Source organism: Streptomyces sp. NPDC058239, from assembly GCF_042882185.1.
GTDB lineage: Bacteria > Actinomycetota > Actinomycetes > Streptomycetales > Streptomycetaceae > Streptomyces.
In genome coordinates this window covers 1-115,343 of the sequence record NZ_JBHVWS010000011.1, presented here as the reverse complement: position 1 = coordinate 115,343, position 115,343 = coordinate 1, and the positions used below count along the sequence as shown (strand labels likewise).

Sequence of the window (115,343 nt, the reverse complement as noted above, 5' to 3'; positions counted from 1 at the left end):
CGGCTACGCCTGGAAATCAGTCAGCGCGCCGCGAACTACAGGGCAACCGTTGCCCGGGCGCAGCACACCAGTTGTCGGGCGGAGCGGACCTACGGCGCGATGGGGTAGGTGTGAAACTTCTCGGAGTGGGCTGACACGAGGTAATCCATGGCCGTGTCAATAAGTCCGACGAGCCGGTCCGAGGGCACAGCCTTGGAACGGCACCGCGGGAAACGGCGTCCCCGGCTTTGCAGTGGTCGGGATCCTCCGTCCAGGGCCTGGGCGGATACAACTCCCGGTGTACCAAGGCCTGCCCCCTGGCTTTGGTCGGCGAACTGGGATGCGACAGGTAGTGGCCGGCCCGGGGCGGTGGGTTGCTCGTGCACGGGCTGCCGTGGTGCGCGAGTGCGGCGTTCGCCACGGGTCACTCGACGTCGAGATCACCGCGCTCGGATCCAGAAGGGGAACGTCGGCCCAACACTTTTCATCCGGAGTGTGGCGGCCGGGGAAATCCTCGAATCCATCGCCGGTTTACGCCGACTGATCTCCGGCGCGCGACGTTAATATCGCGACCCGTCCATCAGACTGAAACCGCGAGGTTCCCGTGGCGCCCCTCAGCAAGCTCTACCTCCAGCTCGACGACGTCGAACTTCCGGATGCGATCCCTTACTCCCAGGTGAGCACATGGGAATTGCGCTTTCTCTACCTGTTGGGTCGCCATCGGCTGGCTGGAGAGGGCAAGGTGATCGAGCTCGGGTCGGGCGGCGGCGGATCGACGTACGCGCTCGCACTCGGTCTGAAGGAGAACCCGGACTTCGACAAGAAGACCAACAAGCTGCACGCGTACGACTTCTTCCGGGTCGGGAAGGGCACCTTCGCCTCCGAGAAATTCTTCTCGGCCGGGGTCGCGCCCGAGGACACCAACTCCTTCCTCGACGATTTCAAGGACAAGCTGAAGCCATTCATCGACTTCATCGAGCTGCACCCCGGCGACATCTGGCAGACCTCCGACCCCGAGGACCACAGCCCCATCGAGTTCCTGCACGTCGACATCGCCAAGACGGCGCGGGTCTTCCGCTGTGTGGCCGAGCGCTTCCTGCCCCGCCTGGAGCCAGGCTCCGTGCTGCTGCACCAGGACTTCGCCAGCCCCCGGCTGCCGTGGCTGCACTACAGCACCGGTCTGCTGCTGCCGTACATCGAGATCGCGGGGCCGCCCATCCGCTCCACACTGGCCTTCGAGGTGGTCAAGCCGATCCCGCAGGACGTGCTGCGGGCCATAGCCGAGGACGCCTTCGACACCGACGAGAAGCTGAAGCTGATGTCGGCCGTCCAGGATGTCGTCGACCGGGACTACACCGACGGGATTCCGTTCAAGGACGTGGTCGAACTCGCCAAGGCCTATGTCGCCCACTACGAGGGTGACCACCGCCGCGCCTGGAAGATAGCCGAGCCGCTGATCTCGAACGAATACCTGAGCCGGACGCGCAAGGACCACTTCGCCCAGATCGAGAAGGCGCTGAACGAGGCCGAGCACAGCGGCGGATCCTCCGCTCTTGCCAGGCTGGTCAAGAAAATGACGCGCAGGGCGTAGCCGCCGGGTGTTGCCGGGGCGCCGAAACGCCCCACGGTGGTGGCCGGCTCCGGTACGGAGACCGGGAGGTACTGGCCGCGATCACCGTCGTGGCGACCACGGGCGGCACCGGGGGACAGGTCCCGTCGGTGTTCGGCCCATCCGGAGCCACCGCGCACCGCTGGTTCGCGTAATGCTCGTGAGCCCGGGTACGGGCGAAACTGCAATATCTGGTTCGGACGAGTTCGGCTCCCGAGGCGAACCGGACTGGTCGAGGTGGGCGATCGATTCGGTCAACTTGCGGGCCCTCAAGGGGACCTGACATGTCCGAAGCCGATGGATCGGGACTCATGCGGTTCTCAACTCGTGCAGCCAGTGTTCCAGCTCAGTCCGTGCTCAAGGGGATCCAGGGGCAACGGACCGGGAGTATTGACGTGCACACGTCTTGACTGGTGGTCGCTGTCGCACGCACCGTTGCTGGGCCGTTCTTTCCAAGGGGGGGTACGTGAACAGCAAGTTGCTCGGCGCGTCTACGGTCCTGGCCCTCTTGGCTGTGGTGGGCGCCGTGCCGGCGCCTGCCTCCTCCGAGCCGCGTCCGCGGCCGGCGCGTGCCCTGCCGCTGGGCGCCGTCGGCTTGACCGAGACCCGCAGCACGCGGACGCTGCAGCCCGGTGTCACCCTCACACGGATCGTGCGCGGCGCCGACGCCCCGGCGCTTGCGTGGACGGTCGAGGTTTCCATACCCGGCGGTGCCACATCGCCGGACCCCGACGCGCCGCCGACGGCGCTGAAGGACCGGGCGAGCGCCGACGAGCTGACTGCCGACGCTCAGAAGGACGGCTTCGACGCCCGGGTCGAGGAAGTCACGACTCCGGCCGTCGCCGACTACGCCGGTGGAACGCTTGGGTGGCGGGTCCGGGTCGGGCAGTTCGACTCGCAGTCCGCCGCGACGGCCGAGCTCACCCGGCTGAGAGGGGCCGGGTACGCAGGGTCCGCCGTTTACACCGGCTGGGACGGCAACCCCTCGGACAGTGGCCCGTGGCGGATCGACGTGCTCACCATCGACCCGGACCGGTTCCGCGGCGGGCTCAAGGCGTCGTACGGTCCCGATCTGGAGAACCGCGAGAAGACCAGCGAGCTGGCGGCCGCGACCGGCGCGACCGCAGCGGTCAACGCCGGGTTCTTCGTCCTCGACCCGCGCGCCGGAGCACCGGGCGATCCGGCCGGCGTCGGCGTCTACGACGGCCGGCTGCTGAGCGAGCCCGTGAACGGGCGCCCCGGCCTGGTGATACGCGACTCCGGCCGGCACAGCAGGGTCGCCCGGCTCACCTGGAAGGGGCGAGTCGTCGGCCGGGACGCGTCGCAACCCCTGGACGGCATCGACCGCGTACCGGGCTTGATCAGGAACTGCGGCGGCACCGCCGACGACACTCCGACCTCGCTGCCCCTGCACGACGTGACCTGCACCGACCGCGACGAGCTCGTCGCCTTCACGCCTGAATACGGTCGGCAGACGCCACAGGGAGACGGCCTCGAGGCCGTACTGGACACCCGCGGACGGGTCCTGGAGCTGCGCTCACCACGCGGCGGACCGCTGCCGGCCGGCGGCAGCTCCGTGCAGGCGACCGGCACCCGTGTCGCCACCCTGGCCGCTCTGGCGCAGGTCGGCCGGCCCCTGCGCGTCGAGAGGACGTTGCGGGACGGCAGCGGCCATAAGGTCTCGCCGTCACCGGCGACCAGCATCCTCAACGGTGGTCCCGAACTGGTCCGCGACGGACGTCTGCACGTCACGCCTGCGACCGACGGGATGGTGCAGCCCGGCAACGCGAGCTTCTACTACGGCTGGGTGCACAAGCGCAATCCACGCACGCTGGCCGGGGTGGACGCCTCCGGCAGGACCGTACTGGTCACGGCCGACGGACGCAGCACGGACGCGCTCGGGCTGAGCATCCCCGAGAGCGCAGCCGTCGCCCGGGCACTCGGCCTGCGCGACGCGGTCAATCTTGACGGCGGCGGGTCGACCACCATGGTGGTCGACGGAGAAGTGATCAACGACCCGTCCGACGCGGCCGGTGAACGCCCCGTCGGGGACGCGCTGCTGATCCTGCCCGACCGGGGCTGACCGAGCCCGGTCCGAGAAGGCCCGAGCCAGCGACCACCCACCGTCAGGAGCCGCCATGACCGCCATACCGATCCGCCGAGCCCGCCTCCTGCTCGTCCTTGCCGCGCTGCTGCTCACTCTGGCGTCGATACCGGCGGCGCCGGCCACCGCGTCGACGGTGTCACCCGCCGCGGAAGCGGGCGGGCTCGGGCCCTCGACCCGGGGTGCAGAGGTCGTCGCCTTCACCCAGGTAGCCGACCGGCAGGTCGACTTGTCGGTCCGTTCACCGGCCCTCGGCGGCCGGACGGTGAACGTGCGTCTGCTCACGCCCGATGGCTGGGACCCCAGCGACCGGAGCCGGCACTGGCCGACCCTCTGGCTGCTGCACGGCTGCTGCGGGGACTACACGTCGTGGACCAGCCAGACCGACGTCGCGCGGACCGACAGCCTGCGCGACGTCCTCGTGGTCATGCCGGAGGCCGGCTGGAACGGCTGGTACAGCGACTGGTGGAACTACGGCCAGGGTGGTGACCCGGCGTGGGAGACCTTCCACACCAAGGAGCTGCGCCTCCTCCTCGAGCACGACTGGGGGGCGAGCAGGAACCGCGTCGTGGCGGGACTTTCGATGGGTGGCCAGGGCGCCCTGCTGTATGCCGCCCGGCACCCCGGGATGTTCAAGGCAGCTGCGGCGTACTCCGGCTCTGTGCACCCGCTGCTCAACGACGAGTCGATGAACCGCATCATGGGTTTCTTCGCCGGTCAGGGCAACGACCCGCTGAGGGTCTGGGGCGACCCGGTCGCGCAACGTGATGTCTGGGCGGCCCACGACCCGTTCCACCTGGCCAAGCGCCTCAAGTCGATCCCCGTCTACCTGTCCTGCGGCGACGGCACCACCGGCCCCTTGGACCCGCCGGGCACCACGAGCGCGCTCGAAGCGGACTTCAACAGGCAGAACCAGGCCCTTGCGAGCGAGCTCGGACGCAACGGCGCGAAGCACGTGACCACCCACTTCTACGGACCGGGGACCCACGGCTGGGCGTACTGGCAGCGTGAGTTGCACTCCTCGCTGCCGATGCTGCTCCACGCTCTGCGGGCCGACGGCTGACCGGCCATGTGCCGAGATCATCCGCCCGGGCATCTCCGCCGCGCCATGGTCGGCCGTGTATCGGACGAGCCCCCGGCCGGGCGGGGGAGAGCGTGGGATCGTCACCGGTTACGGAGAGCTCGTCCGCATGCTGTGCCATTCCACCACCGGCTCGGCCCGAGTGTCCCGCCCCCGAAACCGCATGTCGCCCGGCCTTCGCTGGAAAGATTCGGTCCATGAACGACAGCACCCCTGCCCAGAGGGCCCGCGAGCTGCTCACCCAGGCATCCCAGCACCCGGTTGCCAGTCCTCAGCGCGACGCGCTGGTGGCCGAAGCCGCCGTGTGGGCACGGCTGGAGCACGCAGCTGTCATGGAGCATCACACGGCCGCAGCGGTCGACATCGAGTCCGCCCTGGCCTCCTTCGCCGACCCCGTGCAGAAACTCGGCAGCGAGCTCGGCAACCTGACCGAGCACATCAAGCTCGGCCAAAGGTGAGCGAGCACGCCGAGGGAGGGCATGGCGGGGGTCACGTGCTGCGATGACGGTGAGGCGCTGGAGCAGGCCGCGGGGCGGGGTGCTCTTCGAAACCGCTGAACGCCGACTCGCGGAAGGCCGTCCTCGTGCTGTGCGCCGACGGCCTCCTCCGGACACCGGACCGGGAGCGCCCCGCCCTCGCGCCGCGCGGATCAGCGACGAGGGCGGCCGCGGGGGGTGACCCGGCTCACCTCCCGCTGGGGCTCCCATCACGACGTCGACGGCAGACCATCCGGGCCGAGCAGCCCCTTGCTCCTGTCGGAGATCCTTTCGGAGTACCGGTCCCGGCGAGGTGAGGGCCGGAGCGATCGGGTTAGTCTGTCCGTCGTACCGGACACGGGGTGCCCCATCCGAGGGCTGAGATCACACCCGTCGAACCTGAACCAGTTCGTACTGGCGGAGGGATGTCTTCCATGCCTTTGGTGCATGCATCCGGCGGTCTGCCCGCCGACGGCCGACCGGCCGTTTTCGACGGACGGATGCCGACGGCCCCCGGCGACCTCCGTGTGGAAGCGCACGGTATAGAGCCGGTCCCCGAGAGCAACCGCTACGGCGGTCCCGGGCGCCTGTTCACCGTATGGTTCGCTCCCAATCTGACCATGACCGGCGTGTTCACCGGCACCGTCGGCATCGCCCTCGGCCTGGACTTCGCAGCCGCGCTCACCGCCGTCGTGCTGGGCACCGTGCTCGGCGCGGTGCCCACCGCCTACCTGGGCACTTGGGGGAGCCAGACCGGTGCCGGGCAGCTGCCGCTGGCCCGGCTCGCCTTCGGCCGCGGCGTGGCGGTGCCCGGCATCCTGCAGTGGCTGTCCTCGGTCGCCTGGGACGCGCTGATCGGGCTGTTCGGCGGGGACGCGCTCGCGCGGCTGTGCGGCTGGCCGTTCTGGCTCGGTGTCCTGGTCATGCTGGTGGCCCAGGGCGCCCTCGGCGTGCTGGGCTACGAGGCCATCCACCGGCTTCAGATCGTCATGACCTTCGTACTCGCCGCCGCATTCGCGCTGATCGCCTGGCGACTGCTCGACGGTGTCCACCCCGCCGGCACCGGTACCGCGCACGGCGCCGACCAGGTCGGCGCGTTCGTCCTGACCAGCACCATCGCGCTGAGTCTGACCCTGTCCTGGGCTCCGTACGCCAGCGACTTCAGCCGCTACCTGCCGCGCACCACCTCGCGCCCACGCATGTTCTGGTGCACGCTGCTCGGCCTCGTGGTGTCCTTCGTCGCCGTACAGACACTCGGCCTGTGGGGTGCCTCGGTGCTGACCGACCAGACCGCCGCGGGCGTGGACGAGCTGCTGGGCGGCGGGGTGCTGGGCGCGTTCGGACTGCTCGCCGTGGCGCTGGCGGCCCTCAGCAGCAACGCCATGAACGACTACAGCGGTTCCCTGGCGCTGCAGACCGTGGGAGTGCGCCTTCCGCGCCCGGCGGCTGCCGCCCTCGCCGCCGTGCTCGGCTTCCCTCTGGTGCTGTGGATGCACGCCGCCGACACCACGGCCCGCTTCCAGAACGTGCTGCTGTTCGTCGGCTACTGGATTCCCGGTTTCGTGGCGATCGTCGTCGTCGACTGGCTCGCCCGGGCCCGGGCGCGGGGCGGCGCCGCGATCGACCTCGCCGTCGAGACCACCCGGGCACAGCCCGGATGGCCCCCGTTGCTGGCGTTCGTCGTCGCCTTCGCCGCCGCCGTGCCGTTCATGGACACCAGTCTGTATGTGGGCCCGGTGGCGGCTGCCCTGCACGGCGCCGACCTCTCGTACTACGTGGCGTTTCTCGTGGCCCTGGCGGTATACGCGCCGCTGCGGCTGCGTCACCGACCGCAGGACTGACCGCCGTCGGCCGACGGATCCCGACGGCCCCCGGCGTCCCGACAGCATCCCCTCCCGCACGGAGCGACTCCGAATGCCCTCGACATCCGTCGATCACACAGCCTTCGTCCCGCAGGCCCTCGCACGCGTGCGGGCGGACTCCCCGCTGGTGCAGTGCCTGACCAACTCGGTGGTCACTGGGTTCACCGCCAACGTCCTGCTGGCGCTGGGCGCTTCACCGGCCATGGTCGACATTCCGGACGAGGCCGGCCCGTTCGCCCGGATCGCCTCAGGCGTCCTGGTCAATCTCGGCACCCCGCACGCGGAGCAGCGCTCCGCCATGGTCGAAGCAGCGCGGGCAGCGGCTTCGGCCGGTACGCCGTGGGTGCTCGACCCGGTGGCGGTCGGCGCCCTGCCGGTACGTACCACGCTGGCACGAGAGCTCCTGGAGCTGCGGCCGACCGTGATCCGGGGCAACGCGTCCGAGATCATCGCGCTCGCGGGCGCCGGCGGTGGCGGTCGCGGCGTGGACTCCTCCCACGGCGTCGAGGCCGCTGAGGAATCAGCACGCGCGCTGGCTCGTACAACCGACTGCGTGGTCGCCGTGTCGGGGCCCGTCGACTTCGTCACCGACGGGGTGCGCAGCGCCCGGAACACCCATGGGGATGCCCTGCTGACCCGGGTGACAGGTGGCGGCTGTGCGCTGGGTGCGGTGATGGCGGCCTTCGCGGCGGTCGACGAGGACCGGTTCGCCGCGACGGTGGCCGCAGTGACCGCGTACACGGTCGCCGCCGAGCTCGCCGCGAAGGAAGCCTCCGGGCCCGGCAGTTTCGCCGTCTCCTTCCTGGACGCGCTCGCCGCGCTGGAGGAATCCGACCTCGCCGAGCCGGCGGTGCTCTCGTGACCGCGGCACCGGTGGATCTGTCGGTCTACCTGGTCACGGACGCAGCCCAGTGCGCGGCCCGCGGCCGGAGCGTGGCCGAGACCGTCGCCCTGGCGGTGGCCGGAGGCGTCACCGCCGTGCAGGTCCGGGAGAAGCACGCCGCCGGGAGGACGTTCCTGCGTACGGTTCTGGAGGTGGCCGCCGTGGTCCCCGAACGGGTGGCGCTGATCGTCAACGACCGTGTGGATGTGTTCCTGGCGGCCCGGGCAGCCGGGGCGCGCGTCACCGGGGTCCACGTCGGCCAGTCGGATCTGCCGCCGGCCGCGGTACGCGAACTGATCGGTGAGCACGCGGTCCTGGGCCTGAGCGCCGCCACCCCCGACGAACTGCGCGCCGCCGCCGGGAATCCGGCACGTGTCCACCACATCGGCATCGGCGCGCTCCACGCGACCCGGACCAAAGCGGATGCCCCGGCCGCGCTCGGCCATGCCGGCTTCGCCCGCCTCGCCCGGCTCAGCGACCTGCCGGCCGTGGCCATCGGCGGCGTCACCCCGGCCGACCTGCCACGTCTGCGGGACGCCGGGGCGGTGGGCGCCGCCGCTGTCTCCGGCATCTGCGCCGCCGAGGACCCCCGAGCAGCGGCCCGCGCATACGCCCGGGCATGGACCTGCAACCGAGAGGAGAGCCACGCATGACCGCGCCGCCCCGCGTGCTGACGATCGCCGGATCCGACTCCGGCGGAGGAGCCGGAATCCAGGCCGACCTGAAGACCATGCTGGCGCTCGGCGCCCACGGAATGAGCGTGCTCACGGCTGTCACGGCACAGAACTCCCTGGGTGTGCAGGGCGCATGGGAACTCCCCGTGGAGGCGGTGCGCGCGCAGTACCGCAGTGTCGTCGACGACATCGGTGTCCAGGCGGTCAAGACGGGGATGCTCTCCTCGCCCGAGCTGGTCACGGTGGTTGCCGAGCTGTTGTCGGACGTGGCGGCCCCGGTCGTCGTGGACCCGGTGAGCGTGTCCAAGCACGGCGACAAGCTACTGGCCGAGGACGCGCTGGATGCCGTACGGACCGCGCTGCTGCCGGTCGCGACGGTGGCCACGCCGAATCTCGACGAGGTCGCGCAGCTCACCGGCATCACGGTGACGGACGAAGCAGATATGCGCCGCGCCGCCGCGCGGCTGCTCACGTACGGGCCCCGCTGGGTGGTGGTGAAGGGCGGTCACCTGCCGGGCGAGGCGGCGGACCTGCTCACGGACGGCGAGGCGGAACACTGGCTGCGCGCCCCGCGGCACGACAACCGCCACACCCACGGCACGGGCTGCACGCTCGCCTCGGCCATCGCGGTGGGCCTGGCGCAGGGCCACCCGGTACCGGATGCGGTACGCCGGGCCAAGGACTACGTCACCGCGGCGATCGTGGCGGGGTTCGCGCTGGGGGCCGGCATCGGGCCGGTGGACCACGGCTGGCGGATCCACGGGCGCACCTGACGCCAGTGGATGAGTCCCGCACCGCCGGGCCGCCACACAGGCCAACCGGGCGATGCCTCTCCTTCTGGCCTTGCAGCGCTGCCTGTGCGGGGTCACCTCATGAAGTGTGGCGGCCTTGCCGGTGCCGACCGGGCATGACGGTCGAACCGCCCGGGCCCGGGCCGGGGCAACCCCCACGAACCAGGCAGAACCGTCCGACCAGTTTGGACGAGGGCGTCGGCAGGCTGGGGGCCACACTCACCGGGCTTGCGTTCAGTGCAGGTCGGCCCGCGCGGGGGTGTCGTCGAGGAAGCCGCCCGACTGGTGCTGCCACAGCTTCGCGTAGGCGCCGTCCGACGCGAGCAACTCTTGGTGCGTGCCCTGCTCGACGATCCGTCCGCGGTCGAGGACGACGAGGCGGTCCATGGTGGCGACCGTGCTCAGCCGGTGCGCCACCACGAGCGCCGTCCGCCCCTCCATGAGCCGCCACAGCGCCTCCTGGACGAGGATCTCGCTCTCGGAGTCCAGGGCGCTGGTCGCCTCGTCGAGCAGCAGGATCGGCGCGTCGCGCAGGATCGCCCTGGCGAGGGCGACCCGCTGGCGCTGTCCGCCGGACAGCTTGACGCCACGCTCGCCCACCATGGTGTCGAAGCCGTCCGGCAGAGCGTCGGCGAACTCCGTGACGTGCGCCGCCTCGGCCGCGCGGCGGATCTCGGCGTCGGTGGCGTCCGGCCGGGCGAACGCGAGGTTGTCCCGCAGCGTGCGGTGGAACATCGCCGGGTCCTGCGGCACGTAGGCGATCAGGCTGCGCAGGTCGGCCTGGCGCAGCATGCTGATGTCCTGCCCCCCGATCAGGATCCGGCCGGCGTCGATGTCCGTCATCCGCAGCAGCAGTCGGCTGAGCGTGGTCTTGCCCCCGCCGGACCGGCCGACGAGGCCGATCTTTGCCCCGCTGGGCACAGCCAGGTCGAGGCCCTCGAAGAGCGGCTCGGCGCCTGGGTGGGCAAAGGTCACGTGCTCGAAGTGGACGTCGGCGGCCCGGGACACCAGCGGCTCCGGCGACGGCGGGTCGAGAACGGTCGGCGGCCTCAGCAGCAGTTCGGTGAACTGCGCGGCCTCCGTCATCGAGCTCTCCAGGCGGCGGTAGATCTGGTTGAACTCGAACATGATCCGCGTTGCGTTGGTGTAGTACGTGAAGGCGACCACGATCGCCTCCACGCCGTGCCCGCCCCCGCCGATCGCGACCGCGAGCAGCAGGCCCAGCGCGTTGGTCAGCACGGACATCGGTGCGACCAGTGTGTCGATGCGCAGGTTGCCGTAGTCCCACGACCGCAACGTGAGCCGCCTCGACACCGCGACGCGGGAGCGGTGCTCGGCGGCCTCGCGCTCCTCGGCGGCGAACGCCCGGACCGTGTCCATGTTCATCAGGCTGTCGGCGACGTGGCCCGACACCCGGGCGATCGCCTCCTCACGCTGGTCGACGAGCGCCTGGCGGCGGCGGATGAGGGGCGTCACGCACAGCGCCGTCAGTGCGATCATCGTCAAGAGCCCGACAACGAGCAGCGGTTCGTAGTGCCAGAGCACCACTGACCCGAACACCAGGGGCACGAAGCTGCCCACGACCGAGAACGTCAGTGTGTCGACGAACTCCTCGAAGCGGGACGCGAAGCTCAGGACCCGCTTGGTCAGCGACCCGGCGAAGTTGTCGTGGAAGAACGCGGCGTCCTTGACGAACAGCTCGTCCATCCCGATCACGTACAGGTGCTCGATGCCGAGGGCGTCAAGGCGGTTCAGGCAGTGCAGGCCGACGCGCCACAGGGCCTCCGCGAGCAGCAGGACGCCGGCGAAGCCGAGGATGTAGGGCAGCGTCGAGCCGATGGCGATTCCGGCGTCGCCGGCGATCCGGCCGACGAGCTTCGCGACGAGCAGCGGCGCGATGTAGTTGATGCCGATGTTGCCCAGCGCCGGCAGCAGCATCGCGGGCACCGTCAGCCGCCGGAGCCGGGCCAACTCCCGCCCGTAGTAACGAAGGGCGAGGAGCACCGAGCCCCCGCCGGGCGGAACCTCGCGCGATTCAGGCAATCCCATCCACCCCTGTGTTGTCGTGCGGCAGCTCGTCACGCGCTTCTCCGAGGAGAAGCCGTTGCCCCATGTCCGTGCGGAGCTTCGGATCGAGTGAGTGCCTCGCCCGGGTCGTCTTCCGAAGGCGGGGCACGACGGCGGGGCCCCCGCGCTGCTCGTGGCGACGCATCCGTGCGAGTACGGGGAGGCCAGGAACCGCAGTGTCCCGCGGGGGCGCCCGCGGTGTCCAAGCGTTTTTTCAGCCGACGGCGACCCGCAGCCGCTGCGCCGGCGTCAGCGAGGCGGCGACTCGACGAGTACCTCGCCGGAGAGCGGGCCCGGATCGGTGTCCATGCCTTGGGCGGCGAGCCGGCCGAGGGCCTTATCGGCGTGGTGCCGGCGCTCGCACGGAGGGGTGCGTGGCAGCCCGGTCGCCGAGCGGATCGGTCACCTCGCCCGCGAGGCGAGGGCAAGAAAAGCCTGGGTCCTGCCGTCAAACTGCCGTCTGCCGGGCGACGCCTGGCACGCACGCTCGGGGCGCGGCCGATTACGGCAATTTGACTTGAACCTCCTGGCGTCGGTGCGGCTGGACTCGCTGCTGGTACCGGGGATGCGGGGACGGCGTTCGGGGGTGATCGTGCACGTCTCCTCGGCCGCGGTCCCCCTCACGCCACCACCGTTCCTGCACTACACGGCGGCGAAGGCGGCGCTGGAGAACTACAGCCGGGGACTGGCCTCGGATCTGGCCCCGTTCGGAATCCGGGTCAACGCCGTGACTCCTGGCAGAGTTGCCACCCCGGGCGGCGAACTGACGCGGGAACAGTGGGCGCGCCTGGATCCGGCGCAGGGCCAGAACAACACCACCGTGCCGCTGGGGCGCAATGGTCAGCCCGACGACCTCGCCCACGCAGTGCTGTTCCTCGTGTCCGACCGGGCGAGCTGGCTGACCGGGAGCAATCTCGTTGTGGACGGCGGTGCATTCCCCAGGGGTTGACGCCGACGGCATTCCGGAATGCCGGTTTCGACAAAGGGAATTCAGGCGCCCGCTTCCTTCTCGGCCGTCAGGACACCGGTGAGAAGGAAGCGGACTCGGACCAGGTCTCCTGACGCAGGAGTTCGAGCAGGGCCGTCTCCGCCGGGCCCGCGCCGTGCCGGACCACGGCGATGACGGGCTGGGACACGACCGGGAACACCGGGCGAACGAGGTGCTCGTGACCGTGGGGCACCGCAGAGGCCGGGACGAGCGTCACCCCCAGCCCGTGGGCGGCCCAGCGCACGGCCGTCGCCGTCTGGGACACGCGGGCGGCCGTGGTCGGGGTCAGATCGTTGTCCCGCAGCACGTTCAGCAGCACACCGTCGAGCGCGCTGTCGCGGTCGAACCTCACCCACGGCTCCCCCTCCAGTTCGCGCAGCTCGACCCGGTCCGCGGCGAGCTGCCGGTGCCCGGCGCCCAGCACCACGACGAACTCCTCGTCGCCGAGGTGGTGGGCGTCGGCGGGGCTCTGCTCGCACGCCGCCATCAGGGCGAGGTCCAGCACGCCCCGGCGCCCCAGCCGCTCCAGCTCGGCGGAGCTCGGCTCCTCGAAGACGGTGACCTCCAGCCGCGGGAAGCGGCGACGCAGCGCGCCCAGCGCGCCCGGCAGCTGTCGCGTGCCAAAGCCCATCTGCACCGAGACCACCAGCTCGCCCACCAGATCATCGGCACCGGCCCGCGCCCTCGCCCGCCGCGACGCGCTCACCGCGACCTCCGCCTCCCGCAGGAACGCGCGGCCGACCACGGTGGGCACTGAGTGATCACTGTCCCCTCTCCCATGACCTGCGCCGCTGAATCCGGTCCCGTTGAGTACGCGTACTCATGTGCAGCGGGAGGCGTGCCCGGAGGCTGTGCACATGACGCTGACCAGCACGGTTGTTCGCTCCCCGCGCCGCCCGCGGCTCGCCCTCGCGGTAACAGCCCTCGCAACCCTGGCACTCGCCGCCTGCGGCACAGAGAAGACTGGTGCCGCCGGATCGCAAGGCAAGCCCGCCGACGCCGTCGGCGCCCAGCACACAGAGGCGCCGGCCGTCTCCGATCAGCAGGCGGCTTTCACCGTGATGTTGGACAAGATTGCGCAGTCCTGCCCCTCGGGCACCCCGTCGGCGGCGACGCTGCCGACCGACGATCCCGCGACCGAGGCGCTCGAGGCACCCCGCGCTCCCACGGCGGGCCCGGAAGTGGAGTTGGACGCTCGCGACTGGTGCGCTGGTGGCCTCCATGAAGAGCGCATCACCCAGGCGCTCTGGGATCTGGCAGACCCCACCCCCGCCAAGGTCAGGAAGATCCTGAACGACCTCGGCTACATCGACGAACGCATCCATGAGCTCAGGAAGTCCGGCGCGACCACCCGGTTCCTTCTCGACCTGCGCGTCAACGGTGGCCGGCTCTGCCTGGAGGGCTCAGCGGCCGGCGAGGAGACCATCGTCGAGAAATGCGTGGCCCACAAGACCGGACCTTTCACGCCGATCAAGCGGAAGCAGTGACCACCCCTGATAGACAGGCACCCTGTGCCACTCAGGCTTCGATGGCACCAACTCGCGTTGATCAGTGTTCGATGACACGCACTCAAGATTCAGTATCGCGGGACAGCCGCGACGCGACTGTCCCGTTTCGGTTTGGAGCGGCACGAGAATGCTCTACCGTGTCGCGTCATGACAGTGCTGATCGTCGGCGGCAACGGGTTCCTGGGGAGCGAGCTGGTCCGCCAGGCGGCAGCGGCGGGGCACGCGACGGCCGCGACCTTCGCGACCAGGCCCAGCAGCATTCCGGAGGTCACGTGGCGGGCCCTCGACCTGCGGGACCCCGAGCGTGTCGAAGCGGTCATGGCTGAGGTGGGCCCGCGCCTCGTCGTCAACGCAACGAGCGGCGAGGCCGACTGGGCGGTCACGGCTGAGGGCCCTGTCCGCCTGGCCATGGCTGCGGCAAAGTACGGTAGCCGCCTGGTCCATGTTTCCAGCGACGCGGTCTTCTCCGGCACCCGCGTCCACTACGACGAATCCTGTCTCCCCGACCCTGTCACCCCGTACGGCGCAGCGAAGGCCGCAGCGGAGACAGGCGTCCGTCTCGTGTACCCGGACGCCGTCATCGCTCGCACATCGCTGATCATCGGCGACCGGCGGTCCGTGCACGTACGCGCTGTGCATGACCTCGCGGCCGGTACCCGGAACGGCGTCCTGTTCACTGACGACATTCGCTGCCCGGTGCATGTCGCTGACCTGGCCGCCGCACTGCTGGAACTTGGGTCCTGCGACGCGACCGGGGTTCACCATCTGGCAGGAGCGGACGCCGTGAGCCGTCACGAACTCGGCATCCTCATTGCCAAGCGTGACGGGCTCGACGCCTCCCGACTGCCTGCCGGTCTGCGGGCTGAAAGTGCGCTTCCCGGGGCCCTTGACGTCCGCCTCGACAGCCGCGCCACCCAGCGCAAAATGAACACCACGTTGCGCGGCGCCCGCCAGTTCCTCGCCCTGGGGGATTGAGCGCCGTCGATGCGGCGCGCTTGCCCACGCTCGATCTTCACTGAGACCGCTCAGACACCGGTGAGACAGCAAGGACGCCGCCACTGACTGAACCGCATGTGCACGGGGAGGGCCGCTACCGGTGCATGGCAGCCCTCTCTTATGTCTGCCCCGTAGTTGGTGTCACGTTGCCCGACCTCTCGGGTTCCGGAATCCCTGTGCCGAACCTGGGAGCCCGAGACCTGGAAAGCCCGCTATGCCTGAGAGGTTGCCCCTTGTTTCCCCTGGTGAGCGGGTTTCTGGGGCCGGCCCGGGAGCCTGTGAGGCAGTGGTGCCGGATGCCTGGTTTTTGTGTCAGCGAAATTCACTATTGACCGATGCAGGGTTCGTGCCAGAGCTCGTGCCACTGGACCTCGACCTTCCAGGTCAGGCGGGTGCGAGCCTGTCACGTCAGCGTCGTGCAAGTGGACGTGGCGCTCACTCCAGGGTGTGGCTGTCGCGGTTGAAGGCGAGCCGGAACTGCGGGAAGCGTGCCCTCTTCGGATCCAGCAGGTCGATCAGCGTGACCAACTGCGTCTGCAGATCCTGCAGCCGAGTGATGGCCGGGGCGGTGTCCGCAGCGAGCCGGTCCACGTCCGCCAGCAGGACGGAGAACCACTCGGCGAAGCCGTTGTCGTGCTCCAGCTTCACGCAGAACTCCGCGTACCCCAGACAGCGGCGCCGCCCCGGCTCACCATCGGGATGGACCATCAGTTCGCCGATGGCTCGCTGCTGGACGCGGAACAGGCGCAGCTCATTGCTCACCGGGTCGATCCTGGCCAAGCTCGTGCCGATCCGCGAGATCTGCAGCATGATCTGCGTGTTGACGCGGCTCCGGCCAAGGTCGAGGAACTGGATGTCACGGCGCAGGATTTCCACCCAGCCCAGGTATTCGGCGAGCACGAAGACCGTGCTGCGCCGCACGAAGTCGGCCTCGCGATCGGCGCCCCTTGTGAGGAAGGAGGTCAGGAAGCCGGTGCCGCGCGAGGAGTCCAGGTCGACGACGTGGCCGTGCAGGATGTTGTAGAGCCTGGTCTGCAGATCGAACGCGGCCCACGCCAGGGAGGCCCCGTACCGGTCCATGTAGTTGCGTTGCTCCCATGACCGCAGGCGGCGTTGCTGCCAATAGGTGAAGAGCGCGGCAACCGCCGCACCGCAGACGGCGACGATCGCCGAGACCAAGGACAACGAGTCCATGTATCCCCCCGGGGCACAGTGTTCTCATGCACCGCCAGGTTATGGGACAACCCTGTCCACCTTCGATGGCGCGCGCCCGGTGCGGCCGCGAGAACGTACGCATCGCGGCCCGCCGCTCAGAGGGCGCGTGCGACGGACCACGGCATCACGGTCCGCACCGCCCGCAACGCCGCACTCGCATCCGATCTCCCAAGCCCGATTCCCGCCGACCTGACCGGCATGCACCGTCACACCGCCATCCGCTGGGTCGCCTACGCAAGACGCGACTGGGCCGAGTACCACGCTGCCCGGGCCGAGGGCGAGGCCAACAAGCTGGCGAAGAAGGTGAATTGGCAGTGAACGGCTTGTCTGTCCCCAGCGGAACGAGATCTCCGGCCCCAGCAGTGTGATCGGCAGTGATTCCTACCGACTCGCCCACACCAAGTCCCGGCAACAGGCCGCCGCAGGTGCCTGACTACACCTGACCCACATGAACATATGCCGGCAGCTACTTGACGCCACCGATGTGAGAGTTGACTCTCACAATTTGTGAGAGGAGACTCTCACATTATGACCTCCAATAATCGCCTGGGCGATATCGAGATCACTGACCCCCAAGCCATGAGGGCCTTGGCGCATCCGGTTCGGCTGGCGATCCTTGACCACCTCCACCAGCACGGGCCTGCGACCGCGACGCAACTCGCGCCCGACGTCGGAGCGACGCCGTCGGTGACCAGTTGGCATCTGCGCCACTTGGCGAGCTTTGGACTGGTCCGCGACAGTGAGCCAGGCCCGGACCGACGCCAGCGACGGTGGGAGGCCGTGGCACGCGGCTTCCGATTCGAGGCACCGCAGGACCCGGCCGATGAAGAAGGCCGGTCAGCCGCGCGGGTGCTGTCGCAGCAGATGTTCCTGCGCTATGCAGACCTCCCGAGCCAGTGGGCTGCCGAGGTCGAGCCCGAACTCGATCCGGCGTGGCGCAGGCTGGCCGGGCTGGCCAACACCCGCGTCGTCGTTTCGGCTGAGGAACTGGCCGCCATCGAGGACGGGATCGAGCGCATTCTCGCGCCGTACGTGACTCGCGACCTGGCCGAGCGGCCCACGGACGGCCGCGGCGTCCGGCTGATGCGCTACGTCCTGCCGGAAGGTGCCGAGGAGCAGACCGGGCAGACGTCGTGAACAGCCCGGACCGGACCGCCGCAATATCGCTGTGGCGGGATCGACGGTTCCGCCGCTTCTGGGCCGGTCAATCGGTTTCACAGTTCGGCGACAGGATCACCGAACTGGCCCTGCCCCTGATCGCCATCAGCGCCCTGAACGCCTCGGCCAACCAGGTGGCGTGGCTGACCGCACTGATCTGGACCCCGAACCTGCTCGCAATCTTCCTGGGGGCATGGGTCGACCACCGAGCCCACAAGCGCCGTCTGATGATCCTTGCCGATCTGGTGCGCGCCGCAGTACTGCTCAGTGTCCCGGCGGCCTACCTGTTACGGGCGGTGACGCTGGGACAGTTGTATGCAGTGGCGCTGCTGATGGGCACAGCCGGCGTGCTGTTCAACACCGCCTATCCACCGTTCTTCGTGCGCCTCGTGCCGCAGGCGTCCTACGTCGACGCGAACAGCAAGCTCAGCGCCAGCCGGTCGGTTTCGTATGTCGCCGGCCCGGCCATCGGTGGCGTTCTGGTCCAGGCGCTGACCGCACCCGTCACCGTCGTCGTGGATGCCCTGACCTTCCTGGTGTCAGCGGTCCTGGTCGGTCGGGTTCCGGTCGACGAACCGCCTGCCGTCTCCGGCAATGCAGCGGCGCCCTCGCTGTTGCAACGTGCCCGAGAGGGAATGTCGTTCGTCGTCCGTCACCCAGTGCTGCGGGCGGCTCTCGGATGCGCGGCGACCGTCAACTTCTTCACCTTTGTCGCGGGTAGTGGGCTGATCGTACTGTTCGCCAACCGGAGCCTCGGATTGTCGGCGGGAGCGATCGGCATCGCGTTCGGGATCGGCGCGACCGGTTCCCTCCTTGGCGCGGTGTCCGCCCCGAAGGTCTCGCGTCGGTTCGGCGTGGGGCGCAGCATCGTCGTTGGCGCGGTGCTGTTCCCGGCGCCGATTGCCATTGCCGCTGCCGCAGGCGGCCCGCTCTGGCTCCGTGCCGGCGCCTTGGCCGCGGCCGAATTCTTGTCTGGCTTCGGTGTCATGCTGTTCGACGTCAACCTCAACTCTCTCCAGGCTGCTGTGATCCCCGACGGCATGCGCAGTCGCGTGGCCGGCGCGTACAGCACGATCAACTACGGCATACGCCCCGTCGGTGCCATCGTCGGAGGGCTACTCGCCACCCTCATCGGCCTGAGGGCGACCCTCCTCATCGCCGCTGTCGGCGGAGCCCTGTCACTGCTCTGGCTACTGCCCTCACCGATACCCCGCATCCGCTCCCTGGCCCCGAACAGCGCTGCGGATGCTGGCGACGCGGACGACGACCAACGACCAGTGCCTTGTTGACCCGCCGGGCCTGGTCCAGCCCGGATTCGAGCGGATGCCTCCCAGATCCGACGGACTGGCACATCCATCCGAGGAAGCCGTCGCTCATCGGCGATGGGCGGGGCCAAAACGGTCCTTCGGATTGCGCCCCGAGCTCGCTGCCTGGAGCCAGAGAACTTGCTCCCGTGGGGCCAACAGGCCCACGAAGCCAGGGAATGGTGCACGGTTGACGGCCACCTGAGAACTGCCGTCAGCGGCGCATACGCCGCCCGAAGCCGCGAAGGAATCCACACTCTCCTCGACATTGGGACAGCACGGGTCACGGCAGACACCCTCATGACCTTGAACGACAGCTTCGCTGCAGGGGTCGGCCTCTCAGCCAGCCGCCCGTCGCGCCATCCACGCGGCAGCCCACGCCCCGACCTTCGCCGGCTTCATCCGCACCGCCCGCCAAGCTCGGGACATTCTCAGCAACCAGGCCCTGGCCGTTCACGACAACCCGCACGCGCCATGGGCTCCGCATCGCTCGCAGGTGTGCTCGGCGGCGTCGGTGACGGCGGTCACGGTGGCCATGAAGCCGCCGTCGTACTCGCCGGTCTTGTCGAAGCGGTACGCGAGGTGGATGCGCACCCACCGGACTCACCTCGGAGACAGCCTGCGAACGCACTCACCCAGCGGCACACCGACCTCAAGAACGACTTCTACGACAAGGTCCGCGGTCGCGGCGGCACCCCGGACAGCGAATGACGGCTGCGCCGGCAGATTCGCAAGCTCAAGGAACTGCGGGCTGCCGACGCGGAGGAGATCGCCCAGCTCAAGGTCGACGTCGAAGTCCTTATCGGCGCCCTGCACCAAGCGACTGTCGAGAACCGTCTCCTAGGCGAACGGATCGCAAAGCATCACCCAGTAGTCCGCGTGCTGCCCTCCCAACTGCAGCCCAGGGCCCCGCACCAGTAAGGCCACGACTGCGGTCGGTCGGCCATCCATGTCAACGCTGGCCGGCCTTCCACGCTGACGGGCCCGAACTGCATCTTGGTTCATCAGCCGGGAGGCAGGTGCGCAGGTGCGGCGAGTACCGTGCGGCACTCGAGCCAGGCGTCAGCGCTCAGCAAGTCCTGCAGTCGGGTGAACAAGGCGAGCAGCTCAGGGCCCCACTTGTCGAGGAAGGCGGAGTCGACGTGGGCGAGATCGAGTTCGTTGGCGGCCGACAGTTCGGCGAAGTCCCGGCGCAACGGCGGTCCTGGAATGCAAGAGCGACCGGTGAACCTGTCGTGGAAACCGGCACCAGCCTGGCTGAGAGCCGCGTAGGTGGCCTTCCGGTCGCATGAGGCGTACAGGTACACGATGGCCTCGGCCTCGTCGCCGATCACCGCTGCAAGGTCCTTACGTCGGTCCAGTGGCAGCAAAGCTGCGGGGAAGCCGTCCGTGCCGTAGAACGCGTGACACAGGCCGGCGAGTTGGAGGGCCGGGCGGGCCTTCCACATCGCGAGCCGCGCCTGTACGCGCTGGAGGTGGGCAAGGAGAGTGCCGCCGGGGTGGGCGATGCTTTCGGCGCCGAACTCACGCAGGAGGGTGACAGCCTGATCAGTCATGGCAGGGAGAGCAGGCACGGTGTCCGTGTCCTTTCGGTGACGGGTCGGTCGGCACCCGTACAGCGCCTTCGCCGGTCCGGATCCGGACGAAGGCACCGGACGGGTTGCCGCCTGGGCCCTGCAACGATCTTCCGACACCTCAATACCCCAGTCAATCCTGGGAATTGCTCCACTCACCCCAGGTATAGCTTGGGTACTGTGACTCTGGATGACCTTCGCGTGTTCGTGGCCGTGTGTCGAGCAGGAAGCCTCAGCGCCGTGGCACGTGACCTGTCCTGTACGCAGTCCGCGGTGAGCCAGCACGTCAAGCGCCTGGAGCGGGAGACGGGCATGAGCCTGTTGGAACGCCAGCCGCGCGGGGTTGTTCCCACAGCGGCGGGGCGCATCCTGTGCGATGCCGCCGCCGACGGCATCACCGGGCTCGATCTTGCGCTGCGCCGTCTGGGAGACCTCGTGGAGGGCGAAAGCGGTTCCGTGCGGATCACGACCGGCGGAACGACCGTCCGGCACTTCATGGCAGAAGCGATCGTCTCCTTCCGTCGGCGTTACCCAAAGGTGAGTCTGGAATCCCAGACCGAGAGCTCCAGCCGCGGTTGCTTCGACGCTCTCCTGGCCAGCAACCTCGACCTGGCCTGGATCACCGTCGGCGGCCCAGTGCGCGGCATCGAGCAGCGCCCCGTCATCGATCTGTCCTGGGTGCTCGCCGTGCGGTCCGACGATCCGCTCGCGGTCCGGCCGCGCATCGATGCCTCCGACCTCGCAGGCATTCACCTCGTCCGACTGCCGCCGAAATCCACCTCCGGCGCCCATCTGGATGCCGTCTTCGCCGAACTGGGCATCCGGGTCGGCTCGGACACGAGCGTCGCCGACTGGGACACAGCCCTACTTCTTGCCGAACTCGGCCTGGGCCACGCCGTCGTCCCCGCCGTACCGGGTCTCCCAACGCCTGATGACGGCGGCCCGCTGCGTCTCATCCCCATTCCGGCGCTGCCGCCGCTGTCGGTCGGCTGGGCCGTACGCCGCTGGGACGCCCTCTCCCCGCTTGCTCGGATCTTTGCCGACACGGTCGCCGAAAGTTGTACGAAGACGCGCAGCACTGCGTGAGCACGAATCACGCGAGAAGATCAAATTCGGACTTCTCAAAGTTCACAGCACAGCAGTCGCTTCGCTTTACCCGGTGCGTCGCCGACCATTGATCCGCCGGGCGGTAAGGGCCGATGCCCGCTTCGGGTAGCCGCATCTCAACCAGGGCCCGCTTCGACACGCTGGACTTGGCAGAGAACAGGTGCTCGGGTACGGCTGGCCGACGGAGCGGTAGTCGACGTGGGCGTCCAGGTCGGTGATGGGCTCACGGCCGCGCAGCTCGGCGTGGACAGGCGGGCGCGGCCGGCCTCGATCGGCTCGGTACACGGGTCGTCCGCGCGGCGGGCGTCGCCGGCCCGTTGCAGCTTCTCGGCGCAGCGCGATCACCAGCTTTCCGAAGGAGCGCGGGCTCAGCCCGGTGAACGGGGCTGTCCAGGACAGCTCCGACGTCGTGATCACGCCAGACACCCAACCATCATCTCAGTTGCCGATGTCGTTGCTTCTGGCCGATCCTGTCGACTCGATGAGCGAGGAGGATGGCGTGGGATTGATCCTTTTCCCGGGAGATGGAGACGTCAGCAGTCCGGACGTCGCCTGGTCCTGTACCCACTTCAACGACTTCCGGCGACAGCTGGCACAGGCCGAGGGCTTCACCCTCGACGAGATGTGGGGCTTCTGCGGAGAGCGCCCCTGGAGCGGTGCCTCCATCGTTCTGGAACCGCTCCTTGACCACCCTGACGTCGGCGGTGACGCCCTCTCGGTAGCTGAGTGCGCCGCGATCTTGCCTCGTTTGGAGGCGATCACCGGCCAATGGCAGAAGCAGTCTGACACGGCAGCTGTAAGTCTTGATCGCTGATGCGACGGGCCAGCACCGCGTCGGCAGGATGTCGGCCGTCCGGCGAGGCTGTCGTTGATCCGTAGGCGATGTGTCGGGGGCCGCTGGAACCGTGGGTGTCGAGCTGTCCTGCAGGGCAGTCGCAGTCGCCTTCAACAGCAAGGGAGCCCCGCCGCCATGTCGTCCAACTCCTCCACCCCGCCCTGGGATGTTCAACAGCTGCCGCGTGCCGATGGCAGCTTCTTCCTGGTCACCGGCGGCAACGCCGGCATCGGGTACTTCGTCGCGGAGCAGTTGTCTGCAACCGGAGCCACTGTCGTACTGGGCAGCCGGAATCCCGCGAAGGCCGAAGCCGCCACGGCCTCGATCCGCTCGCGTGTCCCTGGTGCGCGGGTGCGGGCCGTACGGCTGGACCTCGCCGACCTCTCGTCGCTCAGAACAGCGGTGGAATCACTGGATGTGGAATACCTCGACGCGGTGGTCCACAACGCCGGCGTCGCGCTGGACGACCCGCCGCGCAGGGAGACCGGGGACGGTCACGAGCTCATGTTCGGCACGAACCACCTCGGGCACTTCACGCTGACCCACTGGCTGATGCCGCTGCTGTCGGCCGCACCGGCGGCCCGCATCGTGACCATGGGCAGCTTCGCGGCGAAGTCCGAGCGGCTCGACCTCGACGACCTGCAGTCCCAGAAGGACTACCGGCCCAAGCGCACCTACGGACGCTCCAAGCTGGCGCAGATGTACTTCGGCCTCGAACTCGACCGCCGCCTGCGCGCCGTCGACAGCACGGTGGCAAGCGTGGTGGTTCATCCCGGCGGCGCGCTGGACTCCCTGACCCCGTCACGGCCGCCAGTCCATGTGCGGACCGCTGGTGCGCGGCTCTGCGGTGCACCAGCCGCCCTCCTCGTCCAGGGCAAGCACGCCGGCGCATGGCCCGCGGTCCGAGCGGTGCTGGACCCCACCGTGCGTGGAGGGCAGCTGTGGGGACCGCGCGTCTTCGGCCTGCGCGGCAAGCCCCGACGTCAACGGGCGTGGAACCACCTCACCGACACCTCCGTAGCGGCGCGGTTGTGGGACGCCAGCCGTGACCTGACCGGCGTCGACCGCGGCACCATCCCCGGACAGTCCCAGGCGCGCTGACCAACAGGCGTGCTCAGGTTGGTCAACTGCGGTGCTCCGTCACATGCGTTCGTGCAGGTCGGCGGGGCGGGTACGGCAACGGCCACCGTGATCATGAACGTTTGTGAGGACGATCAAGGACCAGGTGGCCGTGGAGGCCACGACAACCGAGCAGGTGTGGGCGACAGTGTTCGGGGCGGTGATGGCCGAGGTGGCCTGCTGCTTCCCGCGTCTCGACTCGCGGCTGCTGGCACGGCAGATGACGCAGGCAATGCTGATGGAGCTGGAACGGCGCAACTGCTGGACGCTCGCCGAGGCGCTGGGGCATTCGGGCCCGCACCGGCTTCAGCACCTTCTCTCCCGTGGGTCGTGGGATCACGATGCGGCCCTTGACCGACTGGCTCGCTGGACTGCGGGTGAACTCGACGAGGATCAAGCGGTTTTGGCCATCGACGATACGGGAGAAGAGAAGTCCTCCACCGACTGTGTGGGCGCGGGCCGCCAGTACTCCGGAGCCCTGGGCGGGGTGGGGCTGTGCCAGGTCGCTGTCCACCTCACCTACGCATCGTCGCGCGGCCACGCGCTGATCGACCGGGAGTTGTACCTGCCCGCCGCCTGGGCCGAGGACGAGGAACGTCGCCTGCTCACACACGTGCCGGACGAGATCATCTTTGCCACCAAGCCGCAGCTCGCCGCTGCCATGTTGCACCGTGCCCACGAACAGGGCATACGCGCCCGCTGGTTCACCGGCGGCGAGGTCTACGGCGGCCTGGAACTGCGACGCACCGCCCGTGCTCTCGGCTTCGACTACGCCCTGGCCGTGAAGGCCGACCACACCGCCGCCACCTCCGCCTGGCCGTTTGACCGCAACCCGACTTGCCGCCAGGGTTCCGGCAAAGTCCTGGATGCGCATGCGCACCGGGCACGGGCTGAAGGGTGACCGGCACTACGACTGGCCCCTGATCGAGGTCCGTTCCGACGACACCCCCACCGGCAGTGACAACAACGGACACACCTTCCTGGTCGTGCGCCGCCACCGCTGCACCCGCGAACTCTCCTTCTACCGCTGCTACTCCACCACCCCCGTCAGCCTCGCCGACCTCGTCCACGTCATCTGCACCAGGTGGAAGATCGAAGAAGACTTCCAAGGAGCGAAGGGCCTCACCGGCCTCGACCAGGGCCAGGTCACCTGATGGACCTCGTGGATGCGCTGGAGCCTGATCAGCTTGATCGCCGCCGCCGCCGCCGCCGTCCTGGCCGTCACCCGCGCCCGCCACCCCGGCCGCCGGCTAGTGGGTGCGCAGGAACGTGCCTTCCGATGCGGAAGGCATTTTCATCGCTGGGAACGGATTCCGCTCGATCGGTGTGATCGAGGCGCTGGAGGAGGATCGCGGTCTGCCCGTGATCACCGCGAACCAGGTGGCGCTCTGGGACGTGCTGCGCCGGTCAGGCGTGCTCACCCAAGTGGCTGATTACGGTCAACTGTTCAGAAACTAACCAGCCTCGGCAGGTGACGCTCTACTTTGACCCCCTGACCATCCTCGGTAACGACCGCGAGGCCTTTCGGGGCCGTTGGGAAGACTGACTGTGGCTCAACGCCCCCGGGCCCTTCCACGGTGGGGAGACCGACACCTGCTGGACGGGATGGCTTTCAGTACCTGCCCACGTTCTCTACGGGGGCAAGTACCTCACCGAGTACGTCTATTGCCAACCCGGAACGCCCGCGGACACCGCCCTGCTGGTCGAAGCGGCAGACAGCGACCCGTTCCTCGGCTACGGCTGTGACAGCGACTCGCGATGGACACCGGAAACGGTCCGGGAGTGGTGATGCAACCGTGGCGGCCAGGTCGGGCAGTACCTGTCCGACCAGCGGAGCAAATGGGACGAGGGCTATGCCGCAGCGCGCCAGAACGTAGCCGCTTCCGTCCGCGAGTTCGAGTCCTACATCGCCGGTGGCCTGGCAACCGACCTACGGATCTACCTCTAGCTGTTCTCGCCGAGCTCTGCACCAATCATCGCGTGCAGCTGTTCGATGCCAGCCACGCCCTCGGGCAGCCGGGCCTTGGACAACCGACGGCCTGCGGCGTCCATCGACTCGACGTCGTGGTGGTCCTGGGCCCAGTCATTCCCAACGAACAGCAACTCGTCCTCCGTCATTGACCTCGATCGGCAGTGGCCCGCAGGAGAACCATCAGCGACCTAATAAATAAGGCTGTGCTCACGCCACAACTGGGCGGGCACGACATCCCATCAGCGATTTCGCTCCTGGCCGACCGGCAGGGGCACGATCTGTCAACAGGACTCGATGTCCAGGGAAAAAGGAGTGCTCACCTGCTGGCGGCTACCAGGCACCGAGTCTGCCGGATGGAGCCTCAGCAGAACCTATTAGAGAAGTCGTCCGAGACCATCGCCCGGAATTGGTCGAGATCCAGGACCTGCGTACGGGGCCAGGTGCTCCTGCCGCTCCCGGCCGCCCCGATCATGACGATGAGCGCCGGTTCGGGTGGTGGGTGTTCTTCGGACCTCGGTTGAGGCGTGCTGGGATGACGACGTCCCGTAGCTATGGGGGCCGGAGCAGCACCCGGAAGTGGACGACCGTGACCTCGTCGTCCGCTGCGATGTCGGGGTAGTGCTGCGGAAACTCGTGCCAGGAGGTCCGCTGTCTCCCTTCATTGGACGGTGATAGGTCCGGGGCCCCTCCGCCCCACGCGGGCCGCGTACGCGGCACCCCAGAAGAGATCCGTCACCGTGTGTCGCGTAGCTGAAGAAGGTACGCCGCAGTCAGCGCAACGGCACGGTCCCCGTCGTGCGACAGTTCCACGAGGGCACGTGAGGCCGTCGGCCCCGGGATGCCCGCCAACGCCTGGGTCAGCCGTCCGCGTGCAGGCGCTTGAGTGGTGTCGTGGGCAAGACGGTCGACGAGCACGGTCGCGATCCGGTCCGCCGTCGCATCGTCGCTCGCCAGCACGCTCAGTGCATCGGCTGCATCGGTGTCGTTCTTTCCCTCCACGATCATGTCGATGAGCGTCGGGATCGCATCGGCCACTCCACGCGTCCCGAGAGCCAGAGCCGCATACCCGCGGACCACGACGTCGGGGTTCGCGAGAGCGTCCCGGAGCCGCGCGGTAGCCTCATCACCGGGCATCTCGGCGAGGGACTGAACGGCACGTTCCCGTACTGCGGCCACCGGTGAGCCGAGGCCCCCCGCCAGCAGCGCCGGGCCGCCGTCACCCGATCGCGCCAGCGCCCATCGAAGGGCTCCGGCGACGTTCGGCTCTGTCTCGCTCAGTGCCGCCTCGACCAGGGCCTCCACCGGTACCGGAACCTCGTCGACCGAGGAAAGGGCCGCGCGCTGGCGCGCGTCGGCGCTCTTCGACCCCAGTGCCTGGAGGAGCGCAACGACCTGGAGGACGTCCTCCCAGTCGGCGGGCTCCGCGGCATCGATCCGGCGCAGCCGCGTGAGCAGCTCGGTCTCCGCCGCGATGCGTTCGCGCGTCTGACGGATGAGGTCGCCGACGAGAGCCGAGGGAGTGAAGCCGGGATCTTCGAGCGCGCGCCCGATCTCACGCAGCGACAGCCCCAGCGACCGCAGGCTCTCGATATGGAAGATCCGCCGGAGGTCCTTCCCGGAGTACTCCCGATAGCCGGAGCCCGTACGACCCGAAGGCCGCACCAGGCCGAGCGACTCGTAATGCCTGAGCATGCGGGCACTGACCCCGGACCGTCGCGCCACCTCACCGATCAACACGTCTTATCATCCCTCCTGGCCGGACCCGCCGAGGGCCACGATGCGCTTGGCCTCCTCGATCGCGAACTCGAATCCGGTGTCCGGCTCACGCAGCAGCCGTTGTGTGGCCAGAGCGTGCGCGCACACGCGCGGGTCAGGGGCCGTCGTTGCAGCACGCAGAGCCGGCACAATCACTTCACCCAGCGCGACCAGCGCCCGGCTGAGACTCAGCTGCGTCTCCCGCTCACCGCGCCCGAGCTGCGTCGCCAACACTGTGGCCAACGCGGACTCCTCGCCTTCCGGCACGAGCACGACCGCGGCCCGCCAGGCGCTCCGCGCCACCCCGTCGTCGGCGTCGGCCAGCAGCTCCCGTGTGATCGCCGGCCACGCCTGCCGGTCCCCGATCTTGGACAGCGTGTGCAGCGCCTGGCTCCGCCCCTGCGTACGCTCCGAGCAGACTTCGCGGAGCAGCTCGGGAAGCGTCATGGACGCCGGGTGGCGGGTGAGCGCCCAGGTCAGCATGTCGCGGACGAAAAACTCGGGCTCGATCGCGCATCGTTCGATGAGCTTGTCGACGAAGCGCGGGTCAGGCGTCGTGCCGGCCGCCAGAGCAGCCCGCAGTCGCACGGACGAACGGCCGTCCTCCAGCCCCTGGAGCGCTCGTATCGCATCCATGTCCTGTCTCGTGATCGTCATCGAGACCACCTCCTTGGCAAGCAGTGAAGGCCCTGTCACCGTGTCAAGGTCAAACGGGGCCCGCTGCTCGGTCACCAGTCACCTGCTGCGTCCCGAGCGTGCCCCTTGAGCACTGTGCATCGTGAAGTTGCTGGTCGTGGGGCTGCCTGCAGGCCAACCATGATGCTCCGCCGGGCGAACTACAGAGCTAAAGGGCCGACCGAAACGCTGAGTCTCAACCACCTCGGCCTCAGCCGTTCTCGGGATCCAGCCCACCACGACGCGGACTGTGCGCCCACACAAGCCCCGTGTGCCGCCGAACAGCACACTGGGCAGGTTCTTTCCCAACCAGCGTGGCTGGATCGCGTCCTACCGCAACTGACGGCCCGTCCGGACCCTGAAGAGCATGGGGGACACCGAGAACACCACACCCGTCCCGGACCGCCACGACGACGCACGGCACGCCGCACGCGAAGGCGCGACCGCCCCACCGCCACCCGCCGCACCAGACTGCCCCTTCTGCGATCTCTCCCAAGACCGCTACCCCACCCACTACGAAGGCCACTGGGTCCTCCTCGAACCGAGGATCGTCGTCCCCGCCCACACCGTGCCCCCGCGCCGACGCTGGATCATTACCTCGGACGGGGCCGCCATGAACCTGTGGGACGCCGAACCCCTCCCCGGCACCCAGTGCCGCATCGCGCACCGAATGGTCTGCCCCTGCCTCCCGCGCGAAGACCCCCCGCTGTGGGCCACCGCGCTCCGGCAGGAGAACGAACGCCGGGCGCAGCGCCTGTTCAACCTGCCCGACGACCGGGACCTCCCCGACACAGGCCGACCACGGCCTGACCGGCCCGGCACCGTGTCCACCGGCGGGGTTCGGTTCACCACCCGGTGATCAGCTCTTCACCCCGGTCGCCTTTACCCCGGATCAGCGCTCTGGCCCGGGGTACAGCCGTGTCCTCACGCGGACTTCGGGTGTGGTCCTGCATCCTGTGCCCATGGCCGACACCTTTGACCACGCCCCGCAGGTATGGAACGCCGCACAGCTCCGCGAAGCCATCCAAGACCTGCCCGATGACACACCCATCCACATCGGTGTCGCCGAAGACCCCGGCGACTTCGACGGATACCGCGACTTCGTGCTCGTGAACGCCGAACACGTTGAGAACTGGTGGCCGGCCACCTCCACCTCGCCCGAGCGCGCGGAGACCGAGAAGGCGCTGACCCTGTTTGCCGACTGGAAGGCCGATGAGTACGACGTCCTCGACTGAACCCGCCGCGGTCACTCCCCGGCCGGGGAGTCTTCCGGCTCGGTGCCGTCATCGCCGGGCCGCGGATTCCTGCGGTCCCACCCTTGGCGGGCCGGCAGCATCACCGCGGCGGCGAACGCAGGTGGAGGTCAGTACGCTCACTCCCATGGGACTGGACATCAGCGTGGTGATCGCCGACTGGTCATGGCTGGGCGAGGTTCCTCCCCAGGAGCGGCTGGCGCGGCTGAGGGACGCCTGGTATGCCGAGGAGACGGGACTGTGGTGCCGCGAAGAGTCCGCCGCAGAGGGCGAATGGGTGCGGCCAGGAGGACCCGACGGCGCGTTCTTCGACATCTACGAGTTCCGTGACACCTGCGGCTCGTTCAAGGCGCACTTCTGGGCGGGGCACCGCTGGGAACGGGTCCGCGACCATGCCGACCCGGAGGTTCGGACCGGGCTGGACACCTTGCTGTGCGGGCTGATCTGGGACGGGGCGGACGGTGAGGCACCGCACACGGACCCGGGCTTCTTCACCGACGACCCCGCCCTCTTCTACGGAGTGCTGCTCGCGCGGTCGCCTGACAGCGTGCGGGAGCTGGCCGCGACCTGGGAACAGGTACAGCCCCGGCTCGGCGGGTTGCACGGGGCCTTCACCGAACACGCAGCCGTACCCGGTGCGTGGGTCGGGCACTTCGACGAGTTCACCGACCTGCTGGAGGACTGGGGGTGTGTTTTGACCGAGGCCACCCGGCGGGGCTGGGGCGTCGTGGGGCTGAGCGAGTAACGCCGGCCGACCGGTCCCGCGCCGAGCGCCGCCCCCAGTGCGTTGCTGAGCCGTCAAGTTCTCGGGACGAGTCCTCCGAACACGGCGCGGTCGTGGAGCCGCAAGCTGCCGGCGCTGCTGACCAGCCTCGAACTCCGACAGCTTTGGCCGGAGCAGCCGTCACGCTGCCCCGGCCCCTGGCGGCGGGGGAGTGGCGCCCCCGCCGCGCCGAGAACGCAACTTCGAGAAAGGGCCCCGCGATGGGCGCGATCCGCCACGCCGAGACCGTCGGCCAGTCCGGCGGTCCAGGCTGAACAACGTTGTTGGTACTGAGGAATTGACGACGGCCGTGAGCCCTGTGGGCGGCCATCCGCTGGGCATCGCCTACGGTCGCCTCACCTCGAACTGGAAGCAGCCGTACTCCAGGGCCCGCACGTGCACCAGCTCCACCTCCGGATCGGCAAACGCCTCCCCGAAGACCCGGTCGAACCCGGCCTCGGCGTTGTCCGGGATCTCGAAGAAGAGGCCCCCGACGATGTGTCCCTCGGAGTTGTAGCGGCGGATGGTGCGCAGTGCCCCCGGTCGCGCGAAGGGGTAGCCCTGGGCTTCCCGTGGCTCTCCGCATTCGTCGGCGTGGATGAATACCGGCCCCGCTTCGTCGTAGGCTCCGGGGTCGGCCCCAGCTGCCGTCGCCCAGCGGCGCAGCGGTGCGTATGAGACGAGGGCGACCCGTTCGCCGGGCTCGATGGCCCGCAGGCAGCAGCGCAGCGGGCTGCCCACGCAATCGAGGGGAACGCCGTCCTCGCGCGCGGTGTACGGCCGCAGTGGCCGCCCGGCGTCATCGATGTCGCGGAGTTCCTTGAGTGCGGCGGGAGGGATGGGGAGAGGCGTGTACGCGGTCATGGGGCCAGTGTCAGCAGTTGACCCTCGGCGCGCTGGCGGGATTCAGACGCGAAGGTCTGCGGCATTGCGACGGTGCATTCGGCAGGTCACGAACGGAGCCGGAGCCGGATGGCTGCGACGGTGCCGTGGAAGACGTAGGCGCGCTTGAGTTCGTCATGAAGACGCAGCTGGTGCCCGGCGGATCGCAGGGAGCCTCTCCCAGACGCTTCCCCTGTTTCCGGTAGAAGTCGGGGGCCTGGAAGGTGATCGTGCAGAGCACGGCCGTGCGGCGGCCGCGGGCGCGAGCCTCGTGCCCTGCCTGGCGCAGGATCGCACCGCCCAGCCCGCCGCCCCGCAGCCCGGGCGGCGGGAGGAAGAGGTCGACGAAGAACAGGCCATGCGAGGTGTGCCACGTCAGTTCGCCGATCAACTGGTGCGACTCGGGATCACGGACCAGGACCGGCGAGCGGTCGCAGGCCCTCGACTCCCGTCCTCTCGATGTTGGACCGGTGCAGTGCATCGGAGATCAAGAGTTGGCGCCGTGTGTCATGCCGGGGACGTCCGACAGTGTCCGTTTTCACGCCCTGTGCCGGGCATCCGGCAGCCCGGGGATCTGTCCGTCCAGGACGGGTTGAGGCGTCGGCAGCTCGTTGAAGAACGACTCGGCTTCATCGCGACGGATACGCATGATCATGTCGATCAGTGCGCGTGTATCGGTCTCCCCGTGCTCGGGGGAACGCGGCTCTCCTGCTGCATCGTGGCGTGCGAGCTTCCACTTCAGGTACGCATGGCTGATCGCCAACTCCGTATTACGCAGCAGAATCCACGACTGGTCGAAGCGGTAGAAGGAGCGCAGAGCCGTAACCGCGGAGATGGTCACGCCCACAAGGGACAGGAGCAGTTCCTTGTGGGCGACTTGAGAGGTGGCGAGTAGCGGAAGCAGCGCGCCGATGACGATCACAGTGATGCCGCTGATCCGATAGCCTCGTCTGTGCCAGCGTGCGCGGGCGTCGTAGAAGTGCCGCAGCCGTTGGACATACAGCTCTACTGCGGCATCTAACTCGCCATCAGCAACATTCAGGAAATCGTGCAGGGCTGGGGCTCGGAACCTTCGCACAGGTGTCCGCACGGGGCCTCCCTCATATCGTAGGCCCCTGGTGGGCCGTCGGCAGATACCCATCGAAGTAGAAGTTTTCTGCCACGTGTGCCGCGCGCGCCTCAGTCTCTGCCGAGGTGACGGTCCAGGCAAGAAGCGGGATGCCTCGCCGCTGCCAAAACGTGGTGTAGGGGGACGGCAGCATCTCAAGCTCGTATGCGACGAAGTCCGGAGATGTCACTAGGTTGGTAACCATCGTGCGGCCGATCAGGGCGGCCGCCCAGCTTGCAGAGCGCAATGCCCCGGAGATCTGCCCGACAGGTCTGTCACTGATCAGATGACGTAGCCGGTACACGGCGAGCGGGTCGAAGGACTGCAGAGCGACAGGACCACGGTAGTCCTGAATGCCCGCGGCTACTGTTCTCTCCAGACGCGGGCTCAACTCTGAACCCCAGCGTCGCACGTCGACGACGACAGGGATACGGCCGTCGATGACCTCCAGGGCCTGTTCGAGGGTGGGCACCGGTTCGCCGGAGTCACCAAGGCGCAGCCGGCCCAAGTCCACGCGGCGAACCTCGGAGACACGCGACGCGCTGCCCGTCATCCGCTCCAGCGTGGCATCGTGCACAACAACAAGCGTGCCGTCATGGGTCAACTGGACATCGAGCTCAACCGGGATGCCCCGCTCGGCTGCGCGGCGGAAAGCCGGTAGGGAGTTCTCGGGAACGCCGAGCGCGGGGTCGAAGAGGCCACGGTGCGCGATCGGCGCGGAGAGAAGCCAGTCGAAGTCCCGCACGGGATCCCCCTACGGTAGGCACCACCACCTTCACAGATATCCCCTCAGGAAGCCCGGGGAACCCGACTCCGGGGAGCAGTACACGGTCGTCGACAGGAACGCCCGCTTCAGGTTGCCGGACCGGGCTGCCTCGGGGTGGAGACACGGCTGTGCCCGGGGCCGGAGTGCTTGAGTTCCAGTAGTCGTTGCAATACCCAGGTTCTGGGACGCAGTCGACTTCCAGATCCGCAAAGAACGCTTGGGGCAGGGGCCCAAGCAGCTGTATCGGGAACGACTCCACGACGAGATCCGTCCCGCGCCGTCCAGTACCACGGCCGCCACACCCAGCACGTCCAGCAGCCCAGCCGGCTCGGACGAGCCGACCTCCACCGCGGCACGGCCCTCCGGCAACGCATCAGTGGCGCCGATGAGCGCCTCTTCCCGAGAATGCACGGCCGTGCTCGACTCACCGTCGCCCTTTCACCGGGCGCTCATCGCCTTGCATCCTCTCTCCCCGCGCTGCCCATCACCGTGTGAGGCCCTGACGGGTCAGGGGACGGCGGGGCCCCTATCTCTTTGGTCAAGGGAAACGAGGCTGCGTTGGATCGGGGAGCCGGGCAGCATGGCGGTGTGGCTGATCTCCTGGGGGCCGGCGTGGGCTCGATTACCTCCTGTTCTCCATGGGACGACTTGAGCCGCGCCCCGGTGTCCTGCCCAAGCTCTTCCGCGACACCGCGCTGCCGTCCCTGACCGAACCTTCGGACCACTTGCCGCTGCGCGTCGACTTCTCACCGATCCCGTGACCGGCTGGCCCTGTCGGCGCAGACACTTGCAGGCTGCGCAACAGGCGGACACGTCACTCACAGTTACTCGACGCTACTGAGAATGGCTCAATGCGCGTGTCCTCTTGGACCGTCGTCCGGGATTCGTAGAAGGTGCCGATCGGTCTCGTCCTCGCCGTCGATCGCCCGCAGCGTGTGCGGCATCGCGCGGGCCGCGTCCGCGATGATGAACGCGTCCTTCGCGTCCGTTTTGGCTTCGCCCGGGTAGAGGTCGGCGATGCGCCGCATCGTCAGGCCGGGCAGGTAGGCGACCGGGCAGCCCGTGTCCCTCGCGATCGCCGGCGGTATGGCCCCGATCGTGGCCGGTTGGTCCACCACGACGAGTACGGTGCGGTGCTTGGCCTGGAGTTTCGCGAACAGTTCGCGGAGTTCGGGTTCGGTGTTGGGCAGGTGCTTGTCGAAGGCTTTCTTCCCGGCTGGGGTGACGGCGGTGGCGTGGTGTTCGCCCTTGCCGACGTCCAGGGTGAGGAAGACGTCGATGTCGCCGGTGTCGATCACGTGCAGGCCTCTCCGCTCACGCTTTCGTCCGGCCTTGGCACGGCACCGAGCTGCCACATCCACGTATAGCAGCCTCGGGGGCGGATCCGGCATGAGGGGAATCACCTCCGGCTGGTGCGGCAGCGCCTTCGGCGAAAACGGCCGAGACAGCATCCAGGCTGCGCTCGCTGAGCTCAGGCATACGTTGATGCCGTTCGGATCGTGACAACCGAGCCGTTCTCGATACCGGCGAGTTACCGACGCAGTACTCAGGTCTCGCGAGCCAGGCCGCCCGACCCCACGCTCCGATGCTGAGACCGCAGGCGACCAGTGGTCGCCCGGCGCCGCTTTCCGATGGTGCAGTGGTGGCTGCGCTTGCGCACTCCTGTCGCACTCAAAGACCTGGCCGGCGCCGTGACCGCCGCTACGGAGCCATGCCACCGGCCGCTCGTGGAAAAAGGACCACAGGCCTGTGCGCAATGCGAACGGCATGCGGCCGAGAGACAATAAACGTGTGGCTATAACACTGAATCCCCCAGGGGAGACACCACCTGCCGAGGGCTCCATCAGTGAAGCCCACCAGGAACGCGCGGACGGAGGCATTTGGGAACACCCCGCCCTATGGGCAAGTCTCGTTCTGCTGGGATCGGTCATCTTTGCCGCATTCTTCATCGCGCGGATCTTCGGCTACGGATGACCAATCTCAGCGATGGCCGGTGACCTGGGCGTCCGCCTGGACCTCCCCGAGGACGGGTCGGTCGTTCCAGGTCGGGCCGGCTTCGGCCCAAGGCGCGTGGCGGCTTGTTTCATCAGGAATACCGGACGAGAGTCCAACGCCTGTACCGTGCGCCGGAATCCTGCCGGTCCGAACGTACCCGGAGAGCCGGTCCCAGCAGCAGTTCACCGGCCGATACTGGAGGGGGCAGGTGTCCACGGGCGTGGCCGGGTCAGTCGGCGGCGGGCGTGGTGCCGAGGAAGCCGGCGAGGGCCTCCAGCAGGCGGTCGACGTCCTCGTCGTTGCTGTAGGGGGCCAGTCCGATGCGCAGTCCGCCTTCGTCGCCGAGTCCGAGCCTGCGGGATGCCTCCAGTGCGTAGAAGGACCCGGCCGGGGCGTCGACGCCCCGCTCCGCCAAGTACTGCGAGGCGGCGGCGGTGCTGCGGCCGGCCAGGGTCAGCAGCAGGGTGGGGGTGCGGTGCGTGGCCCGGGAATGCACGGTGATGCCCCCGAGGCCGGCCAGTCCCTGTTCGATACGGGCCCGCAGGGCGTCCTCATGGGCCTCGATCGCCACGAAGGCGGCGAGCAGCCGTTCCCGCCGGGTGCCGTCGGACCCAGGGGCCAGTGAGGCGAGAAAGTCCACTGCCGCGCCGGCCCCGGCCAGGAGTTCGTACGGCAGAGTGCCCAGTTCGAAGCGCTCGGGAACGGCATCGGTGGAGGGCAGCAACTTGTCCGGCCGCAGCGTCTCCAGCAGCTCGGGACGGCTCGCCAGCACGCCCAGATGCGGACCGAGGAATTTGTACGGCGAGCAGACCAGGAAGTCGGCGCCGAGGCCGGGCAGGTCGACGGCGGCGTGCGAGGCGTAGTGCACCGCGTCGACATGCAGCAGGGCCCCTGCCCGGTGCACCAGGTCGGCGAAGGCGGGAATGTCGGGGCGGGTACCGATGAGGTTGGACGCCGCGGTGACGGCGACCAGGCGGGTGCGCGCGGAGAGCACGGCGGCGATGTCATCGGTCGTCAGCTCACCCGTGGCCGGGTCGAACTCCGCCCATCGGACCGTGGCGCCCACGGCCTCGGCCGCCTGGATCCAGGGCCGGATGTTGGAGTCGTGGTCGAGGCGAGTGACGACCACCTCGTCGCCCGGGCCCCAGCTCTTCGCCACGGTGCGGGACAGGTCGTAGGCGAGCTGGGTGGAGCTGCGGCCGAACACGATGCCCCGCGGATCGGCGCCCAGCAGGTCGGCCAGCGCTCGGCGGGCGCGGATCACGACCGCCTCCGCGTTGCGCTCGCCCTCGGTGGCGAGCCCCCGGTTTGCGAGCGGGTTGGCCAGCGCGTCCGCGATGGCGTCGATCACCGGTTGCGGTGTCTGGGTGCCGCCGGGGGCGTCAAAGCGGGCGGAACCGGCCTTGAGGGCGGGGATCCGGGCACGGACGGCGTTGACGTCGAAGGTCATGCGTACTCCTGGAGGCGAGAGGACGACGTGAGCGCCACAGTACGGAGACCGGGAGCCCTGCCGAGCGCGGGGCTGCCGTATGCGGGCGCGACGGGCTCGCCGCCGCCGAAGGCCGCGCCGGATACAGGCACGGCGGGTCGGGTCGCCTGAGAGGAGCCGTGGCCGGGACAGGTGGTGTGAGCCCAGGCCGGTTCGGTCGGGCGAGGTGGTGTCGGGCCGGCGCATGTTAGACGGCGCGACGGTGGGCGCTTCCCGGTGTGCCGGCACAGCGCGGTGAAGCAGGAACCCACCGAGACGGTCGGACGACCGTGGTAGGAATCCCCGCCCTCCAGGGTGGGGGAGCGGAAGTCAAGCCGGTCCACCGTTGCCGCCAATCCGTGGGGCAGGATGGAGTCATGAGCGTCGTCAAGATCAACGTACTCACTGTCCCCGACGAACAGCGCGAGACCCTGGAGAAGCGCTTCGCCTCCCGCGCCCACGCGGTCGAGAACTCGGACGGCTTCGAGTGGTTCGAACTCCTCCGCCCTGTTGAAGGCACTGACAACTACCTGGTGTACACGCGGTGGCGCGACGAAAAGTCCTTCCAGGCGTGGATGGAGGGCCCAATGAAGGAGGCGCATCAGGGGGGCGGCGACCGACCGAAGCCTGCCGCGAGTGGGTCGACGCTGTGGTCCTTCGAGGTGGTGCAGCAGGCGGCGCCAAAGAGCAACTAGGAAATCGATGGTTCCGTCCCGCAGATTCTGCGGACCGGAGTACGGCCCCCGATCATGCTCGACCCCAGCTCAGGTCAGCTACTGGCCAAGCCCGCTCCACCGTCCTGCGCCTGATCGGACCGTGGGCCAGTCACCTGCACGCAGACGTGAGCTCCTGGTGACTGGCCAGGAAAGGGCGGAGAAGAGTGAGGAGGGCGTCGGGGCGGTGCAGGGGATGATGTGGCCGCAGTCAGTCTTCACCGAGCTGTCCGGTGGGCTTCCATTTGGGTCAGCGAGCGGCCGTACCGCATGCGGCAATGGCGGGAGCCGGGCAATGTGGTTGGCGGAGCCCGCCCGGGAGCCCTTCGCACGTCGACCGGGCGGGCCATGCCCTTGCGCTCCGGAAGCGGCTCTGCGTGGACGTTCGACGGCGGCATCGACACCATCGACCCACCGGGGGAGCCCGGGCAAGCGATGCACCACCGCCGCTGCCACACCGCACGCGCAGGCCGACCAGCCGTCAGCCGCGTCAACGACGCTTCAGGTCAACACGCTTTAGGCTGCCACCCGGCACCGGCCTCGACCCAGGAGCGCACATCATGTTCGACCCCGTCCAGAAGTACCCGTATCCTGACGCCTTCCGGCCGGGTGATGCACCTGCGCCGCACGCACTGCTTGCGCCGCTGATCGGATTTCTCGGCACCTGGGTCGGTCGGGGCCGCGGAGGCTACCCGACGCTCGACGAGGAATTCGTTTACGCCCAGGAGGTCACCTTCAGCCACGACGGGAGGCCCTTCCTGCGCTACGAGGCGCGCGCCTGGCTGCTCGACGCGGACGACACCCCGCTGCGGCCGTCGGCCCGGGAGAGCGGATGGTGGCGGCTGCAGCCCGATGGGCGCGTGGAGGCATTGATCACACAGCCCACCGGCATCGCGGAGATCTCGGTGGGCCGTGCAGGCGACGGCGCAGTCGACCTCACCACCCATCAGGTGGCTCTCGCTCCCACCGCCAAGGAAGTCAACGCCACTCGTCGCCGATACACCCTGACGGACGAGGACACGCTCACCTTCGTCCACGACCTCGCGGCGGTTGGGCAGCCGCTGCAACACCACCTTTCGGCACGGCTTCGACGCGGCGGCAGAAGCTAGGCCGCGCCGTTGCCACGTGTGCCCGTACGGTGCCGACTTCCGTGCCGGCGGCATGACTTGGGCCCTGGCATGCGCGAAGGCCGGCTCGTGGGGTGCGAAACGGTGCCATGGTCAGTGGGCCCGGCTACGACGTCCTGTCCCGTTGGATTCCTGCTGCAACCGCTGTCCCGGGTCTCGGTGGCGTCGGCAGCCTCCGGAGCACCTGCCGCGAAGTCCAGGCCGTCGGCGCCGGACAGGCGCGTCCGGCAGGGTTTCGATGACCGGGCCGCCATCACCAGGGCTCTTCTGCGGGCGGGGCGGGGACCGTCTCCCAACGCCGCTTTTGCGTCCGTCAGTTCGAGCGGTGGGTGCCTTTCGGGCCGCAGCACTGTGGACGGGAGGGCCGGCTGGTTCGGGGAGTCCGGTCGCCGGTGCTGCCCTTGTCCAGGACCCGGTTGTGGTCGATGCCCTTGCCGTACAGCAACTGCCGGTGTGTGAACCGGATGTCCCGGCCGACGGTCTTGGGCCGGCGGAGGTCGAAGGGCTTCCATGTTCGGCTCCAGCAGGGGGAATTGGATACTTCTGCGGGACCTATGAACCGGCCTTGCGCTTGTTCCACACGTCGAAGCCGACCGCCGCGAGCAGGACCAGGCCCTTGATGACCTGCTGCCAGTCCGTGCCGACGCCGACGAGGTTCATGCCGTTGTTGAGCACACCGAGGACCAGTCCGCCGATGATCGCGCCGAGGACGGTGCCGACGCCGCCGCTCATGGAGGCACCGCCGATGAACGAAGCGGCGATCGCCTCGAGCTCGAAGTTGATGCCCGCCTTGGGGGAGGCGGCATTGAAGCGGGCCGCGAAGACCAGCCCGGCGAGGGCTGCCATCATGCCCATGTTCAGGAAGACCAGGAAGGTGACCTTCTTGTCCTTCACGCCGGACAGTCTGGCCGCGGGCAGATTGCCGCCGATCGCGTAGACATGACGACCGATCACCGCGTTGCGCATCACATAGCCGAAGCCGACGACCAGGACGGCCAGCATCAGCAGCACCACGGGGGCGCCCTTGTAGCTGGCGAGCAGCAAGGTGGCCGTCAGCAGAGCGGCGACCAGGGCGACCTGCTTGAGCGCGAACATCTTCGCGGGCAGCACATCCAGCGCGAACTCCTGCTGGCGCCCCCGGGCACGCATCTCCTGGATGACGACGAACGCGATCAGGACGAGGCCGAGCAGCAGCGTGAGGTTGTGGTAGTTGGTGTCCGGTCCGACCTCCGGGAGGAAGCCGTTCGCGATGGTCTGCATGCCCTTGGGGAAGGGGCCGAGCGTCTGCCCCTTCAGGGCGATCTCGGTGACGCCCCGGAAGAGCAGCATCCCAGCCAACGTAACGATGAAGGAGGGCATGCCCACGTACGCGATGAAGAAGCCCTGCAGCGCGCCCGCGGCAGCGCCGAGGGCCAGGCACAGCACGACCGCGACCGGCCAGGACACATGGTGCTGCACCATCAGCACGGCTGCGACCGCGCCGACGCAGGCGGTGAGTGAGCCGACCGACAGGTCGATATGGCCCGCGATGATGACGAGCATCATGCCGATCGCGAGGATCAGGATGTAGCTGTTCTGCAGCACCAGATTGGAGACATTGCGTGGCAGCAGCAGGTCGCCGCCCGTCCACACGGTGAACAGGGCCACGATCAGGCCGAGCGCGATCAGCATGCCGTACTGCCGCATATTGCGGCGCAGGCCTTCGAGGACCAGCCCCAGCAGGCCGCCTCCGGTCTTGCCGCCTCCGGCGCCGTCACCGGACGGGAGCGGGGCGCCCGCCGGAGTCCTGGCCGTCAGATCCGTACTCATCCTGCTACCTCTTGTCCTTTGTCATGTGACGCATCAGCACTTCCTGAGTGGCCTGCGCCCGCGGGACCTCACCGGTCAGCCGGCCTGCGGACATCGTGTAGATGCGGTCGCACATACCGAGCAGTTCGGGGAGTTCCGAGGAAATGAAGACGACGGCCTTGCCCTGGGCGGCGAGCTTGTCGATTACCGTGTAGATCTCGTACTTGGCGCCCACGTCGATGCCGCGGGTCGGCTCGTCCAGGATCAGGACGTCGGGACCCGCGAAGATCCATTTGCTGAGGACGACCTTCTGCTGATTGCCGCCCGACAGCTTGCCGACCGGCTCGGCCACCGTCGGCGCCTTGATGTTCATGCTTTCGCGGTAGCCCTCGGCGACCCGCCGCTCCGCGTGCTCGTCGACGATGCCGTGCCCTGCGACCTTGCCGAGGGCGCTGAGCGAGATATTGCGGCCGATCGTGTCGATGAGGTTCAGCCCGTAGTGCTTGCGATCCTCGGTGACGTAGGCGATCCCGTGCTGCACCGCCTCGGGGACGGTCCTGGTACGGATCTCCGCGCCGTCCTTGAGGACGGTACCGCCCGCATAACGCCCGTATGTGCGCCCGAAGACGCTCATCGCGAGCTCGGTGCGGCCCGCACCCATGAGCCCGGCAATGCCCACGATCTCGCCGCGGCGCACATGCAGCGAGACGCCGTCCGACGACCTTGCGGTGCTGGTCGATCGGGTGGTGCACCGTCCAGCCGCGGATCTCCAGGGCCGGTGCCTTGCCGTGCTCCGGCTGGTGCGGGGTGCGTTCGGGGAAGCGGTGGTCGAGGTCGCGGCCGACCATGCCGCTGATGATCCGCTCCTCGGTGGTCTCCGGCGACTTCACGTCCAGGGTCTCGATGGACCGTCCGTCGCGGATGATGGTCACGGAGTCGGCGACCCGAGCGATCTCGTTCAGCTTGTGCGAGATGATGATCGAGGTGATGCCGTGGCCCTTCAACTCCAGGATGAGATCCAGGAGTTTCCCGCTGTCCTCGTCGTTCAGCGCCGCCGTCGGCTCGTCGAGGATCAGCAGCTTCACCTCCTTGGACAGCGCCTTCGCGATCTCCACGAGCTGCTGCTTGCCCACGCCGATGTCGGTGACCCGGGTCTGCGGATGCTCGTCGAGGCCGACCCGGCGCAGCAGCTCCGAGGCGTGCCGCAGTGTCTCGCGCCAGCTGATCACGCCGCGCACGGCGTGCTCATTGCCGAGGAAGATGTTCTCCGCGAGGGAGAGATAGGGCACCAGGGCGAGTTCCTGGTGGATGATCACGATGCCGCGCCGCTCGCTCGCCCGGATGTCCTTGAACCGGCACAGCTCGCCATGGAACAGGATGTCCCCTTCGTAACTGCCGTGTGGATGGACGCCGGAGAGGACCTTCATCAGGGTCGACTTGCCGGCGCCGTTCTCCCCGCAGATGGCGTGGACCTCGCCCGGGCGGACGGTCAGGCTGACGTCCGAGAGCGCCCTGACTCCGGGGAAGGTCTTGACGATCGAGCGCATTTCCAGGACGGGTCGCGCCATGGTCGTGCCTTTCTCTGTCGCTGATGGGGCTCCCCGGCGCGGGCGCAGAGGCCCGGAGCCGGGGAAGGTGGACCGCGCCGGCTACTTGAGATCGCTCTCCTTGTAGTAACCGGTGTCGATCAGCTCCTTCTTGTAGTTGTCCTTGTCGACGCTGACCGGGTTGAGCAGATAGGCAGGGACGACCTTCGCGCCGTTGTCGTACGACTTCGTGTCGTTGGTCTCCGGCTTCTCGCCCTTGAGCGCGGCGTCGACCATGTCGGTGGCGACCTCGGCGAGCCGGCGCAGGTCCTTGTAGACGGTCTGCCGCTGCTCGCCCGCGGTGATCGACTTCACCGAGGCGACCTCGGCGTCCTGCCCGGTGACGACCGGCCACGGCTTGGAGTTGGTCCCGTAGCTGTCGCCGCGGAGCGCGGAAAGGATGCCGATGGAGATGCCGTCGTAGGGCGAGAGCACCGCGTCCACGCGTTTGGATCCGCCGTACGAGGAAGTCAGAAGGTCGTCCATGCGCCGCTGGGCGGTGCCGCCGTCCCAGCGGAGGGTGGTGACCTGGTTGAGCTCGGTCTGGTGGGACTGGATGACGAGCTGCTTCTTGTCGATGTACGGCTGAAGGACCTTCATCGCGCCGTTGAAGAAGTAGCGGGTGTTGTTGTCGTCGTTGGAGCCGGCGAACAGCTCGATGTTGAACGGGCCCTTCTCGCGCTTGTCCAGGCCGAGTTGCTCGATGATGTACGTGCCCTGCAGTCTGCCGACCTTCTCGTTGTCGAAGGATGCGTAGTAGTCGACGTGCTCCGAGTTGAGGATCAGGCGGTCGTAGGAGATCACCGGGATCTCGGCGTCGGCGGCCTGCTGCAGGACGTTGTCCAGGGACTTGTTGTCGATGGCCGCGATGACCAGCGCGTCCACACCCTGTGTGATCATGTTCTCGATCTGCGAGACCTGCTGGTCCGGGTCGTCCTCGCCGAAGGCGAGCTTCGTCCTGTAGCCCTTGGCCTTGAGGTCCTTGACGACATTGTTGCCGTCGGAGATCCAGCGCTCGGACGACTTGGTCGGCATCGCGATGCCGATCGTGGCGTCCGTGGTGTCCTTCTTCTCCTCGCTGCCGCCCGAGCTGTCCTGGCCGCAGGCGGTGAGGGAGAGGCTGAGGGCGAAGCAGGCTGCGGCGGTTGCCGCGGTGCGTATACGCATGATCAGGAGTCCTTCTCGGTGTCGTCGCCTGGAACGTTGTCAGCGTGGTGAGCGGGGTCGGTCGTGAAGCGGTTCAGCGTGCCGGGCAGGCGGGAGCCGAGTGGCGACATGCCGCCGTCCGCTCCGTGCCGGGCCAGCAGATCGAGGGCGAGGCGGCCACGGCGGACGCGCTCGCGGGCGGTGTCGAGAGTGAGATCTCGCAGATGAGCCCCGTAGGGGTAGATCCCGGACGTCTTCGACAGGCCGAACTTCAGATACAGGGGTGCGCCGCGCCGGATCAGCTCGGCGATCTCATACATCCGCACATAGCCGCCGAGGTCGTCCGGTGCTTCGACGTACATGTCCATGGGCGCGGCGGAAACCCGGCGGATCTCGGTGAGATGGGCGGGCGTGAGGTCGGAGGGGACGTTGAGCGAGTCGGCGCCGAGTTGCTCGTACACGGCGTACGAGGCCGGGTTCACGGGGCCGATCAGTGCGGAGACCTTGAGTGTGGTGTCGGCCGGGACGACGCCCGCCAGGCGTGCCCGGTGGAGCGCCCAGAGCACGCCCTCATCCGCAACGAGCAGGCACTTGACGCCCAACTGTGTTGCGCGTACGGCGTCTTCGACGCATCCGGCGAGCGCGTCGTGGCCGCGGGCGCGCAGCCCGGCGCCGTGCGAGTCGGTGCGCACGGATGCGCCGGTGTCCCAGGTGCCGCGGGGGCCGGTGAAGAGGCACAGCTCGATGTCGCGCTCGCCGGCCGCCTCGACCATCTCGGTGATCTCGGAGTCGGACAGCATCCAGACGCCGCTGCCCTGGCTGACCCGGTGGATCGGGACATCCAGGCGTGAGCTCTCCTTGAGGACGACGGACAGCGCCTCGGGGCCCTCCACCGAGGGGATCTCGGTGCGCCAGATGCCGCCGTCGGGGAAGGAATGCGCGGAGGCGCCGGCCGGGTCCAGGACGGGAAGGGCGTGGCCGATGCGGGCCAGTGCGTCGGCGCCGGGGCGGCGGGGTGAGGACGGGGCGATCACGGGACTCCCATGTTCGATATTTCGGACGACGTTCGAGTTGATGGGTGTACGGCGGTACGCGGCCTGTCGGGCGGTTGCGTACCGCCGTACGGTCAGGGGGCCGTCCGGCGGGGCGGATTCGGCGAATTCGACGGCGGATGTGCGGCGGAGGAGGACCGTTCGGGTGGCCGGAAGTCGTCCGGCCACCCGGGCTCAGGGGCGGAGCAGCACCTTCCCGGTCCTCGGATCACCACCGCCGACCAGCGCAATGGCCTCGTCGAACCGCTCCAGCGGGAATTCGTGGGTGATCAGTGGCGCGGGATCGAGCAGTCCGAGGCTGAAGGCCCGCACCGCGTCCGACCAGGCGGACGAGGAGGCGCCGAAGACGCTGCGGATCTCCAGTTGGCTCAGCGAGAGGTGCACCGGGTCGATGCCGGTGGCTCCTGGTGTGAACATCCCGGTGAGCACCACTCGGCCGCCCCTGCGCGCGAGGAGGCAGGACGAAGCGGCCGTGGTCGGCGCCCCCGCGGTCTCGACGACCAGGTCGAAGCGGCCCTGCTCCATGGCCTCGGCACCATCCGGCGACAGGCTCTCGCTCGCTCCGAACCGCCGTGCCTGCTCGCCGCGTTCGGCCCGCGGGTCGATCACGGTCAGCTCGGCGGGCGAGCCGGCGGCGAGCAACTGGACCGCGAGCAGCCCGAGGGTGCCCGCACCGATCACGGCGATCCGCTCGCCGGGGGTCGGGCGCCCGGCCCGCACCGCCGCGGCGACCACGGCGGCCGGTTCGAGGAGGGCCGCGGCACGCACGTCGGCGTCGTCGTCGAGCGGGTGCAGCAGGCGTGCGGGCACGGTCAGCCAGTCGGCGAACGCGCCAGGCTCGGTGAATCCGGTCTCGGCGTACCCGCCGGTGCACAGGCTCGTCTCTCCGCACCGGCATCGCTCGCAGATCCCGCAGGTCCTAAACCCCTCGGCCACGGTCTTGCGGCCGACCAGCGCGGGGGCGACTCCCTCACCGACCGCCTCGACGGTCCCCGACCACTCGTGCCCGGGGATCACGGGATAGCTGACATAGGAGGCGTTGCGATGCCCGTCGTAGACCTCGCGGTCGCTCAGGCAGATACCCGCGGCGGCCACCCGCACCAGTACCTCGCCGGGCCCCGGAACCGGCAACTCGCCCAGCACCAGATGGTGTTCGCCGGGGCGCTCGACGACCAGGGAACGGTTGCCCCCGCCAGGGGAGCGGTCGGGCCCACGGCGGTCCCCGTCGGGAAGGCGGTTCGTTTCGCTCGGGGTGCGGCTCACTTGGGCGCCCTCTGCTCCCAGCCCTCGGCCCACAGGTCGAAGCGGGCCTTCTGCTGCGGGAACTCGGCTGCCGCGTCCACATCCAGCTCGACACCGAGCCCAGGAGCGTGCGACACCTCGAAGCATCCCGTCTCCGGGTTGACCTGGGGCGCGCCCTTGACCACCTTCTTGATCTCCGCGTCCGCGAAGTCGTTGAAGTGCTCCAGGATCTTGAAGTTCGGTGTGCAGGCGGCCAGTTGGAGCGATGCGGCGGTGAGCACCGAGCCACCGACGTTGTGCGGCGCGACCAGAACGTAATGCGTCTCGGCGGTCGCCGCCAGCTTGCGGGCTTCCAGGATGCCGCCGATGTGGCCGACGTCCGGCTGGATGATGTCGGCGGCCTGCGACTCGAAGAGCTCCCGGAATTCGATCCGGTCATGGATCCGCTCACCGGTCGCCACCGGGATGTCCACCTTCGCGGCGACCTTCCCCAAGGCCCTGAGGTTCTCCGGCGGCACCGGCTCCTCCAGCCAGGCGGGCTTGAACGGCGCAAGCTCGCGGGCGAGCCGCACCGCCGTCGAGGGGCTGAACCGCCCGTGCATCTCCAGCATCAGCTCGGCGTCGGGGCCGATCGCGTCGCGTACCGCCTCGATCAGCGAGACGGCATACCGGGTCTCCTCCGTACCGAGCTCGAAGTGCCCGGTCCCGAACGGGTCGATTTTCAAAGCACGGTAGCCGCGCGCCAGGACCTCCTGGGCCGCCTTGTGGTACGCCTCCGGGGTGCGCTCGGTCGTGTACCAGCCGTTGGCGTACGCCTTGACCTCGTCGGTCACCAGGCCGCCGAGCAGCTGCCACACCGGCACGCCGAGGGCCTTGCCCTTGATGTCCCAGCACGCCATCTCGACGACCGCGATGCCGGACATGACGATCTCGCCGGCCCGCCCGTAGTCGCCGTACTTCATGCGGCGCACGAGATCTTCCACGGCGAACGGGTCGGAACCGGCTATGTGGTTCGCCTCCGCCTCGCGGAGATAGCCGACCAATGCGTCGGTACGGCCGAGCATGCGGGTCTCACCGACTCCGGTGAGGCCCTCGTCGGTGTGGACGAGAACGTAGGTGAGATTGCGCCAGGGGGTCCCGACGACATGAGTGCTGATTCCCGTGATGCGCACGGCAGTTGCCCCTAGAGTCCGGGTCTGGTTGTTCGATATTTCGTCACACGTTCGAAATGTTGGCGTGACGGTATTCAGGCCGTCTGGGGAGTGTCAATGGGGTGCGCGGCAGTCGTCTTCTCAGGACCATTGCCCGGCGAACGGTGCCGTGACTAGCCTGTGCACGTCATACCGGTCGTTGACCGGAGTTTCGAACAGCAGGGGTGGGTGAGGGCCATGGGACGTCTTGTCCCGGCGGTGAACAGGGCACTGGACGTACTCGAACTGTTTCTGGAAGGCGACGGAACCCTCTCCGCACCGGACATCACCCGCAAGCTCCAACTGCCCCGCACCACGGTGCACGAGCTGGTCGCGACGCTGGCGGCCCGCTCCTATCTGGTGGCAGTCCCCGAGCAGCCGGGCCGCTACCGCCTCGGCGTGCGCAACTACCAGCTGGGCAGCTGGTACGCGGAACAGCTCGACCTCGCCGCAGAGGGCCGGCGGGTGGCCCGTGAGGTCGCCGAGACCTGTGACGAGACGGTCCACGTCGCGATCCTCGAAGACCTGGACGTCATCTACATCGCCAAGGTCGACTCGACCCACGCGGTCCGCATGGTCTCGGCGGCAGGACGCAGGCTCCCGGCGCACTGCACGTCGGTCGGCAAGATGCTCCTCGCCGCACTCCCGGCCGACGAGCTGGACCTCCGGATCGAGGAGGAGGGAGATCTCGCCGCGATGACCCACAACAGCATCACCGACCCCGACGAACTGCGCGCCGCCCTCGCCGGGATTCGTGAGCGCGGCATCGCCACCGAACACCGCGAGTCCAATCCGGATGTGAGCTGCGTGGCCGCGCCCGTGCGCGACCGCTCGGGCCGCGTCGTCGCCGCGCTGTCCATCTCGGTCCCCATGATCCGCTGGTCGAAGGAGCGCGAGGCCGAACTCGCCGAGCTGGCCGCCAAGGGCGCGTGCGACCTCTCCGTGAGCCTCGGCCACCGCGGCTCCCGGTGACGGCGGTCGAGGTCGCGGTAAGGGAGTCGGCCGCGCTGGGTGAGGGCCCCACCTGGGACCCGGTGACCGGGCGGCTGATCTGGGTGGACATCCTGGGATCCCGTATCCACACGTACGAGCCGGGCAGCGGCCGCCGTACGGTGCAGGCCACCGAGCAGCACGTCGGCGCGGCCAAGCCGCGCGAGGCCGGTGGCCTGGTGGTCAACCTCCGCGACGGCGTCGCTCTGTACGACGCGGACGGCGCGTTCTCCTGGCTCGTGCGCGACCCCGTACCCGGCCGCCGCGGCAATGACGCGACCGTCGCGCCCGACGGGTCTCTGTGGGCCGGCACCATGCGCTACGACGAGCGGACCGGCGGCGGCAATCTCTCCCGCATCGCCCCCGACGGCACCGCCACCGAGCTCTTCCCCACCGTGTCCGTCAGCAACGGCACCGGCTGGAGCCCGGACGGAGGCCTCGTCTACTACATCGACAGCCCCACCCGCCGCATCGACGTGTGCCGGATGGACGGCCGACTTCCCGTCGACCGGCGCCCCTTCGCCACCGTCGACGAGACGGCCGGGTTCCCGGACGGCCTGACCGTCGACGCCGACGGCTGCGTGTGGGTCGCTCTGTGGGACGGCGCCCAGCTGCGCCGTTACACCCCGGACGGAGAACTCGACCGCACCCTCGATCTCCCGGTCCGCCGCCCCACCGCCTGCGCCTTCGGCGGCCCGGGCCTGCGCGACCTTTACATCAGCACGGCCCGCACCGGCCTGTCCCGGCCACACCCGCTCTCGGGCTCGCTCCTGGTGGTGCCAAACGCGGGGGAGGGGCTGCCCGGCGTCGCCTTCGGGTCGGCCTGACCGGCGGCGCCGGCCTGCTGGACGGCTGGAGGGACGCGCACCTGCCCGACACTGCGCCGCAGCCGGCGGCCGGGCGATGTCATCGACGTGTCGATGCCCTTCGGCGACCTGGAGTAGCCGACCGGTGGGTGCGGGCCTCGAACGTCCGGCGGATCCGGCCGGGGGCGAGGCGATTTTCCCCCCCGGGGTGCCGCGGGTCGCGGGCGACGGGCCGGGTGTCAGCCCGATCCGGGTGCGGGCGGGCCTTCTCCCAGGGCCGGGGAGGGCTGTCTGGGGGAGGAGTTGATGGCGCCTGTCTGGTCCTGACCGGCCCGTGGGGGAGGGCCGACCGGCGCGGAAGGGGTGCTGGTTCGGTGTGTCGGGTCAGAGCGCCGGCACGTAGTACGGGGAGACGTTCATCCATCCGTTGGCTGCCGCGCCGTTGCGCGTGCCGCTGGTGGTCTTGGCCAGGGTGTACCAGGAGTCGACGTAGTCCGGGTCGTCGGTCCACCAGGAGGTGGGGACTGCGTCCAGGAGTGCGTCGGCGAGGGGGATGTACGCGCCCTGGTCGGTGATCGTCAGCAGGACCGAGACGATGGCCTTGGCGAGCGCCTGGTAGTTGGTGTCGCCGTCGTCCTCCATCATGACCGCGTCGGCCATGCTGTACTTGTAGTTCGACCAGTTCACGAGGACCTGGTTCGGGTAGTACGTGGTGGCGGCCTTGTTCAGGTACGGCATCTCGACGGTATCGACGCGCGGCTTGCCGTCCTTGCCGAAGCCGGTGACGAGGGCGAAGATCTCGGCATCACCCTTGATTCCCGGCTCCTTGACGTCGGAGATCCGCACCGAGTTGATCAGGGTGGTGTCGATGCCCGTCGCGGCCAGGGGCGCTACGGCTCTCACTTCGGCGGCAGGGACCGGGACATCGAGCCCTTCCGTCTCCAGGGCCTCGTTGACAACCTTCAGCCCTTCGGTGACCGCCTTGGTGCCGTCGATGTCGACGAGGTAGACAGGCCGGTCGGGGAGGGTGTCGACGGCCAGCTCGTGGGCGGTGCCCCGGCTGTCGTATGCGGTGAACGTGACGGCGTCGTCGGACGGGGCCGCGGCAACCAGCGGAGCCGTACCCGCGATGAGCCGGGTCTTCATCGAGGCGTCCGCCAGACCCAGGCGCAGCAGCGAACCGACGTCGCTGCCCAGGCCCTTGGCGGCGGCGACGCCCTGGTCGGCGGTGGCCACCTTCGCGGCGAGGCTCTTGCCGGCGGCCGTGGTGGAGCCGCTGGTGAGCGCCCGCAGGTCCACCGAGTCCGCGGCCACCGCGGCCGTGCGGACCTGTCTCTTCCAGGCCGGATCGGCCAGGGATCTGGCGAGGGCGAGAGCGGCTGCGTCCTCTATCCCGGAGACCGAGGACGCCGGGGTGGTGGCGGTCTCGGCCGTCTCGGTCTGTGCTGCCAGCGCGGTGCCCTGAAGGGGGATCAGAGCGGTTGCGGCCAGAACAACCCCGGTCAGGGCTGTACGCAGCGGAGTGGATGCACTCAAGACGATCTCCTGCTGAATCAGTGCTGCATTACGGTGACGGTCGGGTCCTATCTATGCGGGTAGACCCGTCTGGATAAATGTGCATGACAAGGCATCGTCAAACCATCCCCGCACAAAATCTCTCCGGCTCAATCGCCCGGCCGGGCAGCCCGGCGAACTGTCCACACCCTCACTGCCGCCGCCGAACCCGTCGCCCCGCCTCACCGCACCCGCTGCCCCGTCGAACAGACCGCTCCGCCCGTCACCTCGACCCGGAGCAGGACTGTACGTACCGCAGGTCACCGCGGCCGCGACCGCCCCGGGGCCGCGGCGGTCGCGGCCCCGGTAGCCCTGTACCGGCGTCGGCGGCGCGTGTCCCAGGTGTATTGAATGTGCTGGTCACAGCCACTCGTTGATGGGTGCTACGAGGACAGCCGCTTCGTAGCGGACGGCGAGCTCGTCGTACCTCGTGGCCACGGCACGGTGGCAGTGCTCGCGCCGTCCGAGGAACCGTTGCAGTGGGCGCCATCGCTTGTGCTCGGTGTTGGCGCGCTCGACGCAGATCCGCGCCGAGGACTGACGGCGTCGCATCTCGCGCCAGGCGTACTGCTCGCCGAGTGGGGCATCTTCCGACCACGGCTGCTGCGGTGTTGCTGTACGCCTTGTCGGCCGAGAGGCTGTCGGGCTTCTTGCGCGGCCTGCCCGGCCCGAGCCGCGGTATGCGAATCTTCTCCAGCACCGTCTGGGACTGGCTGCAGTCCGCCCGCTGCCCGCCGGTGACAACCGGGGACAGCGGCCGTCCGCGCCCAGGTGGAGCTCGCTGGTGAGCCCACCGCGCGAGCGGCCCGGTCCCTCACCTCCCGCACCACCTCCACCAGGCGGGCGAGCAGGCTCTGCCACGGTGTTCGCCATGGCGTTCTGCTGTTTCGGCCCCCCCTTGCCGCAGGGGTGGCGGGTCGGTGCGGGCGCCTGCTGCGGGACGATGAGGACGCACGATGGTGGTGGAGCCGGCAGGGACGCCTCAGTCGATTTTGCCGGCCGCGTCCGCTGCGGCCTGGATCCGGGCAGCCCTCTCAGCGGGGCGGCAGATGGAAAGCGCGGTGCATTTCCCGCAGACGGTCGGCCAGAGCCGGGACAGGGCCTTGGATCACGAGGCCGGGTGCCACGTCCTGTACTGCCAAGGAACGCACGGGTGATGACAGCACGCCCAGCTCGGTCAGCCACTGCGTCAACTGGGCCGCGGAGTGGGCATAGACGATGCGGCCGAGGCCGACCCAGCCGTGTGCGGCCGAGCACATGGGGCAGTGCTCGCCGGAGGTGAAGACGGTGGCCGTGGCTCGCTGGGCCGCCGTGAGGTGTACGGCGGCCCAGCGGGCCAGTTCGAACTCCGGATGCCGCGTGTTGTCGCCGAGACTGTGCACGCGGTTGCGGTCTTCGGCGAGGACCTCGCCATCGGCACTCACCAGGACGGAGCCGAACGGCTGGTCCCCGGCCCGCAGTGCCTCGGCCGCCAGCTGGACGGCCCGCTCCAGGTGCTGGTGCTCCACGCCGGTCAGTTCGGCAGATGACAAGACTCGCTCCTTACGTGTACGGGATCACCCTCGCCGTCAGGGGAGATCCCACGGCACTCACCGTGCCAGGCCGTGGACTGAGGCGTCCAAGAGATGTCAGCCATCGCAGCCATCGGCGGCGTCTATCGCCGCGCGGCGCCGGCAGTTCGGCAGCGGCCGCTCGGCGGTGGCGTTCGAGCGTTCCTGCACACGGGCTGCGGTACGGGCTGAGCAGTGCCTCATCACAAATCTGTATACCAAAAGATCCGCGGCGAGTGGTGCTGAGCTGCTGTGTGTCGAGTATTTGCAGGCGAAAAATATGCGAGGTCTTGTTCCGTGACAAGATTCGGTATACCAATTAGCCCTCGTTGGACATCGAGCGTCGAGGAGCCCGCCATGTGTGTCGATTCTGCCCCGCCCCCGCCCGGTCGTCTCACCCGGCGCGGCGTCCTCGCCGGGGCCGCCGCTCTGGCGGGCACCGCCGCGGCCCTGTCGGCAGCGCCGTCCGCGACGGCGCACGGGCGCGCTCCGGGGAGGACGGCAGTGCCCACGGGTGACCTGGTCGTCGAGGGCGGCACACTGCTCGATCCGGCGACCGGTGAGGTCATAGAGGACGCGGTCGTTGTGATACGTGACGGCCGGGTACGCGCGGCCGGGGCGCGGGCACGGGTCGAGGTCCCCGACGACATGCCCCGCCTCGACGCGCACGGCCGCTGGGTGCTGCCGGGCCTCGTGGACGCGCACATCCACCTCAACACCGCCGCCGAGGCACGTGAAGCGGTCCGCAAGGGTGCCACCAGCGCTCGCAGCGGTTCCACGAACTTCTACCAGGACCTTGCCGTGAGGGAGTTGGCCCGCCAGGCCCCGGACCTGGCTCCTCGGCTGCGGGCCGCGGGCGTGTTCGTCACGCCCGACCTGGGCGACACCCTCCTGGCCGATCCTGACCTGACGCCGCTGGCGCGCCTGAAGGACGGGGTGCGTTCCGCCGAGGCACTGCGCCGCGTCGTCGGGGTCAATCTCGCCCGCGGCGCCGACGTGATCAAGACACGGGTCAACGAGCGCGCCGGCCTGCCTGAGCAGGACCCACTGGCGCAGGTCTACTCGTACGAGCAACTCTCCGAGGTCGTGCGGGCGGCGCGGCGCGGCGGCAAGGGCGTGCTGTGCCACAGCTACAGCGAGCGTGGCTGCGACGACGCGGTCCGGGCAGGCATCCGCTCCCTGGAACACGGGGTGTTCGTGAGCGAGCGGACGTTGCACGACATGCGGCGCAGAGGTACCTGCTTCACACCGACACTGACCGCCATTGCCGGGCTCGCGGATTCACCGAACCCCGTACTCGCCGAACGCGGACGTACCTACCTGCCCGTTCTGAAGGAGGCGGTGAGGACGGCGCACCTGCTGGGCGTCCCGCTGGCGGCGGGCACCGACTCCTCCGGCGGTGAGATCGAACCCATCGGACGCGAGGTGGAGTTGATGCGTGCGGCAGGCCTTTCGGCGCTTGACGCGATCCGCACCGCCACGACCGGAGCAGCCCGGCTCCTCGGCCTCCAGGAGGTGGCGGGCCGTCTCGCGCGCGGCTTCTCAGGAGATCTGATCCTGGTGGACGGCGACCCGCTCGCCGACGTGTCCGTGCTCAAGACACCCCTGCGTGTGGTGCGCGCGGGCAGGGCGCTCTAGTCGTGCCGGTTCTTCGTTTGCGGATCTGAAGCCCTTGTACTCCTGCCGAACGGTCGTCGCTCATGGCCTGTCGCGGCACCTGTCCACGTCTTTCTGCTCAGTCGAAGGAGTCCCCATGACGCCCCCTCCCTCTCCGCTGTCCCGGCGTGGTGTCCTCGCCGGCGCCGCCACTCTGGCGGGCACAGGTGTCGCACTGTCCGCTGCCACACCCTCGGCCCGGGCCGACTCCCGGAGCCGGCCCGGCAACGCGGTCATCTTCCGTGATGTGCGCCCCTTCGGCGCGACGAACCCCGTGGATCTCACCGTCGTCGACGGCCTGATCACCCGCGCCCGGGCCCCCCGAGGCGCCAAGGTGATCGACGGCGGCGGCCGTATCGTCCTGCCGTCCCTCGTGGATGCCCACATACACCCTGACAAGACGACGTGGGGCGGTCCATGGGTTTCGCGCCGGCCGGCGAACAGCATTGCCGACTTCGCGGCCCAGGACGTGGAGCTGTTCCGCAGTCAGCGCCGGCCGGTGGCCGAGCGGGCCCATGGGCTCATGGCGCACGCCGTGACCCGCGGGACGCGGGCCATGCGGGCCCACGCCGACATAGCTCCGGCCTACGGTCTCACCTGCGTGGAAGGTGTAGCGCAGGCACGTGAACGGCTCGAGCACGCGCTTGACGTGCAGATCGTGGCCTTCCCACAGCACGGCGTCGTCCGCGCTCCCGGCACGGCGGCACTGCTGAAGGAGGCGGCTCGCAGCGGGCTCGTGGACATGATCGGTGGAATCGATCCGATCAGCTTCGACCAGGCCCTGGACGAGCAGTTGGACCTCGTCTTCGACCTCGCGGACCGGTACGGCGTCGGCGTGGACATCCATCTGCACGACCGGGGCGAGACGGGCCTGACGGCGCTGCGCGGCATCATCGACCGCACCCGGGCCCTTTCCCTCCAGGGGAAGGTGACCGTCAGCCATGTCTTCTGCCTGCCCGGTCTCTCCGACACCGAACTGGCGAAGACGGCGGAGGAGCTGGGCAGCCTGGACATCTCCCTGACCACAGTGGCGCCCAACGAGTCGCTCGTCCTGCCGATCGCGAAGCTGCGGGAGCACGGCGTGCGCGTCGGGCTCGGCTCGGACGGAGTACGCGACTCCTGGAGCCCGTTCGGAAACGCGGACATGCTGCACCGGGCACACCTGCTCGGCTGGGTCACGGACGTGCGCCTCGACAAGGAACTGGCGGCCTGTTACGAGGTGGGCGCGCACGGTGGTGCCGACGTCATGCGACTGCCCCGTGCCGACCTCTCCCCGGGCTCCCCGGCCGACTTCGTCCTGATGCGCGCCGAATGCCTGCCGCAGGTCGTGGTGGACATGCCGACGCGCGACATGGTGGTGCACGGCGGGCGGGTGGTGGCCCGGGACGGCGAACTGGCGTAACGGGCCGTTCTGCGTTTCCGCCCCGGCGGCGACCCGTCACATCGGTACGCACACAACGTGACGGGATGCCCGGTGCGGGCGGGAGGTGCGCGAGCGGGTGCCACGGAATCCTGCGGCGGTTCGTCGGCGTTCTCACTGACGCAGCAGTCGCGCGATCTCGGTGTAGCCGTGTCGCCGGGCGTGCTGGAGTGGGCTGACACCGTTCCTGTCGGTGATGGAATGGTCGGCTCCTGCGTCGAGGAGCAGTTTGACGACTTCCTGGTGGTCCTGGCCGCCGTTGCCGAGGATGACGGCCTCCAGGAGCGCGGTCCAGCCGAGGTTGTTCACATGGTTGATATCGATGTCGATCTCCGGGTTGGTGGTGACCTCCCGTACGTATTCGGCGTGGCCTCGTTCCGATGCGGGGATGAGGGAGGTGCCGCCGTATCGGTTGACGACGGTGTAGTCGGGGTGGGCGGCGGCCAAGGTCCGGGCCATGGCGGTGCTGCCGGTCACTCCGGTCACCAACCACGGCGTGTCGTGCTGCTGGTCGAGCGCGTCAGGGTCTGCTCCGGCCTTGATGAGGATCTCGGCCGCCTTGACGTGGTTGCCGGTGACCGCCAGCAGCAGCGGGGTCCGGCGGTTCTCGTCGCGGGTTTCCACATCGGCGCCGCGCCGGAGGGCCTCGCGCACGGCCTCTGTGTCACCGGCGCGTGCGGCTTCGAGGAGGTCCGGACCGGTGGCCCGTTCGGCGGGGGAGTGCGCCGTGGAAGGCGAACGTGCCGGAGACTTCGCGGGTGAGGGGGTACCGGCCTCGGCAGGGGTGGAACGCTGCTGGGCGCTGCTGTCGCCGCCGGACTGTGTGGTGCAGGCGGTCGTGACTGCGAGCACGCCCGCCAGTGCTGTGAACAGGCGGGTGGAGCGTCTTACGAGTGTCATTTATCCTCTTTCGGCTCGATTGGCCGCCGGTTACCGAGACGGTCGACGGGCGGGAAGCGGCAGCACCGCGGGACGCCGGGCGGAAGCAGGTGATCCGCACCATCCACTCTTGCGTCGCGCACGGGCGCTGAGGTGGGTGAAGTGGCTCGGTGAGCGAAGCAGTTCGGTGGACTGTCGTGTCGGCCGAACGGCTGATGTGCCGCGTCCGCAGGCCGGCACGGTGCCGCCGGGCCGGGGCCGCAGGAACGGGAAAGGCAAGCGGAGGGCGCTCGGGCGCCATGGACGCCGAAGCGACCACGGCGCCGGAACACGAACGGAGACGTCGGGCTACTGCGCTGCCCGTGCGGCCCGTCGCGTCCTACGCGGCGGTCGGTGCCCCGGTGACACGCCGATTGCCGCCGTTGTGCTTCTGCCACAGCCGGTAGACCTCGACGGCCGCGTCCCGCGGCTCGTGGCGCATCGGCAGGCGACGCTCGGTGTAGTCCTTGGCGAACTCGTCGTAGAAGGTGTTGAGTTCGAAGTACTTGCGGTCGTCCACGTAGTGCGGCTCGTAGGCATCGCGGGTGGTGAGGAAGACGACCTCGTCGGGGGAGCAGTAGTACAGCGAGCCCAGGCACATGGGGCAGGGGTGGGCGAGCACGTAGATGGTGGCGCCCACCAGGTGCTCCGTGCCGAGCTTCCTGCAGGCCTCGCGGATGGCGAGGATCTCCGCGTGTGCGGTGGGGTCGGAGGTCTGGGCGACCTTGTTGGGGCTTTCGGCGAGGATCTCGCCGTTTTTGACGATGACGGTGGCGAAGGGGCGCCCGCCCTCTTCGACGTTCTGGCGGGCGATGTCGATGGTGCGCTGGGCAAAGTCCATGCGGAGGCCTCCGGTGGAGAGGGGGCGCCTGGTGGGCAGGCGGTGCCCCGGGGGAAGGGAGAGGGGGCGGGCTGGAGGGAACCGTGTCGCGCTCCGGCCCGCCACAACCAATGGACGGGAAGTCAGAAGGGCTTGGTCGGAAGGTACTTGCCGTCGAGTGTGATGACGGCGCGCTCGCCGCCCTCCGGATCGGCGACCTTCTTCACATCCAGCTTGAAGTTGATCGCGCTGATGATGCCGTCTCCGAACTGCTCGTGGACAAGGGCCTTGAGAGTGGTGCCGTAGACCTGGAGCATCTCGTAGAACCGGTAGATGGTCGGGTCGGTCGGAACTCCGCCGGGGATCGATCCACGGGTCGGGATCGTCTGCAGCAGCAATACCGCGTCGGCATCCAGGCCCAGCAGCTCCGCGACGGCGTTCGCGGCCTTCTCCGGCAGAGCATGCTGGCCGAGCACCGCCGCGGTGACGAAGGCGACCGACAAGCCTGCGGCATCGGCGATCTGCTGCCAGGTCAGGTCCTTGCGGGTCTTGGCATCGACGGCGGTGGCGGCGAGGATCTGGCGCGCGGTGGGGTCGAACTGGGCGTGTGTCATGAGAGGGATTCCTTTCTGCGGTACCGGCCTTGAGGAGTGGCCGGCGAGTTCGGTGGGGTGGTGGGTCATGCCGCGTCCGCGGCGTCGTCGATCGTCTCGATGGCTCCGGTTGCGATGTCGAATATCCAGCCGTGCAGGGTGAGTTTCCGGTCGGCGACGGCGCGAGCCACCGACGGGTGGGTGGCCAGGTTCTGCAGTTGCGCCAGGACGTTGGCCCGTACCAGGGCGGCGACTTCGGGCGTGCCGGGTTCTGCAGCTGCGCGGGCGGTCGCGGCATCCGCGTGCCGCAGCCAGCCGGCGATCACCGGCGTGGCGCTGAGGTCGTGTTCCTCGGCCAGGGCGGTCATGGCTCCGCACGCGGAGTGACCGCAGACGACGATGTCGTTCACGCCCAGTACGGCGACGGCGTACTCGATGCTTGCTGCGACACCGTCCGGTCCCGAGGCGTAGGCCGGGACCAGATTTCCCGCGGTTCGGACGACGAACAACTCACCCGGTTCGCTCTGCGTGATCAGCTCGGGTACGACCCGGGCATCGGAACAGCCGATGAACAGTGTCTTCGGCCGGTGTGTCATGGCCAGACGGGCGAACAGCTTCGCCTTGGCAGGAAAGACATCGCGGCGGAAACGCGCGGGGCCGTCTGTGAGGTCGTGCACGGTCACTCCCTTCGGTGGTTGCCGGCCCGACGGGCTGACGAGATTCACCATGCATGAGCGGTCCCTATAGTGTCCAAGTCTTGATATCCATAATTCTGATTGATCACATCTATAGTTCGCTGCAGGAGGGGTCCGGGCAGGGAGATCCGATATTGGGTGCGGGGTTGCCCGGGGGCCGTGACCGGCTCGAACCGCGACGGCTGCGGCATGTGCTGCCGCGCCGGAGAGCCCTTCTTGGCCGCTGCGCAAGCAACGCGGCAGGAGCGGCGCGCGAAGCGGATGGCGGCCCGGATGCGTGACGGGCGGTGCCCGGCAGGCCGCGGCGTGGACGACCGCGAGTGCGCCGGCTTCCCTGTCGCAGAGAGCGCTGGGTCAGGACGGCGTCGAACTGTCCCGGTTCTCGGTGGTGCCGGGGGCCAGGCAGCGCATTGCGGAGGCGCGCGTGCCCGCCACGTGGGCGCGGGCCAGCTCTTCCGCCCTCAGCTCGTCGTGGTCGCGGATGGCTTCGTGGAGCCGCTCGTGTTCGCCGCATATCGGTTCGCCGTCGTTCAGGGCGGAGGTGAGGCGGAACAGGCGCCGCAAGCGCGAGTCGAGGGGGGTCATCAGGTCCTGCAGCAGAGGATTGCCGGAGGCTTCGACGATCTGCTGGTGGAAGTCGGCGTTGTGGGTGACCACCTCGCGCAGCCGGCCCGCTTCGGCGGCTTTGCGGCTGAGGAGCAACAGACGCTCCATGTTTCGCAGCTGGGCGTCGGTGGCGCGGCGGGCGGCCAGGCCGGCCGCGAGGCCCTCCAGCTTTTCGCGTACGTCGAAGAGGTGCTCGGCGTCGTCCGTCCCGAAGCCGGCGACCAACGAGCCGCGCCGGGGCTGCGTGGTGAGGAATCCCTCCGACTCCAGCTGCTGCATCGCCTCCCGCAGCGGGATCCGGGACACCCCGAGCTCCTCGGCGAGTTCCCGCTCCACCAGACGATGTCCCGCCGGGTACTCGCCCTCGATGATCCGCTCGCGCAGCTCCACATATACCCGGTCCCGCAGGGACTGGTGGGTGTCGCCGATCGAGGCGCGACGGTCAGAGCGGCGGGTGGTCATGGGTTCGGCTCCATATGGGGTGGGCGGGACCGAGGGTGGGGCCCGGATTACTCCTGATCATCGCAGAACGGGAAAACCGATTCCCGGCAACCATTGCTTGGTATTCGGTATACCAGATAGCTTGTCGATGCCCGTCGCCCACCAGCATCTTCCCGGCCACAGCCTGTGGTGAGGCACGGCGTGAGACACACGAACTGTTGGAGGAACACCGTGTCGCTGCATGCCGACACCCAGCCGACCCCACCCGCGCCGACCGTCCTCGTGGACGCCACCCTGGCCGACGGCCGCCGGGTCGACATCTTCCTGGGCGACGGCCGTATCACGGCCGTCGAGGACCACCGGGCGGGATCCCGGGAATTCCGCGCGGGACACGACGCCGGCGCTGTCCGTCTCGACGGGGCCCTGCTGCTGCCCGCTCTGGTCGACGGGCACGCCCACCTGGACAAGACCCTGCTCGGTGCCCCCTGGCAGCCGCACAGGGCCACGGCCACCCTGCGTGAACAGATCGCCAACGAACGGGCCCTGCGCAAGAAGACAGGTGTCCCGGTCTCCGAACGCGCCGCCGCCCTTGCCGAGCGTATGGTGACGCTCGGCACCGGCCATGTCCGCTCGCACGTCGACATCGACCCGGACGTCCGGCTGGACGGCCTGCACGAACTTCTCGGTGTACGTGAGCAGTTCCGCGACCGGCTCGGCATTCAGCTGGTCGCCTTCCCCCAGAGCGGGGTGGTGACCGCGCCAGGCGTCGCAGATCTGCTCGATGCCGCCCTCGCCGAGGGTGCCGACCTGATCGGCGGGCTCGACCCGGCAGGCTTCGACGGGGACGTCGACGGGCAACTGGACATAGTCTTCGGCCTGGCGGAGCGTCACGGCGCGGGCATCGACATCCACCTGCACGACGGCGGCGAGACCGGCACCTTCCAACTGCGCGCCGTCGCCGAGCGAACGGCCGCCCTCGGGCTGGAAGGCGCCGTCACCGTGAGCCATGCCTACGCGCTCGGTGACGTCGACATGGCCGAACTCGACCGCACCGCTGCCGCGTTGGCCGCGGCGGGAGTCGCGATCATGACCAACGGGCCGCGCCACTCCATGCCTCCCGTACTGCGCCTGCGCGACCACGGCGTGCGGGTCTTCGCCGGCTCGGACAACATCCGCGATTCCTGGTGGCCCTACGGCACCGCCGACATGCTCGAACGCGCCACCATCATCGGCCTCCAGGGCGGCTTGATGACCGACGGCGAACTGCGGTACGCGGCCTCGCTGGCCACCGACGAAGCCGCAGCCGCACTGGGCCTGAGCGACTACGGCCTGGCACCGGGCAACCGTGCCGACCTGGTCGCGATCGCAGCGGGCGGAGTACCGGAAGCCGTGGCCGCCCACCCGCAGCGCCTGCTGGTGCTCCACGGCGGCAGGATCGTCGGCCCCGCACCACAGCCCGCCTTCCCGGCCGGCGGTGCCCCCGACCTGCGAGGAGAGCGATGAGCGCCCAACCGCACCCGAGGGCCGTCACGAGCTCGTCCGACACGGGCACACCGGCCTCCGCCGGTCCGGACGACGCCACCGGCACACGCCTTGCCGCCGGCCAGATCGGCACCTTCGACATGGTCTTCGTCGTCGTCGCCGCCGCCGCACCGCTCACTGTGCTGGCGGGAGTGGCTCCTTTCGCCATTGGTATCGGCGGCCCGGGAGCCCCGCTCGCCTACTTGATCTCCGGCGCGCTCCTGGTGCTCTTCGCCGCCGGATTCACCGCAATGAGCCTGTACGTACGCAACGCCGGCGCCTTCTACGCCTACGTCGCCCGCGGTCTCGGCCGCACCCTCGGTGTCGGCATTGCCTACGTGGCCGTCACCTCCTACAACCTCATCACCCCCGGAGTCGCCGCCGCCTTCGGCTACTTCGCCGCCGGAGCGATACACGACGCCACCGGAACGGACGTCCCCTGGTGGCTGCTCTCCGCCGTCTGCGTCATCGCAGTGGGAGTGCTGGGCTGGCTCAGGGTCACACTCAGCGCCAAGGTCCTCGGTATCGCCCTGGTGCTTGAGGTGCTCTCCCTGCTCGTCCTGGACGGCGGCATTCTGGGCGAGCGTGGCACTGCTGCTCTCGACCTGGGCTCCTTCGACCCCACCACACTCGCCGGCGGCGGAATCGCGGGCATGTTCGTGCTGGTCATCGGAGCCTTCACCGGCTTCGAAGCGACCGCGATCTACGCCGAGGAAGCCCGCGAACCACGCCGCACGGTACCCCGCGCCACCTTCATTGCCATCGGCTTCCTCGCCCTCTTCTACGCCGCGGGTGTCTGGCTGCTCATGGGCGCCTTCGGTACGGACAAGGCCGTGGAGATGGCCCGTGCCGCAGCCGGTCCCGATCTCACCTTCAAGGCGGGAGAGCTGTACGTCGGTGCGTGGCTGGCCGACACCATGCACGCGCTCATCATCGTCAGCGCCTTCGCCGCCACCCTCGCCTTCCACAACGCCGCCGCCCGCTACCTCTACGCGCTCGGCCGTGAAGGACTCCTGCCCCGACGCCTGGGCGAGGTCTCTGCGCGACACGGATCCCCAAGTGGGGCGGTGATTGCCCAGACCGCCTTCAACCTGCTGGTCGTCCTGGCAGGTGCCGTACTGGCTGCCGACCCCTATACCGTGGTCTTCCTGTGGACCAACAGCACCGCAGTCCTGGGCATCATGCTCATGCAGGCCATGGCCGCACTTTCGGTCTGGGCCTTCTTCCGCCATGACCGGCGCGGCATGTCCGCGGCCCGCGTGGTCTGGGCACCGCTTGTCTCGTTCGCCGGACTCGCCCTGCTGACCGTCCTGGCCGTCTTCCACTTCGACCTGCTGACCGGTGAGACCGGGCTCGTGAACGTCGTGCTCCTGGCGCCGCTGCCCCTGGTCCTTGTGACCGGTCTGTATGTCGCGCTGCGTATCCGCCGGGATGATCCCCGGCGCTATGCATCGCTGACCACGACCGACGTGGAAAAGGACTGAAGCCGGGACCGAATTGGCAGCCGGGTCGGCCTTGCCGCGTTGTCGGGCGCCTCGGCCCACGCCTCGCCTGCTTGCTCCTGAGTACCAGGTGATCCATGTCTTCGCCTGTGTCCGTCCCGGTCCACGATGACCGGGACGGCACCGAACATCGCGGCCAACGTGCCGAAGACGGCCCGAAGTTCCCGTTCGCTGTCGGGCAGTCGCTCGTCGAGGACCTTCCTGCCGGCCGGGGCATTGCGCCCGGCCAGGTGGTGGCCAGACCTCCCACCAGCATCGCCAACGGCCCCGGTGACACCACTTCCAGGTCTTCGCTGCGACAGTGGGCAACAGCCGTGCCGGGGGCCGGTGGCCTCTCGCAGGACCGCACATACACATGGGGCAGCGGACACCGGGGCTCTCCCGAGGCAGAAGCCCATAGGTGAAGAGGTGTATTAGTGGGCGTGGCGATTGACCCGCTCTATACTCCAAGCATGGGTCCGGAACTACGCCACCTCCGTTATCTGATCGCGGTGGCCGAGCACGGCAATTTCACGCGCGCCGCCGATGAACTGCGCATCTCGCAGCCGACGCTGTCGCAACAGATCAAGCAGTTGGAGAGAGTTGTCGGCGTTCAACTGCTCGACCGCAGCGGCCGCAGCGTCCGCACGACCGATGCGGGCGAGGTCTACGTGCGCCATGCGCAGCGCGCCCTCCGGGAACTGGCAGCGGCGGACCGTGCTGTCCTCGACGTGGCTGACCTCTCCCGCGGGCATCTGCGCCTGGCGATGACGCCGACCTTCACCGCCTATCTCATCGGCCCTCTCGCGCAGGAGCTTCACACCCGTCACCCCGGCGTCACGCTGGAGGTGCGGGAGATGACGCAGGACCGCATCGAAGCGGGCCTTCTGGCCGACGAACTGGACCTCGGCATCGCATTCGAGGGAACCCATCTGCCCGGGGTCGTCGCAACCGCGCTCTTCACCGAGACTCTCAGCCTTGTCGTCACCACGCGTCGTCCCGATACGCGCAGTGAGCGGCCGTTGCCGGTGAGCGATCTCGCCGGGCAGCAACTCGCCCTCCTCAGCAGCGACTTCGCCACCCGAAGCCACATCGACAACTACTTCGCTCAGCATCACATCAGCCCGCCGATCGCTGTGGAAGCCAACAGCATCCAGGCTCTTACCGAGATCGTGCAGCGCACCGGCCTGCTGGCCACCGTGCTTCCCGACGCCATCACCGACGACCACCCCCATCTCACCCCCATTTCCATCGACCCCCCGCTGCCCACCCGCGTCGCCACCTTGCTGCGCAGAGACAGCGCCTACGAGAGCGCCGCCGCACGCGCCTTCATCAGGCTTGCCCGTGACGTGGTCCAGGAACGCGGCTACACACCGGCCTGACGCCGCACTCCACGTGCGCGAGGACGGCCTCCTCGGCCAGGAGCTCCCGGGCGCAGGCGCAGCACCACTGTCACCCCACCGGTCAGTCCGGATTCCAGAATGGGGCGATCGCCGCCAGAGCCCCGCCCGCCCGGCGTACCGCGACACCGCAGGCCGGGCAGCCACCTTTCCGTCCTGAACTCCTCCGAGGAGAAAAGGTGTTGCACCGGTGCTGCGTTCGCCGCTCGGCCCCTGACCGACCTCGGGCAGCTCACCGCCGCCTGGCGGGAGGGCTCCGTGCGCAGCCTCCGGCCACCGCGCGGGCCGCCGCCACCCCCGCGCGCTGAGCACACCACGGTCCTCGCCCCGGCCAACCGTGCCGGATTCCTTGAAGGCCTACCGCCTGCATGATGTGCTGGACCCGGCGCCAGGGCGGACCGGCGCCATGGCCGGAACCAGCATCCGCGTCCCTCACGACGGGGATCCGCTCAGCCAGGGCGTCATAATGGTCGTGCTGTGCAAGGCTGTTGGAGGTTAGGAGCATCGGTGTCGTTGCACTACTACCTGTACGTCAGCGACAGCAAGGTGGACATGCTGCTCGCGCAGATCGATCCGGCGGTGAACAGGAAGCGGACCACCGAGGTGAACTTCAACCTGTCGGTGGTCGGGGGGAAGCACACGACCGAGTCGCCCGAGGGCGGTGACCGCAGCGCGCGTCTGCGGCAGGTGGTGCGGTACCTGGAGGAGCAGGGCGAACTGGGAACAGTCGACGAGCCGGGCCGGTTCTTCGGGGGGACGCTGCCGCTGCGTTGGGGGCCCTTCCCGACGGACCCGAACCTGGTGTACTTCGGCGGCTCCACCGAGTGCACGGTGGTGGGGCTGGGCGGCTCCGCCCACCACGTCCTCGGCGCGACGCCGGAGTCCGCACCGGGACTGCCCCGGTCGTTGACACCCTCGCTGCTTGCCGCGCTGGCCACCGACCCGCAGATCCGGCTGCTGGTCGAGGCGATCGGAGCGCAGGACGCGCACCCGGACCGGTCGGCCGCTCCGCAGGCCGCGCAGGCCGTTCATCGGGCCAACGCAGCCATGGCCGGTCCGCCGCAACGCGTCGAGTTCGTCGCCAAGCGGCTGCTGCACGTACCGGCTCCGCCGGGCGCCGGCGCGAGCGTGGTCCTGGGCACGCCCCTCTACGTCGCCCTGGTGGAGTAGACGGTGTGGGCGCCCGGCGACGTCGTGCTCGGCGTCTACGAGGTACGGGACGTGGTGCGCACCGGTGGGATGGGTCTGGTGTATCGCGTTCGACACCTCCAGTGGGGCGTCGACCTGGCCGTCAAGATGCCGCGGCCGGAATTGGTCGCCTCGCCGGAGGACCTGGCCGGGTTCGAGGAGGAGGCGGGCGCATGGGTCCGGCTCGGCGCTCATCCGCACGTGGTCAACTGCGTCTATGTCCGGCGGATCGACGGCGCTCCCCGTGTGTTCGCCGAGTGGGTCGGTGGCGGCACGCTCGCCGACGCCGTCCGCGACCGGCGGCTGTACCGCGGCGGTCACCAGGAGGCGGTCGGCCGGCTCCTCGACGTCGCCGCACAGGTCGCCTGGGGCCTCGACCACGCCCACCGGCACGGACTGGTTCATCAGGACGTCAAGCCGGCCAACGTGATGGTCGAGACCGACGGCACCGCGAAGGTCACCGACTTCGGCCTGGCCCGGGCACGCGAGGCCGGCACCGGCGGCACCGGGACTGATCCGCTGGTCAGCTTCGGCGGGATGACGCCTGCCTACTGCTCGCCCGAACAGGCGCGGGCCGAGCGGCTGAGCGAGGCGACCGACGTGTGGTCGTGGGCCGTGAGCGTGCTGGAGATGTTCGTAGGCCGGCCGCCGTCGTACTTCGGTCAGGCGGCGGCCCAGGTCTTCGAGCAGTTCGTTTCGACGGGCGTGGAGGATCCGGTGATCCCACGCATGCCCGATCCCGTCGCGGACATGCTGCGGCGCTGTTTCGCGGCCGATCCCGCGGCCCGCCCGAGCAGTCTGGGGGAGGTCGCCGACGAACTCACGCGGATCTACCGCGACATGACCGGAGACCGCTATCCGCGCGAACTGCCCTCCGAGGCGCAGCTCCTCGCCGACGGGCTGTCCAACCAGGCGCTGTCCCTGCTGGACCTCGGTGATCCTGACCAGGCGGAGGAGCTCTGGGAACGCGCTCTTCATGCCGAGCCGCGCCACCCGCACGCAACGTACAACCGCGGGCTGCGGCGATGGCGCGCGGGCCTGCTGACCGACCGGGAGCTGATCGCCGAGCTGGAGGGAGTGCGGACGAGCCGGGGCGGCGGCGGGATCGGCGACTACCTGCTCTCCCTGGTCCACCTCGAGCGCGGGGACAAGAGGCATGCGCTGCGGCAGCTGCGCGACCTACCGGACAGCCCCGAGGTCGCCGCGGTCCGCGTTCAGGCCGACCGTCTGCCGGACAACCGTCCCTCTGCCGTCCTCCAGCGCAGCACCACCCTGCGGCGTCCGGTCTTCGCCGTCAGTGCGGACGGGCGGGTCGCGGCGGTCTCCCACGAGATGCGCGACCTGCGCGTCTGGGACCTTGACACCGTTACGCCCGTGCGCGTCCTGTCCGGTCACCGCACCCCGCTCCAGTCGGCGGCGCTGAGCGCGGACGGACGTGTCCTCGTCTCCGGCGACGACAGCGGCCACGTACGCGTCTGGGACGCGGTGGACGGAAGCTGCCGACGCCGCTACGACCTGCCGCCGCACGGTGTGGAGTCAGTCGCGGTCAGCGGCGACGGGTCGGTGGTGGCGGTGGCGGGGGTGGACGGCTCCGTGCGGGTACTGGCGGACACGGTCCGCGTGATCAGCGAGGCGTTCGACAACTACGGCCAGGGGTTCGGCGGTGCGCTGACGCTCACGGCCGACGGGGCGCGGGTGCTGTCCTTCGACGGGTACCGGTGGCTCCTGCGGATGTGGGACCTGCGTACCGGTGAGCTGCTGGGAGGTATGAACCGGCTGAACCGGCGGTTCGCGTTCAGCCCGGGCGGCCGGTTCGCCCTCGCGGTCACCGAGGAGGAGACCGTGCGGCTGGTCGACCTGTCGACCGCCGCGGTACGCGATCTGGGCAGCGCGGCGGCGTGGGGTGGCGGCCCCATCGCAGTGACCGACGACGGCCGGGTCGGACTCTCCACCGACGGGGACTTCGGACTGCAGAAGTGGCTGCTCGACCACAACCGGTGCGTGTTCACCGGCGAATCCGACCCGGGCGCCGATGTCTCGGTCAGCGCGGACGGCCGAGTCGCCCTGCTCAGCATCCCCGAAGGCGAGTCGGTGGGCGTCGTCTGGCCGCCCCCGGCCGGGCCGCCGGCGCCGTGGAGCTACGCCCGTCCCGGGTCGGCGACCCGCCTCATCGAGGACGCCCGCACAGCCGACACCATCATGGACCGCGCCGCCGTCCTGCTCGACAGCGGCCGGCACGCCGACGCCTGGGACCAGCTGCAGATGGTCCGGGCAGCAGTACCCGGCTACAGGCGGCATCCCCGCCTGCTGCCCCTGTGGCGCCGGGCCGGCGCGGCCGCCGGCCGGTCGGGCTTCGCGGGCGCGTGGCGTACGCGGACGTTCGAGCGGCTGCTGCGCGGCCAGACCGCAATCACGCAGGACTTGCGGCGCGCGATCACCGGAAGGTACGACGGCTCGGTAGCGGTCTACGACCTGGAGACAGGCCGGGAGAAAGACGCCGCAGAGGGGCACGACACCGAGGTCCGGTGGGCGGCGCTGTGCGCCGACGATCAGCATGCGATCACCAAGGACTTGCGGGGCGTGCACATGGTCTGGGAGCTGTCGACCGCGCGCAGAGTCGCGACCTTGTTCCAGCCGGACGACGGGCCTGTACGGCTGGGCGCGCACAACGGTCTGTTGGCAGTGACGAGCAGGAAAGGCGAGCCCACCTGTCTGTGGGACAGCACGTCGCGGCGGCCGCTGTTCGTGTGGCCCGGCCCGGGCCACCGGTTCGCCACCCTGTCGGGGAATGTGGCGGTCACGCTGGCCGAGAACGGGCACGCCCGAGTACTCGATGTGCAAGACGGGCTCCTGCTGCGCACCGCGCGGTTTCGGATGGAGGAGGCGGAGGAGGACATGATGACGGCCGCGGTGAGTTCGGACGGGCGCGTCGTGGTGGCCACGCAGCGTTGGTACCCCGCCAGGGGAATCATCCAGCTCTCCCACACGGACCTCCCGGACGTGGGGAGTCGGACCGTGTCCTCCGGCAGCGTGAACTGTCTCGCACTGACACCGGACGGCGAGCTCCTGCTGACCGGCTCGTCCGATCACACGGTGCGCCTGTGGGAAATCCGCACCGGCAACCTCATCTGCGACCTGGAAGGCAACACCGAGGCCGTCTACAGCGTGGCACTGTCCGACGATGGCTGCCACGCCGTGTCATCCGACAATCTGGGCACAGTGCTGCGTTGGGAACTGGACTGGGAGTACACCCGCCCGGCCGACTGATCCTCGACGACCGCACCGGCGCGATCAACTGGTCCTGAACCCGACAACACAACGACACGTCCGATCAGTCGGGCACGCTACCGGCCGGCGTCGGCTGCGCGGCCTCAACTCCCGGGCAGACTCTGAGCTGTGCCCCACGAATCGTTCCTGCGGTGAACCTTGTCGGCCGTACGGATGACCGCAGGCCGCGCTCCGCCCAAGAGGCAGGCGGTGGCTGGTACACCCGGGGAATGATCAAGAACCTGGTACGCGGAATCGGGGCTCTCCCGCCGTCGGTACGTGGGGGAGTGGGCGGCGACGAAGCGGCGCCGGCAGCCGGCCGCCCATGAGGCGGAGCCTCAGACGCGGAGCCTCAGACGCTGAGCGTCATTGCCGACGGACCGTGTGCGGACACCGTCGTCTCCTGTACCCCGGCCGCGCAGCGCAAGGTCCCGTCCCGGGGTGCCCGGCGCCATCGGGTGCCCGCGGCTCGTGCCGGATCAGGTTTCCGAAGCGGTTCTTTCCTGTGTTCCACAATTCTGAAAGGTGTTCGTGATGAGCCGAGGGCTGATCGTGGTGGATGTACAGAACGACTTCTGCGAAGGAGGTAGCGTTCCCGTCGCGGGAGGCGCGAGGGTCGCCTCGGCGATCGCCGATCTGGTCGACCGGAGCGCAGGCCGTGACTACCAGTACGTTGTGGCCACCCGGGATCATCACATCGACCCGGGCAGCCATTTCTCCGAGAACCCGGACTTCCAGGACAGCTTCCCCGTCCATTGTGTGGCAGGGAACGAGGGCAGTGAATTCCATCCCCACTTCGCACCCGTCGTCACGGACGGCAAGGTGCACGCCGTTTTCTTCAAGGGCGCCCACTCTGCCTCCAAGAGTGGCTTCGAAGGTGCGGACGCGGAGGGAACCTCCCTCGCGGACTGGCTGCGTGCCCGTGGGGTCGAGGACGTCGATGTGGTGGGCATCGCCACAGATCACTGCGTACGTGCGACCGCGCTGGATGCCGTCGCGGCAGGATTTCGCGCACGGGTACGTCTCGACTACTCGGTCGGCGTCGCCCCGCACACAACAGCTGCCGCGCTGAACGACTTCCGCCAGGCAGGAATTGCACTATCCGGTGAGGTGCCGGCTCCGGAATAGTCCTGGCACCGGTTCGAGAGCGCCGCACCGCTCTGATTGCTGCCGCCTTCGCCGAGCAGTACCTCGGCGCAGCCGAGCGCTATTGAACTGTCGGCCTGGCCGCGGCGTGACATGCGTTGCGTCGCGAGGCGGAGGGTTGGTTCACCTTTGTACCGGGCGGCGCCGGGACGGCGAACCTGGAGGTCGCCGACCGCTGGTACCTGCCGCACGACTGGGTCCGCCAGGCCGGGCGGAGCCCCCAAGCCGTGATCGGCTTCGCCGGTTCCTCCGACGTGACCTCGACGCCCTCACCGCCGGGCTCACCCCTTCCTGGAGCTCAGGCGTCGTCGAAGGCCATGTGGACAGGGTCTGCGCCATCGCGCGCCTCAGTGTTCCGGTTGGCGAGTGGGCACGAGAGCAGGCGAGTTGAGCGCAGTGACTGGCGAACGACCGCCGACTTCGCCGATGGAGACTGCTGGATCCGTTGTTAGATACTTAGCCAAGATGCTAAATATTGAGCGTGACAGAAACCCAGGACGAGGCAGGAGCCTTTCGTGCACTCGCCGATCCGACGAGGCGCCAGATCCTTGAGGACCTCAGAGGAGGCGAGCTCGCGGCAGGCGAGATCGCGAGCAGGTTCGCGATCAGCGCGCCATCCATCTCACGTCATCTCGGCGTGCTCAAGGGAGCCGGACTGGTCACCGAGCGCCGGGACGGCAACCGGATCCTCTACACACTGGCCGATGATCGCCTGGCGACCTGCATCGGTCGGTTCCTCAGCGCCGTCTGCCCCGAGCAGATCGTGCTGCGCCACACCAAATGGCGCCCCGGGGCGCAGAGCGAGGAATCAGAGGAATCATGAGGCAACCACGCCTGTGCAGCATCGTTGAGCGACGGCTTCTGGTGAACTACCGGGTCACCCCGGACGCAGCGGCCCGTCTGCTCCCTGAGCCGCTGCGCCCGCAACTGGTGCACGGCTACGCGGTCGCGGGCATCTGCCTGCTGCGACTGGGCAGTGTCAGGCCGGCCTGGGCCCCCAAGGCGTTTGGGCTGCGGAGCGAGAACGCGGCGCATCGGATCGCCGTCGAATGGGACGGGCCGGACGGCGTCGAGACCGGCGTCTACATCCCGCGTCGCGACTCCGCCTCGCGGCTCAATGTGTGGGCTGGAGGCCGCGTCTTCCCCGGCGAACACGGCCGCGCCGATTTCGAGGTGCACGAGACATCCGACCTGGTGCGTGCCGCCTTCGCAACGCGGGATGGCGACGCCCGGGTCGATGTCGCCGTCGAGCTGTCCGACGAACTGCGAGGCAGCGAACTCTTCGCCGATCTCGCCGAGGCTTCCCGTTTCTTCCAACGTGGAACCAAGGGCTTCTCGGCCACAAGGTCGGGCCGTCACCTGGACGGCATGGAACTGCACACCGATGCCTGGCACGTGGAAGCCGGCCGGGTTCGCTCCGCCGCGTCGTCCTTCTTCGACGACCCAGGCCGCTTCCCGTCGGGGAGCGCGACACTGGACTGCGCTCTGGTCATGCGGAACGTCCCCGCCAGTTGGCGGCCGCTCCCGACCATGGCCTCCAACTGAAGCGTTCACGCTGCTCGGTCCGGACATCGCCGTCCGCGCGGTCCGTCCCAGGCCGGGCACACCGCATCGACGAGCCGCCGGGCTTCGCCTCAGCCGGGCGCCCGCCCGACGGTCCGGTCCGAACCACCTGACGTTCACAGCAGCGCGGCCGCGATGTCCTCGACCGTCGACACCGGCACGAGCGCCGACTCCGCCGGTGTCCGCACGTCGTCGTCGGTGTACCAGCCGGAACCGTGGACCACCACGTCGCGGCCCGCCTCGACCAGCCCGCGGTCGACGGCGTTGCACACGCCGGTCAGCGCCATGACCAGCGACCACTCGCGGAGCGCCCGCGGATCGCCCGGCAGCGGCCGCGGATGGTCCGCGACCAGTTCCCGCAGCGCCGGGTAGCGTTCGAGGCACTCGCGGCGCGAGACCACGATGCCATCGCCGCCGTGCCGGGCGATGACGGCGTTCATCGCCGGTGAGGTGGCCGGGCGGTGGGTGTAGAAGGTCGGGTCGAGGATCTCGTCCACCTCGTCGGTGACGCCCGGGAAGTGCGGGTCGGCCCGCTGCCGCCACAGTCCGTCGCCGCCGCGCTCGTAGCCCGGCAGTCCGGCCCGGTCGAAGCTGCCCCGGCGCAGGCTGAGCACCATGTCCGGGGTCCCCAGGTGCTGGACGAGCAGGCTCGCCGGGCGGCTCGCCGCACCAGCCGCGCCGGCGGCCTCCAGCACGTCCCGGCCGGCGTGGTAGCCGAGCAGTCCGAACGCGCTCGACACGGCGTGTGCGTGCAGCCGCGGCCCGGCGGCGTCGGTCGGATCCGCGTCCTGCTCGAAAAAGGCCCGTGCGGTGTCGGCCACGAGGTAGTTGCGCAGGTCCAGCGAGAACCACAGGTTCACGCCGTGGCGCCGTTTGAGGTCCGCCGCGTACGCGTCGGTGAACTGCCGGGCCAGTGCCTTGACGTCCTCGGCGCGCTCGCCGTCGTACACCATCAACGGGTTGCGGGCCCGTAGTTCCGCGTCGTCGGTCAGGCTTCCGGCCCGCAGCTTGGACCGGCCGGAGGCCGGGGCCAGCGTGGCGATCCGAAGCTGGTCGGGTGTGGCCAGCCCGGTGGCCAGTGCCCGCGCGACGGCGTCGCGGAGCGCGGTCCCCTTGTTCGCCGACGTGGGCGTGAAGATCATGACCGGTTCGCCCGTACGGCGGATGTACTCCACGGCGCGGGCGACGATCAGCAGGGAGGGGAAGGTCTTGGTGGTGTGCGTGCCGGGGTTGCAGGCCAGGTCCAGCAGGACCAGCCGGTGGCTGCCGTACTTGCCCAGTTCCCGCCACTGCGCCCGGGCCGGCTCGAAGAAGCCGCTGATGGCGGCGTCCGGTTCCGGCAGCGCGAAGCCGGGGGAGAAAGCGCCGGGTTCGGTGACCGGCGCCGGGTCGTCCACCAGGGCCGCGACGGCCTGCGGCAACCGTTCGTAGTAGTCGAGGATCAGGTTGCGCTCGGCGACGAGTGCGGTGGTCATGCGGGTCCTCCCCGGTCTGCTGCCCGATGGGCCGGCGGATCGATCCAGTGCCGCCGACGCCGGAACGGGTAGGCGGGCAACGTGCAGACCCGTCCCGGGCGGTCCTTGAGGTAACTCGTCCAGTCGGTGTCCTCGCCGCGCAGCCAGGAGTCGGCGGCCGCGTGCAGCTCCGGTCCGGCCTCGCCTGACAGCGGTGGCCCGGCCTGCGGTCCCGCCGCGGCCTGCCGCAGCGCTGCGGCCGCCTCGGCGGGCTCGCGGGCGGCGATCGCCGCCCGGTACGGCAGGACCCGGCGGCCCGCGGCCAGGGTGTAGGCGACATCGGCCAGGCGCAGGCCGGGGCCGGCGGTCTCCAGATGCCCGGCCAGCCGCCGGCAGGCTTCGGAGAGCGCCGCCGGGGAATGCGCGGAGAGCGGCAGCAGCTGCCAGCCGGCCGCCGGTGCCGGTGCCGGAGCGGGCGGTGTGGCCTGTTCCAGCACCACGTGTGCGTTACTGCCACCCAGCCCGAACGAGCTCACCCCGGCCAGCCGACTGCCGCCGTGCGGCCAGGGCCGCAGCGTCCGCGGCACGGTGAACGGCCCGGTCTCGAACCCGAGTTCCGGGTGGGGCTCGCGGAAGTGCACATGGGCGGGGACGCTGCCCTCGCCGACGGCGCGGACGGCGGCCACCAGTCCGGCGATGCCCGACGCCGCGTCCAGGTTGCCGATGTTGGCCTTGGCGGTGCCGAGCGCGCAGGACCCGGCGGGTGACGCGCCGGCCGCCCGCCAGACCTGGTGCAGGGCGGCGAGCTCGATGGCGTCGCCGAGGACCGTGGCGCTGCCGTGCGCCTCCAGATAGCCGAGCTCGTGCGGGCTCACCTCGGCGCGGGCGAGTGCCTCGGCGACCACTGCGGCCTGCCCGTCCGCCCCCGGCGCCGCGAAACCGGCACGGTGGGCGCCGTCGTTGTTCACCGCCCAGCCGCGCAGCACGGCGTGCACGCGGTCGCGGTCCGGGTCGACATCGGCGTAGCGCTTGAGGACCACCGCGGCGGCACCGGTGCCGTACCCGGTGCCGGCGGCCGCCGCGTCGAAGGCCCGGCACCGCCCGTCCGGTGAGACCAGCCCCTCGGGCGTGTGCCGGTGGCGCGGCAGCGAGACGCTCGCACCGCCGGCGACGGCGAGGTCGCAGCCGTAGTCGAGGAGGCTCTGCGCGGCGACGCAGACGGCCGTGAGCGAGCTGGAGCACGCGGTCTGGACGGCCATCGCCGGCCCGCGCAGGCCGAGCCGGTACGCCACCTGCGCGGGCAGGTAGTCGGCGCCGGGCCGGGTGGCGAGCTGCGCCTCCCAGTCGTCCGGGCCGCCGCCCGAGGCTACGGGGTTGCCGAGCAGGTGGAAGAGGAAGTACCGGTTGGTGGAGACGCCGGTGAAGACCCCGATATCGCCGTCGTGCCGCCGCGGATCGCAGCCGGCGTCCTCCAGCGCCTCCCAGGCCGACTCGAGGAACAACCGGTGCTGCGGGTCGAGCAGCGCGGCGTCACGGGCGTCGAAGCCGAACAGTTCCGCGTCGAACCCGGCGATGCCGTCGAGCACCCCGCCGGGCAGCACCCCGCCGGACCGCACCAGCGCCGGGTCGTCCAGCAGTCCCGGGCCGATGCCGAGTTGCCGCAGCTCCGCCTCGGTGTAGTCGTGGACGGCGTCTATGCCGTCGCGCAGCAGCCGCCAGAGTTCCGGCACGCTGTCCGCGCCGGGGAACCGGCCGGCGAGGCCGACGACGGCGACGCGGTCGTCGTACTCGCTCACCGCCGCCCCTTCCCTTCGCGGCGGGCCCGTCGCTCGGCCCGTTCGGTGACCCGGCGCAGGCCGGGCGCAGCGGTGGGAGCGGCGTCGCCGTCGAGGTGGCGGGCCAGTGCGGCGACGGTCGGATGCCGGTACATGTCCAGCAGCGGCACCGGTATACCGAGGCTGTCCCGCAGCAACCGCTGCACATCGGCCAGCAGGAGCGAATTGCCGCCCAGGTCGAAGAAGTTGGCGTCGGTGACGACAGCCGGTGCCTTGAGGGCCGTGCACCACGCCCTGGCTATCACCTCTTCGGTGACGGTACGCGGCTCCGGGCCCTCTCCCACGGGCAGGGGCGCCCGCGGAGCGGGCAGTGCCCGGGTGTCCACCTTCCCGGTGCTGGTCAGCGGCAGAGCGTCGAGGACGGTCAGCAGGCGCGGCACCAGATGCTCCGGCACCTGGGCCGACAGCCGGCGGCGCAGCTCCGCGGGATCGAGCCGGGTGCCCGCGACGGGCTGCACATGACCCAGCAGTTCCGTGCGGCCGGTGTCGTCGGGCCGGGCGACCGCCACCGCCCGCAGCACGCCGGGCAGTGCCGCGAGGTGGTACTCGACCTCGCCGAGTTCGACGCGGATGCCGCGGATCTTCACCTGGCGGTCCAGCCTGCCCAGATACGCCAGCCTGCCGTCCGGCAGCCGGCGCCCCAGATCGCCGGTGCGGTAGCTCGACATGCCGCCTCCGGTGCCGCCGTCGCGGCCGAACCGGTCGGCGGTCAGCTCAGGCGCCTGCCAGTAGCCCGGTGCGACGTACGGGCTGTGGATGACGATCTCCCCCTCGACGGCCGACGGGTCGCCCCCGGGGCCGAGGAGCGAGACGGCGTACCCGGCCAGTGGGTAGCCGATGGGCAGGACGTCGTGCTCCAGCGCGGCGTCCGGCGGCAGGTGGTCCTGAACGGCGAAGCTGGCCTCGGTGGCCCCGTATCCGTTGACGAACACGCAGTCCGGCGCGAAGTGCGCGCGGCAGCGCAACGCGTCGTGCCGGGTCACGGTTTCGCCCCCGAGCACCACCGCGCGGACCGTGTCCAGGCGCCGCCCCCCGAACGCGTCGACCAGGTAGCGGTACACCGTCGGCGTGGAGTGGAAGACCGTCGCCCCCCGGTCGGCCAGGGCCTGTGCGAGGTGGGCCGGGCCGTGCCGCCGCACGTCCACGACGACGGCGGCCGCCCCGGCGAGCAGTGCCGCGAAGGTGTCGGTCACCGCCATGTCGAAACTGAAGGAGGACACCACGCTCAGCCGGTCCGCAGCCGTGATGCGGAAGTTCTCGATGTGGTTGGCGACTCCGTGCAGCACGTTGCGGTGCGTCTGCGGCACGCCCTTCGGCCGGCCCGTGGAACCGGAGGTGCAGAGCAGATAGGCCAGGTCGTCGGGACGGGCCGGCTGCTCGTCGGGGCGGACGTCCGGCCCGCCGGAACCGGCCGGTCCCGACGGCGGCACCACGCGCAGCGGTTCGGCCCGCAGCCGGTCCACCGGGCCGGCCCCGTCGGCGATCACGATGTCGATGCCGGCGAGCGCGACGAGCTGCGCCAGGCGCGGTACGGGCTGGGCCGGGTCCAGCGGTACGTAGCAGCCGCCGGCGAACAGGACGCCCAGAATCGCGGCCACGGTCTCCGGCGAGTGGTCCAGCAGGATGCCGACACGATCACCGTGCCGGATGCCGGCGGCCCGGAGTGCGGCCGCCGTCCGGTTCGCCGCGTCCGCCAGCATGCGGTACGTCCACGGCTCGCCCTCGCCGAGCACCGCCACGGCGTCGGGCCGCCGGGCGGCCTGTGCCGAGAATGCGGCCGGGATCGTCCCATGGCCGGCGAGCGGCCGGTACCCGGGCTGCCGCCGGTGCCGGTCGGCGAAGGGTACGGGCGGTGCCCCGTCCGGTTCCGGAGGGAACCGCCGGTCGTGCGGAGTCGTTGCGGTCACCTGGCCCCACCGTTCCCTTTCGGTACGGCGGACGGCCCCGCCGGTGTGCGGCGCAGACGCTCGCGCAGCGCGAGCAGTCGGCGGCAGACGTCCGGGGTCCGCTCGGCCGGGAACTCCCCCGGCTCCCAGCCCGGTTCAGCCTCCGCCAGCGCCGCCGCCGCGGCCGGGGCGAACCTCACCCGCCCGCCCTCGACGACGATCCCGTCGGCCTGCGACCACCGCTGGTTGGCGGCCACCGCCTCAGCCCGGCTCAGTCCGGCCGGCAGACGCAGGGTGACGCGGCCGCCGCTGATCCTCACCGGGTAGCCGCCGGGCAGCCCGGCCACGCCCGGCAGGCTGGTGTCCAGCTCCGAGCCGCTGGCCAGCGCGTCGATCAGCATCGCCCCCGCCTGTCCGGTCACTTGGTTGAGGGCCGACCGGTCGCAGGCACGCTGACCGGCCAGCGCCGCGGTGACCCCGTCCAACGGCTCGTCGTCCAGCCAGCCGAGGGCCTCGCCCGCCGGCCCCGGCGGGTTCAGGTGCACATGGTGGCCGACCACCCGCAGCCGGCGCTGGTCGGGCAGGCCGAGCCGGGCCTGCAGACTCGCGGCCAGCAGCGCGACGTTGCCGATGCCGCACAGCACCGGCACCCGCAGCGCGGCCAGCACCGGGTTGACCGCGTCCGGAAAACAGGCGTTGACGAACCAGGAGCCGCATTCGGCCGCCGCCCGGCCGGCCACCACGGCGAGATCCGCCTGCAACGGGAGGGTCAGACCAAAGCCACCGCGCCCGAGGAGGGCGGTCCAGGCGGAGGGCGCCCCGCGGCGCTCCCACGGCGACTGGTGGGAAGCGCACAGCAGCACACCGTCCGGCGCCTCCTGACGGATCACCTCGGGCAGCGCGGCCCCCATGTCCGGCCCGGTCGTCCGCGGCCGGAAGCGCACGGCGCGACCAGCCAGCGCGGCACGCGTGCCGGCCAGTCCGCACAGTTGGCCGACGCTCTCCCCGCGGGCTGCCACGACCACCTGCAGCGGCGGGCCGGCCGCTGTCGCCAAGGCGGCGCAGACGGAGGCGGCCAGAGAACCGCCGCCGATCACCACGACCGTGGGCACCGCCGTCATCGCACCGGGGCCCGTCCGTGCGGTCTCGCGGTCGCGAAAGTGATCTTCGGTATCGGCACCGCTGGATAGTAACGCCTCACCGGCCGCGCCGGAGGCCTCCTCGGCAAGGTATTCGAACACTTCCCAAGCACCGACGGCGTGGTTAGCATGCCCACTCAGTGTGAGATCAACTAAGCCCTGTCCGACCGGTGTTCCTGGCGGCGGTTTGGTGCCGGCGGCGAACCACCGGACACCTGTGGGCGTTTTCCGGGGGGAGCTTGGGTTGAGGGTGTCGCCGATGTCCGCGCCGGCCGTGTACGGCACCGGCCAGGAGCCTGTCGGGCTGGCCGACCTGCCCGGGACCCGCTGGCAGGTTTGGCGCGACGCCGTCCTGCGCTCCACCGGGTTCCCCGCGGAGGGCCTGCGCGTGTTCGCCTCGGCCGCCGCCGCCTCGGCCGCCGAGGCCCGTCTCGCCGGAGACATCGACGAGGCCGGCTACCACGCAGCCTTCGGGGAGGCCGCCGCGGTCATCGGCGCCCGGCTGTACGAGATAGCGGGCGACCCGCTCTTCCGCGAGGCGATCACCTGGCAGAACCCCGGTGTGCTGGCGTCCCTGGACGGGCTGCGCGCGGCCGGCCCCGACGCCCCGCCGGACCGCAAGACCCGCCGCCGGCAGGCGGTGGTGGCCCGCTACTGGCAGCGCTACTGCGCCAAGAACGACACCATCGGCTTCTTCGGCCCGGTGTGCTGGGTCCGGCTGACCGACGACGACACTGTGGTGACGGCTCGTCCGGGACCGGGCCTGGTGACCGGGCGGCAGGTGTACTTCGAGTGGTGGGCCCTGGCGGCGTTCGCGGACCGGCTGGCCTGCGATCCGCGCTTCCGGCCGCATCTTCCCGTGGCACTCCAGCCCCAACTCGCCGTACGCGGAGGGGTGTTGCACCGTCCCGTGGCCCCGCCCGTGGAGCTCACCCCCGCCGAGGCGGCACTGCTGGGCCTGCTGACCGGGCCGCGCCCGGCCGCCGGGCTGGTGGCCGAGCTCGTCGCGGACAGCGGCAACCCCGTCCGCCGCAGCGCTGACGGGTTCATGCTGCTGGAGCGCCTCACCGAGCGCGGCGTGCTGCGCTGGGGCATCGACCTGCCGCTGAACCTCACCGCCGAACCGACCCTGCACGCGGCCATCGACGCGATCGGCGATCCGGCCGCCCGCGAGGCCGCCCGCGAGGAGTTCGGCCGGCTGGACGCCGCCCGCTCCGTGGTGGCCGCCGCGGCCGGCGACCCGGCCGCCCTGCACGCCGCGACGGTCCGGCTGGACGAGGTGTTCACCGAGCTGACCGGGCTCGACAGCCGGCGCAGGGCGGGGCAGACGTACGCCGGACGCACGCTGTGCCACGAGGACTCCGTGCGCGACCTGGAGCTGTCGTTCGGCCGGCCGCTGCTCGAGGAGCTGGCGCCCGCACTCGACGTGCTGCTCACGGCCGCGCGCTGGCTCAGCCACACCCTGGCGTCGGCGTACCGGCAGGCGCTGCGGGAGGTCTACGCCGACCTGTGCGCCGACCTCGGCACCCGGGAAGTGCCTCTGGGCGATCTGCGCTATCTAGCCCACGGCTTGTTCTTCGGCGCCGGCCGACGGCCGGTCGACGACGTCGTGGCCGCCTTCGCCGACCGGTGGGCCGAGCTGACGGGCGGGACGGAACCGGCACCGGGCACCCGCCGGGTGCGGCTGCGCTCAGCGGAGCTGTCCGCCCGGGCCGCCGAGCTGTTCGCCGCGCCGGGGCCCGGCTGGTCCACCGCCCGTATCCACAGCCCGGACCTGCAGATCGCCGCGCCCAGTCTGGAGAAGCTGGCCGCCGGCGACTACACGGTGGTGCTCGGCGAGCTGCATGCGGCGTATCTGACGCTGTGCACCGGCGTGTTCAGCCGGGCCCACCCCCGGCCGGGCGCCCTGCGGTCCGCAATCGACCGGGATCTCGGGAGGGACCGGGTGCAGCTGCTGCTGCCGGAGGACTTCCCCCGGATGACCGCCCGGGTCGCAGACCTGCTGTGGTCGCCGGACAACTGGCAGCTCGGCTTCGTACCGGCGCCCGGCGCCGAGCACTCCCGGCTGCTCCCGGTCACCGCGCTGACGGTGACCGAGCGGGACGACGACCTGGTGGCGCAGCACACCGACGGGCAGGAGTGGCCGCTGCTGGAGCTGTTCGCCGACTTCCTGTCCATGCACACGGCGGACGCGTTCAAGCTGGTCGCGGCCGGCCCGCACACCCCCCGGGTGACGATCGACCGGCTCGTCGTGGAGCGCGAGACCTGGCGCAGCACGGTCGGGGCGACCGGCCTGGCCACGGCCAAGGGCTATGCCGAGCGGTATCTCGCGGCCCGGCGCTGGGCATCGGAACTCGGTCTGCCGGACCGGGTGTTCATCCGTCTCGGCACCGAACTCAAGCCCACATACGCGGATCTGACCAGCCCGCCGCTGGTGTACTCGCTCGCGTCCATGGTGCGCCGCGCCTGTCTGGACGGCGGGCCCGACGTCGAGGTGGTGGTCACGGAGGTGCTGCCGCTCCCCGAGGACACCTGGGTGCCGGATGCCGCCGGCCGCACCTATTACTCGGAGCTGCGCGTGCAGGTCCGCGATCCGCTCGTGCCGCCGCACGCCGCGGGGAGCGCCGATGACTGAGGCCGTGCCCGAGCGCTGGGGCAGGGGAGAGTTGCTCGCGGCGGCCGAACCGACCGTGCCGCAGGCCGTCGTGGCGGCGGCGCGGCGGCACCCCGGCGCAATCGCTGTGCGGCAGGGCCGCCGTGCGATGACCTACGCCGAACTGGTCGCCTCGGCCGGCGGACTCGCCCGGACGCTGTGTGACCTCGGCGTCGGCCCCGAGGCCACGGTCGGTGTGTGCGGCCGGCGCCGGCCGCACACGATCGCGGCGATGCTGGGCGTCATGCTCGCGGGCGGTGCCTATGTGCCGCTGGACCCTACGCACCCCCGCGACCGGCTGCTGGCCGTTCTCGACGACGCCGGTGCGGAGCTCGCGGTCGTCGACGCCGAGGGCCGCGCACTGCTCGCAGACGCGGCGCCGGACCGGCTGTTCGTGACCGCACCGGCCGGCGGCCCGGCCTCCCCGGACCACCCGTCCCTGGGCCACCCGGTCCTGGAGGCCCTGTCCCCGGACAACCCGGCGTACGTGATGTACACCTCCGGCTCGACCGGCGCCCCGAAGGGCGTGGTCGTCACCCATCGCAGCGTGACGGCGTTCCTGACGGCCTCCGCACACCGATTCGGGATCGGTACGGACACGATCGCCCTGGCCACCGCGTCGTTCGGCTTCGACGTGAGCGTCCTGGAGGTCTTCACCACGCTGGCCGCCGGCGGCACCGTCGCCCTGGTGCCGGAGGCCGACCGCCGTTCACCGGAGCGGCTCGGCCGCTTCGCCGCCGCCCACCACGTCACCTGGGCCACCCCGCCGGTGTCGATGCTGCCGCTGCTGGACCCGGCCGATTTCGCCGCGCTGCGGGTGCTCGTGGCCACCGCCGAACCGGTGGCGCCCGATCAGGTGCGGCGCTGGGCGGGCACCGCCGAGGCGCCGAGGCTGCGCTTCGTCAACGCCTACGGCCCGACGGAGACCACAGTCGAGGCCACCGCCCACGACGCCGTCGGCGACTGGACCCGGCCGGTGCCGATGGGCCGCCCGCTGCCGAACCTGCGCGTGTACGTGGTGGACGCGGCGCTGCGCCCGGTGCCCGTCGGCACGGCGGGCGAGCTGTTGGTCGGGGGCACCGGGCCGGCCCGGGGATACCTCGGACGGCCGGGCCTGACCGCGCAGTGGTTCGTCGCCGACCCCTTCTCCGGGTCGGGCGGGCGGCTCTACCGCACCGGCGACCTGGCGGCCTGGGAACCGGACGGAGCCCTGCGCTACCTCGGCCGTGCCGACCGGCAGCTCAAGGTTCGCGGTCACCGCGTCGAGCCGGGGGAGGTGGAGGCCGCTCTGGCCGGCCACCCAGAGGTACGTCAGGCGGTCGTCGACCTGGTCCCGACCGCGGCGGGACCCCTGCTGACGGCGTTCCTGACACCCGCGCGGGCACCGTCGGACGCGGCCCTGCGCGAGCACTGCGCCCGGCTGCTGCCGGCGGCCATGGTGCCCGCGCGTTTCGTCCGGCTCGACGCGCTGCCGCGCAACGCGTCCGGCAAGACCGACCGGGCGGCGCTGCACGAGCTGGCGTCACCGGCCACCGCGGAACCCGGCGACGGCTGGCAGCCGGACAGCGAGGAGGCGGCCGTGGTCGCCCGGGCCTGGGCCGACGTGCTGGGCGTGCCGGTGCGCTCCGGCGACGACACCTTCTTCGACGCCGGCGGCCACTCCCTCGGCGCGATGAGGCTGGTCGCCCGGCTGCGGGCCGACCTGGACCGGGACGTACGGATCGAGGACGTCCTGCGCGGCCGTACGGTCGACGGCCTCGCCGCCGCCCTGGCCGCTGCCGCGCCGGCCGGCCCTGAGCTGACGCGCGGCAACCCGCCGGCGCTGTCGGCTGCGCAACGGCGGCTGTGGTTCCTCGACCAGCTCACGGCTCAGAGCGGCGCCTACAACATCGCGCTGGCGCAGCGGCTGCACGGCCCGCTGGACCCGGCGGCGCTCCGGTCCGCCCTGGCCGAGGTCGCCCGGCGGCACGAGGTGCTGCGCTGGCGGATACCGACCGTCGACGGCGCGCCGGCCGTGGTGATCGACCCACCCGGCGACATCCCCCTGCCGGCCACCGATCTGACGACACTGCCGCCGGCGGAGCGGGCCGACGCCCTGGCCGCACAGCTCACGCAGGCCGCCGGGTCCCGCTTCGACCTGGCCGCCGACCGGCTCTGGCGGGCCCGCCTGCTCCGGGTCGGCGAGGACGAGCACGTGCTGGCCGTCACCGCCCACCACGCCGTCTTCGACGGCTGGTCTCAGGGACTGTTCCTGCACGACCTGGGCACGGCGTACGCGCGCCGCGCGGCGCCGCTGCCACCCGCGGCGGCCTCGTTCGCCGACTACGTGGCCTGGCGGGCGGACCGGGCGAACCGCCGCGCCGACACCGACCTGCGCTGGTGGCTGGAGCACCTCGACGGCGTGCCGCCCGTGCTGGAACTGCCCGGCGACCACCCCCGATCGGCCGAGCAGACCTTCCGGGGCGGACGCGTGGAGACGCTCCTCGGGGCGGGGACCACCGCGGCGGTGCACGCGCTGGCCCGTGACTGCGGGGCGACGCCGTCGGCGGTGCTGCTGGCCGTGCTCGGCCAGCTCGCCGGACGGCTCGCCGGGCGCGACGACCTGGTCATCGGCACACCCGCGGTGGACCGCAGGCACCCCGCGTTCCTGGATCTCGTGGGCTTCTTCATCGAGGTGGTGCCGCTGCGGCTGCGTCCGGCCGCCGCCCGGAGCTTCCGGGCACAGGTGCGGGACACCCGGGACGAGCTGCTCGACGCCCTGGCCCATCCCGAGGCACCCGTCGAGCGCCTGGTGGAGGCGCTGCGGCTGCCCCGCGACGCGTCCCGCCAGCCGCTGGTCCAGGTGCTGTTCAACGCCTACAACTTCCCGCAGCCGCAGCTCGAACTGCCCGGACTGGACGTCACGGCGGAGCCCGTACCCGTGCCCGGGGCCCCGTTCGACCTGACCGTGTACGCCGCCGAGGCCGACGGACGCTACCGGATCGAACTCGTCCACAACACCGATCGCTTCACGACCGCCCGCGCGGAGCGGCTCCTCGCCGCCTACGTACACCTGCTGGATGGTTTCCTCGACGCGCCGGACCGCCCGGCCGGGGAGATCGGCCTCGACCCGTACGCCGATCTGTTCGAGGGCACGACCGCCGGGCCCGCGCCGGCCGTGCCGCCGGCCCTCCCGGCGCTCCCCGTCCCCGGCGGCGGCGCCGAGGCGGCCGTCCTGGCCGTCTGGCGGCAGGTCCTGGAGCGCGACGACATCAAGGCCACCGACAACTTCTTCGATGTCGGTGGAACGTCACTGCTGCTCGTCACTGTGCGGCAGCGACTCGAGGACGTGCTCGGCCGGCACCTGAGGGTCGTGGACCTGTTCCACCACCCGAACGTCCGCGCGCTCGCCGCCCATCTCGACGGTGCCGCACCGGCAGCCGGTGCGGACCGCGGCACCGACCGAGGCCGGGCACGCCGCCGCCGCGCACCGGCCCGCGCCGCCCGGTGGCGCGGGCCGAACTGAACAGCACCGCCCGGCTTCCGGACTCGGAGAGGCAAAAATGACTACCCCGCAGGACACCCCCGGCGGCGATGACGACGTCGAACCGATCGCGATCGTGGGAATGGCGTGCCGCCTGCCCGGCGCGGCCGACGTCGACGCCCTGTGGCGCAACCTGGTCGACGGTGTGGTGTCGACCCGCACCGTGCCGCGCACCGAGCTGCTCGCCGCGGGAGTATCCCCCGCAGTGGTCGACGACCCGTCGTACGTGCCGGTGGTGTCCGCCCTGGACCACCCCGAGTCGTTCGACCACGGCTACTTCGGCATGACCCGCCGTGAGGCGGAACTGGCCGATCCGCAGATCCGGCTCTTCCTCGAACTGGCGAACACCGCGCTGCAGCACGGCGGTTACGACGCGACGCGCTTCGACGGGGACATCGGCGTCTACGGCGGGGTCGGGCCCACCCGGTACTACTGGCGGCACCTCGGCGCCAACCGCGCCGTGACCGACGCCCTGGACGGCTCGATGGCCCTGTCCAACGCCAACCTGGCCGACTACGTCACGACCACCACCTCGTACCACCTCGACCTGCGCGGGCCGAGCGTCAGCGTGCACACGGCCTGCTCCACCTCGCTGGTCGCCGTGCACACTGCCTGCGAGTCGCTGCGCGGCGGCGAATGCGATCTGGCCCTGGCCGGCGGCGCGTCCATCGAGCTGCCGCTCAACCACGGCTACCTGCACACCGAGGGCGGGGTGGAGTCCGCCGACGGCCGCTGCCGCCCGTTCGACGCCGACGCGACAGGCACCGTGTGGGCCTCCGGAGGCGCCATGGTGCTGCTCAAGCGGCTGTCCGACGCCCTGGCCGACGGCGATCACGTGCACGCGGTGATCCGCGGCAGCGCGGTCAACAATGACGGCGCCGCCAAGGTGGGCTTCACCGCGCCCAGCGTGGAAGGACAGGCCGCCGTGGTGTCGACGGCCCTGTCCGTGGCCGGGGTCGACCCCCGGACGGTGAGCTACGTCGAGGCCCACGGCACAGCCACCCGCCTCGGCGACCCGATCGAGGTGAGGGCGCTGTCGCAGGCGTACGGCCGGCGGACCGGCGACCGGGGCTGGTGCGGCCTGAGTTCGCTCAAGTCCAACATGGGCCACCTGAGCCAGGCCGCCGGGGCCGCGGGACTGATCAAGGCGGCGCTGGCCCTGCGCCACCAAATAATCCCGCCCAGCGTCGGCTACGAATCTCCCAACCCCGCCATCGACCTCCGCACCGGCCCGTTCTACGTCAACGCCACGCTGGCCAAATGGGACACCGACGGCACGCCGCGCCGGGCCGGGGTCAGCTCGTTCGGTATCGGCGGCACCAACGCGCACGTCATCCTCGAGGAGGCGCCGAGCCCGGCGGGCACCCCGTCGGAGCGGTCCGCGCACCTGCTGCAACTGTCCGCGCGCACCCCCGAGGCCCTGGCCACCGCTGTGGACGATCTCGCCGCGCACCTGGCCGACCGGCCCGAACTGGCCGTCGCCGACGTGGCGCACACGCTGCGGGTCGGCCGGCGCGAGCACCGGCACCGTACGGCGGTCGTCGCCGCCGACAGCGCGGCGGCGGTGGCGGCGCTCAGGGCGGGCAAGCGCCGGCCGGCCGGCGAGGCCGCGCCGGAACGCCCCCGGCTGGCCTGGCTCTTCTCCGGCCAGGGCGCCCAGTACGCCGGCATGGGTGCGGCGCTCTACCGCACCGAGCCCGTCTTCCGCGACACCGTCGACACCTGCGCCGAACTTTTCGCCCCGGAGCTGGGCCTGGACCTGAGGCAGTTGCTGTTCGCCGACGGCAGCGGCCCGGACACCGAGGCCGCACAGGCCGAACGGGAGGCCGCCGACCAGCGGTTGCGCCGCACCGTGTACACCCAGTCGGCGCTGTTCACGGTGGAGTACGCGCTGGCCGTGCTCTGGCGCTCGTGGGGCCACTCTCCCGACGCGATGGTCGGCCATTCCATCGGCGAGTACGTCGCCGCCACCCTCGCCGGGGTGTTCGAACTCCCCGACGCGCTGCGCCTGGTCGCGCTGCGCGGGCGGCTGATGGACACCCTGCCGCCCGGCGCGATGCTCGCCGTGCAGCGGGCGGCCGAGCAGGTGGCGCCGCGGCTGCCCGCCGGGCTGTCGGTGGCCACCGTGAACGGGCCGGGCGTGTGCGTGGTGGCCGGTCCGGCCGACGCGGTCGCGGAATTCGCCGCGGAGCTGGACGCCGAGGGCGTCCGCAGCCGCGAGCTGCGCACCTCGCACGCCTTCCACTCCGCGATGACGGACCCGATCCTCGCCGAGTTCACCGCTGCCGTGGCCGCGGTGCCCCGGCAGGCCCCGCGGTTGCCCTTCCTGTCCAACGTCACCGGCACGTGGTTCACCGCGGAGGATGCCGCGGACCCGGCGTACTGGGCGCGGCACCTGCGCGGCACCGTCCGTTTCGGGGACTGCGTCGGCACCCTGCTGGCCGACGGCGAGTGGGCGTTCGTGGAGTGCGGTCCGGGCCGGCAGCTCGCCGGGCTGGTGCGGATGCAGACCGGCCGCGACGCGCTGGTGCTGCCCAGCCTGCCCGGACCGACCGAGTCCGCCGACGACCCGACCGTCTGTTACACCGCCGCCGGCACGCTGTGGACCCGCGGATTCCCGCTGGACTCGGAGGCGTTCGGGCAGCGGGCGGCCCGGGTGCCGCTGCCGGCCTACCCGTACGAAAGGGTCCGCTGCTGGATCGAGCCGGATCCGCCGGAGACCGCGGCCGCGAAGACCGAGGACACCACCGGTGCGGGTGCCGACGACGGGATCCCGGCCGATCCGGCCGAGTGGTTCCAGGTACCGGTGTGGCGGCAACTGGCCCCCACCCCCGCGGCCCGGCCGGACCCCGCCTGTGTGCTCTTCGACACCGAGGACGGCACGGACGGCCTGTCCGCCGCGCTGACCCGGGCCGGGACGGCGGTGACCCGGGTGCGCCCCGGCAGCGGCTACGCCCGCGACGGCGCCGGCGGCCACACCGTGCGCCCCGCCGAGCCGGACGACTACCTCGCCCTGGTGCGGGCCCTGCTGGCCGACGGGGTCCTCACCGAGGGCGTACGGGTCGTACACGCCTGGTCGCCGGCCCCCGGGACCGGCGAGGGCCGCGTCGAGGCCGCCTGGTCGGCCCAGGAGCACGGCTACCTCAGCCTCGTCTGCCTTGCCCGGGCCCTGGCCGCCGAGGCCGCCGACCTCCCCGTGCACCTCGATGTGGTCACCGCCGGGGTGCACGACGTCGTCGGGGGCGACGCGCGGCGCCCCGAGCACGCGACCGTGGCCGGGGCCGTGCTCGCCGTCAACCGGGAGCTGCCCGCCGTCACCGCCCGCCATCTCGATCTCGACGCCGGGCAGGCCGGTACCGGCCGGGCCGCGGACCGGCTGGTCGCCGCGCTGTGGCGCGACCCCGGCCACGACCGGGACCGGCCGCTGGCGCTGCGTGGCGGCCGGCTCTGGGTACGCGGCTTCGACCGGGTGCCGCTGCCGGACGGCGGGGCCGGCCCGTGGCGTACCGGCGGCGTCTATCTGATCACCGGCGGCTACGACGGCCTCGGACTGGCGGTGGCGGAGGACCTGGCCCGCCGCTTCCGGGCACGGCTGGTCCTGCTCGGCCGCTCCGGACTGCCGTCGCGGGACCGGTGGTCCGCGCTGCGCGGCACCTCCGGCCGCGCCGGCACCGCGGTCACTGCCGTGGAGCGGATGGAGGCCGCGGGCGGGGAGGTGCTGCCGGTGGCCGCCGACGTGTGCGATCCGGCCGGCCTGCGGCGGGTCCGCGAAGAGCTCCTGGCACGGTTCGGGCGGCTGGACGGCATCATTCACTCGGCGGGCCTGCCGGGCGACGGCATGCTCGAGGTCAAGAATCTCGACGCCGCTCGCGCGGTGCTCGCCCCGAAGGTGGCCGGAACACTGGCCCTGCAGACCGCGTTCGGGGACCTTCCCCTGGACACGGTGGTCCTGTTCTCCTCGGTGTCCTCGGTGGTCGGCGGCATCGGCGACACGGACTACACCGGCGCCAACGCCTTCCTGGACGCCTACGCCGCCTCGGCGCACGGCTGGTCGGCCCCGGTGTTGTCGCTGGGCTGGGGCGCCTGGGCCCGGATCGGGATGGCCGCCCGCTCCACCGCACGCGATCACCCGGGCCGGACGGCCGCCTCCGGCGGCGCGGCGGCACCCGGCCGGACCGGCGCCGTGCCGATCGCCCACCCGGTGCTGACCGAGCTGGTGCCGGCCTCCGGCGGCGCCCCCGCGTACTGCCGCGGCACCGTCTCGGCCGAACAGCACTGGCTGCTCGACGAGCACCGCATCGGCGGGGTGCCCGTGGTGCCCGGCACCGGCCAGCTCGAACTCGTCCGCGCGGCGGTGACGGCCTGGCGGCCCGCGCCGGACGGGGAGAGTGAACTGGAGCTGTCCGACATCGTGTTCACCGAGCCGATCACCGCAGCCGACGGCACGCGGACGGAGGTCCGCGTCGCACTGCGGCCGGACGCCGACGGGGTGGAGTTCACCGTGTCCAGCGTGCGCGACGACACCGTGCGCACCCACACCCGCGGCCACGCCGCGTGGGTCCGGCCGGACGGTACCGCGCGGCTCGACCTCGCGGCGGTCCGCCGGCGGTGCGCCGAGTCGGCGGCGGAGGCCGAGCGCTTCGACGAGCAGCTCGACGGCAACCCGGTCCTGACGTTCGGGCCGCGCTGGCGCTGCCTTCGCGAGGCGTGGATCGGCACCGACGAGGAACTCGTCCGCCTGGTCCCGGCCGAGGCGGACGGCGCCGACTGGCCGCTGCATCCCGCACTGCTGGACGTGGCGACCATGCCGGTCGGGCCGGGCGGCGGCGGTACCCGGCTGCCGATCGGCTACGGCCGCGTGCGCATCCACGCCCCGCTCGACTCCGCGGTGTGGGTGCACCGGTGGCGCGACGGCGCGCACGACGACACCGCCGCGGTCGTCTCCTGGGACTTCGCCGTCACCGATGACGGCGGACGCCCGCTCGTCACGGTCGCCGACTTCATGCTGCGCGCCGTCGAACCGGACGCGATACGCGCGGCGGTCGCCACGACGCCGGAACCCGCGGCGTCGGACGCCGAGCCCGCGGACCCCTGGGCGATCATGCCCGCCGACGGTCTGGAAGCGCTCCACCGGGTGGTGGCCGCGGCGCCGGCGGCACACGTGCTGATCACCCCGGGGCAGTACGACGCCATGCTGCGCGGCAGCGCCGAGCGGGCCGAGCGGGCCCTGGCCGTGCTGCGCGGCGAGACCTGCGAACCGGTCGTCGCCGGACCGTCCGGCCCGGGCATGGCCGGCGACGACGAGCTGGCGGCCACCGTCGGCCGGGTCTGGTCGGCGGTCCTCGGCGAGGAGGACATCGCCGAGGACGACGACTTCTTCGCGCTGGGCGGGAATTCGCTCGTGGCCGTGCAACTGGTCGCGCAGATCCGCAAGGCCACCGGGGTACGGCTGCCGATGCGGACGCTGTTCGACGCCCCCACGGTCGCGGGCATGGCCACGCGCATCGCCGAACTGCGGGCGGCACAGCCGGAGCCGACGACCGCGCGCTCCGCTCCGGAGGCCACGACGATTCCGGTCCTCCCGCGCCCGCGCCCGAGCTGAGCGGGGGCGGCCCGGTGGTCAGGGCCGGCCGGGCGGCTCCGGATCGATGATCTGGAGCCGCAGCTCGGAGGAGTACCGCCGGCCCTGCCCATCGGCCAGCCAGGCGTGCTCGGCCGTGGGCAGCGCCTCGGTGACGATCACCTCCACGTCGTCGCCGCCCTTGGCCCGGGCCCCGCGCAGCATGGTGCAGAGCAGGCGCACGTACACCGGGCTGGTGAAGTCGACGAACTGCGGCTTGATGTCGGTGGCGACCCGGACGTAGACCTGCTCGGGCATGTCCGCGGCCCGCCGCCAGCGGCGGGCCGCCACGTACCGCTGCTGCTCGCCGGTGACGTCGGCCAGCCCGCCGGCGCCGACCGTGGACCGCCAGGTGCGGCGGACGAGCACGAGGTCGTCCACCGTGATCCGCGGCGTGTGGCCGTCGGCGCCGGCCAGCTTCCAGGTGTCGAACGCCTGCAGGCCCAGCATGTTCGCGAAGACCTCGAGGATCGGCCACCGCCGGCCGTCCTCCGCCCGGGCGACGAGCCCGTCCGGTACCTCCGCGACGGTCAGGGCCGTGACCGGTACGAGCCGGTCGGGGTCTGCCCCCGGGGCCGGGACGAAGCCCAGTTCCACATCGTCCGGCCCGTGCATCCAGTACGCGTTGCGGGAGCAGTGCCGCGGCCAGTCGTGCGGCAGCAGCAGACGGACCCGGCTGTCCGGCAGGTCTGCGGCCAGGGCCTCGCGCAGCACCTGCGGTTCGGGGTGCCCGAGTGCGAAGAACTGCGTGTCGAACGCGGCGGAGGCGATGTGCAGTTCGCCGAGGACGAGGGTGTAGTCGCCGCGGGCCAGCGCCTCGGCGTCGGTGGCGCACAGGTGCACGTCCGGGCTGTGCACCCGTGCCTCGGACCAGCCCGGCCGGTCGGCGGGGAACGCCTCGGCGACACGGGCGCCGAGCTCCTCGGCGGTGAACCGCAGCTCGGCGGTGCCGTGGCGGACGTCCTCCAGGCCGAGCACCGCCGTCCACCGGCCCAGGAAGTCGGCGACCACCGGGTCCGCGGGCCGCTCGTCGCCGAAGACCAGCGCCTGGGCCATGAACCACAGCTCCCGCAGCGGCACCTCCGCATCGCCGGCGTCGGCGGCCAGCTCGCGGTACAGCTCGGTGAGCGCCGCCGTGTACGCCGCCGCGATCCGGGCCGACAGCCAGCGCGCCGACTGCAGCAGCGGCGCCAGGCCGGCCAGCCGGGCCAGCACGTCCCCGCCGACGGTGACGTCCAGGTCGCGGACGCTGTCCAGGTGGCACAGCGTGCGGCCGGCGTACGTCTCGCCGGGCCGCCGCCGGGCGTCTTGGCCGGTGATACCGGTGAAGGTGTCCTCCAACGCGGCCATGGCCCGGGCGAGTTCGTCCGGTCCGTCGGCGGACGCCACCGCGTCGCGGGCGTCGCACAGCCGGTCCATCGTCCCCAGCGCCCACGCCCGGGCCCCGGCGTCGCCGATGCCGTCCAGCAGCTCGCGCAGCAGCCGCTCGGCGCCGAGGTCCATCGGCAGGTCGAAACCGAGCCGCAGGACCCCGGCGGCGGTGAGCTCGTCGAGCTGGGCGTACACGTCGGCCGGGCGGCGGAACGTGCCGGCCGCGGTCAGCCCGGCCGCGAGCTCGCCCGCCCGCCGGCGCCCGTCGCAGCGGGCCACCAGCTCGGCGGCGCCGGCCGGCAGGTCCTGCGCGGGCCGGTTCGGCCACACCAGCCGGCGGCCGTCGAGACGCAGGTGCGGCTGCCTGGCCACGGGCAGCCAGGGACGCAGCCGTTCGTCGGTCGCGATGTGCGCCGCCAGCGCGTCGAGCGCCCACCACTCGAAGTGCACCGCGGTGTCCCGGACGAGCGCCGGCCCGTGCCGGACCTCCAGTCGCGGACCGCCGTTGTCCACCGTCGACCAGCACATCGGACCGAAGAAGCCGATCGTGTCGTTCTTGGTGCAGTACCGCTGCCAGTACTTGGCGACGATCTCCTCCCGGCGGCGGCGGCGTTCGTTCCGCCGCGCCGCAGGCCCGTCGCGCAGCACCCCGGCCACGGAGCTGAGCGCTCCGGGGTTCTGCCAGGTGACCGCCTGGCGGAACAGCGGATCGGCGCACACGTCGTGGACGGCCCGGCCCAGTTCGGTCATCGCGGCCGCGAACGCGGCGTCGACCTGGGCGGCTTCACCGGCACCTTCCAGGTGCCGGTCCACGGCCCGGGCCAGCTCCGGCGCGCAGAACGCGGCAACGCCGTCGGCGGGGAACCCGGCGGAGCGCACCAGGGTGTGCCGCCACACGCTCCACGAGGTGCCGGGCAGGGGGACGAGATGGTCGGACAAGGTGGTCACCGGCTCCTGATCAGTGGATGCTGCGGGTGAAACGACGCACGGCCCAGGCGGCCGACAGACCCCCTACGACGACCACGATCACCAGTGCCCGGACCACCGAGGGGTCGCTGTAGGTGCCGGCGAACAGCGCCCGGGAGGCGACCACCGCGTGCTGCACCGGATTGAACTCGGAGGCCAGGCGCAGCCAGTCGGGGGCGTAGGCGACCGGGATGAGAATGCCGGACGTCAGCATCAGGGGCAGGTTGATGATGTTGGCCAGGGCCGCGAGGGACATCTCCGAGCGCACGACGGTCGCCAGCGCGTACGACAGCGAGGTCGCCGCCAGGGCCACGAACGCCATCAGCACGAAGGTCAGCAGCAGCGGTCCGGCCCGCAGCGGGAAGCCGAACGGCACGGCGAGGGCCACCAGGACCGAGCCCTGGACGAGCAGCATGAAGATGTCCCGCGCGCACCGGCCCAGCAGCAGCGCCGTCCGGCTGACCGGCGTGACCCGCATCCGCTCCAGCAGTCCGGCGTGGATCTCGCTGACCAGGCCCACGCCGGCGAAGATGGTGCCGAACACGGCGATCTCCACCAGGAGTCCGGGCAGGAACACCGAATAGGACTGGTCGCGGGACATGCCCAGCGAACGCTCCCACAGCGGCCCGAAGAGCACCACGAAGTACACGGGCGGAGCCAGCGCGACCAGCACCATGAGCGGTTCACGCAGGCTCAGCCGCAGGGACCGGGTGAAGACGATCCAGATCTCCCGCGCCAAGGTGATCACACCGGGCCTTCCTCGTCGGCCAGTGAGCGCCCGGTGTGGGCCATGAAGACATCGTCGAGGCTGGGCTGGTGCAGTTCGATGGCCACCGGTCTGGTGCCGGCCTCGTGCAGCGCGCCGAGCAGGCCGGGAATCGCCGTGGTGCCGTCGGGTACGTGCAGCCGGAGCTGCTGCCGGCGGGTGTCGGCCTGCTGCAGGCCCGGTTCCCGCGCCAGCACCGCGGCGGCGGTCGCCGCGTCGGTCCCGTCGGCGAACCGAAGGGTCACCACGTCGCCGCCGACGGCCCGCTTCAGTTCGGCGGGCGAGCCGACCGCGACGACGGTCCCGTGGTCCATGACGGCCACCCGGTCGCACAGCGCGTCGGCCTCGTCCAGGTAGTGCGTGGTGACGAAGATCGTGGTGCCGGCGGCTCTCTGCCGGCGCACCTCCTGCCACAGGTCGCTGCGGCTCGCCGGATCGAGTCCCGTGGTCGGCTCGTCGAGGAACAGCAGCACCGGTTCGTGCACGACGCCCAGGGCGATGTCCACCCGCCGCCGCTGGCCGCCGGAGTAGGTGCCGCACTGCCGGTCCGCGAAGTCCGCCATGCCGAGCGCGTCGACGACCTCGGCCGCGCGGCGCGTGGCGGCCGCCTTCGACATGCCGTGCAGGCGCCCCTGCATCACCAGTTCCTCGCAGGCCGTGACCAGCCGCCAGGTGGCCGGGCCCTGGGCCACGTAACCGATCCGCCGGCGCACCCGGCGCGGGTGCCGGCGCAGGTCGGCGCCGGCCACCGTGGCCTCGCCGCCGTCCGGCGGCAGAAGCGTGGTCAGCATCCGCATCAGGGTCGACTTGCCGGCGCCGTTCGGGCCCAGGAAGCCGAATATCTCCCCCTCGGCGACGTCCAGGTCGAGATCGCGCACCGCCGGCACGCTGACCTTGCGGCTGCGGAAGGTCTTGCACAGACCACGGGCCTCGATCACGACGTCGGCCCGGCATCCTCCATCGACCGCACCAGGCTCCGGGGCCGCATGTCCGTCCAGTGCGTCTCGACGTAGTCCAGGCACGACTGGCGGCTGTCCTCCGGGTGCGCCACCGTCCAGCCCGCGGGCACCTCGGCGAACGAGGGCCACAGCGAGTGCTGGCCCTCGTCGTTGACCAGGACCAGGAAGCGGCCCTCGGCGTCGTCGAACGGATTGGTCATGGTGTTCTGCTCCTTCAGGGCTGTGGTCTCAGGCGGATGTCGAGCTCGGCGCCGATCCGGCGCAGGTGCTCGGGCCGGGTCATGTCGTCGTGCGCGCACGCGATCCGGTGCACGCGCAGGTCACCGGTGGTGTGATCGGCCCAGGCCGCCGGCCGGGCCGCTCCGGGTTCTCCGGTCGCGTGGAACAGGTCGATGTCCCCGTCGAAGAGCCCGGGGCGGTGCGCCCCGGCCAGCCGGGCGTTGTTGGCCACCACCCCGGCCAGCTCGGAGGCCAGGCCGGCGGCCGTGTCCGGGCCCAGCAGGCGGTGCAGCGCGGCCACCGGGTCGACGGGGGCGTCCAGTTCGCCGTCGGCCACCGGATAGGCGTCGAGCAGGGCCAGCAGCCCGACCGGCGCCCCCTCGTGCCGCAGCCGCACGGCCAGCTCGTGCGCCACCAGCCCGCCGTACGACCAGCCGAGCAGGTGGTACGGGCCGGTGGGCTGCACGGAGCGGATCTGCTCGAGGTGGTCGGCGGCGACCTCGGTGAGCGAGCCGGGCAGCGGGCGGCCAGGAGCCGCGAGCCGGGACTGCAGGCCGTAGATCGGCCGCTCGGGGTCCAGGTGCCGCAGCAGGCCCGTGTAGCACCAGGCGAGGCCGGCGATCGGCGCCACGCAGAACAGCGGCGCCAGGCTTCCCGTGGTGCGGATCGGCAGCAGCACGCCCAGCCCGCGTTCACCGCCGCCGTCCAGCCGCGCGGCGAGACCGCCCGCCGTCGGGTGCTCGAACAGCAGGCCGAGGCCCAGTTCGGCGCCCAGCTCGGCCCGGATCCGGCCGGCCAGCGTGGCGGCCAGCAGCGAATGGCCGCCGAGGTCGAAGAAGTTGTCGTCGACGCCGACGCGCGGCACGCCGAGCACCTCGGCGAAGAGCTGGCACAGCAGCTCCTCGCGGTGGCTGCGGGCGGCGAGGCCCGCGCGGGCGGCCGGCGGCGCGGGGAGCGCCCGGCGGTCGAGCTTGCCGTTCGGCGTCCGCGGCAGCGCCGCGAGCGCGACGATCGCGTTCGGCAGCATGTAGGGCGGCAGGGTTCGGCCCGCGTGCGCGCGCAGCGCCGCCGGGTCGACGCCACCGCCCGCCTCCGGTACGACATAGGCCACCAGCCGCCGGTCGCCGGGCCGGTCCTCGCGCGCGACGACCGCCGCCCGGGCCACATCCGGATGGGAGACCAGGGCCGCTTCGACCTCGCCCGGCTCGATCCGGAACCCGCGGAGCTTGATCTGCTGGTCGGTCCGGCCGCAGTACTCCAGCTGCCCCGCGGACGTCCAGCGGGCCAGGTCGCCGGTGCGGTACATGCGCTCGCCGGGCCGTCCCCACGGGCAGGCCGTGAACCGTTCGGCGGTCGGCGCGGGCCGGCGCAGATAGCCGTTCGCGAGCCCGGCGCCGGCGAGGTACAGCTCCCCGGTCACCCCGGGCGGGAGCGGCTGCAGCCGTTCGTCGAGCACGTAGGCCCGGGTGTTGGCCAGCGGAGTGCCGATCGGCTGCGCGTCCACCGGGCCGGAGAGGCGGGCCGCGGTGGACCACACGGTGGTCTCGGTCGGACCGTACAGGTTGGTGAGCTCGCCGCCGGGGCCGGACAGCCGGCCGACCAGCCCGGCGGGCAGCGCCTCGGCGCCGGTGAACTTCCGCAGCCCGGGCAGCAGTTCCGGGACGGATTCGGCCAGGGACTGCCACAGCGAGGGGGTGGCGTGCACGACGGTGACCGAGGTCTCCGCGCACCGCCGGGCCAGTGCCACCGGGTCGCGGACCGTCCGCGGACCGGCCGGCACGACGGCGGCGCCGCTCAGCAGCGGACCGTAGAGCTCCGGCACCGACATGTCGAAGGCCGCGGTGGTCACCGACAGCATCCGGTCGCGAGGGGTCAGCCGCAGGATGCCGCGCAGGGCGGCCAGCAGGTTGGCGAGGGCCCCCCGGCCGATGACGACGCCCTTGGGCGGGCCGGTGGTCGCCGAGGTGTAGATGACGTACGCCGGGTCGGACGCGGACGGCGGCCGGGCCGCATCGCCCGGGGCGGTGCCCGGACAGCCGGCCTTGGCCAGGTCGCCGTCGTCCGGCACCGCCTCCAGCACCAGATCGGGTGCGGCATCGTCGAGTACGTGACGCAGGCGGTCGGAGGGGTGGTCGGGGTCCAGTGGCAGGTACGCCGCTCCGGCCTTGAGCACCGCGAGCACAGCGACCAGGAACTCCTCGGTCCGCGGCAGCAGCAGGGCGACCAGCGCGCCCGGGCCGACGCCCCGGCCGATCAGATGGTGCGCGAGCCGGTTGGCCCGCCGGTCGAGGCCGATGTAGCTGAGCGTGCCGGTCTCGCCGATGACGGCGTCGGCCTCCGGGGTGCGCAGGACCTGCTGCTGGAACGCGGTCACGACGTCCGGGGCCGCCGGAGCCCCGGTGGCGTTCCACTCGTGGAGCAGGCGCCGGCGCTCGGGGCCGGTGAGCAGCCGCGGGTGGCTGACGGGCTGGTCGATGTCGGCGGCCATGGCGCGCAGCAGCATCCCGAACCACCGGTGGAATGCCTGCGCGGTGCCGCGGTCGTACAGATCGCCGCGGTAGCCGAGGTGGCAGTCCAGGCCCTGCGGTGCGCCGTCGGTTCCGCGCCGCTCGGTGACCTCGAAGAACAGGTCGAACTGGGCGGTGGCCGGTTCGACCGGCAGTTCCTCGAAGCCGCCGTCCGCCGCCGTGGCCGTCTGCAGCGACAGCACCACCTGGAACAACGGATGCCGGGCCGGTGTCCGGGCCGGGTTGAGCGCCTCGACCAGGGACTCGAACGGCAGGTCCGCGTGCGCGTAGGCGGCCAGGTCCGCCTTCCGCACCCGCTCCAGCAGTTGGCGGAACGTCGAATCGCCGCCGGTGTCGGCCCTCAGTACCAGGAAGTTGACGAAGCAGCCGACGAGCCGGTCCAGGGACGCGTCGCCGCGGCCGGACACCGGCGTGCCGATCGGGATGTCGGTGCCCGCGCCCAGCCGGGTCAGCAGGGCGCTCAGCGCCGTCTGCAGCACCATGAACAGGGTGGTCCCGGTGCGCCTGGCGACACCCAGCAGGCGCGCGTGCAGGTCGGCGTCGACACCGAGGGTGACGGTACCGCCGTGGTCGCCGGTCGCGGCGGTGCGCGGCCGGTCCGTCGGGAGCGGGGTGCAGTCGGGCAGGCCGGCGAGCGTGCGGCGCCAGTGCTCCAGCTGGCGGGAGTGCCGGCTGTCGGGCCGGTCCGGCGCGCCGAGCAGGCTGCGCTGCCACAGGGTGACGTCGGCGTACTGGACCGGCAGCGGCTGCCACGCGGGGGCGCGGCCCGCCAGCCGGGACTCGTACGCGGTGTACAGGTCGTCGGCGAGGACCCCCACCGACCAGCCGTCGCCGGCGATGTGGTGCAGGACGAGCAGCACGACTGATTCGCCGGTGCCGGCGGTGAACAGGTGGGCGCGCAGCGGGGTCTGTGTGGCGAGGTCGAAGCCGCGGCCGAGCGCCGCGGCCATCGCCGCGGGCACGTCCTCGGGGGCGCACCCGACGGTGCTCAGCGGTGCCCAGCCGTCGGCCAGCACGTGCTGGTAGGGGACGCCGTCGGGCCCGGTGGGGAACACCGTGCGCAGGCTTTCGTGCCGGGCCACGACGTCGTCGAGGGCGTGTCGCAACGCCGTGGCGTCCGCGACGCCGGGCAGCCTCAGTGCCAGCGGCATGCTGTTGTTGACGGCGCCGCCGGCGAGCTCGTTGAGGAACCAGAACCGCCGCTGCCCGTACGAGAGCGGCAGCCGCGCCGGCCGGGTGGCCGGCTCCGGCCGCGGGCGCACCGGACTGCCCTCGCGGTCGGCCAGCTCCGCCGCCAGGGCGGCTGGGGTGGGGTGCTCGAACAGCGTCCGGATGTCCACGTCCGCCCCGAGGGCGTCCCGCATCCGGCCGGTCAGCCGGGTGGCCAGCAGGGAGTGGCCGCCGAGGTCGAAGAAGTCGTCGTCGGCGCCGACCACGGGCGCGCCCAGCACGTCGGCGAACAGTTCGCACAGCACCTGTTCGGCCGGGGTACGGGCCGCCCGGGTACCGGCCGCGGCGGGCAGCGGCGCGGGCAGCGCCTTGCGGTCGAGTTTGCCGTTGGGGGTGACGGGCAGTTCGTGGAGCGCCACCACGGCGGCCGGCACGAGGGCGCGTGGCAGCGCCCGGGCCAGGCTCCGCCGCGCCGCGGCCCCGTCCAGCCGGGCGCCGGGCGCCGGTACCGCGTAGGCCACCAGGCGGGCGTCACCGGGCCGGTCCTCGCGGACGACCACGGCCGCCCGCGCCACCGCGGGGAGCGCGGTGACGGCGGCCTCGATCTCGGCGAGCTCCACGCGCACCCCGCGTATTTTCACCTGCTGGTCGGCGCGCCCCAGGAACTCCAGTTGGCCGTCCGCCCGCCGGCGGACCAGGTCGCCGGTGCGGTACATCCGCTCGCCGGGCTCCCCGAACGGGCAGGCCAGGAACCGCTCCGCCGTGCGCGCGGGCCGGCCGAGATAACCGCGGGCCAGCCCGGCGCCGGTGACGTACAGCTCACCGGCGGCGCCCTCGGCGACCGGCTGCAGGGTGGCGTCGAGCACGTACGCCCCGACGCGCGGCACCGGGCGGCCGATGGGTGCGACGGCGGCGCCCGCCGCGGGGCCGCAGTCGGCGAGGGTGACCGTGTCGGCCGCCTCGGTCGGCCCGTACGTGTTGATCATCCGGCGCCCGGCGGACCAGCGTTCCGCCAGCTCCCCGGGGCACGCCTCGCCGCCGACCACGAGCGTGCCGACGCCGGCCAGCGCGTTGTCGGGCAGGGTGCCGAGGACAGCGGGCGTCAACTGGACGTGGCTGACCTTGCTCTGCTCGATCCAGTGCGCGAGGGGTTCGCCGGCGAGCACGGTGCCGGTCGGGGGCAGCACCAGCGTGGCTCCGGAGAGCAGGGCGGTGCACAGCTCGGACATGGCCGCGTCGAAGCTCCAGGACGCGAGCTGCGACACCCGGCAGTCGGCGTCCACGCCGAACCGGTCGATCTGTACGGCGGCCATGTTCGCCACCCCGGCGTGGGTGACGGCGACCGCCTTGGGCGTTCCGGTCGAGCCCGAGGTGAACAGCACGTAGGCCGGGTTCTCCGGCCGCAGCGGACCGAGGCGGTCGGCTTCGGTGAGGTCGGTGTCCGCCGGGCCGGCGCCGCCCGGTCCGGCGAGCGCCTCGTCGAGCAGCAGCGGCGCGACCCCCGCGGGCAGCGCCCCGGCCGTCGCGGCGGTGGCCACCGCCAGGCACGGCCGCGCGTCGGCGAACATGACCGCCACCCGCTGCGCCGGATAGTCCAGGTCGACGGGGAGGAACGCGGCGCCGGTCTTCGCCACTGCCAGGACCGCGACGACCGCGTCCACGGAGCGCGGCATCGCAACGGCCACCACCTGCTCGGGCCCGGCTCCGCGTGCGACCAGCAGGCGGGCCAGCCGGTTGGCCCGGGCGTTGAGCTGGGCATAGCCGTAGGAGCGGTCGCCGTCGGCGACGGCGGTGCGCTCGGCACAGGCGGCGGCCCGGGCCTCGAACAGGTCAGGCAGGAGGCCCTCCGCCGGCAGCGGGGGAGTGTCGGCCCACGGTTGGGCCGCACCCGCGGCGAGCCGGCGGGACCGCTCTGCACCGGCAGGCGCCCTCAACCGCCCCACCGGGGCCTCCGGTTCGGCCACGACGGTGCGCAGCAGTTCCATCACCTGGTCGAGGACGGCGGCCGCCGCGGCCTGCCCGAAGGTGTCCGGCCGGTGGCGCAGCACGATCCGCAGCCGTTCGTGCGGCACCACAGTCAGGTCCAGCGTGTAGTGCGTGGCGTCGTAGCCGCCCGCCCCGGAGACCTGCAGGGTGTCTGTCGGCCCGGCGTCGTCCTCCGCGCCGGCCGGGAAGTTCTCCACCACGACGGCGGTGTCGAAGAGAGCGTCGTGCCCGGTCGTCCGCTGGATCTCGCTGAGCGGCACGTGGTGGTGGGCGAGCAGCTCCGCCTGGCCGGCGGCGATCTCCCGGAAGAGCCGGGCGACGGTGTCGCCCGGGCGCAGCCGGACCCTCACCGGCACCGTGTTGATGAACAGCCCGAGCATCTCGCCGGATCCGTCGAGCTCGCCCGGCCGGCCCGACACCGTGGCGCCGAACACCACGTCGTCGCGGCCGGTCAGCCGGGCCAGCACCGTCGCCCATACGCCGAGCACGAGGGTGTGCAGGGTCAGCCCGTGCTCGCGGAGCGTCGCGGTGAGGGCGGCGGTGGCGGCCGCGTCCAGTTCGGCCGTCAGCTCCCGCGGGCGGACCGGCAGGTGCCGCGTGCCGCGGTCGCCGGCCACCAGGGTGGGGCCGTCCAGCTCCGCCAGCGCCCGAACCCAGGCCGCGACGGAGGCCTTCGTGTCCTGGCCGTCGAGCCAGGCGAGGAAGTCGCGGTACGGGCGCACCGGCGGCAGTGCGCCCGTGTCGCCCCCGTCGGCGGCCAGCCTGAGGAGTTCCCGCACGAACAGCGGCGTGGACCAGCCGTCGATCAGCGTGTGGTGGTGCGTCACCAGCAGCCGGTGCCGGTCCGGTGCGAGCCGGACGAGGGCCATCCGCATCAGGGGTGCCCGGGTGAGGTCGAACCGCTGGTCGCGGTCGGCGGCCTGCAGCCGGTCCAGCGCCGCCCGGCGGTCCGTCTCGCCCAGGGCGCTCAGATCGGTCTCCTGCCACGCGAAGTCGTCGTGGTCCGTGATCACCTGAACCGGGCGGCGCAGCCCCTGCCAGCGGAACGCGGCCCGCAGGTTCGGGTGCCGGCGCAGCATCAGCCGGCCCGCCCGCCGGACGGCGGCGGCGTCCACCGGGCCGACCAGGTCGACGTAGAGCTGCATCGTGTACAGGTCGGGGCCGTCGTCGTAGCCACTGTGGAAGAGCAGGCCCTCCTGCAGCGGCGTGAGCGGCAGGATGTCCCGGACGCCCGGCTGCTCACGCGTCACCAGGTCGATCTCGTCCTGGTCCAGCCGGGCGAGCGGGAAGTCGGACGGGGTGCGGCCGCCGCCGTGTGCACGCACGTGCGCGCACAGCGCGTGCAGCGCCCGCTGCCAGCCGTCGGCCAGTTCGGCAGCGGTCGCGTCGTCGAGCGCGCCGGGGGCCCACGACCAGGTCGCCGCCAGGGCGGGCCCGGAAGGGCCGCCGACGACCATGGCGTTGAGCTCCATGACATGCGGCATGGCCATGTCCGGGTCGAGCCCGCCGGCCGGCTCTCCCGACTCCACCGTCGGGCTCCACGCACCGGTACCCGACGGCGCGTCGAACCGGCCCAGGTAGTTGAAGAGGATCTCGGCAGCGGCGCGGTCCGCGAGGGCGGCGGCCGTGTCGGGGTCGAGGTAGCGCAGCATGCCGTAGCCGAGACCGGCGTCGGGCGCCGAGCGCAGCTGCTCCTTGACCCGCTTCACGGCGCGGCCGGTCGCGGGACCGCCGTCGAACAGCTCGGCCGGATCCTGCTCGCCGAGCCGCAGCCGCACCGGATACATGCTGGTGAACCAGCCCACGGTGCGGGTGAGATCGACGCCTTCGGCGATCTCTTCGCGGCCGTGGCCCTCGACATCGACCAGCAGGGTGCCGTCGTCCGGTTCCCCGCGGTCCCGGCGGTGCTCGGCGACGGCCATGGCGAGCGCGGTCAGCAGCAGGTCCTGGACGGTGCCGCCGAAGGCGGCCGGGACTGTCGTCAGCAGTTCGGCCGTCAGCTCCGACGGGACGAAGCAGGTGCGGAACCGGGCCCGGCCGTAGGTGTCACGGGCCGGATCCAGTGGCCGCCGGGCGAGCGCCGGGGCCGCGGTCGGTTCCGTGACCCGGAGCCAGTACGGCAGTTCGGCACGGCGCCGCGGTTCGCGGGCCTGCTCGTGGAGGAGCCGCGCCCACCGGCGCAGCGAAGTGCCCACCGCGGGCAGCCGCACCGGTTCCCCGGCCGCCGCCGAGCCTGCGGCCGCTGTCAGGTCGGGCACCAGCACCCGCCAGGAGTATCCGTCGACGGCCAGATGATGGACGGACAGCAGCAGATGGCCGGGCTCCCGCGGACCGGCGTCGAACCACACCGCCCGCAGCACCACACCGGCCGCGAGGTCGAATCCGCCCCCGTCGCCGGCGCGTTCGGTGTCGATGGCGGTACGCAGGGCCTCCCGGTCCAGCCCCCGCACGTCGACGCGCCGCCAGCAGTCGGCCGCGGACACCGCGCCGCGCGGGGCGATCTCCAGTGTCCACTGCGGCCGCAGCAGCCGGAGCCGCAGTGCGTCGTGCCGGTCGAGCAGCGCGCCGATCGCCGTCAGCAACTGCTCCCGGGTGGTGCCGGCGGGGGTGCCGAGCACGGTCGACTGGGCGAAGCCGTCCAGGGGCGCCGCGCGTTCGCGCAGCCAGGCGGCGATGGGCCACACCTCCAGCGGGCCGACCGCCACATCCGCGTCGTCCTCGGTCCGCAGCGTGGAGGCGACCGCCGCCAGTGCTGCCGCCGTCCGGTGCTCGAAGATCTGCCGGGCGGTCAGCCGTAGCCCCGCCGCCCGCGCCCGGGCCACCAGCTGGATCGAGGAGATGCTGTCGCCGCCGATCCCGAAGAAGTCGTCGTCCGGGCCCACGGAGTCCAGGCGCAGGGTGTCGGCGACGGCGGCGCAGAGCACCCGTTCGCGTTCGGTGCCTGGCTCCCGGAGCGCACCGCGGCGCGGCGCCCCCGGGTCCGGCAGCACGTGCCGGTCGACCTTCCCGTGGCGGTTGAGCGGCAGCGCGGCCAGCGGGACCACGGCCGAGGGCACCAGGTTCCGGGGCAGCACTCCGGCGAGCCAGTCGATCATGTCGGCGGGCGACGGCAGCTCCAGACCCGCGCCCGGTGCGACGTACGCCACCAGCCGGGGCGGTTCGCCCACCGCGAGCACGGCGGCCTGGCCGACACCGGGGCAGTCGGCCAGCGCGGCCTCGACCTCGGCCGGTTCGATCCGGACGCCGTGCACCTGCACCTGCCGGTCGACCCGGCCGAGGAACTCCAGCTCATCCCCGGCGGTCCAGCGCGCCAGGTCGCCGGTGCGGTACATGCGGGCGCCCGGTGGTCCGAACGGGCAGGCCACGAAGCGCTCCGCGGTGTCCGCCGGCCTGCCGAGGTAGCCCCGTGTCACGCCGGGGCCGGCGGCGTACAACTCGCCGGGCGTACCGGACGGGACCGGCCGCAGCGCGGCGTCGAGCACGTGGACCGTCGCGTTCGCCACCGGGGTGCCGATCGGCACCCTCGCGCCGGAGCCGACCGGCCGGCAGTCGGCGAGCGTCACCGTGTCGCTCGCCTCGGCGGGACCGTACGCGTTGATCATCAGCCGGCCGGGCGACCAGCGGGCCACGAGCTCCGGCGGGCAGGACTCGCCGCCGACGACCAGGGTGCGCACTCCGGTCAGGGAGCCTTCCGGCAACGTGGCCAGGACGGCGGGCGTGAGCTGTACGTGCGTCACCCGGGCCGCGTCGATCCAGCGCGCCAGTGCCTCGCCGACCAGGGGCTCCCCCGCGGGCGGCAGCACGACGGCGGCGCCGGCCGCCATGGCTGTGAGCCATTCGGACATCGCGGCGTCGAAGCTCCAGGGGGCGAGCTGCGCCATCCGGCTCCCGGCGTCGAGGCCGAAGCGGCCCAGCTGGGCACGGACCATCGTGTGCGTGCCGCGCCGGGTGACGGCCACCGGCTTGGGGGTTCCGGTGGACCCCGAGGTGTGGAGCACGTAGGCGAGCTGGTCAGGGTGCGGCGGGGCCGGGAGCGTCGCGCCGCCCCGGTGGTCCGGGGCGTCCAGGTCCAGGACCGGCAGGCCGGGCGGCAGTGCCTCGCCGTGGTCCGCCGCCGTGACGGCGAGCAGCGCCTTCGCGCCGGACACCAGCCGGGCCTGCCGGAGCGGCGGCAGGCCGGGGTCCACCCACAGGAACGCGGCGCCCGCCTTGGCCACGGCCAGCGCCGCCACGATCAGCCCGGCCGACCGGGGCAGTGCCAGCGCGACGACGGTCTCCGGCCCGGCACCGCGCGCGACGAGGAGCCGGGCGAAGCGGTCGGCCCGCCGGTCGAGTTCCGCGTAGCCGAGAACCGTTTCGCCGTCGGTCACCGCGGTGCGGTCGCCCGCGACTGCGGCCCACCGGGCCACCAGGTCGGCGGGCCCTTCGACGGGGCCGCAGGGCCGGACCGGACCGGCCGCACGGGCCAGCAGCGCCGTACGTTCGGCCGCGTCGGCCAGCGCCAGCCGGCCGACCGGCGCCTCCGGGGCGCCGGTCACGCCGGCGACGACACTCCGGAGCCGGGCGGCGATCGACCCGGCCTCGGCGGCGGAACAGAGGTCGGGCCGGTACTCCAGGCGCAGCAGCAGCCGCGTGCCGGGCACCACGGTGAGGCTGAGCGGGTAGTGGGTGGCGTCGTCGACGGTCGCCCCGGTCAGCCGCAGGCCGTCCGCGTCGCCGGCGGGCGCCGTGGTGCCCGCGTTCAGGAGCTGTCCGGCGTCGGGGTAGTTCTCGAGCGTCGTCATCGTGTCGAACAGGTCGCCGCCGGCGTCGCGCTGGATGTCGGCAAGGGCCGTGTGCTGGTGGGCCAGCAGCTCGGACTGCTCATCCTGGACCCGCCTGAGCAGGGCGGTCAGGGTTTCCCGCGGCCGCACTTGGACCCTTACCGGCACGGTGTTGGTGAACAGTCCGATCATGCGGTCGACGCCGGGGATCTCCGGCGGACGCCCCGCCACCGAGCCGCCGAAGACGACGTCGTCACGGCCGGTGAGCTGGCCGAGCACCACCGCCCAGGCCGTCTGCGTCAGGGTGTTGAGGGTGACGCCGGTGGCGCGCAGCGCGGCCGAGAGCGCGGTGGTCTCCTCCGCGGAGAGCGTCACGTCCACCCTCTCCGGCGTGACGGGGCGCCGGGTCACGGCCTCGCCCGGTGCCACGGCGCACGGGCGCGCTCCGTCCAGGGCCCGCCGCCAGGCCGCTCGGGACTGCTCCGGGTCCTGCGTGGCCAGCCAGGCGAGGTAGTCGCGGAAGGCGGGCGGCGGCGGAAGCTCCGGGCCTCCCGCGTAGCCGGTGAGCAGCTCGTCGAGGAGCATCGGTATGGACCAGCCGTCCATCAGGATGTGGTGGCTGGTGAGGACGAGGCGGTGCCGGTCGTCGGCCAGCCGCAGCAGGCACATCCGGATCAGCGGAGGTGCGGACAGGTCGAACCGGAGTGACTTGTCCGCGGCCAGGAAGGAACGTACCTCCTCGTCCTGCCGACCGGCGTCGAGCGGGCGCAGGTCCAGCTCCTGCCAGGGCATGGGGCCCGGAACGGGAATCACCTGCACCGGTTCGGCGCCGTCGGTCCAGAACCCCGCGCGCAGGTTGGGGTGCCGGCGCAGCAGCGCGGACCCGGCGGCGCGCAGCCGGCCGGCGTCCGGCCGGCCGGAGAGGCCAAGGACCAGCTGCACGGTGTAGACGTCCGGCGCCTGCTCGTCGTACTGGGCGTGGAAGAGCAGCCCCTGCTGCAGCGGCGAGAGCGGCAGTACGTCGTGGTGGCCGGGGTGACGGGCGGCCAGCCGGTCCCGGTCGGCGGCGTCCAGGCGTACGAGCGGGGCCGGTTCGCCACCGGCCGGGGCGCCGTCGGCCACCCCGGCGGCGACCTGGGCCAGGGCCGCGGGGGTGCGGTGCTGGAAGACCTGCCGTGCGGTGATCCGCAGTCCGGCGGCGCGCGCCCTGGCCACCATGGTGATCGCCGAGATGCTGTCGCCGCCCAGCTGGAAGAAGTCGTCGTCGGCACCGGCCTCGTCCAGGTGCAGGGCGTGCGCCACGGCCGCGCAGAGCACCCTCTCCCGTTCGGTCGCGGGCCGGCGGCCGGCCCCGGGCCGGGCCGGGGACGGGGTGGGCAGCGCGGTGCGGTCGAGCTTGCCGTTGGGCAGCAGCGGCAGCGCCTCCAGCACGGTGATCTGCGCCGGCACCATGTGCCGGGGCAGCACCGCGGCCAGTTCCCCGCGCAGCGCCTCCGGGTCGGGCCTGGCCCCCGGTTCGGCCACCACGTAGCCGATCAGCCGCGGCGGGTCGTCGGCCGCCATCACTGCGACGGCCTGCCGGACACCGGCGCATTCGGTCAGCACCGTCTCGATCTCGCCCGGTTCGATCCGGTAGCCGCGGACCTTGACCTGCCGGTCGGTCCGGCCCAGGAACTCGAGGTCGCCGTCGTGGCTCCAGCGCACCAGGTCACCGGTCCGGTACATGCGCGTGCCCGGCGCCCCGAACGGGTCGGCCACGAACCGCTCGGCGGTCAGGTCGAACCGGCCGGTGTAGCCGCGGGCGACATGGGGCCCGGCGGCGTACAGCTCTCCCGGGACCCCGGGCGGCACCAGGTGCAGCCGGTCGTCCAGCACGTAGCAGGTGGTGTTCTGCAGCGGTCGTCCGATCGGCGCGACCGCGGTCGGCGGCTGCTGCCGGCCCTGCCACGTGGTGGCGACGACGGTGGTCTCGGTCGGGCCGTACGTGTTGACGAACGACACGTCGGCGCCCAGCCGCGCGACCAGCTCGGCCGGGCACGCCTCGCCGCCGACGAAGACCACCCGGAGCGTGGGCGGCGCACCGGCCGGAAGGGTGGCCGCGACCGGTGTCGGTGCGAGGAGGTGCGTCACCGCGTACCGGCGCAGCCAGTCCGCCAGCTCCTCACCGAGGAGGGCCGGTTCGTGCGGGGTGACGACGAGCGCGGCACCCGCCAGCAACGTCGACAGCAGTTCCAGCACCGAGGTGTCGAAGGACCAGGCCGACCGGTTGGCCACGCGGTCGTCCGGCCCGATGCCGAGCAGGTCGATGTGCGCGTGGGCGAGGTTGCTCAGCCCGGAGTGCGTGACCGCCACGCCCTTCGGCCGGCCGGTCGATCCGGAGGTGTACAGCACATAGGCGAGGCCGACCGTCCGCAGCGGGGCCGCCCGGTCGGCGTCGGTGAGGTCGGCGTCGTCGAACCCGGCCAGCTCGGCGAGCACGGCCGGGTCGTCCAGCGCCAGCACCGGGACCTCGGCCAGGTCCTCGTCCGCCGTCGCGGTGAGGGTGAGGACGAGCGCGGGCGCGGAGTCGGTCAGCAGGAACTCCCGGCGGAGCCGGGGGAGGTCAGGATCGACAGGTACGTAGGCGGCGCCGGCCTTGAACACCGCGAGCACCGCGACGATCATCTCCGCGGACCTCGGCAGAACCAGGGCGATCCGCCGCTCGGGACCCGCACCGCGCCGGACGAGCAGCCGGGCGAGCCGGTTGGCGCGGCTGTTCAGCTCGGCGTAGCTCAGGCAGACGCCGGCGCCGACCAGCGCCGGGGCCCCGGGCCTTGCGGCCGCCCGGGCCTGGAACAGCTCCGGCACCAGCCCGGCCGGCAGCTCCCGGTGCGGACCCCGGCCGTCCGCCAGCCGCGTCCGCTCCTCCTCCGCGCCGGCCAGCGGCAGGTCCGCCAGCCGGGTCTCCGGCGAGGCAGCGGCCAGAAACCTGACGTAGCGCTCCGCCAGGGCCTGAGCCGTGCGGCGGTCGAACAGGTCGGTGCGGAAGCTCAGCCGCCCCTCCCGCGGGCCCAGTTCCAGAACGAGCTCGTCCTTGGCGGTGCCGGTGTCGACCAGCTCGTTCCCGGAATCGGGCAGGTAGTTGAACGCGATCTGGTAGAGCGGGGAGACACTGGGGTCGCGTTCGGGCGACAGCTCCTCGACCAGCTTCTGGAACGGCAGCTGGGAGTGCTCCAGCGCGTCGGCCACCGCATCGCGGGTACGGGCCACCAGCTCGCCGAAGGCCGGGTTCCCGGACGCGTCGGTGCGCAGCACGACCGTGTTGACGAACATGCCGATCAACGCGCCCACCTCGGGCAGGACGCGTCCGGACACGGGAACGCCGACCACCACGTCCGTACTGCCCGAGGTACGCGCCAGCAGGGCCGTGAACGCCGCGAGCAGCACCGTGAACGGCGTGGTGCCGCCGCGCCGTGCGAGCGCGGCCACCGCGTCACCGACCTCCTCGGGCACGGCGAACCGCACGGTGTCACCGGTGTTGCTCCGGACCGGGGGGCGCCGCCGGTCCAGCGGCAGGGCGTGCACCGGCGGCAGCCCGGCCAGCCGCCGTCGCCAGTAGGCCAGGTCCGGCTCGAACTCGCCGCTGTCGTACCGGGAGCGCTGCCAGGCGGCGTAGTCGGCGTACTGCACGGGCAGCGGCGGAAGCTCGGCCGGGCGGCCCTCCGCGGCCGCCCGGCACAGCTCGGTGACCTCATGGTCCAGCAGGGCCACCGAGGCGGCGTCGAACGCGCTGTGGTGGACCACCACCAGCAGCAGTCGGTCCGCTTCGGAGAGGCGGACCAGCCGGGCGCGGAACAGCGGGGCCCGCGTCAGATCGAAGGGCGCCGCGGCCAGCTCGGTGAGGAGCTCCTCGGTCCGGCTGCCTGCCGCCGCCTGCTCCAGGGACCGCAGGTCCTCCTCGTCCACGGTCAGTTCCACGCGCTCGTGGACGGTCTGGCGGAGCGAGCCGTCCGCCGCCTCCGCCAGGGATGTCCGCAGGGCCTCGTGGCGCTGCACGACGGTGCGCAGGGCCGCTGCCACGTCTCCCGCGCCGAGCGCGACACCGAACAGCGGCACGACGGTGGGGACGTTGAACGCAGGGGAGTCCGGATCCAGTCGGCTCGCGAACCACACCCGCTCCTGGTCGAAGGAGGCCGGAGTACTCCAACCCGTCATGGCCGCCAACTCCCGGTCACCACTTGCCCTTCCGCCGCACGCCGAATCCCCTCAGCCGTACGTCGGCCCGCCCGTTCCCGTCCCCCGCGTGCGGTGGCACATGGTTCCACGTCCCGAAGCGCTCCCACAAGATCTTGACCGCTTCAGAAAACCGCACGAGCACCGGGGTTGACCGAGTCTCACTTCAATAACGAGCAAGATCACGACAGTTGGCCCGGCGCAGTGCGTGGGCTACGCTCCGACGCGGGGTGTGTGCCTCCGTCTCAGCCCTCCCTGCCGACGCGGAGCACCCCGTGAACATCACGATCGTCTTTCCCCCCGCCGCTGATCCTTCGCTGCCCTACGGCGCTCTGCCGCTGCTCGGCGCGGTCCTGAAGCGGGCCGGTTACGCGGACGTGTCGCTGCGCGACGTGAACCTCGAGGCGTTCGACGATCTCTGGCGGCCGGACGCACTGGCCGAGGCGCTGCACCGCGAGGACGTTCCCGGTCGGACGAGCGGCAAGGCGGCGGAACTGATCGCCGACATCGACGCGGCGCGCGCCATTCTGCGCGACCCGGTCGACTTCTACGATCCGATGAAGCTCATGTTCGCCAAGCGCCTGTTCCACCTCGCCGGCGACCTGCTCTCGGCATCGCATCCGCGGCTCCGGTTCGGCAAGTACTCCTATTCGCCGAGCTCTTACGACTCCTACGAGGAGATCGAAGCAGCCGTCCGGACCGACGCGGGCCCGCTCGCCCGGTACTTCGAGACGACCACCGTTCCGTCGCTGCTGGCCGCGGCCCCGAAGGTGATCGGCATATCCGTCCCGTACTTCTCCCAGCTGATACCCGCGTTCATCCTGGCCGACCGCATCCGCGCAGCGGATCCCGGCATCCACCTCACCTTCGGCGGCCCGGTCATCACGTGGGGCAAGGAGGTGCTGATGGCGGACGGACGGTTCGGACGCTGGCTGGACTCCTTCTTCGTCGGTGAGGCCGACGAGACCTTCCTGCACTTCGTCGACGCGCTGCACGGCAAGCGCGACCTGGCCGCCGTCGTCAACATGGTCCGGTACGTGGACGGCAGGGTCGTCAGCCAGCTCGACGACCACTACCAGCTCGATCTGGACTGGTCGCCCACGCCGGACTTCACGATGATGCCGATGGACCGCTATTTCGCGCCCAAGCGCATCATCTGTCTGATGCCCACGCGCGGCTGCTACTTCAACAAATGCGCTTTCTGCAATTACGCGTTCATCAAGATGACGCCGTACCGGATGCGCTCGCCGCAGCTCATCGCCGAGGACGTCGCCACCATCCAGCAGGCCACCGGCGAGAGCGTGTTCTCCTTCGAGTCCGACGTCATGCTGCCCCTGCACCTGAAGCAGATATCCGAAGCCCTGATAACCCGTGGCACGGACATCAAATGGCACGGCGTGGCCCGCTTCGAGAAGGGGATGACGGACGAACTCTTCGCCACCATGCGCCGGGCCGGCTGCGTGCGCCTGTACATGGGGATGGAGAGCGCCAACGAACGCGTGCTGGAGGCGATGGTCAAGGGGACCGACCGGCAGCGCATGTCGAACATCCTGCGCATGTGCAGCTCGGCGGGCATCTCCGTGGAGGCCGGGGTGTTCAGCGGCTTCCCGTCCGAGACGGCGGAGGAGGCGGACGACACCTACCGGTTCGTACGCGACCACCGGCACGTCATCGCCCGTGCGGACGTGGGCACGTTCAGGCTGCTCAAGGGCGCTCCCATCGCCGACACCCCCGAGAAGTACGGGATCATCGTCCTCGGCGACCCCAAGAAGCGCTGGTACCACCTGGACTTCCGGCACACGGCACAGCAGGAGGTGTCGGACGGCGCGGCGGCCATGGAACGGATCCAGCGCCTCTACCCGGAGGTCGCCCTGATCGACGTGCCGGAGGACATCCTCTACAACGCCGATGTGGGCCCGGACGCGTTCCGCCGGTTCTTCGCCGCCGCCGGCGAACCGGCGACGCCGTCAAAGGCGGTACCGGACGAGGCGACGGTCGCCCTGTCCACCGACTGCGAGCTGCAGCGGGTCCATGTGGCCAACTCCGGGGCCGTGCACTTCGACGACCCCGTCGAGCAGGGCGCGCGCCCCGTCTTCGAGGTGTCACGCATGACGCTGACCATCGCCGTCGACAGGACGGCCTCGGCCCTGTACCCCCTGAGCCGTGCGGAGGAGTTCGTCCTGCGCCGTCTCGGAGAGGGCCCGATGTCCGCCGCCGGTCTGCGCGCCGAGATCCAGGAGTACACGGAGTCGGCCCCTGACCGCGACGACACGGTCGACGTGAGCCTCCTGGACCACCTGGTGGCCCTGGGGGTTGTGGTCGTACGCGCGGTGGACGCCGTCACCGAAACTTCCCCTTGATTGCGGACGCCTGGAGACTGGGACCTGAGGTTCCAGAGGAAGTAGTGCCAGGTGGTGCAACACGAGCTCGCCTCCTGCTCCTCCGGCGGCGACATGGAGCGGGTGATGGACGGGATCAATCCGTCCCGACCGGGCTTCGAAACCATTCCAGCTGGGCCGCGCGCCGTGAGAGCGACCGCATCGATGAGTCCGATGGAGCCCTGGGCTCAGGAGATCGAACAGATCGACGCTGACCTCGCCGCCTTGTCAGCTGTGCCTGACCCGGCCCGGCCGGGACAGCTCGCAGCGGAACTGCAGCGGGCTTCAGACAGGTATGCACACGCCCACGCCAAGGTGCGGCCGTAGGCGCCGACAAGGGGCTGCAGGTGTCGAACGGCAACTGCTCGCCGCAGACACCGACACCGACACCGACCACCCCCACGCCGGACCCGACCCAGCCCGGCGGGACCAACCTCAGCATCGGCGCCGGCTCCGACGGCTCCGGCAAGGCCGGCGGGACGGCAACGTGCGGGACGGTGACATGGGCACCTACTGGTCGCCGGCCGGCTCGACCGGTTCCATCTCGATCAAGTGGAGCTCCTCCACCACAGTGTCCGCGATCAATATCCGTGAGGCGTCAGGCTCCGCAGGCAGCATCGGGTCCTGGAGGGTCATCAACGCCGACACCGGCGCCGTCCTGACCTCCGGCAGCGGGGCGGGCGTCATCACCTTCCCCCAGACCTCGCTGCACAAGATCACCTTCGAGATCACCGGCTCGACCGGCACGCCGCAGGTCGCCGAGTACGAGACCTACGCCGGGTAGCAGCGCGATCCCGCTGCCCGGCGGGTCCGTATCCCCCGGACCCGCTGGGCAGCAGCAACGCGCCCGGCCTCGACGCCGTGACCGCCCCCCGCTGCTGATCGCCCGGAACGTAGCGCGGGGAAGCCCCATTCGTGGTCTGGACCATCGGACAACCCGTACGCGACGCCCTGGTCTTCCAGGGATCTGTATGCGGGTTCCCGCGGGCGAGGACTGCCTGCTTGTGGCGCTTGCCCTGGGCTTTCCTACGGTCGTAGAAGGTATTCGAGGTGGGACAGAAGCGTGCGGCGATCGGGTGTGACCGAGCACCGTTCTCGGCGGCTGAGAACCCTGGCCGGCGAGCCCTCAGTTCAGACGAGCGTCGGCGGCGATGTGTCTCGCAGAGATGGGTTACACCTCGCACAGACGCTGAGTCCTGTAAGTTGGCAATCTTCGGGCGGCGTAAGCCCCTGGAGTCTGCGAAGGCGAACTCATGACGAACCTCGACCAGACACCCGCACGACTTCGCCTCGACACCGCGCTGGACAGCCTGGCCGAGGTCTTTCGCGGGATGACCGCCCACCCCGACGAGCACAACTGCGAGTGCCACTGGGGGAGCGCGGAAGACCTCGCCCAACTGAAGGTGCCGGACGTCGAGCTGGACCCTGACCTCTTGCGTCGCACCTGGCAGGCCATCGACTGGAGCTACAAGGCATCCGTGCTGCGCCGCATCCTGCCCCAGTTCGCCACGGCCCTCACCAACGGCCTCATCGAACCCCTCTTCGGCATGGAGGAAGTGGGACGCATCTTCCACCACGCCAAGTGGCAGCAGTGGCCCGCAGAACAGGCCGCAGCAGTACAGGAGTTTCTGCACGCCTGGTGGGCCCACACCCTCACCGATCCCGTCCCCGCCGTGCCTGCGTACGAGGTCTTCGCGCTGAGCGCCGAGGCATCCGCCACACTCAGCCCCTGGCTCCGGACCTGGGAGGCACAGACCCACCCCACGGCCGACCGGCACCTGGCCGAGGCCGTGACCCACTGGGAGTACGAACTCCTGGGAGACAGACTCCCCTGGGACACCTGGCACAACAAGGAAGAAACACGCGCCGAGCTGACAGTCTGGCTACTGTCCCAAACCCCCGCCCGACTCCTGGCCCACGGTGCCCCCGAAGCGCTGCTCCACCGGATACGACTGCTCGGCCTTACCGGCCCCGACCGCTGGGAGGACCCGCACTGGCCCTGACACCGGTACTGAGCCCGAACCGCGTGGCGCAATGGTTCAAGCACCGAGGCACGTACGCCCTGAACGGGCCGCGCCACGAGATCAGCGACCGACCCCGTCGGATGTACCTGCCTGGCAATGCCCAGGCGTAGGCCACACTCAACGCGCCGGTTGGCGAGACCCGCCAACTGTGCTGGGCGGGCTTGATCGTCATGTGCCGACTGCACCGGACTGGGCGGCAGTGCCGCCTTGGAAGCGGCGTAGTCGAAGGCTCGCCCCGGGCCTTCCGATCGTACGAAGAACCGGAATCAACCCGCCAAGAAGGTGAGGAGCACTTCAGTCGGCCGGCTGAACATGGTGGCCGGCTATGCCGGCCGACCTGAAAGAGGCGCTCCACGGCCGTTAATCGGGTCGATTCAATCGCGGGGTGATGCCTACTCTGCCCGCATGCCTCCTGCGAAGACTTCGTACGTCTGCCTGCCTTGCCGGGCCTCGTACAAGCAGCCCTACGGCGGGGATCAGCGGCGGATCTGCCCGCGGTGTTCGGAGCCACTGGTCCATGTGGGGTCGGCCTTCGCCGCGCCCCGACGGCGGGACACCGAGGCATGGCGGACGCTCTCGGTGCTGCTGAATGCGGGCGTGCGTTTCCACAAGAGCTGCTGCGGCGGTCCCGGCTACCGGCCCCGCACCCTGCGCGAGGTACGCGAGCGGATGGCGTACGCACAGCGAACCGGCAGGCCCTTCGCCGAAGCGCTCGTACTGCGTGACGTGCCGTGACCGGGCACGACAGTCTGGCGCGACTCATTACGCCGCCGACCGCGCCCATCGACGGCCGTGGGGACTGGCCCGCGGCCGAGACCGCGATCGGCGCCCGGCTGCCAGCGGACTACAAGTGGCTGGTCGGTACGTATGGATGGGGCGAGTTCTGCGACTTCCTCTACCTTCGGACGCCGTTCGGCACGAGCGAGTACAACGGCATCGAGTGGCAGAGCAGACACCTGACGGGATCACCTGAGCGGGACAGGGAGCGATACCCGTATCCGTTGCACCCGGCTCCGGGCGCTCTGCTGATCTGGGGTACCACCATGGACGCCGACCGGCTGTGCTGGTTCACCGACGGGGCACCCGAGGACTGGCCCGTCGTGGTGTGGAGCGGTGAGGGCTGGTACGAGACGCATCGTATGGGCGCAGCCGAGTTCATCGAGGGCTGGGCTGACGGACACGTCAGCTCCGGCTTGCTTGGAGACATGGAGCCGGACCTGGCACCGTGGTTCAACGCCTTCCGTCCCCGCACCCACCGGTGCCTCCGTCTGTCCGAGGGCCTCTTCTCCCACACCGAGCGTCGGCGGCTCCTCCGCGAGGCACTGGCTCCCACCACGGACCGGGGTGCGTGGCGATCGGAGCACGACGAGATGGGACAAGACCACTTCGTGACTGTCGACACCGACTGGCTGCTCACGTACGACGCGTCCCGCCCTCACCAGATCCGGATCGGCTATCCAGTCGGAGACACGGAACAGGTTCGCCGGCGCCTCTTTGCCGCCGTTCAGTTCATGGGATGCCAGGTCCTTCACGTCACGACCGCATCCGGGACCTCCCTGCCGGCCTGGGACGCGGTCACGGACAAGGAGGAGTAGCTCGGCAGTGCGAGCGGCTGAGGGCGCGCCGGCCGCGGCGCCTGGCGTCGCAGGGCGCTCATCGCCGACGGTGTCCATGGCACTCTGCGCTCATGAACCGCAGAGGTGCTGACTGGACCGAACAGCAATGGCTGGATGAGGCCCGCCGTGTCCCGGAAGCGCTGATCACGATCGGCGAGGATGTACCTGTCTGTTTGCCGGGCGAGCCGGCGGCGTGCGGGTAGACCGCCCAGTCCAACTACACGTCGCCGTCAGGCGTCGAAGCGGCGGCGGGAGGCATCGATGTGACCGAGGTACTGGTGGGTCCAGTCGCACATTCTATGGACCGTCTCTCGTAGGGCTTGGCTCGGCTCGGTGAGGGTGTACTCGACCCGCGGTGGCACGGTGGGGTGAACTTTCCGCTCGACCAGGCCGTTGCGCTCGAGCATGCGCAGGTTCTGGGTGAGCATCTTGTGGCTGATTGAGGTCGAAGCCACTGCGATCATCGATTGAACAGGTGTTCTTCGCCCTGGGCTTGCTCTGAACCTCGGACCTCGAACGGTGTCTCGAACGGGTTTGCTCACCTGGGCATTCGCCGGAGATCCAGGCCATGGTGGGTCAGATCCGCAAAGTCCGGGATCTGGCCCGGCCGGACGCGGGCTGGTGGCGCAAGCAGTGGGAGTGGCAGGCACGACAGCGCCTCGTCGACCTGGCGAAGGTGCTCGACCTTCAGCCGGACTGGGGCGCGCATCGAGGCGTGATCAGGCTGCGGATTCGCCCTTGTGGCGGGGTCTGATCCTGTAGATCGTCTTACATGACGCCAGGGCAACTGTCGGATGCGGAGCGGGATTTCATCGCCCCCTGCCTTCCGGTCGACGAGTACGGCCCGTACCCCGAGCGGCTGCGGCAGTAGTTCGAGGGTGTGATCTGTCGCTTCAAGACGGCGAGCACTGGCGGGAGATACCACAGGTATTCGGTGCCTGGTCCACCATGCACAACCGCTTCAGGCGTGGCGGGACGCAGGCGTGTTCGCGGCTCTGCTGGACCTGATCACGGAGGCCGCTGAGCGGGGCGGGGCGGACCCGTCCCTGGTCAGCGTCGACTCGACCACCGCGCGCACCACGACGCTGCGGGCATGCACCTGGGCGAGGATGTCCTCACCGGCTTGGAGAAGGCCGCCGCCGAGGAGGAGAGGGCTGCCAGGTCAATGAGGGGCGGTCTTGAGGAGCAAACCGGGCAGGACGCCGAAAGCGATCCCGAGCGGGAGGAACGACGACCTATCCGGCGTCGGCGGAAACCACGATTGAAGGCCGCCCTCCTCGGACGCTCCAGGGGTGGGCAGACCAGCAAGGTCCACGTCCCCGCCGACCAGAAGTGCCGCCCGCCGGCGTTCGTGCTGATCGCGGGGCAGGCTGCGGACAGCCCGCAGTTCATCCCCCAACCCATCCGGGGGTCATGGCACATGAGCAGACAGGGCTCACGTGTCGGGATGTCGTCAAGGCTCCGCGTCAGGACGGGGAAGCGAGGACGCAGAACTCGTGGCCCTCCGGGTCGGCCAGGCACTTCCACCGGACGTCGCCCTGGCCGAGGTCGATGTCGGTGGCGCCGAGGGCCCGCAGCCGGGCCACCTCCGCCTCCTGATCGTCACCGGGGTACGGCAGCAGGTCAATATGAACGCGGTCCGGCACGGTCTTCACGCCGGGCGTGCGGAGGAACTCGAGATACGGGCCGACACCCTTGGCGGAGCGCAACACCGCCTGATCGTCAGTCACCTCGTGCAGGGTCCAGTCCATCGCCTCGCCCCAGAACCGGGCCATGGCCCGCGGATCCGCGCAGTCGACCACCACCGCGGCGATCGGCCCGGTGTCCCGGTAGATCTCCCGAGGCTCCAGCACGCAGAACTCGTTGCCCTCCGGGTCGGCGAGGACGGTCCACGGCACGTCGCCCTGGCCCACGTGGGCGGGCGTCGCGCCGAGAGCCTGGAGGCGCGTGACCAACTCCGCCTGATGGGCCGCAGAGGTGGTGGCGAGATCGAGGTGCACACGGTTCTTCGTTATTGTCTTGGGTTCCGGGACGGTGACGATGTCGACGCAGACGGCGACCGGGTCCGGCCAAACGAAGCCGCCGACGGGTTCAACGTTGGTCACGCCGGGTCCCTCGCTGGAAACACCCCAGCCGAGCGCCTCCGCCCAGAACCGGCCGACCGCCGAGTCATCAAGAGCCTTTATGTTTACATTCACAGGTCGCAGTGCCATGCCGGTAACCCTATGCACTCTGCAACGACATCCGCAGGTACCGTCGCCAAACAGAGATCAACTCGCTCACAGGCAGCCGAGCATCTGCGGCACCCGAATCCCCCAGAGAATGTCCGATGAAGCGGTTGAAGAGGTTCCTCTGTGCGGCGACGGGGCGGTCGCCGGCCTCTCGGCGGCGGTCGTAGTGGGCTCTGGCGCCTGGTGAGCGGGTAAGGGTGAGGAGCCCTGCGTTTCTCGGACAGCGGTGTTGAGGTTCTGCCTATGCCGCTGCCTGCAACTCTTCGTACTCGGCGTGGACTTCTGCGGGAGTCTTGTAGCCAAGTCCGGAGTGGAGGCGCTTTCGATTGTAGAACATCTTGATGTAGCGGACGATAGCCCGGTGGGCGTGTGCGCGTGTTGGGAACGTAGTTCGGTGCACGAGTTCGTTTTTGAGGGCGCCGAAAAATGATTCAGCCATCGCATTGTCCCAGCAGACACCGGTGCGGCCGACCGACGCTCGCAGGCCCAACGAAATGAGCTTGCAACGAAGTTCCCGAGACGTGTATTGGCCGGATTCAACCGGTCGTTGCAACACCAGCTTGTTGAAGCAACTGTAGCTGCTCGTTGAACGCCTCGGCGGGCGTCTTCCAACCGAGC

80 protein-coding genes, 8 pseudogenes and 1 riboswitch are annotated in these 115,343 nt (G+C 70.9%); of the genes and pseudogenes, 49 read left to right on the top strand and 39 right to left on the bottom strand.

Going from position 1 to position 115,343, the window contains the following annotated elements:
• The first annotated feature begins 583 nt into the window (after window positions 1-583).
• From ACFVYE_RS15585 to thiD, 9 genes and pseudogenes are all read left to right on the top strand, one after another.
• Window positions 584-1,570, top strand: coding sequence for a class I SAM-dependent methyltransferase (locus ACFVYE_RS15585; RefSeq protein WP_383959200.1), 987 nt, complete (start codon window positions 584-586; stop codon window positions 1,568-1,570).
• Between the two features lie 29 nt (window positions 1,571-1,599).
• A pseudogene (locus ACFVYE_RS15580) lies at window positions 1,600-1,915 on the top strand (IS5/IS1182 family transposase); the annotation flags it as partial.
• Window positions 1,916-2,054: 139 nt separating this feature from the next.
• Entirely contained in the window at window positions 2,055-3,671 is a 1,617-nt protein-coding gene (locus ACFVYE_RS15575) for a phosphodiester glycosidase family protein (RefSeq protein ID WP_383959202.1), read from the top strand.
• A 55-nt stretch (window positions 3,672-3,726) separates the two neighbouring features.
• Complete coding sequence (locus ACFVYE_RS15570; protein ID WP_389605876.1) at window positions 3,727-4,755, top strand: alpha/beta hydrolase; 1,029 nt, start codon at window positions 3,727-3,729, stop codon at window positions 4,753-4,755.
• A gap of 215 nt (window positions 4,756-4,970) precedes the next feature.
• Window positions 4,971-5,231, top strand: coding sequence for a hypothetical protein (locus ACFVYE_RS15565; protein WP_383959205.1), 261 nt, complete (start codon window positions 4,971-4,973; stop codon window positions 5,229-5,231).
• A gap of 366 nt (window positions 5,232-5,597) precedes the next feature.
• Window positions 5,598-5,692: riboswitch (TPP riboswitch) on the top strand.
• Window positions 5,684-7,090: a purine-cytosine permease family protein gene (locus tag ACFVYE_RS15560; protein WP_383959207.1), complete on the top strand. Its 1,407-nt coding sequence runs from the start codon at window positions 5,684-5,686 to the stop codon at window positions 7,088-7,090. (Overlaps the previous riboswitch by 9 nt.)
• A gap of 73 nt (window positions 7,091-7,163) precedes the next feature.
• The gene (gene thiM / locus ACFVYE_RS15555; RefSeq protein WP_389605874.1) at window positions 7,164-7,973 is read left to right on the top strand and encodes a hydroxyethylthiazole kinase; all 810 of its coding nucleotides are present in this window, start codon (window positions 7,164-7,166) and stop codon (window positions 7,971-7,973) included.
• Window positions 7,970-8,647 (top strand): thiamine phosphate synthase, encoded by a 678-nt coding sequence (thiE, locus tag ACFVYE_RS15550; protein ID WP_383959211.1) that lies wholly within the window; start codon window positions 7,970-7,972, stop codon window positions 8,645-8,647. The genes thiM and thiE overlap by 4 nt, the downstream gene beginning before the upstream one ends.
• Window positions 8,644-9,441, top strand: a complete 798-nt coding sequence (gene thiD / locus ACFVYE_RS15545) for a bifunctional hydroxymethylpyrimidine kinase/phosphomethylpyrimidine kinase (protein ID WP_383959213.1) — start codon at window positions 8,644-8,646, stop codon at window positions 9,439-9,441. The genes thiE and thiD overlap by 4 nt, the downstream gene beginning before the upstream one ends.
• Before the next feature lie 252 nt (window positions 9,442-9,693).
• Here the strand turns inward: thiD and ACFVYE_RS15540 are convergent, their stop codons facing one another.
• The gene (locus tag ACFVYE_RS15540; protein ID WP_383959214.1) at window positions 9,694-11,508 is read right to left on the bottom strand and encodes an ABC transporter ATP-binding protein; all 1,815 of its coding nucleotides are present in this window, start codon (window positions 11,506-11,508) and stop codon (window positions 9,694-9,696) included.
• A gap of 529 nt (window positions 11,509-12,037) precedes the next feature.
• On the opposite strand from ACFVYE_RS15540, the pseudogene ACFVYE_RS15535 reads away from it, so the two are divergent.
• Window positions 12,038-12,475: pseudogene (locus tag ACFVYE_RS15535) on the top strand (SDR family oxidoreductase); the annotation flags it as partial.
• Between the two features lie 67 nt (window positions 12,476-12,542).
• Here ACFVYE_RS15535 and ACFVYE_RS15530 read toward each other — a convergent pair.
• Window positions 12,543-13,268, bottom strand: coding sequence for a LysR family transcriptional regulator substrate-binding protein (locus tag ACFVYE_RS15530; protein WP_383959216.1), 726 nt, complete (start codon window positions 13,266-13,268; stop codon window positions 12,543-12,545).
• A gap of 103 nt (window positions 13,269-13,371) precedes the next feature.
• Between ACFVYE_RS15530 and ACFVYE_RS15525 the strand changes: the two genes are divergently transcribed.
• A complete protein-coding gene (locus tag ACFVYE_RS15525; protein WP_383959218.1) occupies window positions 13,372-14,001 on the top strand; it encodes a hypothetical protein in 630 nt (209 codons plus the stop codon).
• A gap of 168 nt (window positions 14,002-14,169) precedes the next feature.
• Entirely contained in the window at window positions 14,170-14,997 is an 828-nt protein-coding gene (locus tag ACFVYE_RS15520; RefSeq protein WP_389605870.1) for an SDR family oxidoreductase, read from the top strand.
• A gap of 456 nt (window positions 14,998-15,453) precedes the next feature.
• Here ACFVYE_RS15520 and ACFVYE_RS15515 read toward each other — a convergent pair whose 3' ends face one another.
• Window positions 15,454-16,212 (bottom strand): hypothetical protein, encoded by a 759-nt coding sequence (locus ACFVYE_RS15515; RefSeq protein WP_383959222.1) that lies wholly within the window; start codon window positions 16,210-16,212, stop codon window positions 15,454-15,456.
• Between the two features lie 549 nt (window positions 16,213-16,761).
• Here ACFVYE_RS15515 and ACFVYE_RS15510 point away from each other — a divergent pair.
• From ACFVYE_RS15510 to ACFVYE_RS15500, 3 genes are all read left to right on the top strand, one after another.
• Window positions 16,762-17,370 carry an ArsR/SmtB family transcription factor gene (locus tag ACFVYE_RS15510; RefSeq protein WP_383959224.1) on the top strand — a complete coding sequence of 203 codons (609 nt, stop codon included), beginning with the start codon at window positions 16,762-16,764 and terminating at the stop codon, window positions 17,368-17,370.
• Entirely contained in the window at window positions 17,367-18,680 is a 1,314-nt protein-coding gene (locus tag ACFVYE_RS15505; RefSeq protein WP_383959226.1) for an MFS transporter, read from the top strand. The genes ACFVYE_RS15510 and ACFVYE_RS15505 overlap by 4 nt, the downstream gene beginning before the upstream one ends.
• 489 nt (window positions 18,681-19,169) lie before the next feature.
• Window positions 19,170-19,406, top strand: coding sequence for a hypothetical protein (locus ACFVYE_RS15500; protein ID WP_383959227.1), 237 nt, complete (start codon window positions 19,170-19,172; stop codon window positions 19,404-19,406).
• 293 nt (window positions 19,407-19,699) lie between these two features.
• On the opposite strand, the gene ACFVYE_RS15495 is transcribed toward ACFVYE_RS15500, so the two are convergent.
• On the bottom strand, window positions 19,700-20,251 hold the full coding sequence (locus ACFVYE_RS15495) for a DUF6817 domain-containing protein (RefSeq protein ID WP_383959229.1): 552 nt from the start codon (window positions 20,249-20,251) through the stop codon (window positions 19,700-19,702).
• A gap of 198 nt (window positions 20,252-20,449) precedes the next feature.
• Between ACFVYE_RS15495 and ACFVYE_RS15490 the strand changes: the two genes are divergently transcribed.
• Window positions 20,450-21,355, top strand: a complete 906-nt coding sequence (locus ACFVYE_RS15490; protein WP_389605867.1) for a LysR family transcriptional regulator — start codon at window positions 20,450-20,452, stop codon at window positions 21,353-21,355.
• Between the two features lie 306 nt (window positions 21,356-21,661).
• On the opposite strand, the pseudogene ACFVYE_RS15485 reads toward ACFVYE_RS15490, so the two are convergent.
• A pseudogene (locus tag ACFVYE_RS15485) lies at window positions 21,662-21,802 on the bottom strand (IS5/IS1182 family transposase); the annotation flags it as partial.
• Between ACFVYE_RS15485 and ACFVYE_RS15480 the strand changes: the two are divergent.
• From ACFVYE_RS15480 to ACFVYE_RS15460, 5 genes are all read left to right on the top strand, one after another.
• Entirely contained in the window at window positions 21,786-22,190 is a 405-nt protein-coding gene (locus tag ACFVYE_RS15480) for a hypothetical protein (RefSeq protein WP_383959232.1), read from the top strand. The pseudogene ACFVYE_RS15485 and the gene ACFVYE_RS15480 overlap by 17 nt on opposite strands.
• 156 nt (window positions 22,191-22,346) lie before the next feature.
• Window positions 22,347-23,312 (top strand): SDR family NAD(P)-dependent oxidoreductase, encoded by a 966-nt coding sequence (locus ACFVYE_RS15475; protein ID WP_389605864.1) that lies wholly within the window; start codon window positions 22,347-22,349, stop codon window positions 23,310-23,312.
• A gap of 103 nt (window positions 23,313-23,415) precedes the next feature.
• On the top strand, window positions 23,416-24,231 hold the full coding sequence (locus ACFVYE_RS15470) for an IS701 family transposase (protein WP_383959236.1): 816 nt from the start codon (window positions 23,416-23,418) through the stop codon (window positions 24,229-24,231).
• The gene (locus ACFVYE_RS15465) at window positions 24,203-24,484 is read left to right on the top strand and encodes a hypothetical protein (RefSeq protein ID WP_383959238.1); all 282 of its coding nucleotides are present in this window, start codon (window positions 24,203-24,205) and stop codon (window positions 24,482-24,484) included. The genes ACFVYE_RS15470 and ACFVYE_RS15465 overlap by 29 nt, the downstream gene beginning before the upstream one ends.
• 115 nt (window positions 24,485-24,599) lie before the next feature.
• The gene (locus ACFVYE_RS15460) at window positions 24,600-24,788 is read left to right on the top strand and encodes a hypothetical protein (protein ID WP_383959239.1); all 189 of its coding nucleotides are present in this window, start codon (window positions 24,600-24,602) and stop codon (window positions 24,786-24,788) included.
• Between the two features lie 486 nt (window positions 24,789-25,274).
• Here the strand turns inward: ACFVYE_RS15460 and ACFVYE_RS15455 are convergent, their stop codons facing one another.
• From ACFVYE_RS15455 to ACFVYE_RS15445, 3 genes are all read right to left on the bottom strand, one after another.
• A complete protein-coding gene (locus ACFVYE_RS15455; RefSeq protein WP_383959241.1) occupies window positions 25,275-25,433 on the bottom strand; it encodes a hypothetical protein in 159 nt (52 codons plus the stop codon).
• A gap of 601 nt (window positions 25,434-26,034) precedes the next feature.
• Entirely contained in the window at window positions 26,035-27,039 is a 1,005-nt protein-coding gene (locus ACFVYE_RS15450; RefSeq protein ID WP_383959243.1) for a MerR family transcriptional regulator, read from the bottom strand.
• Window positions 27,040-27,045: 6 nt separating this feature from the next.
• Window positions 27,046-27,714: a HEAT repeat domain-containing protein gene (locus tag ACFVYE_RS15445; protein ID WP_383959245.1), complete on the bottom strand. Its 669-nt coding sequence runs from the start codon at window positions 27,712-27,714 to the stop codon at window positions 27,046-27,048.
• 385 nt (window positions 27,715-28,099) lie between these two features.
• Between ACFVYE_RS15445 and ACFVYE_RS15440 the strand changes: the two genes are divergently transcribed.
• From ACFVYE_RS15440 to ACFVYE_RS15430, 3 genes are all read left to right on the top strand, one after another.
• Window positions 28,100-28,591, top strand: a complete 492-nt coding sequence (locus tag ACFVYE_RS15440; protein WP_383959247.1) for a DUF6083 domain-containing protein — start codon at window positions 28,100-28,102, stop codon at window positions 28,589-28,591.
• Between the two features lie 103 nt (window positions 28,592-28,694).
• Window positions 28,695-28,967 carry a DUF6225 family protein gene (locus ACFVYE_RS15435; protein ID WP_383959249.1) on the top strand — a complete coding sequence of 91 codons (273 nt, stop codon included), beginning with the start codon at window positions 28,695-28,697 and terminating at the stop codon, window positions 28,965-28,967.
• A gap of 145 nt (window positions 28,968-29,112) precedes the next feature.
• Entirely contained in the window at window positions 29,113-29,730 is a 618-nt protein-coding gene (locus ACFVYE_RS15430) for a hypothetical protein (protein WP_389605859.1), read from the top strand.
• Window positions 29,731-30,093: 363 nt separating this feature from the next.
• Here ACFVYE_RS15430 and ACFVYE_RS15425 read toward each other — a convergent pair whose 3' ends face one another.
• From ACFVYE_RS15425 to ACFVYE_RS15415, 3 genes are all read right to left on the bottom strand, one after another.
• Window positions 30,094-30,612, bottom strand: coding sequence for a DUF1203 domain-containing protein (locus tag ACFVYE_RS15425; protein ID WP_389605857.1), 519 nt, complete (start codon window positions 30,610-30,612; stop codon window positions 30,094-30,096).
• Between the two features lie 556 nt (window positions 30,613-31,168).
• Window positions 31,169-31,720: a DUF4231 domain-containing protein gene (locus ACFVYE_RS15420; RefSeq protein ID WP_383959255.1), complete on the bottom strand. Its 552-nt coding sequence runs from the start codon at window positions 31,718-31,720 to the stop codon at window positions 31,169-31,171.
• 10 nt (window positions 31,721-31,730) lie between these two features.
• Window positions 31,731-32,483 (bottom strand): glycerophosphodiester phosphodiesterase family protein, encoded by a 753-nt coding sequence (locus ACFVYE_RS15415; protein ID WP_383959256.1) that lies wholly within the window; start codon window positions 32,481-32,483, stop codon window positions 31,731-31,733.
• Window positions 32,484-33,142: 659 nt separating this feature from the next.
• Here ACFVYE_RS15415 and ACFVYE_RS15410 point away from each other — a divergent pair.
• Window positions 33,143-33,265: a hypothetical protein gene (locus ACFVYE_RS15410; RefSeq protein ID WP_383959258.1), complete on the top strand. Its 123-nt coding sequence runs from the start codon at window positions 33,143-33,145 to the stop codon at window positions 33,263-33,265.
• 129 nt (window positions 33,266-33,394) lie between these two features.
• Here ACFVYE_RS15410 and ACFVYE_RS15405 read toward each other — a convergent pair.
• A pseudogene (locus ACFVYE_RS15405) lies at window positions 33,395-33,799 on the bottom strand (IS110 family transposase); the annotation flags it as partial.
• Window positions 33,800-34,295: 496 nt separating this feature from the next.
• Here ACFVYE_RS15405 and ACFVYE_RS15400 point away from each other — a divergent pair.
• On the top strand, window positions 34,296-34,478 hold the full coding sequence (locus tag ACFVYE_RS15400) for a DUF6480 family protein (protein WP_383959259.1): 183 nt from the start codon (window positions 34,296-34,298) through the stop codon (window positions 34,476-34,478).
• A gap of 250 nt (window positions 34,479-34,728) precedes the next feature.
• Here ACFVYE_RS15400 and ACFVYE_RS15395 read toward each other — a convergent pair whose 3' ends face one another.
• Window positions 34,729-35,949, bottom strand: a complete 1,221-nt coding sequence (locus ACFVYE_RS15395; RefSeq protein ID WP_383959261.1) for a cysteine desulfurase-like protein — start codon at window positions 35,947-35,949, stop codon at window positions 34,729-34,731.
• 395 nt (window positions 35,950-36,344) lie between these two features.
• Between ACFVYE_RS15395 and ACFVYE_RS15390 the strand changes: the two genes are divergently transcribed.
• Together ACFVYE_RS15390 and ACFVYE_RS15385 are read left to right on the top strand one after the other, a co-directional pair.
• The gene (locus ACFVYE_RS15390; protein ID WP_383959263.1) at window positions 36,345-36,662 is read left to right on the top strand and encodes an antibiotic biosynthesis monooxygenase family protein; all 318 of its coding nucleotides are present in this window, start codon (window positions 36,345-36,347) and stop codon (window positions 36,660-36,662) included.
• 578 nt (window positions 36,663-37,240) lie between these two features.
• Window positions 37,241-37,789 (top strand): FABP family protein, encoded by a 549-nt coding sequence (locus ACFVYE_RS15385; protein ID WP_383959265.1) that lies wholly within the window; start codon window positions 37,241-37,243, stop codon window positions 37,787-37,789.
• Window positions 37,790-38,359: 570 nt separating this feature from the next.
• Here the strand turns inward: ACFVYE_RS15385 and mmsB are convergent.
• The 6 genes and pseudogenes from mmsB to ACFVYE_RS15355 form a co-directional block, all read right to left on the bottom strand.
• Window positions 38,360-39,616, bottom strand: coding sequence for a multiple monosaccharide ABC transporter permease (mmsB, locus tag ACFVYE_RS15380; protein WP_383959267.1), 1,257 nt, complete (start codon window positions 39,614-39,616; stop codon window positions 38,360-38,362).
• A 4-nt stretch (window positions 39,617-39,620) separates the two neighbouring features.
• Window positions 39,621-41,163 (bottom strand): annotated as a pseudogene (gene mmsA / locus ACFVYE_RS15375) (multiple monosaccharide ABC transporter ATP-binding protein).
• 81 nt (window positions 41,164-41,244) lie between these two features.
• Window positions 41,245-42,348, bottom strand: coding sequence for a multiple monosaccharide ABC transporter substrate-binding protein (gene chvE, locus ACFVYE_RS15370; RefSeq protein WP_389605853.1), 1,104 nt, complete (start codon window positions 42,346-42,348; stop codon window positions 41,245-41,247).
• Window positions 42,349-42,350: 2 nt separating this feature from the next.
• Complete coding sequence (locus ACFVYE_RS15365; RefSeq protein ID WP_389605851.1) at window positions 42,351-43,361, bottom strand: hypothetical protein; 1,011 nt, start codon at window positions 43,359-43,361, stop codon at window positions 42,351-42,353.
• Between the two features lie 192 nt (window positions 43,362-43,553).
• A complete protein-coding gene (locus ACFVYE_RS15360) occupies window positions 43,554-44,555 on the bottom strand; it encodes a zinc-binding dehydrogenase (protein WP_383959318.1) in 1,002 nt (333 codons plus the stop codon).
• An 83-nt stretch (window positions 44,556-44,638) separates the two neighbouring features.
• Window positions 44,639-45,793, bottom strand: a complete 1,155-nt coding sequence (locus ACFVYE_RS15355; protein ID WP_389605849.1) for a mandelate racemase/muconate lactonizing enzyme family protein — start codon at window positions 45,791-45,793, stop codon at window positions 44,639-44,641.
• Between the two features lie 216 nt (window positions 45,794-46,009).
• On the opposite strand from ACFVYE_RS15355, the gene ACFVYE_RS15350 reads away from it, so the two are divergent.
• Both ACFVYE_RS15350 and ACFVYE_RS15345 read left to right on the top strand, forming a co-directional pair.
• Complete coding sequence (locus tag ACFVYE_RS15350) at window positions 46,010-46,783, top strand: IclR family transcriptional regulator (protein WP_383959277.1); 774 nt, start codon at window positions 46,010-46,012, stop codon at window positions 46,781-46,783.
• Window positions 46,780-47,628, top strand: coding sequence for an SMP-30/gluconolactonase/LRE family protein (locus tag ACFVYE_RS15345; protein WP_389605847.1), 849 nt, complete (start codon window positions 46,780-46,782; stop codon window positions 47,626-47,628). Before ACFVYE_RS15350 ends, ACFVYE_RS15345 begins: the two co-directional genes overlap by 4 nt.
• A 363-nt stretch (window positions 47,629-47,991) precedes the next feature.
• Here the strand turns inward: ACFVYE_RS15345 and ACFVYE_RS15340 are convergent, their stop codons facing one another.
• The 3 genes from ACFVYE_RS15340 to ACFVYE_RS15330 all read right to left on the bottom strand — a co-directional run bounded on the left by ACFVYE_RS15340 (window position 47,992) and on the right by ACFVYE_RS15330 (window position 50,693).
• A complete protein-coding gene (locus ACFVYE_RS15340) occupies window positions 47,992-49,143 on the bottom strand; it encodes a DUF3103 family protein (protein WP_383959281.1) in 1,152 nt (383 codons plus the stop codon).
• Window positions 49,144-49,521: 378 nt separating this feature from the next.
• On the bottom strand, window positions 49,522-49,713 hold the full coding sequence (locus ACFVYE_RS15335) for a hypothetical protein (RefSeq protein WP_383959283.1): 192 nt from the start codon (window positions 49,711-49,713) through the stop codon (window positions 49,522-49,524).
• A 482-nt stretch (window positions 49,714-50,195) separates the two neighbouring features.
• Window positions 50,196-50,693: a nucleoside deaminase gene (locus ACFVYE_RS15330; protein ID WP_383959285.1), complete on the bottom strand. Its 498-nt coding sequence runs from the start codon at window positions 50,691-50,693 to the stop codon at window positions 50,196-50,198.
• A gap of 375 nt (window positions 50,694-51,068) precedes the next feature.
• On the opposite strand from ACFVYE_RS15330, the gene ACFVYE_RS15325 reads away from it, so the two are divergent.
• On the top strand, window positions 51,069-52,349 hold the full coding sequence (locus ACFVYE_RS15325; protein WP_383959287.1) for an amidohydrolase family protein: 1,281 nt from the start codon (window positions 51,069-51,071) through the stop codon (window positions 52,347-52,349).
• Between the two features lie 115 nt (window positions 52,350-52,464).
• A complete protein-coding gene (locus ACFVYE_RS15320) occupies window positions 52,465-53,769 on the top strand; it encodes an amidohydrolase family protein (protein WP_383959289.1) in 1,305 nt (434 codons plus the stop codon).
• Between the two features lie 132 nt (window positions 53,770-53,901).
• Here the strand turns inward: ACFVYE_RS15320 and ACFVYE_RS15315 are convergent, their stop codons facing one another.
• The 5 genes from ACFVYE_RS15315 to ACFVYE_RS15295 form a co-directional block, all read right to left on the bottom strand.
• The gene (locus tag ACFVYE_RS15315) at window positions 53,902-54,687 is read right to left on the bottom strand and encodes an ankyrin repeat domain-containing protein (RefSeq protein WP_383959291.1); all 786 of its coding nucleotides are present in this window, start codon (window positions 54,685-54,687) and stop codon (window positions 53,902-53,904) included.
• Window positions 54,688-55,045: 358 nt separating this feature from the next.
• Window positions 55,046-55,546: a nucleoside deaminase gene (locus ACFVYE_RS15310; protein WP_383959293.1), complete on the bottom strand. Its 501-nt coding sequence runs from the start codon at window positions 55,544-55,546 to the stop codon at window positions 55,046-55,048.
• A gap of 122 nt (window positions 55,547-55,668) precedes the next feature.
• Complete coding sequence (gene cynS, locus ACFVYE_RS15305) at window positions 55,669-56,139, bottom strand: cyanase (RefSeq protein WP_383959295.1); 471 nt, start codon at window positions 56,137-56,139, stop codon at window positions 55,669-55,671.
• 65 nt (window positions 56,140-56,204) lie between these two features.
• Window positions 56,205-56,795 carry a carbonic anhydrase gene (locus ACFVYE_RS15300; protein ID WP_383959297.1) on the bottom strand — a complete coding sequence of 197 codons (591 nt, stop codon included), beginning with the start codon at window positions 56,793-56,795 and terminating at the stop codon, window positions 56,205-56,207.
• A gap of 372 nt (window positions 56,796-57,167) precedes the next feature.
• The gene (locus ACFVYE_RS15295) at window positions 57,168-57,881 is read right to left on the bottom strand and encodes a GntR family transcriptional regulator (RefSeq protein WP_389605842.1); all 714 of its coding nucleotides are present in this window, start codon (window positions 57,879-57,881) and stop codon (window positions 57,168-57,170) included.
• A 210-nt stretch (window positions 57,882-58,091) separates the two neighbouring features.
• On the opposite strand from ACFVYE_RS15295, the gene ACFVYE_RS15290 reads away from it, so the two are divergent.
• From ACFVYE_RS15290 to ACFVYE_RS15255, 8 genes are all read left to right on the top strand, one after another.
• Window positions 58,092-59,363: an amidohydrolase family protein gene (locus ACFVYE_RS15290; protein ID WP_383959301.1), complete on the top strand. Its 1,272-nt coding sequence runs from the start codon at window positions 58,092-58,094 to the stop codon at window positions 59,361-59,363.
• Window positions 59,360-60,865: an APC family permease gene (locus ACFVYE_RS15285; RefSeq protein WP_389605840.1), complete on the top strand. Its 1,506-nt coding sequence runs from the start codon at window positions 59,360-59,362 to the stop codon at window positions 60,863-60,865. The genes ACFVYE_RS15290 and ACFVYE_RS15285 overlap by 4 nt, the downstream gene beginning before the upstream one ends.
• Window positions 60,866-61,335: 470 nt before the next feature.
• Window positions 61,336-62,244: a transcriptional regulator CynR gene (gene cynR / locus ACFVYE_RS15280; RefSeq protein WP_389605925.1), complete on the top strand. Its 909-nt coding sequence runs from the start codon at window positions 61,336-61,338 to the stop codon at window positions 62,242-62,244.
• Between the two features lie 525 nt (window positions 62,245-62,769).
• Window positions 62,770-63,432, top strand: coding sequence for a DUF7019 family protein (locus ACFVYE_RS15275; RefSeq protein WP_383959306.1), 663 nt, complete (start codon window positions 62,770-62,772; stop codon window positions 63,430-63,432).
• 3 nt (window positions 63,433-63,435) lie between these two features.
• Window positions 63,436-66,717, top strand: coding sequence for a protein kinase (locus ACFVYE_RS15270; RefSeq protein ID WP_389605837.1), 3,282 nt, complete (start codon window positions 63,436-63,438; stop codon window positions 66,715-66,717).
• Window positions 66,718-67,251: 534 nt separating this feature from the next.
• On the top strand, window positions 67,252-67,845 hold the full coding sequence (locus ACFVYE_RS15265) for an isochorismatase family protein (RefSeq protein WP_383959310.1): 594 nt from the start codon (window positions 67,252-67,254) through the stop codon (window positions 67,843-67,845).
• 499 nt (window positions 67,846-68,344) lie between these two features.
• Complete coding sequence (locus ACFVYE_RS15260) at window positions 68,345-68,686, top strand: metalloregulator ArsR/SmtB family transcription factor (protein ID WP_383959312.1); 342 nt, start codon at window positions 68,345-68,347, stop codon at window positions 68,684-68,686.
• Complete coding sequence (locus ACFVYE_RS15255) at window positions 68,683-69,408, top strand: DUF2071 domain-containing protein (protein WP_383959314.1); 726 nt, start codon at window positions 68,683-68,685, stop codon at window positions 69,406-69,408. The genes ACFVYE_RS15260 and ACFVYE_RS15255 overlap by 4 nt, the downstream gene beginning before the upstream one ends.
• 134 nt (window positions 69,409-69,542) lie before the next feature.
• Here ACFVYE_RS15255 and ACFVYE_RS15250 read toward each other — a convergent pair whose 3' ends face one another.
• Genes ACFVYE_RS15250 through ACFVYE_RS15235 form a run of 4 tightly spaced genes read right to left on the bottom strand, consistent with a single transcriptional unit; the run spans window position 69,543 to window position 75,842 of the window.
• Window positions 69,543-70,901 carry a DUF6002 family protein gene (locus tag ACFVYE_RS15250; RefSeq protein WP_383959316.1) on the bottom strand — a complete coding sequence of 453 codons (1,359 nt, stop codon included), beginning with the start codon at window positions 70,899-70,901 and terminating at the stop codon, window positions 69,543-69,545.
• Entirely contained in the window at window positions 70,898-72,676 is a 1,779-nt protein-coding gene (locus ACFVYE_RS15245) for a beta-ketoacyl synthase N-terminal-like domain-containing protein (RefSeq protein ID WP_389605834.1), read from the bottom strand. The genes ACFVYE_RS15250 and ACFVYE_RS15245 overlap by 4 nt, the downstream gene beginning before the upstream one ends.
• Window positions 72,673-74,622, bottom strand: a complete 1,950-nt coding sequence (locus tag ACFVYE_RS15240) for an amino acid adenylation domain-containing protein (protein WP_389605832.1) — start codon at window positions 74,620-74,622, stop codon at window positions 72,673-72,675. The genes ACFVYE_RS15245 and ACFVYE_RS15240 overlap by 4 nt, the downstream gene beginning before the upstream one ends.
• Window positions 74,619-75,842, bottom strand: coding sequence for a hypothetical protein (locus ACFVYE_RS15235; protein WP_389605830.1), 1,224 nt, complete (start codon window positions 75,840-75,842; stop codon window positions 74,619-74,621). The genes ACFVYE_RS15240 and ACFVYE_RS15235 overlap by 4 nt, the downstream gene beginning before the upstream one ends.
• 157 nt (window positions 75,843-75,999) lie before the next feature.
• Between ACFVYE_RS15235 and ACFVYE_RS15230 the strand changes: the two genes are divergently transcribed.
• Genes ACFVYE_RS15230 through ACFVYE_RS15220 form a run of 3 tightly spaced genes read left to right on the top strand, consistent with a single transcriptional unit; the run spans window position 76,000 to window position 87,518 of the window.
• A complete protein-coding gene (locus ACFVYE_RS15230; RefSeq protein ID WP_389605828.1) occupies window positions 76,000-78,375 on the top strand; it encodes a lantibiotic dehydratase in 2,376 nt (791 codons plus the stop codon).
• Window positions 78,368-81,898: an amino acid adenylation domain-containing protein gene (locus ACFVYE_RS15225; protein WP_389605826.1), complete on the top strand. Its 3,531-nt coding sequence runs from the start codon at window positions 78,368-78,370 to the stop codon at window positions 81,896-81,898. The genes ACFVYE_RS15230 and ACFVYE_RS15225 overlap by 8 nt, the downstream gene beginning before the upstream one ends.
• A 37-nt stretch (window positions 81,899-81,935) precedes the next feature.
• A complete protein-coding gene (locus ACFVYE_RS15220; RefSeq protein ID WP_389605824.1) occupies window positions 81,936-87,518 on the top strand; it encodes an SDR family NAD(P)-dependent oxidoreductase in 5,583 nt (1,860 codons plus the stop codon).
• Between the two features lie 18 nt (window positions 87,519-87,536).
• On the opposite strand, the gene ACFVYE_RS15215 is transcribed toward ACFVYE_RS15220, so the two are convergent.
• From ACFVYE_RS15215 to ACFVYE_RS15195, 5 genes are read right to left on the bottom strand one after another with little or no spacing between them, the layout of a single operon-like run.
• Window positions 87,537-89,855 (bottom strand): lantibiotic dehydratase, encoded by a 2,319-nt coding sequence (locus tag ACFVYE_RS15215; RefSeq protein ID WP_383973824.1) that lies wholly within the window; start codon window positions 89,853-89,855, stop codon window positions 87,537-87,539.
• Window positions 89,856-89,865: 10 nt separating this feature from the next.
• Window positions 89,866-90,621 carry an ABC transporter permease gene (locus ACFVYE_RS15210; protein ID WP_383973823.1) on the bottom strand — a complete coding sequence of 252 codons (756 nt, stop codon included), beginning with the start codon at window positions 90,619-90,621 and terminating at the stop codon, window positions 89,866-89,868.
• Window positions 90,618-91,577, bottom strand: coding sequence for an ATP-binding cassette domain-containing protein (locus ACFVYE_RS15205; protein ID WP_383973820.1), 960 nt, complete (start codon window positions 91,575-91,577; stop codon window positions 90,618-90,620). Before ACFVYE_RS15205 ends, ACFVYE_RS15210 begins: the two co-directional genes overlap by 4 nt.
• Window positions 91,574-91,798 (bottom strand): MbtH family protein, encoded by a 225-nt coding sequence (locus ACFVYE_RS15200; RefSeq protein ID WP_383973818.1) that lies wholly within the window; start codon window positions 91,796-91,798, stop codon window positions 91,574-91,576. Before ACFVYE_RS15200 ends, ACFVYE_RS15205 begins: the two co-directional genes overlap by 4 nt.
• Window positions 91,799-91,812: 14 nt before the next feature.
• A complete protein-coding gene (locus ACFVYE_RS15195) occupies window positions 91,813-106,458 on the bottom strand; it encodes an amino acid adenylation domain-containing protein (protein WP_389605821.1) in 14,646 nt (4,881 codons plus the stop codon).
• 293 nt (window positions 106,459-106,751) lie between these two features.
• On the opposite strand from ACFVYE_RS15195, the gene ACFVYE_RS15190 reads away from it, so the two are divergent.
• From ACFVYE_RS15190 to ACFVYE_RS15170, 5 genes and pseudogenes are all read left to right on the top strand, one after another.
• Complete coding sequence (locus ACFVYE_RS15190) at window positions 106,752-108,836, top strand: B12-binding domain-containing radical SAM protein (protein ID WP_383972852.1); 2,085 nt, start codon at window positions 106,752-106,754, stop codon at window positions 108,834-108,836.
• Between the two features lie 344 nt (window positions 108,837-109,180).
• Window positions 109,181-109,638, top strand: a pseudogene (locus ACFVYE_RS15185) (pectate lyase); the annotation flags it as partial.
• A gap of 469 nt (window positions 109,639-110,107) precedes the next feature.
• Complete coding sequence (locus ACFVYE_RS15180) at window positions 110,108-110,857, top strand: hypothetical protein (RefSeq protein WP_389605819.1); 750 nt, start codon at window positions 110,108-110,110, stop codon at window positions 110,855-110,857.
• Window positions 110,858-111,283: 426 nt separating this feature from the next.
• A complete protein-coding gene (locus tag ACFVYE_RS15175) occupies window positions 111,284-111,613 on the top strand; it encodes a deoxyxylulose-5-phosphate synthase (RefSeq protein ID WP_383972848.1) in 330 nt (109 codons plus the stop codon).
• Window positions 111,610-112,473 carry an SMI1/KNR4 family protein gene (locus ACFVYE_RS15170; RefSeq protein ID WP_389605816.1) on the top strand — a complete coding sequence of 288 codons (864 nt, stop codon included), beginning with the start codon at window positions 111,610-111,612 and terminating at the stop codon, window positions 112,471-112,473. Before ACFVYE_RS15175 ends, ACFVYE_RS15170 begins: the two co-directional genes overlap by 4 nt.
• Window positions 112,474-112,724: 251 nt before the next feature.
• On the opposite strand, the pseudogene ACFVYE_RS15165 reads toward ACFVYE_RS15170, so the two are convergent.
• A pseudogene (locus tag ACFVYE_RS15165) lies at window positions 112,725-112,937 on the bottom strand (winged helix-turn-helix transcriptional regulator); the annotation flags it as partial.
• A 125-nt stretch (window positions 112,938-113,062) separates the two neighbouring features.
• On the opposite strand from ACFVYE_RS15165, the gene ACFVYE_RS15160 reads away from it, so the two are divergent.
• Complete coding sequence (locus ACFVYE_RS15160; protein WP_383972844.1) at window positions 113,063-113,248, top strand: hypothetical protein; 186 nt, start codon at window positions 113,063-113,065, stop codon at window positions 113,246-113,248.
• A gap of 712 nt (window positions 113,249-113,960) precedes the next feature.
• On the opposite strand, the gene ACFVYE_RS15155 is transcribed toward ACFVYE_RS15160, so the two are convergent.
• Both ACFVYE_RS15155 and ACFVYE_RS15150 read right to left on the bottom strand, forming a co-directional pair.
• Entirely contained in the window at window positions 113,961-114,707 is a 747-nt protein-coding gene (locus ACFVYE_RS15155; protein WP_389605814.1) for a VOC family protein, read from the bottom strand.
• 259 nt (window positions 114,708-114,966) lie between these two features.
• A pseudogene (locus ACFVYE_RS15150) lies at window positions 114,967-115,209 on the bottom strand (integrase core domain-containing protein); the annotation flags it as partial.
• Window positions 115,210-115,343 lie beyond the last annotated feature (134 nt).

Bases quoted from the DNA above. Each gene is read 5' to 3' on its own strand.
- ACFVYE_RS15250 (WP_383959316.1), bottom strand. From the start codon at position 70,901: ATGACCACCGCACTCGTCGCCGAGCGCAACCTGATCCTCGACTACTAC.
- ACFVYE_RS15500 (WP_383959227.1), top strand. From the start codon at position 19,170: ATGGGCTCCGCATCGCTCGCAGGTGTGCTCGGCGGCGTCGGTGACGGC.
- cynS (WP_383959295.1), bottom strand. From the start codon at position 56,139: ATGACACACGCCCAGTTCGACCCCACCGCGCGCCAGATCCTCGCCGCC.
- ACFVYE_RS15160 (WP_383972844.1), top strand. From the start codon at position 113,063: ATGGTGGGTCAGATCCGCAAAGTCCGGGATCTGGCCCGGCCGGACGCG.
- ACFVYE_RS15175 (WP_383972848.1), top strand. From the start codon at position 111,284: ATGCCTCCTGCGAAGACTTCGTACGTCTGCCTGCCTTGCCGGGCCTCG.
- ACFVYE_RS15565 (WP_383959205.1), top strand. From the start codon at position 4,971: ATGAACGACAGCACCCCTGCCCAGAGGGCCCGCGAGCTGCTCACCCAG.
- ACFVYE_RS15475 (WP_389605864.1), top strand. From the start codon at position 22,347: ATGTCGTCCAACTCCTCCACCCCGCCCTGGGATGTTCAACAGCTGCCG.
- thiM (WP_389605874.1), top strand. From the start codon at position 7,164: ATGCCCTCGACATCCGTCGATCACACAGCCTTCGTCCCGCAGGCCCTC.
- ACFVYE_RS15390 (WP_383959263.1), top strand. From the start codon at position 36,345: ATGAGCGTCGTCAAGATCAACGTACTCACTGTCCCCGACGAACAGCGC.
- ACFVYE_RS15195 (WP_389605821.1), bottom strand. From the start codon at position 106,458: ATGACGGGTTGGAGTACTCCGGCCTCCTTCGACCAGGAGCGGGTGTGG.
- ACFVYE_RS15560 (WP_383959207.1), top strand. From the start codon at position 5,684: ATGCCTTTGGTGCATGCATCCGGCGGTCTGCCCGCCGACGGCCGACCG.
- ACFVYE_RS15335 (WP_383959283.1), bottom strand. From the start codon at position 49,713: ATGCGACGCCGTCAGTCCTCGGCGCGGATCTGCGTCGAGCGCGCCAAC.
- thiD (WP_383959213.1), top strand. From the start codon at position 8,644: ATGACCGCGCCGCCCCGCGTGCTGACGATCGCCGGATCCGACTCCGGC.
- ACFVYE_RS15325 (WP_383959287.1), top strand. From the start codon at position 51,069: ATGTGTGTCGATTCTGCCCCGCCCCCGCCCGGTCGTCTCACCCGGCGC.
- ACFVYE_RS15440 (WP_383959247.1), top strand. From the start codon at position 28,100: ATGGGGGACACCGAGAACACCACACCCGTCCCGGACCGCCACGACGAC.
- cynR (WP_389605925.1), top strand. From the start codon at position 61,336: ATGGGTCCGGAACTACGCCACCTCCGTTATCTGATCGCGGTGGCCGAG.
- ACFVYE_RS15430 (WP_389605859.1), top strand. From the start codon at position 29,113: ATGGGACTGGACATCAGCGTGGTGATCGCCGACTGGTCATGGCTGGGC.
- ACFVYE_RS15525 (WP_383959218.1), top strand. From the start codon at position 13,372: ATGACGCTGACCAGCACGGTTGTTCGCTCCCCGCGCCGCCCGCGGCTC.
- ACFVYE_RS15310 (WP_383959293.1), bottom strand. From the start codon at position 55,546: ATGGACTTTGCCCAGCGCACCATCGACATCGCCCGCCAGAACGTCGAA.
- ACFVYE_RS15220 (WP_389605824.1), top strand. From the start codon at position 81,936: ATGACTACCCCGCAGGACACCCCCGGCGGCGATGACGACGTCGAACCG.
- ACFVYE_RS15465 (WP_383959238.1), top strand. From the start codon at position 24,203: ATGCGCACCGGGCACGGGCTGAAGGGTGACCGGCACTACGACTGGCCC.
- ACFVYE_RS15570 (WP_389605876.1), top strand. From the start codon at position 3,727: ATGACCGCCATACCGATCCGCCGAGCCCGCCTCCTGCTCGTCCTTGCC.
- ACFVYE_RS15510 (WP_383959224.1), top strand. From the start codon at position 16,762: ATGACCTCCAATAATCGCCTGGGCGATATCGAGATCACTGACCCCCAA.
- ACFVYE_RS15395 (WP_383959261.1), bottom strand. From the start codon at position 35,949: ATGACCTTCGACGTCAACGCCGTCCGTGCCCGGATCCCCGCCCTCAAG.
- ACFVYE_RS15445 (WP_383959245.1), bottom strand. From the start codon at position 27,714: ATGACGATCACGAGACAGGACATGGATGCGATACGAGCGCTCCAGGGG.
- ACFVYE_RS15230 (WP_389605828.1), top strand. From the start codon at position 76,000: ATGTCCGCGCCGGCCGTGTACGGCACCGGCCAGGAGCCTGTCGGGCTG.
- ACFVYE_RS15435 (WP_383959249.1), top strand. From the start codon at position 28,695: ATGGCCGACACCTTTGACCACGCCCCGCAGGTATGGAACGCCGCACAG.
- chvE (WP_389605853.1), bottom strand. From the start codon at position 42,348: ATGCGTATACGCACCGCGGCAACCGCCGCAGCCTGCTTCGCCCTCAGC.
- ACFVYE_RS15385 (WP_383959265.1), top strand. From the start codon at position 37,241: ATGTTCGACCCCGTCCAGAAGTACCCGTATCCTGACGCCTTCCGGCCG.
- ACFVYE_RS15255 (WP_383959314.1), top strand. From the start codon at position 68,683: ATGAGGCAACCACGCCTGTGCAGCATCGTTGAGCGACGGCTTCTGGTG.
- ACFVYE_RS15295 (WP_389605842.1), bottom strand. From the start codon at position 57,881: ATGACCACCCGCCGCTCTGACCGTCGCGCCTCGATCGGCGACACCCAC.
- ACFVYE_RS15410 (WP_383959258.1), top strand. From the start codon at position 33,143: ATGGGACGACTTGAGCCGCGCCCCGGTGTCCTGCCCAAGCTCTTCCGC.
- ACFVYE_RS15350 (WP_383959277.1), top strand. From the start codon at position 46,010: ATGGGACGTCTTGTCCCGGCGGTGAACAGGGCACTGGACGTACTCGAA.
- ACFVYE_RS15425 (WP_389605857.1), bottom strand. From the start codon at position 30,612: ATGACCGCGTACACGCCTCTCCCCATCCCTCCCGCCGCACTCAAGGAA.
- ACFVYE_RS15285 (WP_389605840.1), top strand. From the start codon at position 59,360: ATGAGCGCCCAACCGCACCCGAGGGCCGTCACGAGCTCGTCCGACACG.
- ACFVYE_RS15200 (WP_383973818.1), bottom strand. From the start codon at position 91,798: ATGACCAATCCGTTCGACGACGCCGAGGGCCGCTTCCTGGTCCTGGTC.
- ACFVYE_RS15320 (WP_383959289.1), top strand. From the start codon at position 52,465: ATGACGCCCCCTCCCTCTCCGCTGTCCCGGCGTGGTGTCCTCGCCGGC.
- ACFVYE_RS15155 (WP_389605814.1), bottom strand. From the start codon at position 114,707: ATGGCACTGCGACCTGTGAATGTAAACATAAAGGCTCTTGATGACTCG.
- ACFVYE_RS15315 (WP_383959291.1), bottom strand. From the start codon at position 54,687: ATGACACTCGTAAGACGCTCCACCCGCCTGTTCACAGCACTGGCGGGC.
- ACFVYE_RS15520 (WP_389605870.1), top strand. From the start codon at position 14,170: ATGACAGTGCTGATCGTCGGCGGCAACGGGTTCCTGGGGAGCGAGCTG.
- ACFVYE_RS15180 (WP_389605819.1), top strand. From the start codon at position 110,108: ATGACGAACCTCGACCAGACACCCGCACGACTTCGCCTCGACACCGCG.
- ACFVYE_RS15540 (WP_383959214.1), bottom strand. From the start codon at position 11,508: ATGGGATTGCCTGAATCGCGCGAGGTTCCGCCCGGCGGGGGCTCGGTG.
- ACFVYE_RS15515 (WP_383959222.1), bottom strand. From the start codon at position 16,212: ATGGACTCGTTGTCCTTGGTCTCGGCGATCGTCGCCGTCTGCGGTGCG.
- ACFVYE_RS15265 (WP_383959310.1), top strand. From the start codon at position 67,252: ATGAGCCGAGGGCTGATCGTGGTGGATGTACAGAACGACTTCTGCGAA.
- mmsB (WP_383959267.1), bottom strand. From the start codon at position 39,616: ATGAGTACGGATCTGACGGCCAGGACTCCGGCGGGCGCCCCGCTCCCG.
- ACFVYE_RS15495 (WP_383959229.1), bottom strand. From the start codon at position 20,251: ATGACTGATCAGGCTGTCACCCTCCTGCGTGAGTTCGGCGCCGAAAGC.
- ACFVYE_RS15225 (WP_389605826.1), top strand. From the start codon at position 78,368: ATGACTGAGGCCGTGCCCGAGCGCTGGGGCAGGGGAGAGTTGCTCGCG.